This is a genomic window from Pseudomonas arsenicoxydans (assembly GCF_900103875.1).
In the GTDB taxonomy this organism is placed as follows: domain Bacteria; phylum Pseudomonadota; class Gammaproteobacteria; order Pseudomonadales; family Pseudomonadaceae; genus Aquipseudomonas; species Aquipseudomonas arsenicoxydans.
The window spans coordinates 5,861,519-5,974,945 of record NZ_LT629705.1 but is presented as its reverse complement, the minus strand read 5'-3'; the positions used below and the strand labels follow the sequence as shown (position 1 = coordinate 5,974,945).

Here is a 113,427-nt window from a genome sequence, read left to right as displayed (position 1 = left end):
TGAGCAGACCGCGCCTCAGAGCGCTTGATCCTCTGCCGGCGGGCCGCCCGCTTTGGAGCGGCCCGCGATCTTCGCCAGCGTCAGATCGCGAACGTTGCCGTCGAGAATTTCATCCAGCTCCAACGACGACAGCCCAAGCCTCAGCGCCGCTTCAGCCTTACCCAACTGACCGGTGTCGAGAAGCATCCCGACCTTCATCAGAGTTTCGGCCTTGGCCCTCATCTCGCCCACATTGGCATCCCCCGACGACGGATGACCGCGGCGGTTGTATTCATCGAATCCATTCATCAGCTGACACCTCACTCGACCATCGCATAGTCCGCCCGACCCACCGGATCAGGCGTCGACCCTCGCACATTCATCCCTCGACCCGGCGCAAAACCGGGGAAGAACACCAGACCTTCCGATTCAAACCGATACGCCAACGCCAGCCGGGTGACATCCAGCACATCGCGCTCGGCCTCAAATCGTTGGATGGCGTCCACGGAGACACCGGATTCCTGCGAAAGCTCTTCCACACTCCAACCCAGCATCGCTCGGGCCTGGGCACAGTGGGACGGGGTGAATTGGAAAAGGGCGATACGTTCCAGGGTGATTTTCATCGCAAGAGAGGCCATGGTGTTCTCCGGGCTCGAGAGTGCTAATCCAAAAAGTACTGTGATTTTGTACAGTTGTTTTGCGCCCGGATCAAACTCAATTTTTGATTTTTGCTATTTCGCGGCATCCATCCAGACGGACGGTGCCTGTCCCAACACGCGGCGAAACATGGTCGAGAAAGCCCCCGGGCTGTCATAACCGAAGTCCAGGGCTATTCGCGTCACGGGGTCGCCCGCCGCTAACCGGGCCAGGGCCAGTATCACGCAGGCCCGTTGCCGCCATTGGCTGAAGCTCAGCTCCGTCTGTTGGCGAAACAGCCGATTGAACGTGCGCAGGCTGACGTGCAATTGATCGGCCCATTGCTGCGGCGATTGATGAGCATCGGGGCGCTGCAAGAAGCCTTGGCACAACTCCAGCAACCGCGCATCGACCGGTAGAGGAATATGCAGCGGCAAGTTAGTACTGCGCGCCAGCTCATGCAGCAACAAGTCGATCAGCACGCCATCGCGCCCGGTCTCGTCATACGCCAGCGGGATCTCCACCGCCTCCATCAATAAGTGCCGCATCAACGGCGACACACTGATGACCTGGCAACGAGCCCCCAGATCAACCACACCCGGTTCGATGTACACGCTGCGCGTGCTCACCCCCAGCATCGTTACCTCATGCGCCACACCTGCCGGAATCCACACCGCCCGTTGCGGCGGCACCACCCAATTGCCGTCGTGCGTGCTGACCTGCATCACACCCGTTGCGCCGTAGAGGAGTTGTGCCCGCCGATGTGTATGACGGGGCAACAAATGGCCGTGGGAATAGTCCGTGCCGATGGCCACAACGGGGCGGGGTGTTTCATCCAGCAGATCAATCGAAATGTTGCGCATCAAGCAGCTTCCGGCAGTTGGCGTAAACGCGAACATTATTGGCTGACCTGCTGAAGCCGGCCAAGGCACTTCGCTCTATTGTCGAGCGCTCTTAATCAATGGACGACGCGTGATGTTTTATCTATTGCTGGCATTTTTCGGCTGCATGACCGGTATCACCGCCGTGCTGTTCGGCTTCGGCGGCGGCTTCGTTGTGGTGCCATTGCTGTACCGCTTGTTAACCGCCAGCCACGGCAGCGATGACCCGATCGGACAATCGGCGATGCACATCGCCGTGGCGACTTCGACCTGCGTAATGATCGTCAACGCACTGATCGCCACCCGAAAACACCACCGCGCGGGTAATCTCATTCGCCATTACCTGTGGCCGTTGGGTGGCTTCATCGGCTTGGGCGCAACGGTCGGCGCCGTGGCCGCGACGTGGGTCAGTGGCGAACTGATTCGTTACGCCTTCATCACCTACCTGGCCGTGACCATTGTGGATTGCTTGTTCAGACGCGGATTTCTGACCGCACCCGACACTGCAATTCCACGGCGATTGGGGAGGGCAGAACAGTCTGGCGGCGGTGTAGGAATCGGCATGATTGCCACGTTTCTTGGCGTAGGCGGCAGCGTCATGACCGTGCCACTTTTGCGGCGATGTGGGTTGAGCATGAGTCACGCGACGTCCATGGCCAATCCGCTAAGCCTGCCGGTAGCGCTCGCCGGAACAGCGACTTACATGGCAATGGCGGCGTTCGCCGAGTTTGATCTGGGCACGTGGTTTGTGGGTTATGTGGATCTGCTGGCGTTTGCGGTTTTGACGATGGGGTCGTTGGCGGGGATTCGATTGGCTGCGCCGTGGATCGGGCGGATACCGGATCTGGTTCATGCGCGGGTTTATATTGGATTGCTGGTGTTGGTGATGGTCAGCATGATGCTGAGTTAAAGCGTGCAATGACCTCGATTCCCCTTCGCAACCCGGCCATAATCCGCGCCGCTAAGCTTGCGCCGCGTATCCTCTGTCCGGCGCTGCTCCGACTTATTCAGGGATTGATCGATGCTCAAAGGATTGCTACGCCTGGCGCCAGTGGCCGCGCTGCTAATTATGCTGGGTGCTACCGCCCACGCTGAGGACGGAAGACGCGTCTTCACCGGTACGCTGGGCAAGATGCCCATCGTTATGGAATTGGAAACTGCTAACGCTGAGAACATCAGCGGTCGCTACTTCTATCAAAAATATCGTAAGGATTTGACTCTCCACGGCATTAAGAATGGAGAGATGTTGGTACTCGATGAAGGTGAGCAGTCTTACGGAGACAAACTACCTCTGCCCAAAATTCAGCTGCATATCGAGCCCAATCGGTTATGGGGAGATTGGAGCAACGACGAAGGCAAGACGCTGAAGATAGAACTGGTGGAGGCCAAGCAGACTGTGATCCCCGCCAGTACTCTTCCATATTTGGTCAAGCTCCATGACTCTGAACCTTACGAATATCGACGTCTTCAAGGTGTGCAACTCAAACGAGGAAAGACGGAAACGTTCAATGGCTACTCACTGCAATGGTGGAGCGAGCCGCAAACAAAGTTGACGATTTTTGAGATTGTTTCTGGCTACACCCCCGAAGCGCGCGAACGTATCAATCAGTTGTTGATGGGGCGTTTGTGGCAGGAAGTGGTGGGATATTACGAATGTTTCGCCGGCAGTGGAGGGGCGTTCTATATCCAAACGATCAAACCGTTGTTGATTACACCTGCGGTCATCAGCGTGGACGTCAGTACTGAGGTCAACTGTGGTGGCCCGCACCCGGATAACAGTGAGGCTCCAATCAATCTGGATGCCAAAACCGGTAATTCTCTGACGCTTGAGGATGTGCTCTGGGTGGGCCGGGGCAGCCCTCTGCATTACGAAGAGGGAAATAACGAACAGTCCTCTGGCGCATTCAATGCGTATTTCGAGTACCGCAGCAAAGAATTTGCGCCTTGGCTTGTTGGGCAGTTACGTGAGCTTTATCCCGATCAGATGTTGCCCGGTAGCGATGAGAACTGCGCTTACAATGAAGAAGATCATTGGCAATTCCCCACTTGGTATTTCACAGAAAACGGAATCAAGCTAGGACCCAACTTCTCCCACGCGGAGGCCCCGTGCGCGTATGTTGACTGGAGCGTTCTGCCCTACAACGTCGTCAAGCAACACCCCGGCGGCGTGGCGTTGCAACTGCCCTAAGGCTGCATTTACCCAAGGATGATTTGATGTTCAATGGATTGTGTCGCCTGACCGGCGTTTTCGTATTGATGTGCTCAATATTTTCTAATGATCTCTGGGCCGATAACGTCATGCAGGTCTACACCGGAACCTTGGGCAAAGCGCCGATTGTGCTTGAAGTGAACCCCAGCTCCGGTGACGGCCGTTACTTCTACCAAAAGTATCGTCAGGACCTGATGCTCAGCGGTACGAAGGAGGGGGAGGAACTTGTCTTGGATGAGGGCGAAGACGAGGATGAACCTCGCCCGAGCATTCGCCTGCGACCCAAGGCAGAAGGTTTGTCTGGCGAATGGACCAGTCCCAAGGGCAAAGTCCTGAGGATAGAACTTCAGCAAGCCAGGCTTGTGCCGGTGCCTGCCGGAACCTTGCCTTTTCTCGCTCAACTTCACGACAAGTCGCCATACGAATACCTTCGCCTGCAAGGCATGAAACTCAAACAAGGCCAGACCCAAGACTTCATGGGCTACACGCTGCGATGGTGGAGCGAACCGCAATCCGGGATGTCGTTGTTTGAAGTGGTTTCGGGTTACAGCGCCGGAGAGCTTCAGCGCATCAATCAACAATTAATGGGGCGATTGTGGCAGCAAGTCGTCAGCTTTCACGACTGCCTCACCCAGCCCGGCATGTACGTCTACAGCCAAAAAGCCGATCCGCTATGGATGTCACCCTCGGTGATCAGCGTGAACATCACGGCCGAGTACAACTGTGGCGGGTCGTATTCGGATGAGAGGGACATGCCGTTCAATCTCGATACCAAGACCGGCAAGCCCCTGGCGCTGGAAGATGTGCTTTGGATAGGGCAGGGCGAACCTCAATATTTCGAACTAAGTCAGCTCGACGACAAGGCTTCCTATGATGCTGATCTCGCCTATTCCGAATATCGCACCAAAGAATTGGCACCGTGGCTGGTAGGCCAATTGCGTACGCTCTATCCCGAGGAAGTCACCACCACGACCGACCGTAATGATGGCTGCGTCTACGCTGAAGAGCAGCCGTGGATCTTCCCCGCCTGGTACTTCACCGACCAAGGCATCAAGTTGCTGCCTTCCTTTGCTCACAACCAAGCCATGTGCCGAAACGTGGAATGGAGCGTCCTGCCGTACAACGTGATCAAACAACACCCCGGCCACATAGCATTGAAGTTGCCCTGACGCTGGATTACTTATCCGCCAACCCCGGCGCCTCACGAATAATAAAGTGATCCAGATTCTCAATATTCGCACTGAACACCCCGAACGTCTGGTCGGGGTTTTTCTTGCTCGGCACCTGCTTCAACTCCGGCGTCACGCCATAGAAGAAGCAATACAACTCGGCCTCACTGTCGATGGCGTGCTTGATCTCTTCCAGGAAGGCTTTGCGCTTGCGGTAGTTCTCGATCAACTTCTTGCTCAAGTAAACGTTCACCGAATAAGGCTTCTTCTTCGCCTCATCCGCCTGCTTGAACCAGACCTTCTGTTCAAAATCGATGCGAAAGCTCTGGGTGTAATCCTTGATCTCCTTGATCTTGCCCCAGTAAATCAGCCCCTTGTTGTCCGTCAGGTACTCGATCTTCTTGAAGAACGACCCATAAGGCGCCGTGTGCTCGCCAATCTTCAGCGGCATGCGCTTGAGCAACTCCTTGTCCTCGAAGTTCGACACAAAACACTCCACCGGATGGGCGAAGACGCAGGTCTTGTCCGGCGCTGTTTCACGACTCGGTTGCTCCGTATGACTGTCCACCGAAGCGGCTTGCGGGGCGTCGCGCACCACATCCGCCGCCACCGCGGGGTTCGACGGCTTACGCACATACTCACGTCGAGTCAGCAACAACTCCGACGGGAAATGCTCCTCGCGACTGTCATCCGTTTCCGCTCCGTCCGCGTCCACACCTGACGCCGACGCCTTGAGACTGACATAAGGACAATCCGCCACATGCCGCGTGCTGGGTGTGTTCTTGAAGTGCGGGGTGCGAACGTAATTCACGTTCTTGGCGTTGAACGTTGTCAGCACATTTGCTGCATCGAAGGCCAAGCGGCATGAGTCATTGGGACATTGGAAGTGTTCCTTGGCGGAATCGAACTCCATCGTCTCGTCGAAATTCAAATCGCGCACGTCATAGATCGACAGCTTGTCGTCGAGACTGAGGCAGTAGGCGAGGTCGAATTTCATGGCGGGCTCGGGTCCTTGAGTGGGGAAGGGTATTAATAGCGGGAGGCGGGGCGGGTTGCACTGAGTGTTTTCCAGATAAAGTTTGATGTGCTGAACATCGGTCTAAACTCTGAGCCTCAATTGTGCTCCGCAGCGAGGCTAGCGTGCCATGCAGTCCACCATCAAACTGCTCGAACAGCCTACCAAATATATGTTCTTCACTGGCAAGGGCGGGGTTGGCAAAACGTCGGTTTCCACAGCGGTATCAATCGCCTTGGCTGATGCAGGCAAGAAGGTGCTGCTGGTTAGCACAGACGCGGCCTCTAACCTTGATGAGATGCTCGGTGTCGAGTTGAGCAATCAGCCTGTAGCAGTGCCGAACGAGCCAGGAATGTTCGTGCTCAACATCGACCCCGGGACTGCTGCCATCGACTACCGGGCTCGGGTGGTCGAGCAAATGGGCGCCCAGGCCAGCGATCAAGATATTGCTCTGGTGCGTGAGCAACTTTCGGGGGCATGCACGACTGAAATCGCAACGTTCGATGAGTTCGCCCACCTCCTGTCACAGGGTGGCGCGGCCTATGATCATGTGGTGTTCGATACCGCGCCCACGGGGCACACGCTCAGGCTATTGAGCCTGCCCAAAGCGTGGAGCGGATTTTTGGAAGGCAATGATCGTGGCGCGTCATGCCTGGGGCCGCACTCGGGGTTGAAAATGCAGGAGCAGCTTTTCAATCAGGCGTTGGCGGCGCTCAACAATCCGGCCCTGACCACCGTCGTGCTAGTGGCTCGTCCTGACAAAGGCGCACTGGGCGAGGCCGCGCGTTCCTCCGACGAGCTCCGAGAGTTGGGTCTGGAAAACCAGCGTTTAGTGGTGAACGCTGTGTTCAAACGCAGCGACTTGAATGACCCGATCGCAGCCGCCATCGAAGCGATCGGCCAGCAGGCGCTCGACGAGATGCCCACGTCGCTGCGCCAGCTTTCAGTCGACTACATTTCGCTCAAGGCTGTAGATTCCGTTGGCTTGCCCGCGCTCCGCAGTCTGCTTTCCCCGGAACTTGCCAGGCCAACAACGGCTGTAACACAAACGCGCTCACCCCTGGAACACCACACCCTCTCGGAACTGGTTGCCGAGCTTGCGAACGACGAACGCGGGTTGATCATGGTCATGGGCAAAGGGGGAGTAGGCAAAACCACCATTGCCGCCGCCATCGCCCTGGGCCTGGTGCAGCACGGCAAGTCCGTGCACCTGAGCACCACGGATCCTGCGGCGCATCTGGCGGTGACCCTCAACGCCGATGTGCAAGGGCTCGACGTTGGCCGCATCGACCCCAAGGTCGAGACCCAAAAATACGTGGACAAGATCGTCGCCTCCCGCGCGCCGACCCTGACGGACGATGAAATAGCCTTGCTCATCGAGGATCTACGATCCCCCTGCACCGAAGAGGTCGCGGTCTTCCACGCGTTCTCCCGCGTGGTTGCTCAAGCCAGAACGTCGTTCGTAGTGCTCGATACCGCCCCCACGGGTCACTCATTGCTACTGATGGATGCCACAGGCGCCTATCACCGCCAGATGGTTCGGGAATTCAAAGGCGACTCGGACCACATCGTCACGCCTTTGATGCGCCTGCAAGATGCGGATTACACCAAAATCATCCTGGTGACGCTGCCCGAAGCCACACCGGTGTCTCAGGCGGCAGCACTGCAGGATGATTTGCGCAGGGCCAAAATCGAACCGTTTGCTTGGGTGGTCAATAAGTCTCTATTGGCCACAGACACCGATGACCCGCTGCTGCGAGCGCGTCTGGACAGTGAGCGCAAGCAGATAGCGCGGGTTGCAGACCAAACCAGCCACGGTGTCATCGTCGTGCCCTGGACGGCGGAGCCACCTGTTGGGGTCTCAGCGCTGAAGCACCTGTTGGATTGACGCGCCAGCGTCGGCTCAACGCCCTCCATCATCGGAGAAAGACCGTGCTAAAAACCGCCATCGCCTCAATCGTTCTCTCGGTGCTTGCTGCGAACCTCCACGCTCAGACCACGGACCATTCGAACGACGACGCGCAACGGCAAGCCGAGGTTGCAGGTCGCGGCAAGGATGTCATGCCGTTCAGTCTCGCAGCGACGACCCATGTCTTCACCAAGACTGCTGAAGGCGGCATTCAGCAAGTGGTCGCCAAAAAGCCTGCGGATGCTGCCCAAGTGCAGTGGGTTCGCCAGCACCTTCAAGACATCCGCGAGCGGTTTCTCAAGGGCGACTTCTCAGGCCCGGCGCACATCCATGGCCAAGACATGCCTGGCCTGGCGGACCTGAAAGCGACCAAGCCTGGGCAAATTGCGATCACCTACAAAGACATCGAAGGTGGAGCCGAATTGGCCTTCAAGACCTCGGATCCAGCCTTGATAGCGGCGCTTCACCAGTGGTTTGATGCCCAACTTTCCGACCATGGCAAGGACGCGATGGAAGGAGACGCACATCACAGCGAGATGATGAACAAGTGAACGAGGGACCATGGGCAGCCATCGGCCGAGGCTGGGTAACAACGTTTTAGAGCCTTTTCAAACGGAGCGCGGATGCGTGCCTGTTTGAGCGAACGGAGTTGGTGTTCGGTGTAAAGCGAGCTGTCGCCCAGACTCGATGGTGTGACCAGCGCAACAAGGCCAACCAGCGTTGCGTCAATTTTGACTGGTGGTTAAAAAAAGAATGAGATCGGATGGAAACGAAACCGAGCAGGCCTGTTCAATGGCTGTAATTTGCTCCTTCGTCAATTGGTAGTCATACACGTAGTCCTCTTGATCCTTCCAGCCCATCAATACCGCGAGTTCCTCGCTTTTGATCGGAAGCACGTGCTCATAAGAAGCAAAGTCGTCTCCCTCATTGATACCCATCACCGTGTGCTTCATGGCTCTACCGTCCTCGTTGGGTCTGCTGGTTTTGTCTGATTGCCTGATGCGTGATCAAACTCGCCCAAGTGTTTTCCGCGTTTGTTGTATTTCTCCACTGCGCCGTGCTGGAAGTCCCATTCGTAAATTGTGCCTTTTTTATCCTTCCAACGAGGACGTAGGCCCCCGCCCTTCATGCGGGTTTTGCCTGGGGCCCATTTTGCATCCGGGAAGGCCGGCAAGGTATGTGGCTTCGGGTAGTAATGATGAGAAATACTGACAACGACATAGACCGGCCTTACCCCCGAATCAGCCGGAAACACAAGAATGAAATCCTTGTACTCCGGCGGATACACCGGATTCACAATGATGCTGTCAGCCGCTTTCGTCGGCGGGTAAACCCAAATTTGCGGCGCTTGCGGGGCAGCCTCCAGCGCCGGAATGCCCAGGATGTCGGAACCATCCACTGCCGGTGTCCAGATCAGTTCAATGCCGTCACCCAGGTCAGCCACCTGCTGGCTGCCACGCAAGGTGAACTGCGCGACATCAACCATTTCCCAATCGCGATTTTTGCCGGTGTAGAAAGCGTATCCCTTGAGGCCGCCGTCAGTCTGTTGCTCGACTCGCAGGCGAACGCGGGTGCGGGCCTGTTTGAGCGAACGGAGTTGGTCTTCGCTGTAAAGCGAGCTGTCGCCCAGACTCGATGGTGTGACCAGCGCAACAAGGCCAACCAGCGTTGCTGTTACGGCGCTCGCAGCGACCACGGGAGCAGCGGCGAATGCCGAGCCGGCCAAGGCGAGGGAGCCAAAACCGACGGGAATCGCTGTGCCACTGATCTTCTTCAGTGGTACAGCGCCTGATTCATTCGCTTCGCGAGCACCCAGCAGAATCACGTCACCGTAGTCTTTCAGGCTATCGGTCGGCACCATCCCTGAGGGATTCGAGTAATCAATGATGGCGTCCGGCAGCTTGCAGGACTTGGCGAAGACACATCCGGCTTGAGTGGGCCTTTGCTTTTCTGCGATGACCTGACGGCTACGTTCGAAAGCTTCTTGCCTTGCCAGCATGGCCTCATAGGCTTTTTGTCTGGCGTCCCGCTCGGCCAATTCGGTGGCGGTCATGAAGCGGTGAGTGACGTGATGCCCATCACCGGAGGGTGGGTTCTGAATCCGCGGAATGTCCTTGTTGCCAGCCACTGATCTTCCTTTCGTTCATCCATCGGCAACCCCGGAAAAGGGGCTGCGCGACGTTAACGAACGTGGCTAATCGTGGCTGTAGGACGAGTCCTGGATGACTCTAAGCGTTTTCTCTTTTTATCGGGATGGCAGCGCAATACTTACGGCTCGCTTTCTTTGTGTTCATGTGCCGATGAAGTTTTCCAGGCGATGTAAGCGACACGGAGAATTTTTCCTAGTCGCTTGAATGACGACAGCGACTGTTTCAACACTCCGACATCAGCGGCTACACACCAAACCTGTAGAGGTGAGCCTGCTCGCGATGGCGTCAGTGAATACGCCACTTAAACAAAATCCGCTACTTGAAATTCAAGCAGCGGATTTTTTATACGGCAATGAATAATCAGAAGCCTCGTAATACTCGCGACGCCTTCCGCTACCAGGATCTGCGTTGATTGAATGGATCATCCGTCAACACACAAGGCATGTCCCGCAACCGAATCCACGGTTCATCCTGCCAGTGCAGCATACAGAGCGACATCTTCGGCCAGTCCAGCACGCTCAACGTTGGCCGCTCAACGGATCGTGATGGACGCGCATCACGGAGCGCTGGGATCACCTGATGCGTCAGCCATTCGCGCAGCAACCGATACTCCGGGCAATAGTGATAAACCAGCAATGCGTAGACGCCAGACTCACTGATCATCAGGCGTTCTTCAGCAGTGCCGTGAGCATCCACGAGCATCATCTGTCGCTGGTCTGCGTCGAGCTTGCGTGACATGCGTTCGTCGAGGAATTTACCCATCAGCCGCCCGAGGTCATGAGCGCAGAACCAAGCCTGGTTCTCCACTAGAAGCGCGTGAAGGTAGATGTCGTGACGAGTGAAGAGGGTTGAAACAAGCGGTTCAGACATGGCGAGCCTCCTGAGACAGAAGCGCGCAATTGGGCGTATGGGTACGGCGATTCACCTTCATCATGAAGGTTGGGTAGTCAGGCATTTCCTTTACCTCTGGCTGCTTTCTTAGGGCATTCGTTATGGGTGTCGGGAGCTAAGAAACCCACCAGAGACGGGCCGGACATATTCCCCTTTCGGGTCTTGTATTCGCCCACTCCCGACATAACGGGGATTTTCTCGCAGGCGTAGAGAAACCGCAGACGAAAAAAAGCCGCATGACTGTCGGGTGCGGAGGACCGCTCTGGTTGAGGCGTTTCTTAGGCGCCGAATTGAGAGCCTAGGGGGTCAATGCCGGGCGGTCAACCCTCGAAAATTGTTAAGAAGTTCGCTAACCGTGATGTTTATACCTGAGAGCTTGCAGCGAGGGCCTCGTAGATTTTCTGGCGTAATAAATCGATTTTTTTTGTTTCACACTCCCAGATGATCACCACGTTCCATCCGAGTTCACGGAGGGCGCTCTGAGCTGCCAGGTCTCTCTCAACGTTTTTAGCGAATTTTGGCAACCAAAAATCGAGCCTGCTTTTCGGTGTGTAAGCATATCTGCAGTCTGGATGACGGTGCCAAAAGCATCCATGGACAAATATACAGGTACGAAGCTTCGGCATTACAATGTCCGGTTTTCCAGGTAGGTCTTTTCGATGTATACGAAATCGATAGCCGAGGGCATGCAGGTATCTCCGGACCACAATTTCGGGACCAGTATTTTTTCCACGAATGGCAGCCATCATCCTCGATCTGGTTGCGCTATCTACGATATCCACTCAGTTTACCTTTGGCAGAATTAGCATATGAATTTTGATCAACCTTTACAGGTCGTTGATCTCTTCGCTGGGCCAGGAGGGCTTGGTGAAGGTTTTTCCTCCCTGAATGAGGGGAAAAGCTTTGAAGTATTGGTCTCCGCAGAAATGGATCCGTTCGCTCGATCCACTTTACGACTTCGAGCTTTCTATCGCGCTCTGAAAAAAAACAATCGTGCTGCGTTGGACGACTATTACTATTTTTGCGAAACCGCGGGAGTCGAGCACCCGTGGACGTCACGCAGTTTGAAAGAGTGGGAAATTGCTGACAAAGAGGCGAGGCAGATCAAGCTAGGGAGCCCCGAGGGGAATGCTGAACTAGATCGTATACTTGAAGAAAGGCTGGATACAACTAAGCCGTGGGTTCTAATAGGCGGACCTCCTTGCCAAGCTTATTCAATTGTCGGAAGAGCGAGAAACAAAGGGAATCTGGAATACAAGGCCGAAGATGATCATCGACACTTTCTATACAGAGAGTACTTAAGGATAATTCAAAGTAAAAAACCAGCCGTTTTTGTAATGGAAAATGTTAAGGGGATTTTGTCGTCCAAAGTTGGAGGAGAGCAAATTTTCCCGCAGATTCTAAAAGATCTCGCTGATCCCGACCTTGCCTTGGGAGGACTCGCCGAATCTGAAAACAGATATAGAATATGTTCGTTGGTGACAGATGATGTATATGAAAGTGGCGATGACCCGCTCAAGTTAGATCTAAACAATTTTGTAATTCGAGCTGAAAATTACGGTGTGCCACAAAGTAGGCATCGAGTGATATTAGTTGGAGTATCTGAGCGTTATCTTAAAGGGCTGCATGAACACAAACTGAAGCCGTCCAAAGGCCCTACTGTGGAGCAGATGATCGGTACGCTACCGCCACTTCGGAGCACGTTGTCGAGAGGGCAGGACAGTGCTGATGCGTGGTGCAGCCAGGTTATTAGACACCTTGATGAGCTTCGATCTGATTTGATCTCTTCAGGAAAGAAGGATCCTAAACTAGAAATGAAATTGAAGATTTTTCGAGATTCATTTTCCGGTGGCAGACTAAATAATGGCGGACTACGAGTAAGAAAAAGCAATAGCTGGTCAGGCAGGGTCGACATACCGGATCTTGATAGTTGGTTATCAGATGAGCGGCTCGGTGTATGGCTTAATCACGAGGCGCGCGGCCATATGACTTCCGACCTTCGGCGATATGTATACGCGGCTGTATTCGGTGATGCGCATTTAACTTCCCCGAAGGGGCATCAAGAGTTTACTTTAGCGGGCTTGGCACCAGATCATAAGAACTGGGAGACGGGAAAATTTAGCGATAGATTTAGGGTTCAATTAAAAGGCCAAGTTGCTTCAACCATAACCAGTCATATATCCAAGGATGGTCATTATTTTATTCACTATGATCCAAATCAGTGCAGAAGTTTGACTGTGCGCGAAGCTGCCCGTATCCAAACATTTCCGGATAACTATTTTTTTCTAGGTAACCGTACTCAACAATATCATCAAGTCGGTAATGCTGTACCACCATTACTTGCGGGAAAAATTGCAAAGATCGTTGAGTCGATCATAAGGAGTGCATAGAACGACTGCAGCTAATCGTCCGGTTGGCCTCGCGTTTTTGTCAAAATGCGAGGCCTTTTTTTGTTTGATTTCATGAGAATTCCATGTGGTCGTTTGTCTTTACTTGCGTTGGAAACATTTTTGTGAAAAGAATGATGGCGAAGGCATGGCATTGAAGGCGTCTATCTGCTCCTGAAGATCCGGAGTATGGGGCTTTTCAGAAGAGTTTTTTGGACAAAATTTATTTTAAGTCTTTGATCTTAAAGAGCTAGGAGACAAGGAATGTTGGAAGGCGTAGTAGCATTGTCCAAGTCGAAGGCAACGGTAACAGTGTCATGAGAGAGATTCAGCATCCCCCGCATGCCGCTTCGCTCATGGAGTCGATGCGTTCAATCGGATACACGCTAGAATCTGCTCTAGCAGATCTGATTGATAACAGCATTTCGGCTTCAGCTAAAAAAATTAGAATCGAGTTTAGACCGTACGATGACCCGTACGTCGCAATAATAGATGATGGTTTCGGAATGTCTCCAGATATTCTGATAAATGCTATGCGGCACGGTAGTACAAACCCGCTTATTGAGCGTGCAGTTGATGATATGGGACGTTATGGACTTGGGCTGAAAACCTCATCGCTCTCACAATGTCGACGCATGACTGTTCTATCAAAAAAAGATAACCATATTAGTGCCTATTGTTGGGATTTGGATATAGTTGTAGAGCGTGGAGCGTGGGTGATGCTCGAGTTAAACGCCTGCGACTATGAGGAGATACCTCACTTTCGGGATTTAGAAGCACAGACCTCTGGTACGATAGTACTCTGGCAGAAACTCGATAAACTTGTTGCCGGAGAGGGCACAGCAGAAGCGGCAATTGGTCGCCAGATGTCGTATGCTCGTGAACATTTAGCTTTAGTGTTTCACAGATTTTTAACCAAGGAGGGTAATAAGCCAAAAATTTGTATTTATATAAATGGAGCTTCTCTTCCAATCTCAGATCCTTTTTTAAGTGATCATAAGTCTACGCAACCTTTGGATGAAGAAAGCTTCACTGTGGAAGGGCGAAAAGTTAAAGTAAAGCCTTTTATACTGCCACACTTTAGTAAGTTGTCTAATACGGAGTTGCAGCAAGCCGGTGGTGGTGAGGGTTTCAGAAACTCTCAAGGTTTTTATATTTATAGGAATCGAAGGTTAATAATTTGGGGGACGTGGTTTAGGTTGGCTCGGAAAGATGAGCTGAGCAAGTTGGCTAGGGTTAGGGTAGATATACCTAATTCATTAGATCACCTTTGGACTCTAGATATAAAGAAATCAGCGGCCCATCCTCCTGAAGCTGTAAGATTAAATTTAAAACGCACCATTGAACGTATTCGCTCCGTCAGTGGGCGGACTATTACATTTCGTGGAAAGAAGGTTGATAACTCCGATTTGTCACCAGGATGGAACGAGATAATCGATCGAGGTGGAGTTAGATTTGAAATAAATCGCGAACACTCCTTAATTAAAGAATATGCGAGTAATCTCCCTCCAAGTATGTTGTCGGAATTTAATCTTATTTTGAGCGTTGTTGAGAGCTCATTTCCGGCTGAAGCGTTGTACTCAAGAATGGCATCTGATGTGAAACCTGATTTTAATAGTGAGGCCGTGGCTGAGAAACTGAGATTGTTGGCGAGTTCATTGTTTACGAATATGCCCCAAGAATCGGTCGCACGAAGAAGCCTTCTAAACACACTTCATCTTCTCGAGCCATTTAACCTTCATCCCATTATTACAAAAAATATAGTTGAGGAGTTTTCCATTTGAATGCTCATTCGAAAAATGTTATATCGAGCAATGCAAGACGCCTCGAACTGGGTGTTATTACGACTTTGACTGTTGATGGTATTCCTACCGAGTCAGAAATACTAGATTTGGCGGGGATGTTGAGGAAAATACCTAACTACTCGGTAACCGATGCGGAGTTTCAAGAAGTTATAAAGCGCCTCCATTTATCTTTAACTTTAGATATGGGGGTGGGTAATTGCGTATATGATGAACACAATCCTTGGTTGAGAGCGCGAAAAGCGGAAATCGAACCTTTTTATTGGAGCAGGTATCAAACCGACCTTTTGAAACAGGGGTGGGGTCCTAAGGTTGTGAATTCGCTAGACAAAGTGACAGACGAAATATTAGACCTGATGGGCGATCCGCATGGTCGTTCGGGTTGGCCGAGGCGAGGTTTGGTCATGGGGGATGTTCAGTCAGGGAAGACGTCAAATTATACTGGACTCATCTGCAAGGCAGCAGACTCAGGATATAAGTTAGTAATATTGCTTACTGGAACACTAGAAAGTCTGCGTCGACAAACTCAGGAACGTCTTGATGCAGGATTTGTAGGATTGGACAGCTCAGGAGTTGTTAATAATCGTAAACGACATCGAAAAGAAATCGGTGTCGGCTTGATTGACGCTACTCGGTCTGCTGGAGTTTTCACCTCAACCGTGGGTGATTTTAAAGCTGACACAGTAAATCAGTTAGGGTTCAAATTAAAAGACTATAAAGAGCCAGTTCTACTAGTAGTTAAGAAAAATAAACGAATACTTGAGAATCTCGCTACATGGCTAATAAACTTTAACGCAGGTTCCGCTGATAGTATAGATATACCGCTTCTACTGATAGATGACGAGGCAGACAATGCCTCGATTAATACAAACCCCAAAAAAGCGACTGCGATCAACGCGGGGATTAGGGGGCTTCTTAAAGTTTTTCCTCGATCAAGTTATGTTGGATTCACCGCTACCCCCTTTGCAAACGTGTTCATAAATCCTGACACTACCAGTGACATGGAAGGTGATGATCTATTTCCACGGGACTTTATCTATGCTCTGGATGCTCCTACAAACTATGTGGGGGCGCGAAGGATTTTTGGTGAAGGTGCATCTTTAAATTGTCTTGAAGAGATAAATGATGCTGAAGAGTTTTTTCCAAAAGGGCAGAAGTCCGATAGTTTTATATCGGGACTGCCTAGTTCTATGCTTGATGCTCTTCGATGTTTTATAATTGTCAATGCTATAATGGATCTTCGGTCTCAGATGCCGAAGCACCGATCCATGCTTGTCAATGTCAGTCATTTTACATTAATTCAAAATCAAATTAGAGATGCACTAGACCACGAACTGCGAGTGATCCAAGGAGATATTCAAAATTATGCTTCTCTTTCGATCACGGATGCGATGCGGAATAACTCAATTCGCGAGTTATTTAATACCTTTGAAAAATTCTATTCGAACTTGGGCATTGAATGGTCGGAGTTGCAGTACGTGCTTGCGGCCGCGGCTCTTCCAATTCAAGTGTCTGCAGTAAACCAAAAGAGTGGACCTGCTAGTTTGGATTACACGGCCTATAAAGAGCACGGCCTTCGCGTTGTTGCTGTTGGGGGGAACAGCCTTGCGCGTGGGTTGACTTTGGAAGGCCTGTGCGTGAGTTATTTCTACCGTGGAACACAAATGTACGATGCCTTGCTTCAAATGGGGCGTTGGTTCGGTTATCGAGTCGGATATGAAGATCTTTGTAAAATATGGATGTCGAATGAAACCGCAGATTGGTATTCGCATATTTCAGCGGCTACTGACGAACTTCGGGATGAAGTTAGGCGTATGCAAGTATCGAGACTAAAGCCAATCGATTTCGGGTTGCGTGTTAGATCGCACCCGGAATCGTTAATGATTACTGCGCGAAATAAGATGCGGGATTCTGATGAGATTGTAGAAACTATTTCAATAACACAGGAGAGCCTCGAGTCCGCTAGATTGTTGAAAGATGCTCATGTCCTACTAGCTAATTATAAATCTGCGAAGGACTTGCTTCGTAAGCTGTTAGCGACTGATATAACTCGTAATCCCTCATATGGATTTCCAGTTTGGAATAAAGTCCCGAAAAAAATAATTATCGAATTTCTTAGGCTATTTGTGAGCCACCCGTTGAGCATCAAGCTGCAAACCTCTAGCTTGGCTGAGTTTATCGAGCGATCTTCAGATTCGAAGCTGGCTTATTGGGATGTTGGTGTTCCTAGTGGAAGGGGGGCAGCTTTAACGATAGCTCCAGGGTTAAGTGTGATCCAGCGCGAGCGTACTATATTACTAGAGGACGATACTCGTTCTCTATTGGTAAACGGGAGAAAACTGCGTGTTGGCTCGTCTGCCGATGAGACTATCGGGTTAACCGAAAACGAAATAAAAAGTGCCAAGGAAAAATTTTGGGCTAATGCTTCGAATGATAATAAGATAACTGTGCCGGGAAAATCCTATACAGAGATTAGACCCTCGCCACTTCTTCTGATTCACTTTATAGAGCCTTCTATTGCCGGAGATAAATATGAGCTTCCTTCCGAATGTGAGTCATTGGTCGCAATTGGATTAAGTTTTCCAGCTCTTAGTGGGGCTACTCACCGTATTTCTTATCGTATTAATTTGGTTGAACTTAGAAATATATTGTCCGGGCAGGCATCTGGCTCCGATGCTATCGATGAGGATGATGAAGATGTCGATTAAGATTGAGTCTCTGTGGGATTCTATAAAGTCAGATAAAGCGGGTGTTGGGTTTAGGCGATTCGACACTACGCATGTATTGGATTTTTATGTCGGCATTGATAGTGATGGGCGTAGAGCGCTCTTGTTGATTTGCCCGTCGGAGCCAGCAGTACAAAGTGATATGAGAGCTGTGTTAGTAAAGTCTTCTGAGCGGGAAGATGGCCGATGGTCATTATTTTTAATTCTTGACGACGTTAGGCTATTAGAACTGTTTTCTCTGTTTTGTGAAGACCTCATAGAGTCTTCACGGTCCAATTTAAATTTACTCGATTCATTTGTGTTTGTAATTAGCCGATTGGCAAGCTGGAGGCAGCTGTTTGAGTTAGGGGATTTGGGACTGCTCTCGGAGAACCAAATTCGTGGGTTGTGTGGAGAGTTGTTATATTTACGAACATTGGTTGAGTCAATTGGGGAGTTAGCTGCGGTAAGCGCGTGGGTCGGACCGAGTCGAGCTGATCAGGACTTCCAAGCCGAGAGTCATGCTTGGGAGATCAAGACCATAAGGCCTGGTTGTGACATTATAAAAATATCCTCAGAAACACAGTTGGATACTAAACTTCGTTCGGTCGATTTGGTTGTGATAGAACTTGGAAATTGCGCTGTTGATTCGCAAGGTGCATTTACCTTGAACTCTATGGTTGGGGGAATTCAGGATTTATTGAAAACTAATTATGCAGCAAGATTGCTGTTTGATAATTTATTGTTTAAGGCGGGTTATATTTTTAGACCTGAATATGATGCGTTGAATTTGGCCGTTCGTAACGTCGCTATTTTTGGTGTGCACGTAGGGTTTCCTTGTATTACTCCTAATTGTTTGCCAGTTGGTGTCAGTAGGGTCAAGTACGACCTGAATTTGGCAGAATGTGAGATTTTTAAAATTTCTTGATTACTGGTGAGGGGATGTAATGGAGCTGATCGATTATCACCGAGACTTAATTGAGACGGTTCGCGCACGAGCGGAGTCTTCTAGGGACTTTGTAAGGGCTAGCTTTGTTGAAGAATGTGGGGAACTGCTGACAGGTGCCGAAGAACTACTAGGTTTTGAAGTATGTCGCTTTGAAGGCCTCGCTAAAAGAAGGAAGCTTCTTGTAGATGGATATTCATTCGACGATGCTGATAATTCACTATCTTTAATGGTTTGCGAGTTTTTCAATGAAGACGAGATCTCGACATTTAACACGTCAGATGTTCAGAAAACATTTGGCATGCTTCGAGCCTTCTTGGAAGAGTCCCTTGATGGCACGTTGACAGATGGTAGTGTGGATGAAAGCCAACCTGGCTATGGCCTTGCCAGCGACTTGATGGATTGGCATTCAAAGATATCCAAGTATCGATTTTATTTAATTAGTGACGGTTTGCTAAAAACCAGAACTAAAGATTGGTTGGAGCAAGATATCAATGGCACCGCCGTAGAGTTGCACATCTGGGATATAGGTCGTTTCCATTCCGCTTATGTCTCTGCGACCGGACGTGATGAGTTAACTGTTGATTTTTCAGAGGTCGAGGGAAGGGGGTTACCTTGCCTCGCAGCAGCGCATTCTGAGGGAGAATACAAAGCTTATCTTTGCATGATACCAGGCGATTCTTTAGCTGATATTTATGAAAAGTATGGTAGCAGGCTTTTAGAGGGCAACGTTCGGACGTTTCTCAGTGCTAAAGGTAAAGTTAACTCCGCCATTCAAAACACCATTCGCACTCAACCAGAAATGTTCTTCGCTTTTAATAATGGTATAGCTGCAACGGCCGAAAACATTGTTTTGTGTTCAGATAGTGGAAGCTTGCGTATACAGAGTGCTACGAATTTGCAAATCGTAAACGGCGGTCAAACCACTGCTTCTCTAGCACTTGCGAAGCGGGGCGGTAGCGGTAAAAAAGATGTGGCTGATCTATCGAAAGTAATGGTTCAAATGAAGTTGTCTGTTCTGCCGCCGGAAAGAGCGGGAACATTAACACCTGAGATAGCTCGATTTGCCAACAGTCAAAATAAAGTTAGTGACGCAGATTTCTTTTCAAATCATCCCTTTCACGTTCGGCTGGAAGATTTTTCACGTAGGTTATTCACATCCCCAGTTGGTGGTGCACAACACGGTACTCATTGGTTTTACGAGCGTGCTCGAGGGCAGTATGTTAATGAGCAGGCTAAGCTTTCAGCTTCTCAGAAGACTCAGTTTCAATTGCAAAATCCGAGGAGTCAGTTATTTACCAAAACTGATGTCGCTAAATATGAGAATACATGGAAGGAACAGCCCCACAAAGTGAGCATGGGTGCACAGAAAAATTTCATGTTCTTTGCTGACACTATTTCAAAATCTTGGGCCACAGATGGAAGAATTTACACTGAGGAGTATTTTCGTTCTCTTGTAGCTTTGGCTATTATCTTTCGTAGCACTGAGTCAATTGTAACTCAGCAAGAGTGGTATCAAGGGGGGTATCGTGCCAACATCGTAACTTACTCGATAGCGAAACTGCACAATCTAATCGCCGAAGAGCAGCTTGGTAAGCAATTGAATTTGCGTAGCATTTGGGATCGGCAGCGTATTGATGAGGTTCTGTCGGACCAGATAGCGATCATTGCAAAGTATGTCTTCCAAGTGCTGACAGATCCTGATCGTCCTAAAGATAACGTCACTGAATGGGCGAAAATGCAGGCTTGTTGGGAGCAGGTTCGGGATTGTAAAGTGACGTTAAGTACTGGTTTTATCCAAACTTTACAAGATTTAAAAGGTGTTCATGAGGCATCCGAGAGTTCCAAGGTTACTCAAAAACTAGATGATGGTATAGAAATTCAGATGTTGGTAGTTGATGTGCCAGGCATTGAATGGAGCAGAATGCTTAACTGGGGTGTAAAAAAAGATAAGCTCAGCCCTAAGCAAATCAGCTTGTTGCGTGGTGCTACATTAATTCCTAAAAAATTACCTACTGAAAAGCAGTGTATCGAAATTTGGAAAGTTAGAAACAAGTTAATAGAGTTTGGATATTTAGCGCTGTAGCGCATATATTTTGGGGTGTGCTTATAAGTCTCCTGAAAAAACTTCTCCGGTTTTAAGTGCCGTAGAGTTGAAATGAAGATTATTTTTATAAATAAAAAGCCCTGTATCCAGGGCTTTTTATTTCAGCTTTGAATCAATCCCAGCTCAACGCCCCACCAGTCTGATACTCAATAACCCGAGTCTCAAAGAAATTCTTCTCTTTCTTCAAGTCCATAATCTCGCTCATCCAAGGGAACGGGTTAGTCGTCCCTGGATACTCTTCCTTCAAACCAATCTGCGACAAACGACGGTTAGCGATGAACTTCAGGTAGTCCTCCATCATCGCCGCGTTCATGCCCAACACGCCGCGAGGCATGGTGTCACGCGCGTATTCGATTTCCAGCTGAGTGCCTTGCAGAATCATCTGCGAAGCTTCTTCCTTCATCTCGGCATCCCACAGGTGTGGGTTTTCGATTTTGATCTGGTTGATCACATCGATGCCGAAGTTCAGGTGCATGGATTCGTCGCGCAGGATGTACTGGAACTGCTCGGCGACGCCGGTCATTTTGTTGCGGCGGCCCATGGAGAGGATCTGGGTGAAGCCGCAGTAGAAGAAGATGCCTTCCAGGACGCAGTAGTAGGCGATCAGGTTGCGCAGCAGCTCTTTATCGGTTTCGACGGTGCCGGTTTCGAACTTCGGATCGGAGATCGAACGGGTGTATTTGAGGCCCCAGGTGGCTTTTTTCGCGACCGATGGGATCTCGTGGTACATGTTGAAGATCTCGCCTTCATCCATGGCCAGCGATTCGATGCAGTACTGGTAGGCGTGGGTGTGGATCGCTTCCTCGAAAGCCTGGCGCAGGATGTACTGGCGGCATTCCGGGTTGGTGATCAGGCGGTACACGGCCAGGACCAGGTTGTTGGCAACCAGGGAGTCGGCGGTGGAGAAGAAGCCGAGGTTGCGCATGACGATGCGGCGCTCGTCGTCGGTCAGGCCTTCCGGGTCTTTCCAGAGGGCGATGTCGGCGGTCATGTTGACTTCTTGCGGCATCCAGTGGTTTGCGCAACCGTCCAGATACTTCTGCCAGGCCCAGTCGTACTTGAATGGCACGAGTTGGTTGAGGTCGGCGCGGCAGTTGATCATGCGCTTTTCGTCGACGGCAACACGGGCGGAGGCGCCTTCGAGTTCGGCGAGGCCTTCGGCGATGTCGAGGTTGTCCAGGGCAGCTTTGGCACGGGCGATAGCGGCAGAGTCGGTCGCGGTTACGGCGCGAGCTTCTTGAGCGGCGACACCACCAGCGGTGTCGAGTCGGTCCATGTTGGCTTCAGTCGCGTGGCCGGCGTTGGCGCCTTTTACCACGGTCTCGCCGCTGTCTTCTTTGTCGAATTCGTCCCAGCTCAGCATGACGTGTCGTCTCCTGCGTGAGGGCCAGATGCCCGTGTGAAAACTGAATGGTTGGTTTTTCACACGACCTTACTGGCCGCGTTGGATAGCGTTTTTTGCAGCGGTACACGCAGGCAAATAAACATAAATTTGTACGGGGTTCCGAGAGCCTCTGAGGGGCGCAGAAATCGGTGAGGACTTCGGCGTGGGCTTCAGACTGGCTGTTATCCCTGTAAGGGAATATTGCAGGCCCGTTTAAGGCGGCATTATAGGGAAATTTTTGCGGCCGTGGTGGGGCGAATCCGCGCATGGAGCGGTCGAGAAGGCGGGTTTTTCGGTCGGAGCGAGGGTTTACAGGGCTTTGGCTGGATATCGCGGGTGCAGATTTTTTTTCATAAATTTTGGTGAACAAATTTTTTGTTCAAAAAATAGCCAAAAAAAGCGGTTTTTCACTACATGTTGTGTTTTGAATCGGTTTTCGGTGGCTCCAGACACAACTAAGCCCGACCGAAGTCGGGCTGTAAGTCAGCTCGATGATCAGCTGAATCGAGCGGCACCAACACGGTCAGCGCCATCGGCAGCAACCTTGGCAGCGCCAGTGTGATCAAAACCATCGGCAGCGACTTTGGCGGCGCCAGTGTGATCAGAACCGTCAGCGGCAAGTTTGCCTGCACCGATGTGATCGGCGCCATCAGCGGCGAAGGAGGCCGAACCGGTATGGTCGTAGCCGTCAGCAGCGACAGCCGCTTCAGTGGTGAAAGCCGCCGAGCCGGTGCGGTCGTAACCGTCAGCAGCAAAGGTGTTGGCAGCCAGGACAGACAGGGTCAGGGCGAGGATCAGTTTGGTTTTCATGGTAGTGGCTCCAGGTTCGTGGGCGTTTTATGCCTTGGGTGTGGAATTCATACTACGCCGACAAATTTGATTAAAAAGCGCAAATAAACGCTTAAAACAATCGTATAAATCGATCTATACGGTTCGGCGCTTCATCTGCCTGAAACAGCGGGCGGATGGGTCGAACCGTTTAGGAAAGTGCCGGGTGATTAGCCGTTAGAGCAGCCGTTACCCATGATGCTGTAGCGAAGAATATGGCGTTGACCGTTGGAGTCGTCGTATTCCATTTTCATTGGAACGACGCCACACACATCCGGTACTTCACTCATGGAGATAACTTTGGCGATGTCCAGGTGAGTGGAGTAAGTGTATTCCTCGATGGCCGGTTTTTGCTGCGCAACATCAGTCGGAGCCTCGTCTGCCATGGCGGTTACGCACAGACTGCTGAGGGCCAGAACTAATAAAGCTTTCATTTCTTTTTTACCTTTTAGAGGTCGAGTGGGGTCACGCAACCTTTTTGGGGTTGCGTGTGGAACTTGATCACTTGTTGGTTGATTAACTGCCTTCGTGGGGGCTGCAACTTGGTTAATCAGGGTTTGCCTTGTTGGCGAGGCTGATTTTAGGCGTGGGGTCTGCATTCATATAGGTGGGCTTTTGATAAACACCTTTGACAGATTTCGTAACAATCACCGATTAACGTTGTAGAAGTCGGTTTGTTGGCGAAATACCGACGTGGTTTTTCAAGCGGACCGCGTCATCGTTTTTCGCGCTCAAGCCGCGTTCCCAATGGGGTTGCAGAGTGTTTGGGACGAGCGTTCCAGGCGTGTCCCGGGCTTATCACGATATTTTGTAGGGGCTTGTTACTACCATCGTCGAATGGTTCTATAGGCCCGGCCCGGCTACAACAGGACCATACAAAAACAACTATTCCACCGAGGTAAGAAAGATGAGTGCGGCTTCCCTGTATCCCGTTCGTCCCGAGGTTCTGGCCAACACGCTGACTGACGAGGCGACCTACAAGGCCATGTACCAGCAGTCCGTCGTCAACCCGGACGGCTTCTGGCGCGAACAAGCCAAGCGCCTCGACTGGATCAAGCCTTTCACCACGGTGAAGCAGACGTCCTTCGACGATCACCATGTCGACATCAAATGGTTCGCCGACGGCACCCTGAACGTTTCCTACAACTGCCTCGACCGCCATCTGGCCGAGCGCGGCGATCAAATCGCGATCATCTGGGAAGGCGATGACCCTTCCGAGAGCCGCAACATCACCTACCGCGAGCTGCACGAACAAGTCTGCAAATTCGCCAACGCCTTGCGCGGCCAGGATGTGCACCGCGGTGACGTGGTGACTATCTATATGCCGATGATCCCCGAAGCCGTGGTCGCCATGCTGGCGTGCACCCGGATCGGCGCGATTCACTCGGTGGTATTCGGTGGCTTCTCGCCTGAAGCCCTGGCCGGCCGCATCATCGACTGCAAATCCAAAGTGGTGATCACGGCTGACGAAGGCATTCGTGCCGGCAAGAAGATCCCGCTCAAGTCCAACGTCGACGACGCCCTGACCAACCCGGAAACCAGCAGCATTCAAAAAGTCATCGTGTGCAAGCGCACCGGTGGCGACATCAAGTGGAACCAGCATCGCGATATCTGGTTTGAAGACCTGATGAAAGTGGCGGGCACGGTCTGCGCGCCGAAAGAAATGGGCGCTGAAGAAGCGCTGTTCATCCTTTACACCTCCGGTTCGACCGGCAAGCCAAAAGGTGTCCAGCACACCACTGGCGGTTATCTGCTGTACGCGGCGATGACCCACGAGCGCGTGTTCGACTACCGTCCGGGCGAAATCTACTGGTGCACCGCCGACGTCGGCTGGGTCACTGGCCACACTTATATTGTCTATGGCCCGTTGGCCAATGGCGCGACCACTTTGCTGTTCGAAGGCGTGCCGAACTACCCGGACATCACTCGGGTGGCGAAGATCGTCGACAAGCACAAGGTCAACATTCTCTACACCGCACCGACCGCTATCCGCGCGATGATGGCGTCGGGCAAGGCCGCCGTTGAAGGCGCCGATGGCAGCAGTCTGCGTCTGTTGGGTTCGGTCGGTGAGCCGATCAACCCGGAAGCGTGGGATTGGTACTACAAAAACGTCGGCCAGTCCCGCTGCCCGATCGTCGATACCTGGTGGCAGACCGAGACCGGCGCCACGCTGATGAGCCCGCTGCCGGGGGCGCACGCGCTCAAGCCGGGTTCTGCGGCACGACCGTTTTTTGGTGTGGTGCCAGCTCTGGTGGACAACCTGGGCAACATCATCGAAGGCGCTGCCGAGGGCAACCTGGTGATTCTCGATTCGTGGCCAGGCCAGGCACGCACGCTGTACGGCGACCACGATCGTTTCGTCGACACCTACTTCAAGACCTTCCGTGGCATGTACTTCACCGGTGACGGCGCCCGTCGCGACGAAGACGGTTACTACTGGATCACCGGTCGTGTGGATGACGTGCTTAACGTCTCCGGCCACCGCATGGGTACCGCCGAAATCGAAAGCGCGATGGTTGCTCACCCGAAAGTCGCCGAAGCTGCCGTGGTCGGTGTGCCGCACGACATCAAGGGGCAGGGCATCTATGTCTACGTCACCCTGATCGGTGGCGAAGAGCCAAGCGAGCAGTTGCGTCTGGAACTGAAAAACTGGGTGCGTAAGGAGATCGGCCCGATTGCATCCCCGGATGTCATCCAGTGGGCGCCAGGCTTGCCGAAAACCCGCTCGGGCAAAATCATGCGCCGCATCCTGCGCAAGATTGCGACGGCCGAATACGATGGGCTGGGGGATATCTCCACCCTGGCGGATCCGGGTGTGGTGCAGCATTTGATTGAGACGCACAAGACCATGAACGTCGCTTAATCGCAGTTCTTGAGTCGACAAAGCCCCGCCCGGCATTGCGCCGGGCGGGGCTTTTTTTGTACCGATCGTACCGATACCGATCGTTCCCACGCTCCGCGTGGGAATGCCGCCCGGGACGCTCTGCGTCCCTTCCTGCGTGTGACGCAGAGCGTCACTGGATGCATTCCCACGCGGAGCGTGGGAACGATCAGCGTTGATTTTCAACCAATATTTATCGACTCACCTGTCAGCCCATTCCCACTGTTACCCGCCACCCTTCAAGTAACTAAATGTGTAACCGCCCGCTCTCATACGGGGCAATGGGAAACGCAAAGCCCCGTCCCCGGGCGTCTCCAGCCCTCGCATAAAATAAGAACCCACGCTGCGCTTGCCGGATTAGAAGGGTTTGCCAATAATAGGCCCGCAATTTGCAGCATAGATCGGTTCACTGTCTTTTGCTCTTGCATGAATTTGCAAGGCTGTCAACGCGCCCAAGCGGCTTTCTCGGTGCTTCTGTAATTAGTTGTCGCATTGAAGAAATATCGGCTTCGGGCCTGTCGTTAGAATGCCGATCACTCGCTCGTTGTCGCCCGCGTTGAAAATAACGCGCGATTCCTACAACGCAGCATCGCTTTTACGGTTCCACTCATTCGCATATTGGGCTGTCGCTCACTCTGCCGTTTTAGCCCTTTACCGATGGAGTCCCAAGATGAAGAAACTCGTGCTGCTTGGCGCCCTGGCACTGTCCGTGCTGTCTCTGCCAACCTTCGCCGATGAAAAGCCTCTGAAAATTGGTATCGAAGCGGCTTACCCTCCGTTCGCGTCCAAAGCGCCGGACGGCAGCATCGTTGGTTTCGACTACGACATCGGCAACGCCCTGTGCGAACAGATGCAGGTCAAGTGCGTGTGGGTCGAGCAAGAGTTCGACGGTCTGATCCCGGCACTCAAAGTGCGCAAGATCGACGCGATTCTGTCGTCGATGTCGATCACTGAAGACCGCAAGAAATCCGTGGACTTCACCAACAAGTACTACAACACCCCGGCTCGCCTGGTCATGAAGGCCGGTACTCCGGTCAGCGACAGCCTGGCTGAGCTCAAGGGCAAGAACATCGGCGTGCAACGTGGTTCGATCCACGAGCGTTTCGCCCGCGAAGTCCTGGCCCCGCTGGGTGCCGAGATCAAGCCTTACGGTTCGCAGAACGAAATCTACCTCGACGTGGCCGCTGGCCGTCTCGACGGCACCGTGGCTGACGCTACGCTGCTGGATGACGGTTTCCTGAAAACCGACGCCGGCAAAGGTTTCGCTTTCGTTGGCCCGGCCTTCACCGACGTCAAATACTTCGGCGACGGCGTGGGTATCGCGGTTCGCAAGGGCGACGCGTTGAAAGACAAGATCAACACCGCGATCGCTGCCATTCGCGAGAACGGCAAGTACAAGCAAATCCAGGACAAATACTTCGCCTTCGATATCTACGGCAAGTAACACGTCCAAGCGACAAGTCCGAAATGGCGCAAGCAACAGGATCTCTGAGGTTTGCGCCATTTTTTCATCCCAACATTCGAGGACCTGAATCATGTTGAAAGGCTACGGGGCTGTCATCCTCGATGGCGCATGGTTGACGCTTCAGCTCGCCTTGTCGTCCATGGCCCTGGCCATCGTTCTGGGCCTGATCGGCGTTGCATTGCGTCTGTCACCGGTTCGCTGGCTGGCATGGCTGGGCGATCTGTACTCCACGGTGATCCGCGGTATTCCCGACCTGGTGCTGATCCTGCTGATTTTCTACGGCGGCCAGGATTTGCTTAACCGCGTCGCGCCGATGCTTGGCTTTAACGATTACATCGACCTGAACCCGTTGGCCGCCGGTATCGGCACCCTGGGCTTCATCTTCGGTGCGTACCTGTCGGAAACCTTCCGTGGCGCCTTCATGGCGATCCCCAAAGGTCAGGCAGAAGCCGGCATGGCGTACGGCATGAGCAGTTTTCAGGTGTTCTTCCGGGTCTTGGTGCCGCAGATGATTCGTCTGGCGATTCCGGGCTTCACCAACAACTGGCTGGTTTTGACCAAGGCGACTGCGCTGATTTCGGTGGTCGGTCTGCAAGACATGATGTTCAAGGCCAAGCAGGCGGCAGATGCCACCCGCGAGCCTTTCACCTTCTTCCTCGCAGTGGCGGCGATGTACCTGGTGATCACCAGCGTCTCGTTGCTGGCATTGCGTCACCTTGAGAAGCGCTACTCGGTAGGCGTAAGGGCGGCTGATCTATGATCTTCGACTACAACGTCATTTGGGAGGCCTTGCCGCTGTACTTCGGCGGCCTGGTGACCACCCTTAAATTGCTCGCGCTGTCGCTGTTTTTCGGCCTGCTGTGCGCCTTGCCGCTCGGCTTGATGCGCGTGTCCAAGCAGCCGATCGTCAACATGACGGCCTGGCTCTACACCTACGTGATCCGCGGCACCCCGATGCTGGTGCAGCTGTTCTTGATCTACTACGGTCTGGCGCAGTTCGAAGCGGTGCGTGAAAGCTTCCTGTGGCCGTGGCTGTCCAGCGCAACGTTCTGTGCGTGCCTGGCGTTCGCGATCAACACCAGTGCCTACACCGCTGAAATCATCGCCGGCAGCCTGCGCGCCACGCCGAACGGTGAGATCGAAGCGGCCAAGGCGATGGGCATGTCGCGCTACAAATTGTACAAGCGCATCCTGCTGCCATCGGCCCTGCGCCGGGCGCTGCCGCAGTACAGCAACGAAGTGATCATGATGCTGCAGACCACCAGTTTGGCGTCCATCGTGACCCTGATCGACATCACCGGTGCCGCGCGCACAGTCAACGCCCAGTTCTACTTGCCGTTCGAAGCCTACATCACGGCCGGTGTGTTCTATCTGTGCCTGACCTTCATTCTGGTCAAGCTGTTCAAACTGGCCGAGGGCCGCTGGCTGGGCTACATGGCCCCGCGGAAGCACTGATATGGAACGCATCGATCATTCATTGCCGTGGAGCCACTTGGGCAGCGAACGCCAGATTTCGGTGTTCCGCTTCGGTACCGGCGAGCGCAAGGCCTACATTCAGGCCAGCCTGCACGCCGATGAGCTGCCGGGGATGCGCACGGCCTGGGAGCTGAAAAAGCGCCTGGCCGAACTCGAAGCCCAAGGCTTGCTCAACGGTGTGATCGAACTGGTGCCAGTGGCCAACCCACTGGGCCTCGGTCAGCTGTTGCAAGGCAACCATCAAGGACGTTTCGAGGCGGGCAGCGGCAAGAACTTCAACCGCGATTTCGTCGAGCTGAGCGCGCCAGTGGCCGCTGCGCTGGACGGGCATCTGGGGGATGATCCGCACGCCAACATCCGCATGATTCGCCAGGCCATGAGCGATGCGCTCGACGCCTTGCCGCCGGCCGCGAGCCAGTTGCAAGGCATGCAGCGCATCTTGCTCAGCCACGCGTGCACCGCCGATGTGGTGCTGGATCTGCATTGCGATGCCGAAGCGGCGCTGCACATGTATGCCTTGCCGCAGCATTGGCCGCAATGGCGTTCCCTTGCCGCGCACCTGGACGTGAAAGTGGGGTTGCTGGCGGAAGATTCCGGTGGCAGTTCCTTTGACGAGGCCTGCTCGCTGCCGTGGTTGCGCCTGTCGCGTCAGTTTCCCGATGCGCAAATCCCGCTGGCTTGCCTGGCGACTACCATCGAATTGGGTGGTCAGGCCGACACCGGCCGCGCTGAAGCCTGTGCTTATGCCGAAGGCATTCTGGCGTTCCTCGCCGAGCAAGGGCTGATCAGCGGTGAATGGCCAAAACCTGCGCAGGAAGCGTGCGAAGGCCTGCCGTTCGAAGGCACCGAATTGCTGTTTGCACCGCACCCGGGTGTGGTGAGTTTTCTGCGTAAACCCGGTGAATGGATTGAAGCCGGCGACGAGATTTTTGAAGTGATCGATCCGTTAGCGGATCGGGTCAGCACGGTGTGTGCTGGTACGTCCGGGGTGCTGTTTGCCATTGAACGGCTGCGTTATGCCCAACCCGGTTTCTGGCTGGCCAAGGTGGCGGGGCGCGAAGCGCTGCGTCACGGGCGCTTGCTCAACGACTGACTGACTGTTTTTGTGAGAACCGACCGCATGTACAAACTTGAAGTCCAAGACCTGCATAAACGCTATGGCAGTCACGAAGTGCTCAAGGGCGTGTCCCTGAAAGCGGCGGCTGGCGATGTGATCAGCATCATCGGCTCCAGTGGCTCCGGCAAAAGTACTTTCCTGCGCTGCATCAACCTGCTGGAGCAGCCGCACGCGGGCAAGATTCTGCTCAACAACGAAGAGCTGAAGCTGGTCGCCAACAAGGACGGCGCCCTGAAGGCCGCCGACCCGAAACAGCTGCAACGCATGCGTTCGCGCCTGTCGATGGTGTTCCAGCATTTCAACCTGTGGTCGCACATGACCGCGTTGGAAAACATCATGGAAGCGCCGGTTCACGTGCTTGGCATGTCCAAGGCTGAAGCCCGTGAAAAGGCCGAGCACTACTTGAACAAAGTCGGCGTGGGCCACCGCAAGGATGCCTATCCGGGCCACATGTCCGGCGGCGAGCAGCAGCGCGTGGCGATTGCCCGTGCGCTGGCGATGGAACCTGAGGTGATGCTGTTCGACGAACCGACTTCCGCCCTCGACCCGGAACTGGTCGGCGACGTGTTGAAGGTGATGCAGGCCCTGGCGCAGGAAGGCCGGACCATGGTGGTGGTCACGCACGAAATGGGCTTTGCCCGTGAAGTGTCGAACCAGCTGGTGTTCCTGCACAAAGGTGTCGTCGAGGAAAGCGGCAACCCGCGTGAGGTGCTGGTCAATCCACAGTCCGAACGCCTGCAACAATTCCTCTCGGGTAGCCTGAAGTAATCAAGACTGCCGTTGCGCACCGGGATAGTGCATGCTTCGCAACCTAAAGGCTGGCCCCTATCCCCTGTAGGAGCTGTCGAGTGAAACGAGGCTGCGATCTTTTGATCTTGATCTTTTAAAAGCGAGATCAAAAGATCGCAGCCTCGTTTCACTCGACAGCTCCTACAGGGCGGGGGCGATGCAGCGCCTGCGTTTGATCTTTATTGGTTTCGAGATATGCGTTCATTTACGGGCTAGCATTGGCCCATGCCTTCATCACTGTTTTCGTTTCGGATTGCCCGCCATGACTGCCCATCGAATTGGTTTCCTGATTTGGCCCAGCACTAAAGCACTGACGCTTGCGCTGGCTGAGGAGGCCTTGCGTGTTGCCCAGCGTGTGCACCCGGACGTTGTCTACGAACTGTCGTTTTTGCAGGCCGAACCGCCGACCGAAGGCGCCTGGCAATTGCCGGGTGAGCCGTGGGCCGGCAAGCTCGAAAATTTCCAGAAACTGTTTTTGCTCGCCGATGAGCCGCCGACCACACTCGCGCCGGCGCTCAGCAGTTCGTTGAAGCAGTTGGTGCGAGCCGGTTGTGTGATTGGTGGTTTGTCGGCCGGTGTCTACCCATTGGCTCAACTGGGTCTGCTCGATGGCTACCGCGCCGCCGTGCATTGGCGCTGGCAAGACGATTTCACCGAACGTTTCCCGAAAGTCATCGCCACCAGTCATTTGTTCGACTGGGATCGTGATCGCCTGACCGCGTGCGGTGGCTTGTCGGTTCTCGACTTGCTGCTGGCGGTGTTGGCCCGTGATCACGGCGCTGAGCTGGCCGGTGCGGTCTCCGAAGAACTGGTGGTCGAGCGCATCCGCGAAGGCGGCGAGCGCCAGCGTATTCCGCTGCAGAATCGTCTCGGTTCCAGCCATCCGAAGCTCACGCAAGCCGTGTTGCTGATGGAAGCCAACATCGAAGAACCGCTGACCACCGACGAAATCGCCCAGCACGTGTGCGTATCCCGTCGGCAGCTTGAGCGGATTTTCAAGCAATACCTCAACCGCGTGCCGAGCCAGTACTACCTGGAACTGCGCCTGAACAAGGCCCGGCAAATGTTGATGCAAACCAGCAAGTCGATCATCCAGATCGGCCTGTCGTGTGGCTTCTCTTCGGGGCCCCATTTCTCCAGCGCCTACCGCAACTTCTTCGGCGCCACGCCGCGGGAAGATCGCAACCAGCGGCGCAGCAGCAGCCCGTTCGAGTTATCGTCAGTGCCGTCTGAGCGAGGCTGACGGCGTATTTATTCGTCCATTTCGGACCCTTCCGTGGACGACATCTGCATCTCGCCTCGATTCATCACATCTTCCACGCCGAAATCCGTACCAGTGTTTTCGAAGTAGCTGATCAGTCGCAACAGCGCTTCTTCGGTGAGCGGATTGCCCCGTAAATTTATGGTTTCCGCTACTTCCATGGGCAATTCCATGATGTCGCTCGGGATGTCGGCGATTGCGTTATCGCTCAAATCTGCCCAATCAAGCAGGGTTAGCGAAAGCAGGCCTTCGGGTATTGTCGTAATACCGGTTCTCGGGAGTAGAACGGTCGAAAGCTCTGTCATTTGGCTCAAGTCAGGTGTGCGTTCCAGTGGGTTCAGGCTCAAGTCGAGATAATCGAGCTGGTCCATACCGGCCAATGCGTTAACCGAGTTGGCAGACAGACTGACGCGACAATCGGGCAGTGACAGTGAGCGCAGGTGACCCATCTTGAACACCGCTTCGGGAATGTCGGCGATGTCGAAGTCGCGCAACCTCAAGCTTTTCAGGTTGGAGAAGGACTCCAGGAAACGTCCGACCTGAGTCACGCCATCGGCGCTTCGCAGTTCCAGTGCGGACACATGACTGAAGTCGGCACTGAGTGACGGCAGTTCTCCATGGATGGGCTGATTGAAGACAAGCTCATACGTCGGCTCAAGCGAATCATTGAAATCATCCAGTTCGGACTCTTGCCGCCAGCACCGCTCCAGTACTGTCACGAATTCATCGCGGTTGGCATGTTCGGCAAACAACTGGAGCGCATTGAACGGTTCGCCGGTCAGCGGGTGCAGGGGCGGCAGATCAGCGGTCCAGGCTGCCAGATCATTGCTTAGCCGAGCGAGCTCCGCTTCCAGACGGGTCAGCTCTATGCGGCCATCTTCCAGCGTGCCCGGCAAATCGTAGACAAACTCGCTGGCCTGTTCGATGTCCCGGGTCGGGTAGAGCACCCTGACGCGTTGGATGTCGGCGTCCGGGGCATTGACGCCCGCATCGAAGGTGGTTTCCAGGTAATGAAGTTTGATGAGTTGTCGCGCCCGGTCGGTCAGTGGGTTTGATGACAGATGTACGCCGCGTTTATCGTACAGCGAACTGTCGAAAAAACCGGGCGGCAGTTCGGTGATGGCGTTGTTCATTAACAAGAGCGCATCGAGCTTCGGGTGGCGCAGTGCGCTGCCGGGGATGTCGATCAAACCTGTTTCGCTCAGGTCCAGGTGCACGAGTTCTGCAAACGAGTCGATGTTGGGAACCGTATCGAAAGGATTTCGGTGCAGGTCCAGCATCACCAGTTTTTTCAGAGGGGACAGTTTTGACCACGCGAGGGCGTCAAAGCTGATGGCGCAATCGTTGAGCACCAATGCGTCGAGGTTGGCCATTTTGGGGATGGCATCGGGCAGGGTGGTCAGGGTGAAACGGCGCAAATCGAGGCGACGCAGGTGAGTGAAACGCTGCAGGAACCCGTGAATACCTTGTTCCGCGCGACGACCTTCAAGGGCCAGCAGTGAGACGTGGCTGAAGTCGGCCGTCAGTGTCGGCAGATCACCCAGGATCGGTTCATTGAACCGCAACGCGTAGCGGGGACCGATGTCTGGCGCGTCCAGGTCCGGTTCCGATTGGCGACGCCAGCTGCGCTGGATTTCCTGGGCCAGCAATTGACGATTGTGTTGCTCGACCTGACGCTCCAGATCCGTCAGCGCAAGCCTGGTTTCAGGATGGATGGTGGGCGCGTCGTTTATCCATTGGTGCAGGTCTTGATGCAGTTGGGCAAGTTCACGGCTCAGACGTGTCAGCTCGACGCGAGCACCATCGGGATGTTGCTGCAAGCGAGTGACCAGCGTCTGCAGTTCCTGTGGTGCGATGTCGGGATACACCTCGCGCACCCTGTCATCGAGCGAGGGTGAATTGGGGTCAACGCGACCATAACCATCAGCCCCGCCAGGCAGGCGCATGGTCGTCGGGTCGTAGTAAGGTTTTCGCTGCGGATTTTTCGCAAATACGCTACGTAGACCCGGTAGGTTTTGTGCGTGCTCGGCGATGTGCTGTTTGAAAGCCAAGCCGTCTTGAAGGGAAAAGCCCAGCGTAGTGCGCTCGGAATCCGGCAGCGCCTGAAGAATGGCGTGATAAAAATCGACGGGCACATTAGAGACTTCATGGACCTGGTAACTGCCGTCATCTGCATGCACCAGTGTTCTGACGAGAGTGGCGTCAGCCTGGCCAATGCTGTCGCGCAAGGTGCTTTCATGGGCATATTCCCTGACCTCGATGCGCAGGCGATCCGGCCAGTCGGGTAACGACTCGAGGCTATGCAACGCCAGTCGATGGGTGTCCGCCGTGTCCATGCCCTCGAGATAAAATCCCTCAAACGCCCGGGCGCCGCGTACCGCCTCCATGGCTTTCACCGCCACGTCCTTGAGGCGCTGAGGCACACGACCATTCTCCAGTTGCTTCAGCTCGGTGCCGGTTGTGTTGCTCACCAGTTCTTGTGCGATGTCTGTCGGCAAACCTTGAGCGCTTCCGAGCACCAGTTGAACGTGTGGGTCGTCGGTTTTTTCAAGCTGACGGTAGCGCGATTCGAACAGCGATTTGCGCTGGTTAAGGGCCTGGTAAAGATCGGGGTGATCGCTAAGGGGCTGCTCGACGATGGCCTGAATCTCCCGGTCGATTTTGAAGCGTTTGATGGTGTCGGTCAGTAGCGAAGGCGGGCGTTGGTTCTCGACATGCGTCTCGCGCAGCACATTGTCGTGGAAGCCGCTGATCTGCAGGATCTGTTCGCGTTCTGTGTTGCTGAGCGACTCGACGCTGTGACCGAGGCGGCGCATCACGGTTTCCCGATCCCACGCCAGAGGTTGTTCCAGTGTGGTCTGCCAGGCGCCATGCCGGTTGTGCCGCAGAGGCGGTTGATAGGCGTCGGTGCGGTGCGGATGCTCGATCTGAAACTGCGCTGTTTCACTGTCCGGTTTGACGTTATAGAGCTTGCCTTCAAGGCGCAGCAGCGTTTTGCCCTGATGCTGATACAAACCCAGGTCATCGGGTGTGGCGGCAGTGGGCAAGTCGACGGTTTGTTCGTACGGTGTCAGGTCCGGCTTCCAGTATCGGGTTTTACCTGACGGGGTATCGATTGCTTTGAGCGGCGAAAGCAGCGCCACGGTTTCGCGAGACAGTAGACGGCTGAATGCACCCGCCGCCATGGCGCCGCCGACTGCGAATGCCCCCACTTCAACCACCGTTTCGACGAGCGTCATCAGTTGTTCGAAGGCTGCGGTTTTCTGGCCCTCGGCCCAATCGATGATGCCCTCAAAGGTTTCGTCGAGTACCTGATAAGCCATATAGGCCAGCATCACCTCTCCCAGGAAAGGCACAAAAGGCAATGCAACGAACGATGCCACTTCAAGAATCGATTTGGCGACACGGCTGAAGGCGTCCCACGCCGCCCATCGTGCGTTTTGGTCGGCACGGGCGGTCGAGACCGCAAGGGTGCGTGCGTCGTTGAGGATTTTGTTCAGTTGTTGCTGATAGAGGTGAATCCACAGGCAGCTATTGATCGGGCTCAGCGAAAACTGCAGGTTCGGCTTGTCGATGGGCGTGTCGCGCCAGCTTGGCCGTGGGTCGCCGCGCGTGTGCTCATGCCAGGTCACGCCGCTGAGTCGGCGGTTGAGGTCGGCGAAAAAATCACCCCTTTGCCCATGATCGACAAAACGGCTGAAGAAGGTTTGGTAGTCAGGGGAGCGCAGCTTGCGGGTCAGGTCCGTCATGAACGACAGGGTGTCAGGATACTGTTTGAGCGGATGTTCCGGGTCGTCGGGAATGTAAACGATGATCCGCGATGCTTGCGATTTGAGATCGAGTCGCGGCGCAAAAATGACGATCCCGGTCAGCACCGAGGACATCACTTTCAGGTCATTGGCGTGCAGACGCCAGTTGCCCAGCATCACGTTTTTTTGGCCCTCGATGATTGCGAGCATCGAGCGATACGCATCGGCCGGCAGGTCTCCGCGAACGTGAGCCAATTGCAGTGCGGATCGAAGGGCCGCCTTGTGCGTCGCGATGACACTCGACTTCAATACCGCGCCGGCCACCGGGTTGGTAAACCCCAGGTTGTCCTTGAGATGCGCCTCGTACTGGGCGCCGATATCCAGTTCCCTGCACAACCGGGTGAAGCCCTGAATGGACAGTCGGGGTTTGATCGTCGGCAACGTATCGAATTGCCCGGTGGACGAAGGTTTGGTGATGAATGTCGAGGCGGATTCATAAGCATCCGACGCGGTCTCCGAATCCTCGAAATTGTGCAAAGCTGCATCGAGCAGTGAAACCGTCCAGGTGCGTGCAGCACCGGTTTTGATCGCGAACCATGGCGTGGTTTGCGGGATGTACAGGCGCAGGAAAGTTGTCTTGACGTCCAGCTCCAGGCCGAAGCGACTCTTTAATGCATTGCTCAGGAGCGGTTCGGCAAAGTCTCGGGCGCTTTGCAGTTTATCCAGCATCGACTCCAGCTTGTTGCGCTGAGTCCAGTGTTGCGCGCTGGTGGCTTTCAACGACAGCAACTGCTCGCGGGTGGCGGTGGTGTGCCATTCAGGCACTGCCACTGAAGCGCTTTTCAGTGCGCCTCGCGTTGCCGGTGATGCTTTCAAGACCCAGTCGGGCAGATTGTTGAACGCATGTTGGAAATGCGCGTCTGGTTGAGCCATTGGCTCCGGTTCTTGCTGATTCATGCGCTATTCCCTTAGCGGCTGGATGGACGCCAAGCAAAACAAACGATGAAGCAGGGTGTGCGGTACATATTTACCGCACCGCTCGACAAGCCTGCCTATAACTTGTGCCGGCGGTTTAAACTGCGCCTTTGCGACCCTATATGTCGCATTGCCGTAAACCCGGGAAAAACCGGGGTTTGCGCTATAAGAAGTTGTCGCTTGGCGGCAAGGCCGGGCTGAAAACTGTCCTTACAATCCTCACCAAGCTCGCCAGTTCCCGGCGAGTGTTCCTCATCAGGAGACTCCGATGTCCGTTGAGCACGCTGCGGTAGAACGCGCCGATTTTGACCAGGTAATGGTTCCCAACTATGCGCCTGCCGCATTCATCCCTGTGCGTGGCGCCGGTTCCCGCGTTTGGGACCAGTCCGGCCGCGAGCTGATCGACTTCGCCGGCGGGATTGCCGTCAACGTATTGGGCCATGCGCATCCAGTGCTGGTCAGCGCCTTGACCGAACAGGCGAACAAGCTGTGGCACGTGTCCAACGTGTTCACCAATGAGCCGGCCCTGCGCCTGGCACATAAGCTGGTCAACGCTACTTTTGCCGAGCGTGCATTCTTCTGCAACTCCGGCGCCGAAGCCAACGAGGCCGCCTTCAAGCTGGCCCGTCGCGTCGGTTTCGATCGGTTCGGCAGCGAGAAGTACGAAATCATCGCCGCACTCAACAGCTTCCACGGCCGCACCCTGTTCACCGTGAACGTCGGTGGCCAGTCGAAGTATTCCGATGGCTTCGGTCCGAAGATCACCGGCATCACTCACGTGCCATACAACGATCTGGCTGCTTTGAAAGCCGCCATTTCCGACAAGACCTGCGCCGTTGTCCTGGAACCGATCCAGGGCGAGAGCGGTGTCATCCCGGCCGAACTCGAATACCTGCAAGGTGCCCGCGATCTGTGCACCGCGCATAACGCACTGCTGATTTTCGACGAAGTGCAGACTGGTATGGGCCGTACGGGTCACCTGTTCGCCTATCAACATTACGGCGTGATCCCGGACATCCTGACCAGCGCCAAGAGCCTGGGCGGCGGTTTCCCGATCGCGGCAATGCTGACCACCGAAGACCTGGCCAAACACCTGGTCGTCGGCACCCACGGCACCACTTACGGCGGCAACCCGCTGGCGTGCGCTGTTGCAGAGGCGGTGATCGATGTGGTCAACACCCCTGAAGTGCTGGCTGGCGTCAAAGCCAAGCACAACAAGTTCAAGGCTCGCCTGGAGCAGATCGGCGAGAAGTACGGCCTGTTCACCAAGGTCCGCGGCATGGGCCTGTTGATCGGTTGCGTGCTGAGCGAAGCGTGGAAAGGCAAGGCCAAGGACATTTTCAACGCCGCCGAACGCGAAGGCCTGATGATTCTGCAAGCGGGCCCGGACGTGGTGCGTTTCGCGCCAAGCCTGGTGGTTGAAGATGCGGATATCGATGAAGGCCTGGACCGCTTCGAACGCGCTGCCGCCAAACTGACGCAAGCCTGATAGACCCTTCGACGCCTGACCATTCAGGTGTCGATCCAAATTTTTGTGCCGGGCACAAATAAAGTGGGAGCGGGCTTGCCCGCGATGAGGGCCTGACAGCCGACTTCATTGTTATCTGACAGGACGCCATCGCGGGCAAGCCCGCTCCCACATGATCCGGGCATTTTTCTAATAAGTATTTTTCGAGAAAAGGAGTGACACCATGCTGGTGATGCGCCCTGCGCAAATGGCTGATCTGGGCGAAGTACAGCGTCTGGCTGCGGACAGCCCGATTGGTGTCACTTCCTTGCCGGATGACGTTGAACGCCTGAGCGACAAGATCGCAGCAAGCGAAGCCTCGTTTGCCGCCGAAGTCAGCTTCAACGGCGAAGAGAGCTATTTCTTCGTGCTTGAAGACACGGCCACCGGCAAACTGGTCGGCTGCTCGGCGATCGTTGCCTCGGCCGGTTATTCCGAGCCGTTCTACAGTTTTCGTAATGAAACCTTCGTGCACGCCTCCCGCGAGCTGAAGATTCATAACAAGATTCACGTGCTTTCCCAGTGCCACGACCTGACCGGCAACAGCTTGCTGACCAGTTTCTACGTGCAGCGCGAGTTGGTCGGTTCGCCTTGGGCGGAACTCAACTCCCGCGGGCGTCTGCTCTTCGTGGCCAGCCATCCGGAGCGTTTCGCCGATTCCGTGGTGACCGAGATCGTCGGCTACAGCGACGAGAATGGCGACTCGCCGTTCTGGGATGCCATTGGCCGCAACTTCTTCGACCTCAACTACGCTGAAGCCGAGCGCCTGTGCGGCCTGAAGAGCCGGACGTTTTTGGCCGAACTGATGCCGCATTACCCGATTTACGTGCCGCTGCTGCCGGACTCCGCTCAAGAAGCGATGGGCCAGGTGCACCCTCGCGCGCAAATCACCTTCGATATCCTGATGCGCGAAGGCTTCGAGACCGATCACTACATCGACATTTTCGACGGTGGTCCAACCTTGCACGCCCGTGTTTCGGGGATTCGTTCCATCGCCCAGAGCCGTGTGGTGCCAGTGAAAATCGGCGAGGCGGTCAAAGGTGTCGGTCGTCAGTACCTAGTGGCCAACGCCCAGTTGCAGGATTACCGCGCCGTGTTGCTTGAGCTCGATTACGCGCCAGGTAAACCCGTGACCCTGGATCTGGAAGCGGCCGAAGCCCTGGGCGTCGGTGAAGGTGCCAGCGTGCGCCTGGTGGCGGTTTAACGCCTGCTGCTATGCCTGGAAAGAATGCCTAGTAAGCAATAGTGTTTCGCGGGTGGCGCAAGCGGCCCGTCTGAGGAGATAGCATGATCGTTCGTCCCGTACGCAGCAGCGATTTACCCGCTCTGATCGACCTGGCCCGCAGCACCGGCACCGGCCTGACTACGTTGCCGGCCAATGAAGAGCGTCTGGCCCACCGGGTTGGCTGGGCCGAGAAGACCTTTCGCGGCGAAGCCGGGCGGGGCGATGCGGACTACCTGTTCGTACTCGAAGACGATAACGGGCGCGTGGTGGGCATTTCCGCCATCGCCGGCGCTGTCGGCCTGCGTGAGCCTTGGTACAACTTCCGCGTTGGCCTCACGGTCAGTGCCTCGCAAGAGCTGAATATCTACCGCGAGATTCCAACGCTGTTCCTGGCCAACGACCTGACCGGCAACTCGGAATTGTGCTCGCTGTTTCTGCACGCCGATTACCGCACGGGCCTCAATGGCCGCATGCTGGCCAAGGCGCGGATGCTGTTCATCGCCGAGTTCCCGCAGCTGTTCGGCAACAAGATCATCGCCGAGATGCGCGGTGTGTCCGACGAAGCGGGGCGCTCGCCGTTCTGGGAAAGCCTGGGCCGTCACTTCTTCAAAATGGAATTCAGCCAGGCCGATTACCTGACCGGCGTGGGCAACAAGGCGTTCATCGCCGAACTGATGCCCAAGTTCCCGCTGTACACCTGCTTCCTATCGCCGGACGCGCGCAATGTCATCGGTCAGGTTCACCCGGACACCGAGCCGGCCCTGGCGATGCTCAAGAGCGAAGGTTTCAGCTATCAAGGCTACGTCGACATCTTCGACGCCGGCCCTGCGGTCGAGTGCGAAACCGGCAAGATCCGTGCGGTGCGCGACAGCCAGGCACTGGTGTTGGCCATCGGCACGCCGGGTGACGACGCGACGCCTTTCCTGATTCACAACCGCAAGCGCGAAGACTGCCGGATGACCGCCGCGCCAGCACGTCTCGCCGCCGGTACGTTGGTGGTCGATCCGTTGACCGCCAAACGCCTTCAACTCAACGCCGGCGATCAAGTGCGCGCCGTTGCGTTGTCTGCTGCTCGGGAGTCGAAATAATGAATTCGCTATACATCGCAGGTGAATGGCTGGCCGGTCAGGGCGAAGCCTTTCAATCGCTGAACCCGGTCACCCAGCAAGTGCTGTGGGCCGGCGAGGGCGCAACCGCCGCTCAGGTTGAGTCCGCCGTGCAAGCCGCACGTCAGGCATTCCCGGGCTGGGCCCGTCGTACCCTGGACGAACGCATTGCCGTGCTTGAGGCCTTTGCCGCGGCACTGAAAAATAACGCTGACGAACTGGCGCGTTGCATCGGCGAAGAAACCGGTAAGCCGCTGTGGGAATCGGCAACTGAAGTGACCAGCATGGTCAACAAGATTGCGATCTCGGTGCAAAGCTACCGCGAGCGTACCGGCGAGAAGAGCGGCCCGTTGGGCGACGCCACCGCCGTATTGCGCCACAAGCCGCACGGCGTGGTGGCGGTGTTTGGTCCTTACAACTTCCCGGGCCATTTGCCGAACGGTCATATCGTTCCGGCGCTGCTGGCCGGTAACAGCGTGCTGTTCAAACCGAGCGAGCTGACCCCGAAAGTCGCCGAGCTGACGGTCAAGTGCTGGATCGAGGCGGGCCTGCCTGCCGGCGTGCTGAACCTGCTGCAAGGCGCTCGCGAAACCGGTATCGCCCTGGCGGCGAACCCGGGTATCGACGGTTTGTTCTTCACCGGGTCTAGCCGTACCGGCAACCATCTGCACCAGCAATTTGCCGGTCGCCCGGACAAGATCCTCGCGCTGGAAATGGGCGGTAACAACCCGCTGGTGGTCGATCAAGTGGCAGACCTTGATGCCGCCGTTTACACCATCATTCAGTCGGCTTTCATCTCTGCTGGTCAGCGTTGCACCTGTGCGCGCCGCTTGCTGGTGCCGCAAGGTGCCTGGGGCGATTCGTTGCTGGAGCGCCTGGTGGAGGTCAGTTCGACCATTGAAGTTGGAGCCTTCGATAAGCAACCGCCGCCATTCATGGGCTCGGTGATTTCCTTGGGCGCTGCCAAAGCCTTGATGGATGCTCAGGAACAGTTGATGGCCAATGGCGCCGTGGCGCTGCTGGAAATGACTCAGCCTCAGGCACAAGCCGCGTTGCTGACTCCTGGCATCCTGGACGTGACGGCCGTGGTCGATCGCCCTGACGAAGAGCTGTTCGGTCCATTGCTGCAAGTGATCCGCTACGCTGATTTTGAAGCGGCGATCGCTGAAGCCAACGACACCCAATATGGTCTGGCGGCCGGTTTGCTGTCCGATTCCGAAGCGCGTTATCAGCAGTTCTGGCTGGAAAGCCGCGCCGGTATAGTCAACTGGAACAAGCAACTGACCGGTGCCGCGAGTAGCGCGCCATTCGGCGGCATCGGCGCCTCGGGCAACCACCGCGCCAGCGCCTACTACGCCGCAGACTACTGCGCGTACCCGGTGGCATCGCTGGAAACCCCGAGCCTGGTGTTGCCTGCCTCGCTGACGCCTGGCGTGAAGATGGCGTAACGCCCATCGCCAGCAGGCTGGCTCCCACAGTGATCGGGTGGTACACAAAATGTGTGATCACCAACGAACCTGTGGGAGCCAGCCTGCTGGCGAAGGCCGCGACCCGGTCGCACTGAACAGTTACTGAAGCCTATAACAACAGATTCTCGTGGAGCCTCGCTGATGAAATCCTATGAAGTCAATTTTGACGGTCTAGTGGGGCCGACCCATAACTACGGCGGCCTGTCCTACGGCAACGTCGCGTCCCAGAGCAACAGCCAGCAATCTTCGAACCCGAAGGAAGCTGCGCTGCAAGGCCTGGCGAAGATGAAAGCGCTGATGGAAATGGGCTTTCAGCAAGGCGTTCTGGCACCGCAAGAACGCCCGGACGTCGCAGCGCTGCGCCGCTTGGGTTTCAGCGGCACCGACGCACAAGTGATCGAGCAGGCAGCGAAAGACGCGATGCCGTTGCTGGTCGCCAGTTGCTCAGCGTCGAGCATGTGGGTGGCCAACGCCGCCACGGTCAGCCCGAGTGCCGACACGGCCGACGGTCGCGTGCACTTCACCGCTGCCAACCTCAATTGCAAATACCACCGCAGCATCGAACACCCGACGACCAGCCGAGTGCTGGGCGCCATGTTCGCTGACCAGAAGCACTTCGCTCACCACGCCGCGTTGCCGGCCGTGGCGCAATTCGGTGATGAAGGCGCCGCCAACCACACGCGTTTCTGCCGTGAATACGGTGAAGCGGGCGTCGAGTTCTTCGTGTTTGGTCGCAGTGCGTTCGACACCCGTTACCCGGCTCCGCAGAAATACCCGGCGCGCCAGACCCTCGAAGCCTCGCAAGCGGTGGCTCGTCTGCATGGCCTGAGCGAGGGCGGTGTGGTTTACGCCCAGCAGAACCCTTCGGTGATCGATCAGGGCGTGTTCCACAACGACGTGATCGCGGTCGGTAACGGCGAAGTGCTGTTCTATCACGAGGACGCGTTCCTCGACACCGAGCAGATGCTCGCTGAGCTGCAAAGCAAACTGGCCAAGGTCGGCGGCAAATTTCAGTCAATCTGCGTGCCGCGTTCCGCCGTAACCGTCGAAGACGCCGTTCGTTCCTACCTGTTCAACAGCCAGCTGCTGACGCGTCCTGACGGTTCGATGCTGTTGATCGTGCCGGAAGAGTGCCGTGGCAATGAGCGTGTGTGGCAATACCTGCAAAGCTTGACCAGCTCCGGCGGCCTGATTCGCGAAGTGAAGGTTTTTGACCTGAAACAAAGCATGCAGAACGGCGGTGGCCCGGCTTGCCTGCGCTTGCGCGTCGCTTTGAATGAAACCGAACTGGCGGCCGTCAATCCAGGGGTTATCATGACGGCACCGTTGTACGGCACCCTGACCGAATGGGTCGACAAGCATTACCGCGACCGCATGACCGAAAACGATCTCGCGGACCCGCAATTACTGCTTGAATGCCGGACGGCACTGGATGAACTGACGCAAATCCTTAAACTGGGCGCGGTTTATCCATTCCAGATTAATTGAAAGTCGAGAGCGTAAAGACATGAGCGATACCCTGCAGCTGATCCTTGAAGACACCGACGGCACGCAACTGGAAACTTCCTGCACCCGCGTCGCGGTCATGTGGCAAGGCAAAGAGCTGTGGATCCAGCAAGATGGCCGCGGCCAGCTGCTGATCGGCGTGGACGTTGAAGAAGGTGATGCCGAATACGCTAACCTGCTGCTGCGCCCATTGGCGACTAATCTGGTAAGTCTGCAACTGGAAATGGAGCCGGCTGAAGTCGGTGACGAAGACCACGTGCACGGCCCGGATTGCGCACACGACCACTAAGGAAACCGCTCTATGCTCGCCCTCGGCAAACTGCTTGAACTGACGCTCGCCGGCCGCGAACCGGCGGAGAAGACTCAACTGACTGTCGAAGGCGTACGCATGCGCTGGTTGAGCGAAGGTGCGCTGGAAGTCCGGCCACCTGAAGCTCGCGACAATGGCCTGGACCTGCTGCTATCAGCCGGTATCCATGGCAATGAAACAGCGCCGATCGAGTTGCTCGATCGCCTGTTGCACGACATTGCCCGCGGCGATATCAAGCCGCGCGCCCGTATTCTGTTTCTGTTCGGTAACCCTGAAGCCATTCGCAAAGGCGAGCGTTTCATCGAGCAGGACGTCAATCGGCTGTTCAACGGCCGTCACGAACAAACCAGCGGTTCCGAAGCCCTGCGCGCGTGTGAGCTGGAGCGGTTGGCCGCAAGTTTCTTCAGCTTGCCGGACCGCAACCGTCTGCACTACGACCTGCACACGGCGATCCGTGGCTCGAAAATCGAGCAGTTCGCGTTGTACCCGTGGAAAGAAGGTCGCCAGCATTCACGCGTAGAGCTGGCTCGCCTGCGCGCCGCGGGCATGGAAGCGGTGTTGCTGCAGAACAAACCGTCCATCGTCTTCAGCTCCTACACCTACGACAAGCTCGGCGCCGAGTCTTTTACCCTTGAGTTGGGCAAGGCGCGGCCGTTCGGGCAGAACGAAGGGGTTAACGTCTCGCTGCTGGAAAAGCGTCTGCAACAGATTATCGAAGGCAACGAACCGCCGCTGGCTGATGACGACCTCAATGGTTTGCAGCTGTTTAGCGTGGCCCGGGAAATCATCAAGCACAGCGATAGCTTCCGCTTGAACCTGCCAGCAGACATTGAGAATTTTTCGGAATTGGATGTGGGTTACGTGCTGGCCGAAGACATCGCCCAGACCCGCTGGATTATCGAAGAGCAGGGCGCCCGGATCATCTTCCCGAACCCCAAGGTCAAGAACGGCCTGCGTGCCGGCATCCTGATCGTGCCCGCCACCGACGAAAACCTCGCCTGACGCTGATCTCAAGCTCGACAAAAGCACCCATGTGGGAGCGGGCTTGCCCGCGATAGCGGACTGTCAGTCAATAACTATGGTGACTGGCATACCGCCATCGCGGGCAAGCCCGCTCCCACAGGTGTTGAGTGAAGCCAGAGACCTCACTCATATCAGCGGTTCGATGTTTAGACAGCTACTGCGCGATGTTCCGTGCGACGCAACGCACGCATCTTGTGCAACGTATCCGCGCACGTCTTCGCCGCTTCCTGGCCTTTATGCACGAAATGCTCGAAGAAGAACTTCTGATGTTCTTCGCCGGCATGGAAGTGATGAGGGGTCAGCACCACTGAGAACACCGGCACTTCGGTTTCCAGCTGAACCTGCATCAGGCCGCTGATCACCGACTGGGCGACGAATTCGTGACGGTAGATGCCGCCATCAACCACCAGGCCCGCAGCGACGATGCCGGCGTAACGACCGGACTTGGCCAGCAACTTGGCGTGCAATGGAATTTCAAAGGCGCCGCCGACTTCGAAGAAATCGATGTCCGACTCCTGATAACCCTGCGCAATCATTTCGGTGACGAAGCCTTTACGGCTCTGATCGACAATTTCCTTGTGCCAGCAGGCCTGGATGAACGCAACGCGCTCGCCCTGATGGTTTTTGCTTTTGCTATCGATTGCGGTGGGTTGCATGTTCTGACTCCTGTTTATGTATAAAACAGGGCATATGAATCGAATGGGATTTAAGGGTACGCACGCTCGCACGAATGCCTGCGGACGGCCCTTTGGCGCCAATCCCGTTCTCTCTTCATCCGGACTATGACCGTCGGCCCCGGGATCACACCGGGTCTGCTGACCTTGTCGCCAGCACAGCCATTGCCGTGTCAGTCGCCAAGCGCTCGCGGGCTATGCGCGTTGCGCGCAATTACCGCCGGTGGGGAGTTGCACCCCGCCCTGAGAACGTTTTTGCCGCCAGATTGTTTGGCGGCGAAGCGTTTTTAACACATATTTGTGAGCCGCGCATCGCTGCTTTCTGATGATTGATATCGAGTTTTTCACTGATAAGGCGGGTCTTTTCCGCGCCCAAGGGTTGATTATTCATCGTCATGACCGCAGTACTTCCATCCTGAAAGGGATTTTCCCCTGCTTACCGAGGCCAGATTCATGAGCGTTATCGATCTTCGCAGCGACACCGTCACCCAACCGACCGCAGGGATGCTCGACGCGATGGCCGGCGCGGCCACCGGGGACGACGTTTATGGCGAGGATCCGACGGTCAATCGTCTGGAAGCGGAACTGGCAAAACGCCTGGGTTTCGCCGCGGCGCTGTTCGTGCCGACGGGCACCATGAGCAACCTGCTGGGCCTGATGGCTCACTGCGAGCGCGGCGATGAATACATCGTCGGCCAGCAAGCGCATACCTATAAATACGAAGGTGGCGGCGCGGCGGTGCTCGGTTCGATCCAGCCACAACCGCTGGAGGTGCAGGCCGACGGTTCGCTGGACCTGGCGCACGTGGCGGCGGCGATCAAGCCGGACGATTTCCACTTCGCCCGCACGCGCCTGCTGGCGCTGGAAAACACCATGCAAGGCAAAGTGTTGCCACTGGAGTATCTGGCGCGGGCCCGCAGCTTCACCCAGGAACATGGCCTAGCCTTGCACCTTGATGGTGCCCGGTTGTACAACGCGGCGGTCAAGCTAGGTGTTGATGCGCGTGAGATCACTCAGTATTTTGATTCGGTCTCGGTCTGCCTCTCCAAAGGCCTGGGCGCGCCGATTGGTTCGGTGCTGTGTGGTTCCACCGAGCTGATCGGCAAGGCACGGCGTCTGCGCAAGATGGTCGGTGGTGGCATGCGCCAGGCCGGCATTCTGGCGGCGGCGGGGCTGTACGCCCTGGACAATAATATCCAGCGTCTGGCCGATGACCATGCCAATGCTCAATTGTTGGCCGAGGGGCTGCGTGCGGCGGGTTACGAAGTCGAGCCGGTGCAGACCAACATGGTATATGTGCAGATGGGCGATAAGGCTGAGGCGATCAAGGCGTTTGCCGGCGAACGCGGCATCAAGCTGAGCGCCGCAGGTCGCTTGCGAATGGTCACGCACATGGACGTGAGCCGTGCTCAAATCGAGCAGGTCGTCGCGACATTCGTCGACTTTTCTCGCAACTGATCGCGTTAGCGGTCCAATTGACCGTTTCTATCGTATAAACACGCTGTACCCCGCGCGCTGGGCCGATATAATGCGGCCCTTTGCCGTCGCTTCGTCTGTTGACGTTTCGCACAGGCCTTTGGCCGCAGCCTCCGTGGAAGAACCTAATGAAAAGCGCAGAAATCCGTGAAGCCTTCCTTCGCTTCTTCGAAGAGCAAGGCCACACCCGTGTAGCCTCCAGCTCTTTGATTCCGGGCAACGACCCAACCCTGCTGTTCACTAACGCGGGGATGAACCAGTTCAAGGACTGCTTCCTGGGCCAGGAAAAGCGCGCGTACACCCGCGCCGTCTCCAGCCAGAAATGCGTGCGCGCCGGCGGCAAGCACAACGACCTGGAAAACGTCGGTTATACCGCTCGTCACCACACGTTCTTCGAAATGCTGGGTAACTTCAGCTTTGGTGATTACTTCAAGCGCGACGCGATCACCTACGCCTGGAACTTCCTGACCTCCGAAAAGTGGTTGAACCTGCCCAAGGAAAAGCTCTGGGTCACCGTTTACGCCAGCGATGACGAGGCGTACGACATCTGGACCAAGGAAATCGGTGTTCCGGCCGAGCGCATGGTTCGCATCGGCGACAACAAGGGCGCGCCTTACGCTTCCGACAACTTCTGGACCATGGGCGATACCGGCCCGTGCGGTCCTTGCACCGAGATTTTCTACGATCACGGCGCCGACATCTGGGGCGGCCCACCGGGCTCGCCGGAAGAAGACGGCGACCGTTACATCGAGATCTGGAACAACGTCTTCATGCAGTTCAACCGCACCGCCGATGGCGTGTTGCACCCGCTGCCAGCACCGTCGGTCGACACCGGCATGGGCCTGGAGCGGATCAGTGCCGTGCTGCAGCACGTTCACTCGAACTATGAAATCGACCTGTTCCAGAGCCTGCTGAGCGCATCGGCCAAGGCCATCGGTTGCACCAACGACAATCAGGCTTCCCTGAAAGTCGTCGCTGACCACATTCGTTCGTGCGGCTTCCTGATTGCCGACGGCGTGCTGCCGTCCAACGAGGGCCGTGGCTACGTGCTGCGCCGGATCATTCGTCGCGCCTGCCGTCACGGCAACAAACTGGGCGCCAAGGGCAGCTTCTTCTATCAGATCGTTGCAGCCCTCGTTGCCGAGATGGGCGAAGCGTTCCCTGAGCTGAAATCCCAGCAGGCGCACATCGAGCGCGTCCTGAAAGCCGAAGAAGAGCAATTCGCCAAGACCCTGGAGCAGGGCCTGAAAATCCTCGAGCAGGATCTGGCCGAGCTCAAAGGCGACGTGGTGCCGGGCGACGTGGTGTTCAAACTCTACGACACCTACGGTTTCCCGATGGACCTGACTGGCGACATCGCTCGCGAGCGCAGCCTGACCATCGACGAAGAAGGCTTCGAGCGCGAGATGGAAGCCCAGCGCGTCCGTGCCCGCTCCGCCAGTTCCTTCGGCATGGACTACAACAGCCTGGTCAAGGTTGATGTGGCCACCGAATTCACCGGCTATGAAGCGACTAAAGGTTCGGCGAAAGTCGTTGGTCTCTATAAAGATGGCCAGTCGGTCGACGTACTCAGCGAAGGCGAAGAGGGCGTGGTCGTACTGAACCAGACGCCGTTCTACGCTGAATCCGGCGGTCAGATTGGCGACTGCGGTTACCTTCAGGTCGGCGATGCACGCTTCGACGTACGCGATACCACCAAAACCGGTGGTGCCTTCTTGCATCACGGCGTGCTGGCTTCGGGTAGCCTGACCATTGGTGCGCCGGTAGAGACTCATGTTGATGCCGAAGTGCGTCACGCTACGTCGTTGAACCACTCGGCGACTCACTTGCTGCACGCCGCACTGCGCCAGGTGCTGGGCGATCACGTCCAGCAGAAAGGCTCGTTGGTCGACAGTCAGCGCCTGCGCTTTGACTTCAGCCACTTCGAAGCCATCAAGCCAGAGCAGCTGAAGGCGCTGGAAGACATCGTCAACGCCGAGATTCGCAAGAACTCCGAAGTTGAAACCGAAGAAACCGACATCGAAACCGCCAAGAAAAAAGGCGCCATGGCGCTGTTTGGCGAGAAGTACGGCGACAACGTGCGCGTACTGAGCATGGGCGGCGATTTCTCCGTTGAACTGTGCGGCGGTATCCACGCCAACCGTACCGGCGACATCGGCCTGCTGAAAATCATCAGCGAAGGCGGTGTAGCCTCTGGCGTGCGTCGTATCGAAGCGGTCACCGGTGCTGCGGCATTGGCATACTTGAACGCTGCGGAAGAACAACTCAAGGAAGCGGCTAACCTGGTCAAGGGCAGCCGCGACAACCTGATCGACAAGCTGTCGGCTGTGCTGGAGCGCAACCGTCTGCTGGAGAAGCAACTCGAGCAGTTGCAGGCCAAGGCTGCCAGCGCGGCGGGCGACGATCTGTCGGCTTCCGCTCTGGACGTCAAAGGCGTGAAAGTGCTGGCCGTGCGTCTGGACGGTCAGGACGGCAAGGCGCTGCTGGCGCTGGTCGATCAACTGAAAAACAAACTCGGCCGCGCAGTGATCCTGCTCGGCAGTGTCCATGAGGAAAAGGTCGTTCTGGTTGCAGGCGTAACCAAAGACCTGACTGGCCAACTCAAAGCCGGTGATTTGATGAAGCAAGCCGCTGCGGCAGTGGGCGGGAAGGGCGGTGGTCGTCCAGATATGGCGCAGGGCGGTGGTACTGACGCTGGCGCACTGGATGCCGCATTGGCCCTGACCGTTCCATTTGTAGAGCAGGGTTTATAAGGCAGTGTGTCCGGCCCGCAGTCTAGTGGCGGGCCGCAACGCTGTTTGAGTGATTATTTGGGCGCCCTTCATGGGCTGAGGCGGCTTTGAAATGGCTTTGATCGTACAGAAATTTGGAGGCACCTCAGTCGGTACTGTCGAGAGAATCGAGCAGGTCGCCGACAAGGTTAAGAAATTCCGCGATGCCGGCGATGACCTGGTGGTTGTGCTGTCTGCAATGAGCGGCGAAACCAACCGTCTGATCGATCTGGCCAAGCAAATCAGTGGCGACGGCCAACCGGTTCCGCGCGAGCTGGACGTGATCGTTTCCACCGGTGAGCAGGTGACGATTGCGCTGTTGGCAATGGCGCTGATCAAGCGCGGCGTGCCAGCGGTGTCGTACACCGGCAATCAGGTGCGGATTCTGACGGACAGCGCGCACAATAAAGCGCGTATCTTGCAGATTGATGACCAGAAGATTCGCGGTGATCTGAAGGCGGGTCGTGTAGTGGTTGTCGCCGGGTTCCAAGGCGTCGACGAGCACGGCAACATCACCACCCTCGGTCGTGGCGGTTCCGACACCACCGGCGTGGCGCTGGCGGCAGCCTTGAAGGCTGACGAATGCCAGATCTACACCGACGTCGATGGCGTCTACACCACCGATCCGCGTGTTGTCTCCGTGGCTCAGCGCCTGGACAAGATCACCTTTGAAGAGATGCTGGAAATGGCCAGTCTCGGTTCCAAGGTGTTGCAGATCCGTGCGGTGGAATTCGCCGGCAAGTACAACGTTCCGCTGCGCGTACTGCACAGCTTCAAGGAGGGTCCGGGCACCCTCATTACTATTGATGAAGAGGAAACCATGGAACAGCCGATCATTTCCGGCATCGCTTTCAACCGCGATGAAGCCAAGCTGACCATCCGTGGCGTGCCAGACACCCCAGGCGTGGCGTTCAAGATTCTCGGCCCGATCAGTGCCGCGAACATCGAAGTCGACATGATCGTGCAGAACGTTGCGCACGATAACACCACCGACTTCACCTTCACCGTGCACCGCAATGACTTCCAGGCCGCACAGACCGTGCTGGAAAACACCGCTCGCGAGATCGGTGCCCGTGAAGTGGTTGGCGACATCAAGATCGCCAAGGTCTCGATCGTCGGCGTCGGCATGCGTTCCCACGCAGGCGTGGCCAGCCGCATGTTCGAATCCCTGGCAAAAGAAAGCATCAACATCCAGATGATCTCGACCTCGGAAATCAAGGTTTCCGTGGTGATCGAAGAGAAGTACCTGGAACTGGCTGTGCGCGCTCTGCACACAGCTTTCGAACTGGACGCGCCGGCCCGACAGGGCGAGTGATGCGTTCGCCAAAGGGCGCGGTCTGACCGCGCCCTTTGTCATTTTTGAATAGCGCGACCCAGGAACTGTTCTTTTGCTCGCGCTGGTCAATACTCAGGCATGTAGGGCTGCGATCGTTCAGGTTGTAGGTCGAGTGCCTTTTTTTTGCAGACTGTTGTCCCTGAAATGAAATGCGTGAGGAGAAAGGTATGCTGATTCTGACTCGTCGGTGCGCAGAAAGCCTGATTATTGGTGATGGCGAAATCACCGTGACCGTGCTCGGCGTTAAAGGAAATCAAGTGCGTATCGGTGTCAACGCCCCGAAAGAGGTTGCGGTCCACCGTGAGGAAATTTACCTGCGTATAAAGAAAGAGAAGGACGAAGAACCAAGCCATTAATTTTTATCGTTTTTTATGTTTGCAAACGGGGAAGAAGCTGGTTAATATACGCCCCGTGTTGCGGAGAGCTGGCCGAGTGGCCGAAGGCGCTCCCCTGCTAAGGGAGTACACCTCAAAAGGGTGTCGGGGGTTCGAATCCCCCGTTCTCCGCCATTATTTGCGTAGTACGTTGTAATCTAGCTTTTTCGGTAAGTGTTTGAAATTACTAGAAAAAGTGCTTTACATAGAGATTAAACGGCCTATAATGCGCGGCAACAAATGCACTCGTAGCTCAGCTGGATAGAGTACTCGGCTACGAACCGAGCGGTCACAGGTTCGAATCCTGTCGAGTGCACCATTTAAGAGTCAGTTGCAGTAATGTGAATGACTTGGCTTCAACCAGTTGTGATCTGGTCTAAAAACACAAATGCACTCGTAGCTCAGCTGGATAGAGTACTCGGCTACGAACCGAGCGGTCACAGGTTCGAATCCTGTCGAGTGCACCAAACACCAAAAAGCCCGCGTTTAACGCGGGCTTTTTGCCGTCTGGGATTTGGCTTTTCCTTTGGTGCATCCTTTCTCGTCGAACTCCACGTTTGCGCTACGACCTCGCTTGGTGTCGTAGCGGTAGCTCGTGGCTGAATTGCGAACGCTGACCTTGTCGGGCTTGCCAAGGGCGCTCTCGACGTCCTGCTGGCTCATGCCGGCGATGACTCGTTGGTTGATGATCGCTTCGCGTCGCTCCCTGGCGCTGATCAGGTTTCCACATTTATCCTCGGTCTTGCCGACAATGGTCGGTTCTCTTCTTTTTACTTTCGTGTCAGTTTTTTCGCGATTGTCGGCTTCCGGCATGAGCGCCACTGTGCTGCTTGGGGGAAGTGCGCGGACATCCTGCAACGAGAAATTTTCTCCGGCAGTACAGCTCAAGGTGGTGAACGTAATGCTTCCGTCATCGGCTTCGCAGCGGTGAATGGTCTGTGCGTGCAGGCAGGGTGGCAGGCAGAACAGGATGGTCAGAAAAAAATAATGTGAATGAGATGGCATTTGGCGTCCTCCATGACGGTCCAAGCCCAAGGGTAGTCGCTACATTTTTCAGCGGTGGTGTGTTTTCTTTTCAGAATGAGTCGTCGCAATTTGATAGATCAGGACTGCACTCAGCTTTGTCTTGCAACCGCTTGTTTCAGCCACGATTTTTTAACGTTTAAAACCGTCGGGCGGTGTATCATTGCGCCCGTCAGCCCCGCCGGGGCTTGTGGAATACCTCCATGGACTTACCCAGTAGTTACTCAGTATCCCGTTTTTCCAATCATGAATTGACTGATTGATCCTTCCGGCGTGCCCCGCTGCTGGGAGTGGAGTTCGCCTATGTCCGATGTTGAAGTAAAGAAAACACAAGAAAGCTTGCAGGACCGCCTCGCTCAAGTCATTGAGCTGCTGCAGCGCCAGCGGGTGGTCGAAGACCTGACTCATCGCCAGGAAGGTCCGCATCACGACCGGGTCGAGAACCTGGTTCACCGGCAAAACCTCGTCGAGCTGCAGCGCAAGCTCGATGATCTGCACTCCGCCGACGTTGCCTACATCCTCGAAGCCTTGCCGCTGGACGACCGTCTGACGCTCTGGCAACTGGTCAAGGCTGATCGCGACGGCGACATTCTCCTCGAAGTATCCGACTCGGTTCGTGAAACCCTGATCGCCGACATGGACGATCACGAGCTCCTGGCTGCGGCCAAGGACATGGACGCCGATGAACTCGCTGACCTGGCCTCCGAGCTGCCGCGAGACGTCGTCCACGAGCTGATGGAAACCCTCGACACTCAACAACGTGAGCGCGTGCGCTCCGCGTTGTCCTATGACGAGGAGCAAGTCGGTGCGCTGATGGACTTCGAGATGGTGACCATCCGTGAGGACGTCAGTCTCGAAGTGGTTTTGCGTTACCTGCGTCGTCTCAAGGAATTGCCTGGCCACACCGACAAATTGTTTGTGGTCGACAACGACGGTGTGCTCAAGGGCGTGCTGCCGATCAAGCGTTTGCTGGTCAACGATCCGGAAAAACAGGTGTCGGAAGTCATGGCCAGCGACCCGGTGAGTTTTCACCCGGACGAGGACGCTTACGACGCAGCTCAGGCATTCGAACGTTACGACTTGATCTCGGCCCCCGTGGTCGACAAGAACGGCAAGCTGATCGGCCGTCTGACCATCGATGAAATGGTCGACCTGATTCGTGAAGAGAGCGAAAACGAAGTTCTCAACATGGCGGGTCTGCGCGAAGAAGAAGACATCTTTGCTTCGGTCTGGAAATCCCTGCGCAACCGTTGGGCCTGGTTGGCGGTAAACCTGATCACCGCGTTTATCGCCTCCCGGGTGATCGGTCTGTTCGAAGGCTCCATCGAGAAGCTGGTGGCGCTGGCGGCATTGATGCCCATCGTGGCGGGTATCGGGGGCAACTCGGGCAACCAGACCATCACCATGATCGTTCGGGCCATGGCGCTGGATCAGGTGAGCACCGGCAACACCTCGCGCCTGATGCGCAAAGAGTTGGCCGTTGGTTTGATCAACGGGCTGGTGTGGGGCGGCGTGATTGGTATCGTCGCCTATCTGCTGTATGGCAGTTGGTCCCTGGGGGTAGTGATGACTGCCGCCATGACGCTTAACCTGTTGCTGGCGGCGTTGGCGGGGGTGTTGATACCGATGACGCTGGCGCGGCTTGGGCGCGATCCTGCGATGGGGGCCAGTGTGATGATCACTGCCATGACCGACAGTGGCGGCTTCTTCATCTTCCTGGGGCTGGCGACAATATTCCTGCTTTGAGTTGAGTGCCCATTAAAAACCCGCCAATCGGCGGGTTTTTTGTGGCCGAATTTCAGGCAAAAAAAAGCCAGCAATTACGCTGGCTTGAGCTTTCGGGTTGAATCAGGAAGCGTCTGCGGCCAATTCGGCATCATGCGCAATCAGCGAAACAAGAGCGTTTTGCTGGCGGTGGGAGAGCTGGCGGAAACGTTGCAGCAGTTCGCGTTCGTGCAATGACAGCTCCGGGCTGTCCAGGCGCATGCTTAATTCTTCGCCCAGTGCGCCTTCCTGAATAAGACTCTGCTCAAGGCGCGCAATGATTTCGGAATTCATGCTGCGATGATGATTGCGAGCCACCTCGGCAATGCGTTCACGCATTCCGTCTGGCAGACGTACGACGAACTTGTCAGCCGTACGGCTGGAATAAATTGCCTGTTTCAATGGGCGCATATATTTAACCGGTTAGTTCAGGGGAGCGGTTCTCGGGATTGGCCGCAGGATGTCAAATAGGACAAGCACTATGGCCAAATGTTCAACCTGAATTGATAGAGGCTCGCATCATGCCTCAAGGAAGCCAGATCATTGGCGTCAATTCTGTGACAAATATTGAACTGGATAAAGGCGTTATGCCAGCACCAATTATCAGAAATGCGGACTGGTTTGAAAAGTTTGCTCCAGTGCCATTTCGCTGATCGCGTCCTTTGCCCGACAGGTGGTGTCCAAAAACGCCTGAGGGTGCATGCTATGCGGATTCGATCCGTGGTCCTTACCTTATACAGGATAGTGGCAAATGGCCGATTTACTAGTGGCGCATGCTCACAGAGGTATGATTCAGGATGGATGGCAGGCTGATTTATTTGATGGGGCCCTCCGGCTCAGGTAAGGACAGCCTCATAGAAGCGGCGCGAAAACCCCTTCAGTCGATTGACTGCGAGGTGGTACGTCGGGTTATCACGCGTTCCGCCGAGTCCGTGGGCGAGGATGCCATTGGTGTCAGCCATGAGGCGTTCGAACGGCGTCGGCAGGCGGGTGAGTTCGCACTGTCATGGAACGCCAATGGGCTCGATTACGGTATTCCGATCCAGATCGATCACTGGCTCAAGGAGGGTCGGCAGGTATTGGTCAACGGGTCTCGAGGTCATTTGGCCGAGGCACTGCAGCGCTATCCCACGCTGCTGCCAGTTTTGTTGACGGTCAAGGAAGAGGTATTGCGCGAGCGACTGCTACGGCGTAATCGTGAGAGTCTTGCGCAAATTGAAGAGAGGTTGCGCCGTAACGCGCTGTTTACGGCAAGCGATTCAGTCGGTGATGTGCAAATTTATCAACTCGACAACTCTGGCGAGCTGGCCATCACCGTTCAAAACCTTCTGAAGTTCATTGCGCTCAGCGTAGAACCGGATCGAACTTGAATTTGCGGCCGGCAATCAGCGCCAGCACGAACAGCCCGCTAAAAACGCCGCAGGCAATCAGGGGCAGGGTAACAACCGCGTCCTGAATCAATGACAGATGAAGAATGCCGCTCAGTAAGGCAAGGATCAGAAATCCTGCGGCTGATTTGGACATGCTGTGCTCCTGATAGGGGTAAATCAAAATACCAAGCGTTCGGAAGACTGTGTTTCTGGCGGATCGTATTGCTGGCTTACGTCTTGGCCGACAAAGACGCGCTGATCGCTCATGACGGCCAATTGCGGGGCTTTTTGCAGCTGAAGGTAATGAGGCGTGCGTTGGGCGACCTGAACAGCACCGTTCTCGGGGGCAAAATGGAATCCCAACAGAATGGCCAGGGCGATCGCATTCGAGAGTAAAAGGGCGCGGTTCATGAGGCTGACCTCCGTTGTTCTTGAGAACAGCTAAAGCAGCCCGCGTGCCAACAGTCTAACGGCTATTAAATCCTTTAAAAACAAGCAATTAAGTTAATGTTGCGTAAGCCGGTCATTGCAAATTGCAATGATGGCATTTTGAAAGGATGCAATTTGCACGGTAAACAAAAGCTACGATGTCGAGGGCCGTCTGCCTACACTTAAAAAGCCCAAGGACGACATGACAAACGCAGGCCTGCCCGTTAACATGCTCGCCGTCTATCGCACCGCATTGTCTGCGGGGCGACTTGTGTCTCAGTAGCTCAATTGGATAGAGCATCCCCCTCCTAAGGGGAAGGTTGGCAGTTCGAACCTGCCCTGGGACACCATATAATCCGGGTCTTTCAAGTCATTCTCCTGACAGTCTGAATTCCACGTGACAGCAGGGTGGCAGCAGTAGGCCAAAAAAAAGCCCCGCCCGAACACTGCCCGGGCGGGGCTTTTTTCATTCTTCACTCGGCCCGTTGCCAAGTCTCTGATCCGGAGCACAGTGGTTGTCGAGCAATTGGCGTGTCGAGCTGTTGCGCGAATCCCTATCGTCCATTGCCCGGTACAGTGATCGGCGCATTTTTCCAACCAGTGACGCGTCACACTATAGCGGCCAAGCTTCCCCAGCGTTACGCACCACCCTCAGCTTGGGCCGCCGTTGCTGGGCTAGCTCTAACTTGGCGGCCTCCAGTAGATCGGGACGATTGTCATAGGCGTTCATTACGATGGGGACAAAGGCGTGCAAGAGTGGGCCGCCGTCGTCAAATTCTTCGCGCTTTCGCCCGGCGCTTTCCTCCAGGTTGAGAGTCATCGTCAGGTTATAGATGCTCGCATCCCCATCCTGTCGCGCCTGCTCACGGTGTACCGAACTGACGCTTAGCACGTCACACAGCCGGTCGAAGCCCAGGGCATCGGCCAGACCTTCCACGTCCACTAGCAGCGACATACCAAAACCGATTAGCTCGCTCCGCGCCTCACTGCGCTCAGCCTCTCGGTGTTCCTCCGCTCGGCGCTCTAGACCTGCTATGGCCTTTCGGGTAAATGGCAGAAATGCTTCCAGCTTGGCGGCTTCGCGGAGAATGGCGCGGCGCTCAATCTGGATTGAGTCGAGGCGCCGAACAAATACGCGACAGATGCGCCTGGCGGTGATGAGTTTCGTGGTAGCGCTGGCATTCGGCTTAGCAGCGATATTGCGCAGGGTGCTGATGAGGTTCGACGACATTCGCGGTTCCTTCCATTGGAGCTTGGTAATGGGCGGAGCGACCAGCACTAGGCGCTCCAGGTTGAAAAGTAGACCGCTCACGCGGGCAGACTGTCGCGGATTCTGAGCACAGTTGTGGTCGAGCATTGCGCGTGACGGGCAGCCGCACGAATCCCAAGCCCGGCGCCTAGTAGCTCCTTCACGCGCTTGTGCAGATCCTCATCCACTGGCCGGCCCTGGTACTTGCCGGCCGCCTTCGCCTTTTCGATCCCTTGCGCCTGACGCTCCCGGCGCTGCTCGTAATCCTTGCGGGCAATGGCGGCCATCATTTCCACCAGCATCGAGTTGATCGCTCCCAGCATCCGCCCGGTGAACTCGTCGCCCTTGGTGTCCTGCATTCCCTGGTGGCTGGTGGGCAAATCGAGCGCGACGATACGCAATCCCTTGGAGTCGATCGCAGCCTTGAGCTTCTGCCAGTCCTCCACCGGCAAGCGGGAGAGTCGGTCTATCGACTCCACCAGAAGAACATCACCCTTGCGTGCATCTTTGAGCAGGCGGAGTAACTCGGGCCGATCTGCCGTGGCGCCACTGGCATTCTCCAGGTACACACTCGCGATGACCTTGTTATGGTCGGTGACGAATTGCTCTAGAGATGTCCGGGCGCGACCGGCGTCTTGCTCTTCGGTCGATGCTCTGAGGTATGCGCGGATGAACATGATGTGCCTTCCGTATCAGTTGAGGTGTTCTACTAATACTGTTGCACTTTGAGTGTTACTTATCAAGCGTAAAGAGCAGATAAACGCAAATTTGCGCGTATCTGCTCATCTATACCCATAAAAAACGGGTGTTGCAGAATCAGCCAGCCGGAGCTTCCAGACAGGCCATTAGGATAGGGATAGGTCGAACCTTGCCAGGCTCGCGGGGCTCCTGAGCCATCAGGGCGCGCACTGCTGCCCCTGCCTGCTCAGAGTCGCCGGGGAAATAGTGGCGCTTCCCTTTGATGTCGCATGTATAGCCAACTGGAACAACCTCGTGCGGGCCTTCTTCGCTGGCATTCACCACGTCGATAACGATCATGGTCGGCCCGCTTTTCTGGTTGTTCAGTTGCTGCTCTAGACCATCCAGACGGCTCTTAATCGTGTTTTTCATCTGCGCTCTCCAGTATGTCCATCAGGGATTCTTTCCCCTTCGTTGGCTCGCCACCCGCTGCCTCGGCGGCGCATTCGTCCATGACCTGGCTGATAGCCTTTACGGTCTCGTCAAACTCGCTGACACGGACCAGACGCTCGAGTCGGTCTAACTTCGTGGTGATCTTCATTCTTCGTCTTCCATGCTCGCTTCCAGAGCTTTTAGGCGGCGCTCCAGGTCAGCCACTTCGATTACGCGGGACATTCCCAACACGGCATCGAGCAGAACCTTACCCTGATCGCCCGGCAGTGTGCCATCAGCAATGGCGCGCATGATTGAGCGGGCCGTGCTGGTCAGATCCTGGTCGTCCAGGTGAAACGCTACCGGCTCAGCTATTGGTTTAAGCGCCGGAACAATCCGCTCCAGGATCAGCCGGCAAGCCTGCATATCACCGCCCTTTGCAGCGGCCAGGACAACGGTGGCGATCTCATCAGAGCCCGCTGTCAGTTTGGCGCGCAGGTTGGCCAGGTTGCCCGGTCGGCCTCCAGGGTTGCCGGTCTGCCCCTTGGCGAAGGTGCCATTCTCGCGACGGCCCGTAGCCTGTTTTGACGTGTTCTCAGGCTTGCTCATAAGTCACGCCACCATCGGTGATGGAAAGGGCAGCAACAAGGCGCTGGGCGCGCTCGGTGGCTTCCTGATAGGTATCACCCTGCAGGACTGCCAGCAAACGGCCTTGATGCTTCAGGCGGACGTGATATTTCGGCGGTAGGTTGTGAAGGGCGCGGTGTAGCACTTGGCCCATTTCAATTGGTCTGAGCATGATCGTAAAAGGGGGCATTGCTGCCCCCATCCTCCCTTACTTGCAGCGCAGGAACGCAAGTGGGACGGCCTTACGCTCAACAACGCGATCCCAGTGGGCCGCCCCGGCGATCTCAGCGAGCGTCGGAGAGTTACCGGCGATGGTGCCTTCCACCCAGGCGAAGCCGGCAGGGTGAACAGCCGTGTTGATGCGACTGTGCAGCACTTGCTGACCACCACCTTTACCGGCGCCGGGGATGTTTTCGACCTCGGTGCCTTCGGCAATGGTTGGGTCTGCCACGCCGTAGCCGACTGCGCCAGGCCCGAACAGTGGGCAGGTGTAGACGCCACCGACAAGCGGCACGCTGTCATCCAGCACCACGACCAAGCCGCGATAGGTCGGAAGGCGCATCGAGCCAGAGGATGGCTGTACAAACTCGATCAGGTCGGCCTTGAGTGCGCGCTTGTACAGGTTCGAGTGAAGGCCGATGCCGACCAGACTACCCATCGCGTCGCCCATGGTGCCGGCAGCGTCGATAACGGCTTCTGGGCTGAACTCCGCCAGAGCACCGGCCAGGCCGGAGATGTCGAAGATCATGTCACCGGCATCGTTGGCCACGTTGTCCGCCAGGATGCCGTTGAGGCTGGCAATCAGGCGTCGCTGTAGCTGGCGGTTCCAGTATTCGGCCACGCGATCCTGAATGCGGTTCAGGGCGTCTGATCCGGCTAGTTCACTGGCCAGGTTCATTGCTGCCCAGGACTGGTGGATAAAGCTTTTACGAACGAGCTGTTTGCCGGCCTGGATCTTGAGCGGCACGGACAGGGTAGCCGGGTCATCGCTGACGATATCGGCTTCTTCGTTGCCCAGGTCTTTCCAGAACGGAACGGTGAAGGAGTGAGCGCCGGCATTGAGCTGGTTGGTGATTACATCGTTCTTGACCATGATCCCACTCGTAACTAGAGCGGTGCGCTCCATGGTGTTTTGAGTGATGTAGTCAGTGAACTTGGATGGAACGATTACGTCGGAAAGTTGGGTAGTTGCCATGGGGGTATTGCCTCGAATCTAAGAGAGATTCGCGGGTCACAGACGTCGCGGAGAGGGTCGGCCACTGGCCAGGGTGTTGCGGGGGTCGGCCACAGGCCGGAAGGGGTTGCAGCTCCCACAGGAAGCCGCGCTGCCAAGTGTACGTTATCGCAGGCCAAACTCGGAAGGCTTCTGTTCGCTACGGCTCTGAGGCGCACTCGGTGTTGAGCGAGACCCTGAAGCGCCACCGCCTGACGCACCGCTGCTACGAACAATGTGGTTCAACTTGCCGTAGTCGTGGGCCAGGTAACGCCAAACCTCGTCTTCCTCGCACTTGATCGGGCGAGTAACGGTCTTGCCGTCTACCTTCTCGGAGACCTCCACCGGCTTGCCTTCCAGGTCGCGCATTTCCAGAACACCGGCATCATTCAGAGCGAAGGTGAAGTGCTCGGCCAGCTCATGAGACGAATACTTCGACGACACCAGAATTTTGCTCAGCAGGTCGGCCACGGGCTTGTTGAACTTGTAGTCAGTGATCTCGGCGTCTTGCGCCTCTACTTTGGCGGTCAGGCCGTCGCGCTCTGCCTTGACCTTCTTCAGCTCGGTCAGCAGCTCGGCGTTCTTGGCGCGCAGACGTTCCAGCTCTTGATCGTCTGCATGGTTATCGGCGTTATCAGTCATGGCGGATTCCTAGTGGATTTTCACGGTTTGAACATCAATGGTCAGATGCGCCAGGGTTTGCCCCGAAGGCCCGATAGCCCCCGCGCTGTGCAGCGTCCCTGACGCAGTTAGGCGGCTCCCCTTGGGTAGCTCCCCTATCAACTGTGCGTGCCTCTCGTTGCGCACCACGGCCCGCACTGAGCGGCGCGCCTGATCGCTGTAGATCGAGCAGTACAAACGGCCCCGCTCGTCCATCTTGAGTTCGCTGGTGATTGCGCCGGTAATCGTTGCGTTAAGCACTAGCGCGCTCCAGGACAGGCGACAGAGGTTTGTTTTCGACCAATGCAATCAGCAAGGCACTCGCCTGCAGATCCCCACCATCAGCAGCAGAACGGATTCGATCCCATGCGGCAGATACCTCATTGCGGGTCGGTTTGGCCTGGCGGCCTCGGGTCTTCATAGCGGCGCTCATGCTGGCTCCTTGTTGGCGTTGATTTGGCTAGATTAGGTCTTATGCCGCCGGGTTCAAAGCTTATTTTGGGTACACCTCAGGTGCTACACGTAGCCGGATTAAACGGGACTGAAAGAGTTGGTTTGCAGCGGATTGATGAGGGTGTTTTTGTTGCAGTAAATCGGATGTAGGCAAAGTGATACAGGGCGAGTTTTCGGCCCAGTCATCCACCCTCAATTTGAGGTCGGGTTACTGGAGCGCTTCGGAGAATGGCTGGGTCGCCCTCAATCTAAGGAACACACGACACTGGGGGGAGTTGGCCGGATCTGAAATCCAGCCAACCTCCAATGTGGGGGCGGACCTGCCGATCAGGTTCATACGCTCTCTTGAGGCAAGGCTAAAGCGTGCTGGTATGGTAGATATTTATAAGGGTGTATTGATTCGATACAGGAAGAATTGATTTAGTGGTATCGAATCAATACACGACGAAGCAGTTTCTGAACGCAACCGGACGGAACGGTACTCCCAGTTTTCCAACGTGTATTGATTCGATACCGCTACGTGTACTGATTCAATACCGGATCAATCCGAATTTGTCAGGTCCCTAACGGTCTTCAGTGGTGTATTGGTCGGGGATATTTCGAGTTCTTTCCCTGGGCACTCATCAATTGCGTACCAGGAAAGCGCATACAGTGCACATCTTGATCCATGGCGGGAAAATAAGCTGGTGCGAGTCTGGACGATCCATCCCCCATCCAGAAGATCAGTCAGCGCTTTTTGCAGGATGTTCGGAGAGCTCACTCCCCAATCTTTCGCCATCGTCCGAGTGGCGGACAGGTCGCCGTTGTTGCTCCCGTTATATTGCATCTGCAATTCCATCAGCACCCCCCTAGCGGTGAAACTCAGCGCACGATAGGGGGCAGACTGCCCCATCTGCCATAGCATCATGGCAAATGGTTTAGCCTTGGGCTTGAACCCCTTTCTTTTTATCGCCATACGGCCGCTCACAAGCGCAGGAGGCTCCTCGGGTTGAAGAGCCTCCTGCTAGTCGATGGGTTACGACGCTTCGCGCATCAGGATGTATTTCGCCACCCGGTGAGGTGGGCGGCCTGGCTCCGTGGACTGGTAGGTCCAGAAGGTGCGGATCTCGAAGCCCCTTTTCCTGAGGCGGCGGATCGTGTTTGGAGGCTGGACGATATCCAGTTCTTTGGCGGCCTCGATGGTGGATACCGGCCCATTCCGTAGGGCCTCGATCATTTTGCGGTCTTGCTCAGTAGAAGAATGGCGTGTCATAGTTTGCCCTTCACGTTGGTGCTATCCAGTGTGTTTTCGCTAAGGCGGTGCTCGAACACCGCCTTGGCAATCTTCCGCGCAGTCCTGCGCAGTACTTCCCCTTATTCTTTTCGCGCTTCACCGCGCGCCCGCCATAGCTGCGCGCTCAATGAACGCCTTCAGTTCGGATGCCAAAGCCAGGCGCCGACGGCCAATCTTGAAAGTCTTGATTTCGCCTTGGGCAATGAGCTCGTAAGTAGCCGAGCGCGAGATCCCCAAAATGCGGGCCGATTCTTCAACGCTCACCGAAAGCGGCGCCATTTGCTGTGCTTGTTCCATTTTTCTCTCCAAGAATGCCCAGGATCTCCGAGCCGTTGAGCAATCGTAGAGGAGTGAATAATGCACGTCAACTGATGTGCAATAAGTATTATGAACGCATGGACTTCTATGGACGTGCCGTATACGCTTTGCAGAAACCCAGCCGAGGAGAGTTGTGATGACTAAGAACAAGCCTAATCAAGGGGCGCGCAAGACAGAAACCCTGACATTGAGGCTTGACCCCAAGATCAAGTTCCTGATTGAGATGGTTGCCAGAAAGAAGCGCCAGTCAATTACCGGGGTGATCGAATCGGCAATAGAGGAATACGCTAAAGGAATCAAAATCGATGCGTATCTTTGGGATGACGAAGAAAAAAAGAATGTGGAACAAGAGGTTACGCTTTTACGTCTCTGCAATGAGATTTACAGTACGGATGACTCTCATCGGTTCGGTCTGCTCTTCTATGTGGCTCCGCAACTAATGAATCACGAAGAGCAAAGGCTCAAAGAGACCGTTTACGCCTCTCCTGTTTTTTGGCTTGATTACCCCCATTCAGACGATGACAAGCTGGAGGACGACATCGACATCAATAAGCTGAGAGCTCATTGGGAGGAGCTGTTGGTCCATATGGCGGAACACAAGGACTCAAGCGTTGTTGTGCCGTTCACTCCTAAATGAGGTCTACCGCAGCAGCCTTTGTACCAGGCGCCAAGTGGGCATAGCGAAGCGTCATCTTGATATCAGCGTGCCCCAACAGATCTCGTACCGTGTTGAGCGGTACGCCAGCCATTACCAGACGTGACGCGAAGTCGTGACGCATATCGTGCCAGCGGAAGCCCTCGATCTTGGCGCGCTCCAGCAAATTGAGCCAGGCGCTTTTAACGTCCTCCAGGCGGCCGCCAGCCTGACTCGGGAAAACGTACCCAGATTTCCCTACTTGCTTCTTCCAATCATCCAGCACGCCGAAGGTTTCCTTGTTCATTGGAATATGTCGCGTGTCGCTCGTTTTGGTGGTGGCGCCGGCGGCGGTGATCGTCCTCGTTTGGAAATTTACAGCTGACCATTTCAGATCGAAGAGTTCGCCGCGTCTCATGCCAGTATTAAGTGACACCAGCACCATGGGCTTTAGGTGATCGGTAAAGGGCAGCTGCAGCAAACTTTGCATTTGCTCCTTGCCGCGGTCTGCCCGCCAATTGTTCGCTGTCTCGCGCTCAGCCCGGGCTTCGTCTTGGCGCGCGTCCAGGGCTTCGCGCAGACGCTTGGTCTCATCTTGGTCCAGATATCGAACCTTGCCCATTGAGTCGACCTTGAGCTGTTTGAGCTTGGCCAGCGGATGCGCGGAGATGTACTCCCACTCAACGGCCCGACTGAACACGCCGCTGATCGATCCCATTTTTCTATTCACTGTCGAAGGCTTATTGCCAGACTGCATCCATCCCGTGCGGATCTGCTCCAGATCGCGGCCAGTGATGTCGCCCAGGCGCTGGGGCATGATCGCTTCGAAGTTATTATTGAGCGTGTGCAGCGTCTTCTCATGCCCCTTGTGGTGGGCTTCGAACCACGGCATATAGATGTCATCGATGAATTTGCGCAAGGAGGGGAGGGTGGCGCCTTTCCGGCCCTGGGTTACGGCCAGCGGTTCCCCGTGGGCGTGTGCATCTGCAAGGTACTTGGCCGTCTCGGTGCGCGCCTGGTCAAGTGTCATCACCCCAACGCGGCCAAGGGTGGCATTCTTGTTGCGCCCCCAGGTGACCATGTACGATTTATGCCCGCTCGGCAGCACACGGATGAATAGGCCGGGCTGCACAGTGTCATGCACACGATATGCATTCGGCTCTGTAGCCAGGCTGTTGATGAGTTTCTGGGTGATCTTCGTTTTCAAGCCATACAACTCCGTGACAGCACCGTGGCAGCAAAAAGAACTATACGGGGCCGTTTTCACGGACGCAACCGGACGAAGAGCCTCGTAATTTCTGGGCTTCATCAAGTGTGGCAAGCTTCTGAAATGACCCTCCTAAGGGGAAGGTTGGCAGTTCGAACCTGCCCTGGGACACCACATTGATTTCAGCCTTGCGCTGTAAGAAAAAGCCCTGCCAGGAACCTTCCTCCGGCAGGGCTTTTTTGTGTCCTCAAACCGACGATCTACGTGGCAAGTCCCTCATTGCTGTGCCTTACTCCAGATACGAAACAAGGAGCGAAGCAATGCGACGCAGAGGCGCACAATTCTGGTTATGGACCAACAACCGGTTACCTATCCACACTCACGAAGAAGTACTCAGCGACGGTGTACAGGTCGAAGTCCAGGCGCGGGTGAGTCATGAGGGTGTCACCCAGGTGTTTATCGGGATTTATGCCGACAGTGGTTGGGCGATTTGCGAAGAGTTTCATGACCGCTGTGTCGGCGAGTATTACTGCACGGCGTTGAAGTGGGGCGCGCGGCGAGCCAGAGAGCTGGTGGCTGACACTCGGGCGTTTGTGGCGCCGCATCGGGTGCAGTTTACGCTGGACCCGGTGATCACCGATGAGCCTACGCTGGCTCTGCGACGGATGGAAATGACCGAGCGTGAGCGTCTGAAGATTCGCACCGATGACGCGTGGTCGGAATACCTGGCAGCGAAGGAGGCGATGCTCGAACTCATGCGCGCCCACAAAGTCGATCCTGGGATCTGGGCGGACCATAAAGAGCGACTCAGACAAGCGATTGATCGGCGCGTCTGCGTGCAACGCGCCTATTTGAGTTGAGTCATTTGCCCATCGATACGCTCTTGGAGCGTAGTGCTTCGATGGTTTCGATCAACTCCTCGTAGGACACCGGTTTTCCAACGTGTTGGTCAAAGCCCGATTGCCGGGACTTTGTAATGTCGCTGTGGGCGCCATAGCCCGTCAGCGCGATGGCCGGCACATCCTTGGCGAACGGTAGCTGACGTAACGCGCTCATCAGTTCGTGACCACTCATGACCGGCATGCCAAGGTCCGAAATGATGAGGTCAAAATGCATGCTTTTTGCTGCATCCAGGGCCTCTGCCGGGCGGTCGAACGCGATGACTTCGGCGTCTTCCATTTCCAGCAGTACCTTCAAGGTTTCCAGCACATCGGCGGAGTCATCGACCAGCAGAATGGTTAAACCGCTCAGCCTTCCGGTAGCCTCGTCGTCGAGCCGCAGGGCAGAGTTAGCCTCGCCATCCGTCCTGGCCATCGGCAGGCAGACGCTGAACGTGCAGCCTGCGCCCAGCCCAGGCGAGCTGACTTCAACCGTGCCCTGTTGTGCTTCTGTCAATTGGCGCACCAGGGACAGGCCAATACCCAGACCCTCTCGGTGATGCGAAACGTGCTGCTTTTCAGCCTGCCCGAACAGATCGAACACATGCTCGAGGTTCTCAGGGGCGATGCCGGTGCCGTTGTCTTTGACGTCCAGTCGCACCTTGGCGCCATCCTGGCTGGCGATCAGTTGCACGCGACCTGTGGGCGGGGTGAATTTCAGCGCGTTGTTCACCAGGTTCCAGATGATCTGCTCCAGGCGCGTCGGGTCGGCGTGAACCATCAGAGGCTGTGAAGGCACCTGAAGCTCGACGGTGGTTTCGTGCTGTTCGTTAAGGACCACCGTATGAATGTCGCGCAGCACGCTCACCAGGTCCACGGTGACCGCTTGCAGCTTGAGCTTGCCGGTACGCACCCGCGCGACATCCAGCAGATCGTCAATAATCCGCGCCTGGCTGGTGACGGCATCGCAGATCGTGTTGACGGCCTTGGCGGCCGGGGCCACAGCCTTGGTCACCGGCAATCGACGCAGCAGCTCGGCGTTGAGCTGGATCAGGTTCAATGGATGCTTGAGTTCATGGGACATGACCGCGAAGAACTCATCCTTGAGGTAACTGGTGTTGCGCGTCTCGGCCAGTGCCTGGCTTTGCTCTTCGTGCTGGCGCTTGTGGCCGGTCAGGTCGCGGGCGATTTTCACGTAGCCGCGCAGATTGTCGCCGGTGAGTAGCGTCACCTCACCACTGCAATAGAAGCGCCTGCCATCCTTGCGCAGGTACCAGCGTTCGTCTTCGCTACGGCCTTGGGTGTGGACTTTTTGCAGCTCGGCTTTGGGGAGGCCGGAGGCGCGGTCTTCTTCGGAGAAAATGAAGTCGTAATAGACGCCTTCGGCCTCGACCTTGCTGTAGCCAAAAATCAACTCGGCGCCTTTGTTCCAGCTGGTGATCACACCTTGTTCATCAAGGGTAATGATCGCGTAATCGCGGGTACTTTCCGCCACCAGGCGCATGCGTTCTTCGCTCAGGCGCAACTCGTCTTCGGCGGCGCGGCGCTTGGTGATATCGATGAAGGTCAGCACCGTGCCGTCGATGTGGTCTTCGCTGGAGCGGTACGGCAGAAGACGGGCGATGTACCAACGATTGTCGGTGCTGCTGATTTCACGTTCGATCATGTTCAACGATTCAAACACCAGTGCGGCATCCTTGGCCAGGTCGTCGTATTGCAGGCGATGGGTGATATCGAGCAACGAACGCCCGGTATCTACCGGCAACATGCTGAAGATGTCCGTGGCTCGCGGTGTGAACCATTTGATCCGCATGTCCCGGTCGACAAACACCGTGGCAATGTCTGTCGAGGCTATCAGGTTGGTCAGGTAGTCGTTGATCTTGTCGGTTTCTTCGACTTTGGTCTTCAGCTCGTAGTTGACCGTCAACAACTCTTCGTTGATCGACTGCAGTTCTTCCTTGCTGGTTTCCAGCTCTTCGGTGGCCGAGCGCAGCTCTTCGTTGATCGCCTGCATTTCCTCGTTGGAAGCCTTGAGCTCTTCGCTGGAGACTTCCGATTGTTCAATGGTGTCCTGCAAATGCAATTTGGTGCGTTGCAGTTCGCGTTCAAGGTTGGACAGGACCTGGCTTTCGGTTTGCAACAGGGTCGTTGCTTCCTGTTCGGCAGGGTCGATTTCGGCCTCTTCGAAAATCACCAGGACAAACTCGCCTTCCGACTCTTCGTCCTTGTATGGCTGTGCCAGCAGGTCGATCTTGTAGCGTCGATTGTCGCGTGTGATGGGCACCGCGCGGGATTTGACCGCCAGGCCGCTTTGTTGAACCTGAAACAGCGTGGTGCGGATTTCCAGGCGCAACTCCGGAAGGATCAGCGTCAGCAGGTTACGCGACAATTCACCGCCCACATGGCGCAGGAAACGTCCGGCGCTTCCGCTCATGTGCAGAATGTCAGCGTTGGCATCGACAATCATGCTCGGTGGCGCGGTACGTTCCAGGGCGCGCTGGTGAATGTCGCTGAAGGACAGCTTGCGCTGCACCGCGTTCTGCGGTGCCTCGCGGGAAACATTGGTGCGCACGTAACCGCCACGCGGCATGGTCGGGGTGCGTCGGCTGCTGGCGGTGCCGGTTTTGGCGCGGAAGATCCGGTTGCGCTTGTCCACCGTGGCAAACAGCTCGTGGCACGCATCCGCGCTTTCTGACGAACCCAAAAACAGAAAACCTCCCGGGCGCAGTGCAAAGTGGAACATCTGCAGAATTTCGCGCTGCACTTCGCGATCCAGATAGATCAACAGGTTTCGGCAGACGATCAGGTCGATTTGCGAGAAGGGCGGGTCGGACAACAGGCTGTGTTTGGCAAACAGGACTTTTTCGCGCAGCTCCTTGCGAATCCGGTAGTGGTCGTCTTCCTTGACGAAATAATTCCTCAGTCGCGTTGGCGGCACGTCGGTCACGATGGCTTGTGGATACAGGCCCGCCCGCCCGACGCTGATGGCACGTTCGTCGATGTCGGTGGCGAACAGTTGCAATGTGGCTTTGCTGGCGTCGAGTTGCAGTTGGTCACTGATCAGCATCGCCAGGCTGTAGGCTTCCTCGCCCGTGGAGCAACCGGCCGACCAGACGCGGATTTCTTCTTTCTCGGGGTGCGCCGACACGACTGCGCTGACCAGTTGCGGCAGAACATCGCGTTCCAGGGCTTCGAACGCTTCGCGATCGCGGAAGAAATTGGTCACGCCAATCAGCATATCGCCGAGCAGAGCCTTGGTTTCTTCGGGGTTGTTTTGCAGGTAGCGATAATAGGCTGCCAGGTCAGGTTGGGCCGTGACCTGCATCCGGCGCTCGATACGCCGCAATACGGTTGCGCGCTTGTAGTGCTTGAAGTCGTGACCGGTGCCGGTGCGCAACTGGATCAGGATATCGTGCAGCAATTGTTCGGCAACCGCCGCGTCACGTTCGGACACGGACGCGAAGGATTGCAGTTCCGGGTCGTTGGCGGTTGGCAGGCTGATTTCCTGTGAGTTGTGCCACAGCTCCAGCAGCTTTTGCGGCATTTCCACCACCGGCAACACCAGGTCGACCATGCCCGTCTCGATGGCGGCGCGGGGCATGCCGTCGAACTCGGCATCTTCCGGCATCTGCGCCATGGTGATCCCGCCGTGTTCCTTGATGCGTGACAGACCGACCGCACCATCGGAGCCGCTGCCCGACAGCACCAGACAGAACGCGCGTTCGCGATGTACTTCGGCCAGGTCGCGAAAGAACAGGTCGATAGAGGCGTGTCGGCCTTCGCTCCGGTCGTTGCTGCTGACCTCCAGCACACCGTCGTTCATCGTCAGCTGTCGAGCCGGAGAGATGACGTAAATGTGGTTCTTCTCGATGGGTACCGTTTCGGTGACTTGCAGGACCGGCATCCGGGTCGATTCCTGGATGATCCTGTCTGCGATGCTCTGGTGGTCGGGCGACAGGTGAAGAATGATCACGAACGCCATGCCATTGTCGTGTGGCATGTTTTCGAAAAACAATTTGATGGCCTGCAGTCCCCCCGCCGATGCGCCGATGCCGACCACCGGAAAGTCCAGTGTGCTGGGGCTCAGGGCCTTTCGCTTGGGAGCGTTGGCCGAGTGTGGGGGAGTGCTGGTCATTTCTTGTGCCTTAGCCGGCGATAGGGGCGTTGAATTCAAATAGGTCTGAACGGGCTTCAATAAAGCAGGATAATCCCGTTTTTCAATAACACCTTCAAATATTTAGAGACACTTGGGGGCTGGAGTTCTCAAGGGAATGGCACCACTGGCCGATAACCCGAACGGTCATGGTCTTCTACTTAAACTGCCTGGAAATCTTCGATGCTGTCGTATCACCAAAAGAGTTTTCTGATCGTCGATGATTTCTCGGATTTCCGCAGTTCCGTCAGGTCCATGCTGCGTGAATTGGGCGTCAAGGACGTCGACACCGCGGATACCGGTGAACAGGCGCTGCGCATGTGCTCGCAGAAGGCCTACGACTTTATCCTGCAGGATTTTCACCTAGGCGATGGCAAGAAAAACGGTCAGCAGGTGCTCGAAGACTTGATGATCGAGAAGCTGATCAGCCATGAAAGTGTGTTCGTCATGGTCACCGCCGAAACCAGCCAGGCGATGGTGCTCAGTGCGCTGGAGCATGAACCCGACGCTTACCTGACCAAACCATTCAACCGGTCCGGTCTGGCCCAGCGGCTGGAGCGTCTGGAACAACGCAAGAACCTGCTCAAACCGATTCTGCAAGCGCTTGATCGCGGCAAGCCGATGGAAGTGCTCAACGCCTGCATCGAGTTGTGCAAGAAGGACATCCGTTATTCGCCGCTGTGTCTGCGTTATCGCGCGGACGCGTTGCGTGACTTGAATCAGAACGAAGCGCTGGAACGCCTTTACGACGGCATCATTGCTGATCGGCCTTTGCCTTGGGCGTTCGCCGGGCTGGGCAAATTGCTGTTCAAGCGTGGCCAGATCAGCCAGGCCAAAGGCGTATACGAAAAAGCCTTGAAGGTGTTTCCGATGATGCCGGCGCTGTATGACGGCATGGCCGACGTGCTGGTGGCCGAAGGCGATAACAAGGGCGCACAGAGGGTGCTGGAAGAGGCCATTCGCCTGTCGCCGCTGGCGGTGCGCCGGCAAGCGCAGTTGGGCAAGCTGGCGATGGCCAACGAAGATTTCGAAACGGCCTCCAAGGCTTACCGCCAGGCCGTGTCCCAAGGCGCTCAATCACGCTTCAAGGACGCCGAAAGCAACCTGGGCCTGGCCCACGCCTTGATCAGCAAAGGCAGCGAGAAAGGCCTGGATACCCGCACTCGGCTGGAGATCAACACGACCCTCAGCCTGGTGGCCAAGGAAAATCCGTCGGACCCGGGCCTGCAAATCCGTGCGCGACTGATGAAAGCCACCAGTCTGCTGCTCAACGACGCGGAAACCGCTGAAAAGCTCACTGAGCAAGCGATGATGCGCCTGGACGGCATGGAGCAGTTCATGAGCGCCGAAGCGGCGCTGCTGGTGGCCAAGCAGTTGCAAATGCTCGGGCAGGCCAGTGCCGGTGCGTCGATGTTGAAGAACTGCGCGGAAATCTACGGTGACGATCCTGTGGTGATGCAAGGGATCGCCAAATTGACCGATGATCCGGCGATTCTGAATTCGGGCAACGTGGCCTCCGACCTCAACCGGCAAGGCGTGCAGGTGTACAAGACCGGCAACCTGGTCGAAGCCCGGGCGGTGTTTCGCAAAGCGCTGGCCCTGCAACCGAAAAACATCAGTATCGCACTCAATATGGCGCAGTCGTTGTTGCACGGCACGGACACCAGCGTGCCTTCGCCCGAACTTGAAGAATGTCGCGCCTGCCTGAAACAGGTCGGCATGATGCCCGACACCGACGCGCGTTATCCGCGCTACCAGAAACTGAAAATCAAGGCGTTCAGCGGATGAGCCAAGAGTACCCGGCACTGGATTTCTCCACGGTGATTGCCTCCACCGTGCACGACATGAAGAACTCGCTGGCCATGCTGATGCAGGCCCACAGCCAATGGATGGGGCGCTTGCCCAACTCAGAGCGGCAGAGCCCGGAGCAGGGCGTCATCGAGTTCGAGTTCGCTCACCTCAACGGCATGCTGGTGCAGTTGCTGGGGCTGTACAAGCTGGGCGTCAATCAGATGCCGTTGCAGCCGGCCTACCATGAGCTGGATGATTTCATCGAAGCGCAACTGGCCGCTCATCAAGAGGTGTTCGCCAGTCGCGGCATAATCGCGACCTATGAAGTCGACCCGCTGTGTCCCTTGGGGTTCTTCGACCGGGAGCTGGTTGCCTCGGTGCTGGCCAACACCATCAACAACGCCATTCGTTACGCCCGCCAGTCGCTGCTGATCAGTGTCAGCGACGAGGCCGGTCAGTTGATGCTGACCATCAATGACGATGGCGACGGTTATCCCGTCGAGATGATCGAGCGCCAGGCCGATTACGTGCAGGGCATCAATCAAAGCAGCGGCAGCACAGGCCTGGGCTTGTATTTCGCCGGCCGGATCGCCGCCTTGCATCAGCGCAATGGCGTGCAAGGGTGCACCCGTATCAGCAACGGCGGCCCCTTGGGCGGCGGTGTATTCAGCCTCTATCTGCCCTGACGTTTCTTTTTGTGTGTGCTGCTTGAAATTCCGAACAGGCGGAGCCTATTTTGTACGGGTCGCCGTTCGCGGCTTGCACCACTACAAAGGATTGAGTCATGACAACCGATGGCCAGCGTTCACTCGCGCAGCGATTGACGGGCATTGATGAGATTGAATGTGTCACGCCGGACTTGAATGGCGTACCGCGCGGTAAGGTGATGACCGCCGAAGGATTCCTTGAAGGGCGGCGTTTGCAGATGGCGCGGGGTGTGCTGCTGCAATGCATCATGGGCGGCTACCCGCCAGCACGGTTTTACGGCAGTGACGACGGCGACCTGGCGCTGGTGCCTGATCCGGCGCAGATCCATCGCCTGCCCTGGAGCAAGCCACCGCGGGCATTGGCCATTTGCGACGCCGACGAACTGACCGGCGAACACTCGAACCTGTCGACCCGTGGCCAGCTCAAGGCGGTCATCGCGCGTTACGCGGCCCTGGGCTTGGCGCCGGTGGTGGCGACCGAGCTGGAATTTTTCGTCTTCGCAGCCAATCCCGATCCAACCCAGCCGTTCCAACCGCCGCTGGGCCTGGACGGTCGACGCGAAGACGGTCATTCGGCGTTCAGTGTCAGTTCCAACAACGGTTTGCGGCCATTTTTCAGTGACGTCTACGAATGCATGGCGGCGTTGGGCCTGCCGCGCGATACCTTTATGCACGAGATGGGCGTCAGCCAGTTCGAGATCAACTTGCTGCACGGCGATCCGTTGCTGCTGGCCGACCAGACGTTGCTGTTCAAGCATCTGCTCAAAGAAGTCGCGCTCAAGCACGGCCTGACCGTGGTCTGCATGGCCAAACCCTTGGCGCACACGCCGGGCAGTTCGATGCACATTCACCAGAGCATCGTCGAGATCGGCAGCGGGCGTAACGTGTTCAGCGATGAGGCCGGGCAGCCGACTGCAACCTTCCGTCATTTCATCGGCGGCCAGCAGGCATGCATGGCGGATTTCACCGCGCTGTTTGCACCGAACGTGAACTCCTATCAGCGCTTGTGCCATCCCTTCGCGTCACCGAATAATGCCTGCTGGTCCCACGACAACCGGGCCGCCGGGTTGCGTATTCCCGCCAGTTCGCCGGCCGCTCGTCGGGTCGAGAACCGCCTGCCGGGGGCCGATGCCAATCCGTACCTGGCGATCGCCGCCAGCCTTGCTGCCGGTTTGCATGGCATTGAAAACATGTTGGAGCCAAGCGAGGCGATCCAGGGCGAATTCAAAGTGCCGGATAATCTTTCGTTGCCGTGTACCTTGCATGCCGCTCTTGAACGTCTGAAACGTAGCCAATTGGCGAAGGAACTGTTTGGCAACGAGTTCATCGAAGGCTACGTCGCTTCGAAGACCATGGAGTTGACCAGCTTCTTCGATGAAATTACGCCCTGGGAGCGCCGTGTCCTGGCTGCTCAGGCCTGACGATCCATCGTCTACGAGCTATCTTTTCGGATAGCCCGACTCTCACTGCAAGGAGCCGCTCGGAACGCCGATGCGCCAAATCTGGAAACCTTTTCGAGCGCTTTATTTTGCCTCGCTGATGATGTTGATCGGCTCTGGCTTGCTAAGTACGTACCTGGGCTTGCGCCTGGCGGCCGATCACGTCGACAGCCTGTGGGTCGGTGCGTTGATGGCGGCCAACTATTTTGGTCTGGTGCTGGGCGGCAAGATCGGCCACCGGCTGATTGCCCGGGTCGGACACATTCGAGCCTATTCGGCCTGCGCCGGGATTGTCGGCGCGGCGGTGCTTGGCCACGGCCTGATCGACTGGCTGCCGGCCTGGATATTCCTGCGGATCATCGTCGGCCTCGGCATGATGTGCCAGTACATGGTCATTGAAAGCTGGCTCAACGAGCAGGCCGAAGCGTCGCAGCGTGGCACGGTGTTCAGCGGCTATATGATCGCCTCCTACCTGGGGCTGGTGCTGGGTCAGCTGATTCTGGTCATGCACCCGGCGCTGGGCTTGGAGCTGCTGATGCTGGTCGCCTTGTGCTTCGCGCTGTGCCTGGTGCCGGTGGCCCTGACACGCCGGATTCACCCTGCACCGTTGCATCCGGCGCCTATGGAGCCGCGGTTCTTCATCAAGCGCGTGCCGCAGTCGTTGAGTACGGTGCTGGGGGCGGGGCTGATCATTGGCTCGTTCTATGGTCTGGCGCCGCTGTATGCCTCGCAGCAAGGGTTGTCCACCGAGCAGGTCGGTCTGTTCATGGGTAGCTGTATTTTTGCCGGACTGTTGGTGCAATGGCCGCTGGGCTGGCTGTCCGACCGTTATGACCGGGCGTTGTTGATCCGCTGTTTTGCGGTGGTGCTGGCCCTGACTGCGTTGCCGCTGGCAATCATGCAGCAGGTGCCGCTGGAGGTTTTGTTTGTCGCCGGGTTCTTCTGTTCGCTGGTGATGTTCTGCCTGTATCCGCTGGCGGTGGCGTTCTCCAATGACCATGTCGAAGGTGATCGTCGTGTTTCCCTGACCGCGATGTTGTTGGTGACCTACGGTGTTGGCGCCAGTATCGGACCGTTGGTGGCCGGGGTGCTGATGAAGCTGTTTGGCAGCCACATGCTTTACGCCTTCTTCAGTTTCTTTGCGTTGGTGCTGGTGTGGCGCATCCGCCCCAAAGCGGTCACCAACCTGCATCAGGTCGACGATGCGCCGCTGCATCACGTGGCCATGCCGGACAGTATGTCCAGTTCGCCGCTGGTGGCGTGCCTCGATCCGCGTGTCGATGAGCAGGTGGTGCAAGACCAGATGCAAAGCCCGATCAGCCCTGAACCGGAGCCTGAACCGCAAACGGATCCGCAGGCGGATCCGCCACCTGAAGATCCGGACGCGGGCCGCGAGCAAAGCTTTACCGAAGCCAGGCCATAGGCCAAGGCATAAAAAAACGGGCAGTCACCGCAAGGGACTGCCCGTTTTTTGTTGAAGCGTCGTATTACATGTCGTCTTTGTCGAAACGTCGTGCTTCGCGTTGCAGCTGATAGACGAAGCGCTCGACTTGCCGCTGCACCAGTCCGCTCATGTTATGAAAGCGAACACCGGCGAAAGTGGTGGAGATCTTCTCTTCGAAGTGCAGGTAACGCAACTCGACTGGTGCGGTCATGTTGCCGAAGGGCAGGGCGGCGACGAAGCGGTCATAGACCTGGCCCAGTTGCAGGCTGCTGGTGATGTCGCCTTCAAAACGCAACTTGCAGCCGGTGGCCGAAATGTCCAGCAGCTTGCCGCCCAGGGTCGACTTGAGTTTGTCGCCGCCCAGTTCGACGCTGACCAGTTGCGCCAGTTTCAACGCTGCACGGAACGCGTTGCGGCGCTGGTGATAAACCACTTCAGCGGGCAGGGGGCCACGATAGCAGCGAGTATCGCCGGACTCATCGATGGACAGCGCGCCATTGCTTTCCCAGGCGATGCGCACACCGTCGTGGAAGCCTTCAACCTTGAACGGTTCTCCGGCCAGCAGAAAGCGTTCTCCGTCACGCGGGATCATTTCATCCAGGGTGATCATATTTCTGTCGCGATCAATGTCCACCAGATAGCTCTGAAAGCGCTGGGTGCGCTCATGGAACGTAATGATCAGCGGGTCATGGCTGTCCTGAAGCTGGCGCAGGTTGCTGGAGATCTCCAGAGGTGTGGTAAGCACCTTGGGTGGCTGCGGGGCGTCTTCCGCGCTTTGGGTATTGAACACGGTTAATCGATCTCCAGGCAAAAAATTGACTACGGCGAGCCAGCATTTTGCCAGCATGTTTCGTGTCTTGATAGGGCGTGTCGATGCAAAGGCTCAAGCCTGACTGAGCGGGCGCGGCTTCGCAAGCTTGGCGGTGGATCCGCGGGCATCATAAAGCGCGGGTGGTTCGCCACCGGTGAGGATTTTCAGCTGATTGGCCGTGGCGGCCTGCTGGACCAGAATGGACTGGCCATTACTGGCGTTGGCAGTCTGACACTGAGCCAGGAGGTCGGTCAGCACATCGCTTTGTGCCAGCAACTGTTCACCAATGCTGGAATGGCTGGCAAGTTGCTCGAGACCCGTGCGATTGAGCGGCAGGTTGAGGCTGGCGAGGATTTCACTGCGCTTGCGGCCATGCTGGTCAAGCAAAACGATCAGTGCCTGTTTCTGCGCGAGAATATCCTCGAGCAGTTGCATGTCGCGACCATGCAAGGCGAGGGACTCGGTTTGCAGTAACTCCAGCAAGTGTTGCGCCGGGGCAAAGTCGTCGATGATCAGTTGCAGTAAATTAGTATCGTGCATGGCTGGCCTTGGGGTTTAAGCGTCCAAAAGCCTGGCGCAGGCAATGGCCTAGCGCTGGGCTTCGAAGTTGAGCAGTTTGCTGGCTACACGGTTGCTGTCGACTTTATAGCTGCCATCGGCGATTGCTGCTTTCAACTCTGCCACACGGGCGTTGTCGACGGCAGGCTGATCGCGCAGCTTGTCAGTGACCTTCTGCAACTGTTGAGCCTCATTGCTGAGGTGTACCGATTCCCCGCTTGTGACGGTACTGGCCTGTTCGGCCGGGGTATTCAGCGGCGCGGATTTGCCGGCTTCGGCGGTTTCCTTCGCGGCGCTGGTACGCGTACTACCGGTAAGTGGCGAGGAGCTGTTTAAACGGCTGAAATCGATGACCATGATAAAAAACCTCTGGGTATTTGGACGCTTGCCATGTTTTCGGCTCTCCCTGCAAAAACTTTAGGCTCATTTATCAATGAGCGTGCAAGTGCCAGTGCTTTTCCTGCCTGGGGCACAGTTTAGGGAACCGCCGGGCAACGCGCCATCTCTTCACCCAAAGAGATAAAGATATCTACATAGCCACTTCCACTTGGCCTGGCGCGATCACCTGCGCCTTGATGACCCGATTGGAATTGAGATTTTTCACTCGAATCTGTTCACGCAAGCCGCCGTTGGACAGCGCTTCGCCGGGCATGCGCACACTGAGCGTACCACTGCGTGCCGTGATCACCACCTGGTCGCCCTTACTAATGACTTCCGCCTGTTCCAGATGCACCAGCGTCAGGACCTGATCGGCGACCGTTGGTCGGGTAAGTTTTTGTCCGATGGCTTGATCCAGCGAGGTGAAATAACCCTGGTTGATCAGACTGATATCACGTTCACGCAGCATCACATCCTCGGGTTCGACGATACCGGCGCGCTTGAGCGGCCGAGTAGTCGTGACGACCTCCCGAAACAGGCGGACTTGAGCGGGCACGAAGACGGTCCAGGGCGAGGAGCTATCGCAGCGAACCTTGACCGTGACCCGTCCGATCGGGGTCGCCGGGCTCTCCAGAGTGGCTGTCAATTCCTTGTCGCACATGGGCATATGCATACGTGGATCGAGTCGGTTGACTTCGATTTCGTAGCGACCTTCGGTTTGACTGGTAGCCAAATAGTCCTCTACGGTGAATTCAAGAAAGCCCTGTGTGACGCCGATAAGCATGTCAGGCAAGGTAACCGAGTCAGCAAGGGCAGGGCTGCCAGCGTTGAACAGGCAAACGGCCGGCATCACACAAAGCAATTTGCGGAAAGTTGATGTCAGGCGTCGGAAAAATGTCGGTTCTGTGTTCATAAGAGTTAAAAAGCAAGCGCCGTGCCGTTTAGCAATGAATGCGCGTCGCAACACACTTAAGCGTTGGTGTAGGAGTTCTGTGCATGGCTGGTGTAATGGATTCAGTAAACCAGCGCACGCAACTGGTGGGGCAGAATCGCCTTGAACTGTTGTTGTTCCGTCTTGACGGTCAGCAGCTGTATGGGATCAACGTTTTCAAGGTTCGTGAGGTGCTGCAATGCCCCAAGCTGACCCTGATGCCCAAGTCCAGTCCTGTCGTGTGCGGTGTGGCAAATATCCGGGGGGCGACCATTCCGATTCTCGATCTGGCAATGGCGACCGGCTCCGGCGCGCTTAAGGATCAGAGCAATCCGTTTGTGATCATTACGGAGTACAACACCAAGACCCAGGGTTTCCTGGTGCGCTCGGTGGAGCGCATCGTCAACATGAACTGGGAGGAAATTCATCCACCTCCCAAGGGTACCGGGCGCGATCATTACCTGACCGCTGTGACTCGGGTCGACAATCAGCTAGTCGAAATCATCGACGTCGAAAAAGTGCTGGCGGAAGTGGCACCCACACCGGAAGCGATTTCGGTCGGTGTGGTGGATGTCGAAACCCAGCACAAAGCGTTGTCGCTGCGGGTCTTGACGGTTGATGACTCATCGGTGGCGCGCAAGCAAGTGACGCGCTGCCTGCAAACGATCGGCGTCGAAGTGGTGGCGTTGAACGACGGTCGGCAAGCGCTGGAATACCTGCGCAAGCTGGTCGACGAGGGCAAGAAGCCGGAAGAAGAGTTCCTGATGATGATTTCCGACATCGAGATGCCGGAAATGGACGGGTACACGCTGACGGCCGAGATCCGCGCCGACCCGCGCATGCAAAAGCTTCATATCATCCTGCATACTTCGTTGTCGGGCGTATTCAATCAGGCGATGGTCAAGAAAGTCGGTGCTGATGACTTCCTTGCCAAATTCCGTCCTGATGACCTGGCATCCCGGGTAGTCGACCGGATCAAAGCAGCAGATATCAGCTAGGGGCCTTTTGCCCCTGGCGGTTCAACACGATTTAAGAGGCGGTATCTTTGTCTACGGGTAATTTGGATTTCGAACAGTTCCGGGTATTCCTGGAAAAAGCCTGTGGCATTTTGCTCGGTGAAAACAAGCAATACCTGGTATCGAGCCGTCTCAACAAACTGATGGAACAGCAGGGTATCAAGTCGTTGGGTGAACTGGTCCAGCGCATTCAGACCCAGCCGCGCAGTGGTTTGCGCGAGATGGTGGTGGATGCCATGACCACCAACGAAACCCTGTGGTTTCGTGACACCTATCCGTTTGAAGTCTTGAAGAACAAGGTGTTGCCCGAAGCGATCAAGGCAGCCCCCGGTCAGCGTCTGCGGATTTGGTCGGCGGCGTGCTCGTCGGGTCAGGAACCGTATTCGCTGTCGATGTCCATCGATGAGTTCGAGCGGGTCAACATGGGCCAGTTGAAAATGGGTGTGCAGATCGTTGCCACTGATTTGTCCGGCACCATGCTGACCAACTGCAAGACCGGCGAGTACGACAGCCTGGCCATCGGCCGTGGCCTGTCGCCCGAACGCCTTCAGCGTTATTTCGACCCCAAGGGGCCGGGACGCTGGGCGATCAAGGCGCCGATCAAGAGTCGCGTGGAGTTTCGCTCGTTCAACCTGCTCGACAGCTACGCAGCCCTGGGCAAGTTCGATATCGTGTTCTGCCGCAACGTGTTGATCTACTTTTCCGCCGAGGTGAAGAAAGACATCCTGCTGCGCATTCACAGCACGCTCAAACCCGGCGGTTATCTGTTCCTTGGCGCTTCCGAAGCGCTGAACGGTTTGCCGGACCACTACCAGATGGTCCAGTGCAGCCCGGGGATCATTTACCAGGCGAAGTGATGGGTTGGCGGCACACATGAAAACGGGAGTCCTCAGGGGCTCCCGTTTTTTTATGCCTGATGATTTCTCGGCACCACCGCCATTCCCTGTGGGAGCCGGGCTTGCCCGCGATAGCGGTATCACAGGCGAAGTTGATGTGACTGACACACCGCCATCGCGGGCAAGCCCGGCTCCCACAGGGAATGGCGGTGTTCTGAAAATCGGTGACAAGCGGCAGAAAAGCGGCAGACGGCGGAAACCGGTTGCCGCTTTTCTGGCATTGCCGCCTTGCCACCGCCCGCAAAGCCCCGGTTTACGGGATTTTTTGAATTGGCACGCCGCTTGCTATGTCTCTGTTACGAAAATCAGGTCACCCGAAGGTTTCCCGACATGAGCATCAGCTTCGATAAAGCGCTCGGTATCCACGAACAAGCCTTGGGCTTTCGCGCCCAGCGTGCCGAAGTCCTGGCCAACAACATTGCCAACGCCGATACCCCGAACTACAAGGCTCGGGACCTGGAGTTCTCCAAAGTGCTCGCTGCACAGAACGAGAAAACCAATGGCGGCACCTTTGCCTTGAACATGACCAACAGCCGTCATATCGAAGCCGAAGGCCTGGGTAACGGCGACGAATCGCTGATGTATCGCACCCCGATGCAACCGTCGATCGACCAGAACACCGTTGACGCTCAACTGGAACAGTCGAATTACGCGGAAAACGCGGTCGGCTTCCAGGCCAGCTTCACCCTGCTCAACAGCAAATTCAAAGGGCTGATGGCAGCCCTGCGCGGAGAGTAATTCATGTCTCTATCCAGTGTTTTCAACATTGCCGGTAGCGGCATGAGTGCCCAGACCACTCGCTTGAACACCGTGGCTTCGAACATCGCCAACGCCGAAACCGTTTCGTCGAGCATCGACCAGACCTATCGCGCCCGTCACCCGGTATTCGCCACCATGTTCCAGGGCGGCCAGAGCGGCGGCGGTGATTCGCTGTTCCAGAACCAGGACGCGGCCGGTCAAGGCGTGCAAGTGCTGGGTGTGGTTGAGGATCAGAGCAACCTTGAGGCGCGTTACGAGCCGAACCATCCAGCGGCCGACGCCAAGGGTTACGTCTACTACCCCAACGTCAACGTCGTCGAAGAAATGGCCGACATGATTTCCGCCAGTCGTTCGTTCCAGACCAACGCCGAAATGATGAACACCGCCAAAACCATGATGCAGAAGGTCCTGACTCTCGGTCAGTGATAAGGGGCGACTCAGATGAGTGTTACCGATTCCACCAGCAGCCTCAGCGTCAATGACATTCTGGCGAACTCTTCCGTCAAATCCAGCAGCTCCACGTCGGGCGGCATTGCCTCCGCGACCAACAGCGCGACGGGCGGCCAGGCGCTGGGCAAGGATGCGTTCCTGCAATTGCTGGTCACCCAGCTCAAAAACCAGAACCCGCTGGACCCGCAGGACAACAGCGCGTTCGTCGCCCAGTTGGCCCAGTTCAGCAGCCTGGAAGGCATCACTACGCTCAACAGCACGGTCAGCTCGATTGCCGGCAACTACAGCTCTTCGCAAGCGTTGCAGGCCTCGTCCCTGGTCGGCCGCTCCGTGATCGTGCAGACCAACAATATCCAGGTCGATGATCCGACCAAGGCTGTCAACGGCTCGGTCAATCTGACGTCGTCCATCTCCAGCGGCACCGTGACCGTTACCGACAGCACTGGCAAAACAATCAGAACCATTGATCTGGGCACTCGTGCGGTCGGCAGTTCCAGCTTCACGTGGGATGGCAAGGACTCGAGCGGCAACCCCGTTCCGGTCGGTGCCTACACCATCAAGGCCAGTGCGCCGGTCAACGGCACGGCGACGGACCTGGCGGTTTACCTGCCGGCCACCGTCAACAGCGTGACCCTGAGCCAGACCGGCGGCGAGCTGACGCTCAACCTCGCGGGCCTGGGCCCCGTCGCCCTGTCCAAAGTTCAAACCATTGGTATATAGAGCCGACTAACCCGGCACAAAGGAGTGGAATATGTCTTTCAATATCGGCCTTAGCGGTCTCTATGCAGCCAACAAACAACTGGACGTGACCGGTAACAACATCGCCAACGTCGCGACTACCGGTTTCAAATCCTCCCGCACCGAATTTGAAGACGTCTACTCGGCGACCAAACTCGGCAGCGGCGGCAAAGTGGTCGGCAGCGGCGTGCGCCTGGCCAACGTGTCCCAGCAGTTCACCCAGGGTGACATCAACAACACCGGTAACGTGCTGGACATGGGCATCAACGGTTCGGGTTTCTTCGCCCTGAGCAACAATGGTTCGGTGTCTTACACCCGTAACGGTACGTTCAAGGTCGACAAGGACGGTTTCATCACCAACACCGATTACACGTCTCGCCTGCAAGGCTACGGCGTGGATGCCAACGGCAAGATCATCAACGGCGTGTTGACTGACCTGAAACTCGACACCTCGAACCTGGCACCGAAGTCCACTTCGGCTGTGGCATCGACAATCAACTTGAACTCGACGGCTCCGGTCATCGACGATACCGTCCCGGCGGGCAAGTTCGACCCAGCACTGACGGCGACCTACACCAAATCGTTCAGCACCCCGATCTATGACAGCCAGGGCAACAAGCACGAGATGGATCAGTACGTCGTGAAAACGGCTGGCAACACCTGGAAGGTTTATACCCTGGTAGACGGTCGTAACCCGGATGCTACCGGCAGCGACCCGAAAACCACTGCCCCGATCGCTTCGACACTGTCGTTCGACAGCGGCGGCAAGTTGACTCAGGTGAGCACGCCAGATCCGTTGGGCGGACCTGCAATCATCAGCAGTGACTTGACGCTGAAAAGCTGGGTACCAGGCACTGTGACCAATGGCGTCTGGACAGCCAACGGCGCCGCCGCGAACCCGGCAGGCGTGACCATCTCGATGGCCAAGACTACCCAGTACAACGCTGACACCGCGCGTTCGATCCCGACCCAGGACGGTTACGCCACTGGCCAGATCACCAACCTGACCATCGACGGCACCGGTACTCTGTTCGCTAACTTCAGCAACAACCAGAGCAAGGCCATCGGCCAGGTTGCGCTGGCCAGCTTTACTAACGAACAGGGCCTGCAAGCGATTGGCGGCACTAGCTGGAAAGAGACCTTCGCCTCGGGTATCCCAGGCTATGACGCTCCGGAAACCGGGACCCTGGGCTCCATCCAGTCCAACTCCCTGGAAGAGTCCAACGTCAACCTGACCAACGAACTGGTCAACCTGATCAAGGCGCAGAGCAACTACCAGGCAAACGCCAAGACTATTTCCACCCAGAGCACCATCATGCAGACCATCATTCAGATGACCTGATGCTGGTTAGCTGAAAAGCGCTGCACAAATGGCCCCTCGCAATAGGGGCTTTTTTTTGCCGGAATTTTTTATCTGGTGCCGAGGTTTGGGTTGTCTGTGCCGGCCTCTTCGCGGGCAAGCCCGCTCCCACAGGAGACCGGGGTTGCCCAGAGAAATGCGATCAACTGTGGGAGCGGGCTTGCCCGCGAAGGCGTCAGCTCGGCTGCTACTTTCCTTGGGGCAAAAGAAAACCCCCGACAATCCAGAGGACTGATCGGGGGTTTTCGAGTCAGCGCCTTTCAGCGCTCACCGACTCAGCTTATTGGCAAGCTTCGCAATCCGGCTCGTCAATCGCGCAGGCCTTAGGCACTGGCGCCGGACCGGCAGGAGCTGCCAGGACCGAATCTTCACCGTGGTTGCCGCCGCTGGAAACAGCGTTCAGCTTGCCGGTGTTGATGGTCGACTTCTCGGTGCTGGTCGCGGCCAGGGCACGGAGGTAGTAAGTGGTTTTCAGGCCACGGTACCAAGCCATGCGGTAGGTCACGTCCAGCTTCTTGCCCGATGCACCCGCGATGTACAGGTTCAGCGATTGAGCCTGGTCGATCCACTTCTGACGACGGCTGGCCGCGTCAACGATCCACTTGGTGTCCACTTCGAAAGCAGTCGCGTAGAGCTCTTTGAGTTCTTGCGGAATGCGCTCGATCTGCTGCACCGAACCGTCGTAGTACTTCAGGTCGTTGATCATGACCGCGTCCCACAGACCGCGAGCCTTCAGGTCGCGAACCAGGTACGGGTTGATCACGGTGAATTCGCCCGACAGGTTCGATTTCACATAGAGGTTCTGGTAGGTCGGTTCGATCGACTGCGAGACGCCAGTGATGTTGGCGATGGTCGCGGTCGGTGCGATGGCCATGATGTTGGAGTTACGAATGCCTTTCTGTACACGGGCGCGAACCGGTGCCCAGTCCAGGGATTCGTTCAGGTCAACATCGATGTACTTCTGGCCACGCTGTTCGATCAGGATCTGTTGCGAGTCCAGCGGCAGGATGCCTTTGGACCACAGCGAACCCTGGAACGTCTCGTAGGCGCCGCGCTCGTCGGCCAGGTCGCAGGAAGCCTGGATCGCGAAGTAGCTGACCGCTTCCATCGACTTGTCGGCGAACTCGACGGCAGCGTCGGAACCGTAAGGAATGTGCTGCAGGTACAGCGCGTCCTGGAAGCCCATGATGCCCAGGCCGACCGGACGGTGCTTGAAGTTGGAGTTCTTCGCTTGCGGCACCGAGTAGTAGTTGATGTCGATCACGTTATCGAGCATGCGAACGGCGGTGTTCACGGTGCGTTCCAGCTTGGCGGTGTCCAGCTTGCCGTTGACGATGTGGTTCGGCAGGTTGATCGAGCCCAGGTTGCAAACGGCGATCTCGTCCTTGTTGGTGTTCAAGGTGATCTCGGTGCACAGGTTCGAGCTGTGGACCACGCCCACGTGCTGCTGCGGGCTGCGCAGGTTGCACGGGTCTTTGAAGGTCAGCCAAGGGTGGCCGGTTTCAAACAGCATGGACAGCATTTTGCGCCACAGGTCTTTGGCCTGGATGGTCTTGAACAGCTTGACCTTGCCCGGGTACTCGGTCAGGGCTTCGTAGTACTCGTAACGCTCTTCGAAAGCCTTGCCGGTCAGGTCGTGCAGGTCCGGCACTTCGGATGGCGAGAACAGAGTCCACTTGCCGTCATCGAAGACGCGCTTCATGAACAGGTCAGGGATCCAGTTGGCGGTGTTCATGTCGTGGGTACGACGACGATCATCACCGGTGTTCTTGCGCAGCTCGATGAACTCTTCGATATCCATGTGCCAGGTTTCCAGGTAGGCACAGACAGCGCCTTTGCGCTTGCCACCCTGGTTAACGGCGACGGCGGTGTCGTTCACTACTTTCAGGAACGGTACAACGCCCTGGGATTTGCCGTTGGTGCCCTTGATGTAAGAACCCAGCGCACGAACAGGCGTCCAGTCGTTGCCCAGGCCGCCAGCGAATTTGGACAACATGGCGTTGTCGTGGATCGCGTGGTAGATGCCGGACAGGTCATCCGGCACGGTGGTCAGGTAGCAGCTCGACAGCTGTGGACGCAGGGTGCCGGCGTTGAACAGGGTAGGGGTCGAGGACATGTAGTCGAAGGACGACAACAGGTTGTAGAACTCGATCGCACGGTCTTCCTTGTTCTTCTCTTCGATCGCCAGGCCCATGGCCACGCGCATGAAGAAAATCTGCGGCAGTTCGAAGCGGATACCGTCCTTGTGGATGAAGTAACGGTCGTACAGGGTTTGAAGGCCCAGGTACGTGAACTGCTGATCACGCTCGTGGTTGATCGCCTTGCCGAGTTTTTCCAGGTCGAAGGTGGCCAGGACCGGGTTCAGCAATTCGAACTCGATACCCTTGGCGATGTACGCAGGCAGGGCCTTGGCGTACAGGTCGACCATTTCGTGGTGGGTCGCGCTTTCGGCAACGTTCAGGAAGCTCAGGCCTTCGGCACGCAGGGTGTCCATCAGCAGGCGGGCGGTGACGAACGAGTAGTTCGGCTCGCGCTCGACCAGCGTACGGGCGGTCATCACCAGAGCGGTGTTGACGTCGGTCAGGGCCACGCCGTCGTACAGGTTTTTCAGGGTTTCGCGCTGGATCAGGTCGCCGTCGACCTCTTCCAGGCCTTCGCACGCTTCGGTGACGATGGTGTTCAGGCGGCCCATGTCCAGCGGAGCAAAGGTGCCATCGGCGCGGGTGATGCGGATCGACGGATGAGCGTTGACTGCTTGCTCGGCCGGGGCGTGGGCAGCGCGTTCTTTCGAACGGCCGTCACGGTAGATCACGTAGTCGCGAGCCACTTTCTGCTCGCCGGCACGCATCAGGGCCAGTTCGACCTGGTCCTGGATTTCTTCGATGTGGATGGTGCCGCCCGATGGCATGCGACGCTTGAAGGTCGCGGTGACTTGTTCGGTCAGGCGGGCAACGGTGTCATGGATTCGCGACGAGGCGGCAGCGGTGCCGCCTTCAACTGCGAGAAACGCTTTGGTGATCGCGACGGTGATCTTGTCATCGGTGTAAGGAACGACAGTGCCGTTACGCTTGATCACGCGCAGCTGACCAGGCGCGGTGGCGGACAGATCCGAAGTCGAATCAGCGGCCTGCGGCAAGGTGCCCTGCGGGTTCTCGCGAGTTGTGTCGGTTTGCATGGGGGGTTGTCTCCACATTCTCTATGTTTGTTTGGGCACCATCACGGTGCCCACCGTTCTGTCCTGAAGCACTACAACCGACGAGGTGCCGGGTATAACAACTTCGGGACAGTAGGAAAAAGGCTAATGATGCCGCTTCCTTGCCGAAGTCTTTGGCGGCGAGCCTGCGCTCGAAGCCGGATTCCTTTCAGGGGTGCCAGTTATGACTGCAACACCCGTACCGTTCTGACCGTTCAGGCCTGGAAAAACGGTGCCATCCGCGCACGCGGTTTGGGCTTGTAAATTCGTGCTTGGTTCAACCTTGAACACGCAATAAAGCGCTTGAGTTTCAGGTCTGAAATGTGGTTGGGCTTTTAAGCTAAAACCCTACATGTAGGGTTTTTTTCGCGCCGAGGTACAAGATAATGCGTTTTGGAGGGTGTTGCAACGTACTACCTGTGGATAAACCTGTGCGTAAATTGTGTGTGAAACGTGGAACGGGCGTGTAGGCCGCGACCTAGCTGGAGCGGATGGTTTTCCACTGATTTTCAGCGATCGAAAACAGTCATTCGGATTTTTAAGGGCGCGAACCCTATCACAAAAAACCCGGTTGTCCGAACGCATTTGCCGGCTTGTGTTCTCGGCGTTCGGCGTTTATACAATCGGCCAGTGTGTATGCATTCTTATCCTCCCCAATCATTACAAAAAGACGGGCGGATCCTTCCTTATTAAGTGTTGTTGGCAAGCAGAGGTCACCGTGGAGCAAGAAGCCTGGCAGGTATTGATTGTGGAGGACGACCAGCGTCTGGCCGAACTGACCCGCGAATACCTGGAAGCCAATGGCCTGCGCGTGTCGATCGAAGGCAATGGTGCGCTGGCCGCTGCGCGCATCATCAACGAGAAGCCGGACCTGGTGATTCTCGACCTGATGTTGCCGGGCGAAGACGGCCTGAGCATCTGCCGCAAGGTGCGCGACAAGTATGACGGCCCGATCCTGATGCTCACCGCCCGCACCGACGATACCGATCAAATTCTTGGCCTCGACCTGGGTGCCGACGATTACGTGTGCAAACCGGTGCGTCCGCGCCTGTTGTTGGCGCGTATCCAGGCGCTGTTGCGCCGCAGTGAAACCCCTGAGGTGGCCCCGGAAAAGCAACGGCGCCTGCAGTTCGGTCCGCTGGTGGTGGACAACGCATTGCGCGAGGCCTGGCTCAATGACAGCGGCATCGAGCTGACCAGCGCTGAGTTTGACCTGCTGTGGTTGCTGGTGGCCAACGCTGGCCGAATCCTGTCCCGGGAAGAGATTTTCACCGCGCTGCGCGGAATCGGCTATGACGGCCAGGATCGCTCCATCGATGTGCGCATCTCGCGCATCCGTCCCAAAATCGGCGACGACCCGGATCATCCGCGACTGATCAAAACCATCCGCAGCAAGGGGTATCTGTTCGTTCCGGAAGCCTGCAACCCGTGAACTCGATCTTCCTGCGCATCTACGGCGGCATGTGCGCGGCGCTCATTCTGGTGGCTGTGCTGGGCGTGCTGGCGTTGCATTTGCTCAACCAGGTGCGCAGCGAGCAATACCGCGAGCGCCTGGCCCACGGCACCTTTTCGCTGATGGCCGACAACCTGCAACCGATGAACGATACCGAGCGCCACCGGGCGTTGCTGGTGTGGGAACGCTTGCTCGGCATTCCATTGGCATTGAACACCTTTGCCCAGACCGACCTCGACCTGACCCAGCGCACCCGTGTACTGCGCGGCCAGGCGCTGGTGGAACAAACCGGCCCGCATGCGGCGAAGGTTTATCGTCTGGTCAGCGAAAAGGAACAGCTTGTCCTCACGGGTGAGGTCCAGCAGATCAGCGAGCAACTGGCGCGGGCCACCATTTATCTGTTGGCCGACGAACTGGTGCGCGTACCGGTGGCCGAACAGCCCAAGCGTCTGGCGCAGTTGAAACAAGACAAGGGCTTTGGTTTCGACCTGCGCCTGGTCACCGTCGACCAGGCGGACATGGACGAGGACCAGAGCCGCCGCATCGCCGAGGGCGACACGGTGATGGCGTTGGGCAAGGGCGGCGATTCGATCCGGGTATTCGCCGGCATGGTCGGCACGCCGTGGGTGCTGGAGATCGGCCCGCTGTATCAGATGAATCCGTATCCGCCGGAATGGCTGGTGCTGATCGCGGCCCTGGGTTTGAGCCTGATCGGTTTGATCGTCTATCTGTTGGTGCGTCAATTGGAGCGCCGCTTGCGTGGCCTCGAAGCCGCCGCCACGCGCATCGCCAAGGGCAGCCTGGAAACCCGTGTGCCGGCACGCGGCGCCGATTCGGTGGGGCGCCTGGCCTCGGCGTTCAACGGCATGGCCGAGCACTTGCAGCAGTTGCTGGCGATCCAGCGGGAGCTGGTGCGCGCGGTGTCCCACGAATTGCGCACACCGGTGGCGCGCCTGCGTTTTGGCCTGGAGATGATCGGCTCGGCCACCACGCCGCAGGCTCTGGAGAAATACCTTGAAGGCATGGACCATGACATCGAGGACCTCGACAAACTGGTCGACGAAATGCTCACGTACGCGCGGCTGGAGCAGGGCTCGCCGGCGCTGAATTTTCAGCGGATCGATCTGGATGCGCTGGTGAGTCAGGTGATCGAGGAGCTGGCGCCATTGCGCGCCGATGTCACCGTGCAGCGTGGCTTGTGTTTGTCGGCTGCCGATTGCGATGACGCCTGGGTTGAAGCCGAGCCGCGCTATCTACACCGGGCAATGCAGAACCTGGTGAGCAATGCCATGCGCCATGCTTCGTCACGGGTAACCGTCAGTTATCAGGTCGGGCAACAGCGTTGCAGGGTGGACATCGAAGATGATGGACCGGGCGTGCCGGAGTCGGCATGGGAGAAAATCTTCACGCCGTTCCTGCGCCTTGATGACAGCCGAACTCGCGCCTCGGGTGGGCATGGTCTGGGCTTGTCGATCGTGCGACGGATCATCCATTGGCATGACGGGCGGGCGTTGATCAGCAAGAGCAAGAGTCTGGGCGGGGCTTGTTTCAGTCTGAGTTGGCCGAGGAATCAGGAGAGGCGCTGAGATTGTTGGTGTTCTTTAGGGCCTCATCGCGGGCAAGCCTGCTCCCAGAGGGATCTCAGGTGCTGCGTAGATCGTGTGGGAGCGGGCTTGCCCGCGATGAGGCCAGTACACGCACCGAAAATCCTCAGGCCTTGATGCTTACCAGACTCAACAACTGCCCATCCTTGATCCCAAACTGCGCGTCCAGCTCAGTGCCGTTGCGCCACTCGCTGGACAAGTCCGTCAGCAGGCGCAGCCGCACCTCGCCGGCCTCGGTCCACTCCAGCACTTCGGCATGCTCGAAATAAAACCGCTGCTGGACTATCGGATACAGCGCCTTGAACAAACTCTCCTTCACCGAAAACGTCAGCGTCACCAGCAGCGCCAACTGATCGCGAGCACCAGCCGCCATTCGCTGCATCTCCACCGGTGTGAGGATTTCCCCGGCCAGGCGCTCGGCCCGTTCAGGGTTGAGCAGGTTTTCCAGGTCCATCCCCAAACCGCGCCAATCACTTTTTTTCGCCACAATCGCCGCCGCACGGCCGGTGCTGTGGGTGATGGAGCCGCTGATATGCGCAGGCCACACCGGGGCGCGGTCTTCACCGATGGCCGGGGTAAAACTCTGTCCTTCCAACTGCTGCAACGCGGCACGTGCGCAAACACGCCCGGCGAGAAACTCGGCCTGACGTTTGGCGACCGAGCGCTGAATGCTCGCCGGCGGCTCGATGGCGCTGCGCAGGAAATCATCGCTGGCCAGTTGCGCGGTATCGAAGTGAGTGCTCAACAGCACGGTATCGGGCAGCACAAACGGCAGCGGCCAATGGGCATCGAGTGGGGTGCAGCAGGCGGGTAGGGCGGGGACGGAAGTCATGTCGGGCATTTTGCCGGGTTGCCTTTGTGCTGGGTAGTGCAACGGTTCAGATGATCGTTCCCACGCTCTGCGTGGGAATGCAGCCCGGGACGCTCCGCGTCCCATTAGAACGCGGAGCGTCCCTTGAGGCATTCCCACGGGGACCGTGGGAACGATCAGTGTGTCAGCCAAAAATCTTCTTGAAGAACGCCTGCATGTCCGCCCAGGATTTTTCATCCGCCGCTTTGTTATAGCCAATGTCCGGCCCGGCATGATCGCCATGGCTCAAGCGATCCGCATCCGGATTACTGAACCCGTGCTTGGCGCCTTCAAGGCTGACGAACTTGTAGTCAGCCCCGGCCTTGTCCATTTCAGCCTTGAACGCCGCCACATTGTCCGCCGTCACCATGCTGTCCAGAGCGCCATGCTCCACGAGGATTTTCGCCTTTACGCTCCCCGGTGTCGCTGGCGTCTGGGTCGCCAGCGCGCCGTGGAAACTCACGACGCCGGCCAGCGGCACGCCTTGGCGCGCCGCATTCAGCACCACGCCGCCACCGAAGCAGTAACCGATGGCGGCGATTTTATTCGGGTCGGTCTGCGCCTGTTTCTTCAGCAAATCGAGCCCGGCCTGAAAGCGCGCGCTGGACGCGGCACTGTCTTTGAGCGCTGCCTGCATGAAGGTCATGGCGTCTTTGGGATGTTCGGTGTTCTTGCCCTCGCCATACATGTCGATGGCCAGGGCGCTGTAGCCCAGGCCAGCCAGGTCGCGGGCGCGGCGTTTGGTGTAGTCATTGAGCCCCCACCATTCGTGCACCACCACCACGCCAGGTCGTTGACCTTTGATGGCGTCGTCGTAAGCGTAATAGCCGATAAGCTGGGTGCCGTCAGGGCTCTGATAGGGAATTTCCTGAGTCTTGATCGCGGCTTGGCTGAGCCCGCTCAAGGCCAGTAATAGGAGGGCGAGGCAAACACGCATGGTCGGATCTCCTGCAATAAAGTCATCAAAACCGTCGGGTGGATGAGATTCAGTTTATGTTCAGAGTGCGTTCAGGGTGGGATGCGTAACCTTGTTCCGTGTCCAGAAAGCTAATTTACTCTTGGACAGACCGGCGACAAGGTCAAAAAGTCCCACGCCCTGAACGACAATGTGTCGGGCTCACACAATGGCATTAAACTGCATCAGGTAAACCTGCTGGGCAGCTACGATCTGTTCCACCCAGTGGTCGGTCGCATCCCATTATTCGGCGGCGCCACGGCCGCTCCCACAGGTTGCGCCGCTTACCTGACTGGCGAAACCATGCTTTGGAGATGTTGATTTGCCTAGGAGCGCGTTATGAAACTGCTGGTCGTTGAAGATGAAGCGCTGTTGCGTCATCACCTGCAAACACGCCTGACGGACAGCGGCCATGTGGTCGAGTCCGTGGCCAATGCTGAAGAAGCGCTCTACCAGACCGAGCAATTCAACCATGACCTGGCGGTGATCGACCTCGGCCTGCCCGGCATGGGGGGGCTTGATTTGATTCGTCAGCTGCGCTCACGCGGCAATACCTTCCCGATCCTGATCCTCACCGCACGCGGCAACTGGCAGGACAAAGTCGAAGGACTCGCTGCCGGCGCCGACGATTACGTGGTCAAGCCGTTCCAGTTCGAGGAACTCGACGCACGCCTGAACGCCTTGCTGCGCCGCTCCAGCGGTTTTACACAGTCGACCATCGTCGCGGGGCCGCTGTTGCTGGACCTCAATCGCAAACAGGCCACCCTCGACGAACAACCGCTGGCCCTGACCGCGTACGAATACCGGATCCTGGAATACCTCATGCGTCATCACCAGCAAGTGGTGGCCAAGGATCGCCTGATGGAGCAACTTTACCCGGACGACGATGAGCGCGATCCGAACGTCATCGAAGTGCTGGTCGGCCGTCTGCGCCGCAAACTCGAAGGCCCGACCGGTTTCAAACCGATCGACACCGTGCGTGGCCTCGGCTACCTGTTCAATGAGCGCTGCACTTGATTCGATCCCTTCGTGTCCGTTTGATGCTCGCCGCCACCTTGCTGGCGGTGTTGTTCATGCTGGCGTTGCTGCCCGCGATGCAGGGCGCGTTCAGCCTCGCGTTACAGGATTCCATCGAGCAGCGCCTGGCGTCGGACGTCACCACGCTGATCTCCGCTGCGCGGGTGGAAAACAACACCCTGCAAATGCCCGTGCAGTTGCCCGATGAACGCTTCAACCTGACCGACAGCCGCTTGCTCGGCTACATTTACGACCGTGAAGGGCATCTGGTGTGGCGTTCCAGAGCCACCCGCGAAGAAATGCTCAACTACAAACCGCGCTACGACGGACTCGGCAGCGAATTTGCGCGCATTCGCGAAGCCAATGGTCAGGAGTTCTTCGTCTACGACGTCGAAGTCAAACTGCTCGGCGGCAAAAATGCAGCATTCAGCTTCGTTGCGCTGCAACCGGTGCGCGAATACGAAGCGACCCTCGAAGGCTTGCGCGAAAATCTCTACCTCGGTTTTGGTGCCGCATTGCTGGTTCTGCTCGCCTTGCTGTGGATCGGTTTGACCTGGGGTTTGCAGGCCTTGCGCCGGCTCAGTCAGGAGCTCGACGAAATCGAAAGCGGCGCCCGCGAAAGCCTCACCGAACAACACCCACGCGAACTGCTGCGCCTGACCGGTTCCCTCAACCGTTTGCTGCACAGCGAACGCGAACAGCGCAGCCGCTACCGCGACTCGCTCGACGACCTGGCCCACAGCCTGAAAACCCCTCTGACCGTGCTGCAAGGCGTCAGTGAAGACATGGCCAAACGCCCGCAAGACCGCGATCAAGCGCGGGTTTTGCAAAACCAGATCGAACGCATGAGCCAGCAGATCAGCTATCAACTGCAACGTGCCAGCCTGCGCAAAAGCGGTCTGGTGCGCCATCAGGTGCGCCTGCGCCCAGTGCTGCAAAGCCTGTGCGACACGCTGGACAAGGTCTACCGCGACAAGCCCGTGCGCGTCGCTTTCGATCTGCCGGACCCTTGTTACGTGCCGATCGAGCAGGGCGCCTTGCTGGAAATGATGGGCAACCTGCTGGAAAACGCCTACCGACTCTGCCTTGGCGAAGTGCGCATCAGCGTGCGTGAAACGTTAAGCGGGGTTGAGTTGTGCGTTGAAGATGACGGGCCGGGCGTACCGCCGGACCAGCGGGCACGCATTCTTGAACGCGGGGAGCGCCTGGACCGGCAACATCCGGGTCAGGGCATTGGCCTGGCGGTGGTCAAGGACATCATCGAGAGCTACAGCGCCAAGCTGACGCTGGGGGATTCGCCGATGGGCGGGGCGGCGTTCCGGATTCATTTTCCGGTGGTTTGATATCAGCGCGTGGCCGAAAAGATCGCAGCCTCGTTGCACTCGACAGCTCCTACAGAGATTTGCGTGCGCCTGTAGGAGCTGTCGAGTGCAACGAGGCTGCGATCTTTTGATTTTAAACAGCGCTGTTTAAAACACATCTCCAGACACTCACTCAGGCTACACATCCTTGCGCCGTAACCTACGGCTACGCCAGAATCCGCTGGCTTGTGCGCCTGGGGCGTGGACTCTATCGTTTGCGGGTCGCTGACGAATCAGCGATCGGGTTTAGCGATCCGCCCCATACACAGACGCAAAAACGCCCAAGATTGATTGCAGTTTTCACTGACTGCAATTCGCTTAATGGTGGCTGTGCGTGGGAGACCTTCGGGTCTACCCGGGGTTTCTGTGTCCCGGATCGCTAACCTGCGTACAGCCGCCACCTTTTACTTGTTTAGCGATAGGTCGTGGTGGCTCCACCAATCACGGAGATTCAAGCATGTTCAAAAACACACCCAACCCACCCGACGCCGACGACGTTTCCCCCTACGAATCCACCGATTCGAAAAAATTCAACGAAGCCGCCGACCGCGCGCTCGACTACTACCTCAAACCCGCCACGCTCAATGAAGCGCCGCGCAAACCCAGCACTGTCTACTTCGTCGGCCCCGACACCGACGACGAAACGCTGCTGGTCAACGCCTGTGAATCCCTGGCGTCGGCGAGCGTAATGCTGAGTAATTTCGCGGGATTGATCGAGGGTTCCCATCGCCACACGGTGTTGGGGATCCAGCAAGTCGTGATGCTCGGTGAGCTGGCGGTGAACCGGATGCTGGACAGGCTTGATCCGCAGAATGCGACTGGCTAAATGATCGTTCCCACGTCGAGGCGTCGAACCGTCCGCGTGGGAATGCCTCAAGGGACGCTCCGCGTTCCAGCTCCCGAAAGGGACGCAGAGCGTCCCGGGCTGCATTCCCACGCAGAGCGTGGGAACGATCAGTGGGTCTTCAGTTCTCTTGTGCGCGGTAAGCCCCTGGCGTCACCCCGGTCCATTTCTTGAACGCCCGGTGAAACGCCGAAGGTTCGGAAAACCCTAGCTGCTCGGCAATCTGTTGCAACGACAGATCCGCCCGGCCCAAGTGATAAATCGCAATGTCCCTGCGCAACTGATCCTTCAATTCCTGAAAACTCGACCCTTCTTCACGCAAGTGCCGGCGCAGGGTCTGCGGGCTGATGTGCAGGTGTGCCGCCACGGCTTCCAGGTCCGGCCAGCGTGAACTGTCGCGGCTGAGCAAGCGGCGCAACTGGCTACTCAGGCTGTCGCCGTCATCCGGGCGCGAGAGCAGGTCGGCGGGGGAGTGTTCAAGGAAGTGCTTGAGGGTGCGCTCGTCCTGTAACAACGGCATGTTCAAGTAACGACTGTGAAACAGCAGGCTGCTCTGCGCCGAGGAAAACACCATGGGGCAGGGGAACAGCAAGTCGTATTCGGCGCCGTGCTCGGGCTTTGGGTAACTGAAGGTCACCTGTTCCAGCCGGATACGCTGACCGATCAGCCAGCTGCCGAGGCGATGCCACACCATCAATTGGCTTTCGGTCAGGAAATGGTCCGGGTCCTGGAACTTCGAATCGTCGAGGCTCAGGCGGATCATTTCATCTTCGCGGGTCAGGGTCAGACGCGGGCCGTCGGGGAATAGGCTATAAAATAATAAGCCGCGATGCAGTGCTTTTTCCAGATTGCGGCAGTGAATCACGGCATGGCACATCATCGCGAAGGTCCCGGTTTTGCTGGGCACCGGCCCGAAGCCGAGGTATTCGTCGTCCAGTGCCAGCCACAAACCCTGGATCAAACGGGTGAACTGCTCAGGGGCAATACGCGCGCGCGGCTCATCCAGCAACTCGGTGCTGATTCCCAGTTGTTGCAACAGATTGGAACAGTCATACCCAAGGCGTTTTGCGCCACCGAGGGCGGCACGGGCGAAATGACTGGCGATGGTGCGTTCACGCATAGGAGGCAGGTCCGTCCATTGAACGGCGGATGGTAGCCGCGGTGCACGACGATGAACAAGGCGGATATCCGCCAAATTGCAGGACGGGTTCTGGTCGATGGGCGGAAATCCGCCACATTGTTCTTGCCGATGGGTGGCATGGAAAAGCTGTAACCCCTGATGTCAAAAGGCTTGCGGGGATTTTGCAGAAGGTGGCACGGGCCTTGCGATACAACTGGCAGATGCTTGCCGTTGCGCAGCTCGACAAAACAAATCCCTCCAGTGCAGGAGGGTTCGCAATTGAAGTGTTCAGGGCAACAGATGGATGTTGTCACCGGGCACTCTTGAGGAACTTTGCAATGACGACTCGTCAGCCACTGTACAAATCCCTGTATTTCCAGGTGATCGTTGCCATCGCTATCGGCATCCTGGTCGGTCACTTCTACCCACAGACCGGTGTGGCCCTCAAGCCGCTGGGTGACGGGTTCATCAAACTGATCAAAATGATCATCGCCCCGATCATCTTCTGCACCGTCGTCAGCGGTATCGCGGGCATGCAGAGCATGAAGTCGGTCGGCAAGACCGGCGGTTACGCGCTGCTGTACTTCGAAATCGTGTCGACCATTGCATTGCTGGTCGGTCTGGTGGTGGTCAACATCGTGCAGCCGGGCGCCGGCATGCACATCGACGTGACCACGCTGGATGCCTCCAAAGTCGCTCAATACGTAGCCGCCGGTGCTGATCAAAGCGTCGTTGGCTTCCTGCTGAACGTGATCCCGAACACCATCTTCGGCGCATTCGCCACCGGCGATATCCTGCAAGTGCTGATGTTCTCGGTGATCTTCGGTTTCGCCCTGCATCGCCTGGGTGCCTACGGCAAGCCGATCCTGGACTTCATCGATCGCTTCGCCCACGTCATGTTCAACATCATCAACATGATCATGAAGCTCGCGCCACTCGGTGCCCTGGGCGCCATGGCGTTCACCATCGGTGCCTACGGTGTGGGTTCGCTGGTGCAACTGGGTCAACTGATGGCCTGCTTCTACATCACTTGCGTCGTGTTCGTACTGGTCGTGCTGGGCGGTATCGCTCGCGCTCACGGTTTCAGCGTGCTGAAAGTGATTCGCTACATCCGTGAAGAACTGCTGATCGTGCTGGGTACTTCTTCTTCGGAATCGGTACTGCCACGCATGCTGATCAAAATGGAACGCCTGGGCGCGCAGAAATCCGTGGTGGGTCTGGTGATCCCGACCGGTTACTCGTTCAACCTCGACGGTACTGCGATCTACCTGACCATGGCGGCGGTGTTCATTGCTCAGGCAACCGACACCCACATGGACATCACGCACCAGATCACCCTGCTGGTGGTGTTGCTGCTGTCCTCCAAAGGCGCTGCCGGCGTGACCGGTTCGGGCTTCATCGTATTGGCCGCTACCTTGTCCGCCGTTGGCCACCTGCCGGTTGCCGGTCTGGCGCTGATTCTGGGTATCGACCGCTTCATGTCCGAAGCTCGCGCACTGACCAACCTGGTGGGTAACGCTGTTGCTACTCTGGTTGTGGCCAAGTGGGTCAAGGAGCTGGACGTTGACGTGATGCACGCAGAACTGGCTTCTGGCGGTCGTGGTATCTCCGACGAACGCGTTGAAGACGACCTGGGCGTAGCCGAAGGCGCTACCCCAAGCAACGTCAAGTAAGACTTGCTGCAATGAAGAAACCCGCTTCGGCGGGTTTTTTCATGCCCGGGATTTGAGCGTAACGGTCACAGTCGCTGACACTTCAAGTGATTGCTGCAATGCCATTGCCTGCCTAGGCTTGAAGCATCGCTCACGGAGATTGCTCATGCTCGGTCCACTGGCATCACTCAAGGTTCTGGATTTCTCGACACTGCTGCCGGGGCCATTTGCCTCGTTATTGCTGGCGGACATGGGCGCCGAGGTCTTGCGCATCGAATCGCCGACCCGCATGGACCTGTTACGGGTATTGCCGCCGCACGATCATGGCGTGTCCGCCAGCCACGCCTACCTCAACCGCAACAAGCGCAGCCTGGCGCTGGACCTCAAGCAACCCGAGGCGCTAGAGGTGATCAAGCAGCTGCTGGCGGACTACGACATCGTGCTGGAGCAATTCCGTCCCGGCGTGATGGAAAGGCTGGGGCTGGGGTATGAAGCGTTGAAGGCGATCAATCCGAGGCTGATCTACGTGTCGATCACCGGCTACGGGCAGACCGGCCCCTACAAGGATCGCGCCGGCCATGACATCAATTATCTGGCGTTGGCAGGGTTGGCGAGCTACACCGGTCGCGCCGACAGCGGGCCGTTGCCGCTGGGCATGCAGGTGGCGGACGTCGCCGGCGGTTCGCTGCATGGGGTCATCGGCCTGCTGGCAGCAGTGATCGCCCGGCAACAAACCGGGGTGGGGCAGCACCTGGACGTGAGCATGACCGACTGCGCCTTCAGCCTGAACGCCATGGCGGGCGCCGGGTACCTGGCCTGCGGCGTGGAGCCGGGCAGGGAAGATCAAATGCTCAATGGCGGCAGCTTCTACGACTATTACCGCTCGCGGGACGGGCGCTGGTTATCGGTGGGCAGTCTGGAGCCGGGCTTCATGAAGCAATTGTGTACGGCGTTGGGGCTGGAGGAACTGTCGGCGCTGGGCTTGTCGCCTCAGCCGTCCCAGCAAAAGAAGCTCAAGGAAGCGCTGAAAACTGAATTCGAGAAGCACGACTTTGCCGAGTTGTGCTCCCTGTTTGCCGAACTCGATGCGTGTGTCGAACCGGTATTGAGCCTGAGCGAGGCGGTGCGGCATCCGCAGCTCAAGGCGCGTGAGCTGGTGACTGAGGTGCCGCGTGGGGATGGTTCGACCCAGGCACAGATGGCCTGCCCGTTGAAGTTTTCAGATGGATTGCCAGAACCCCGGCATGTGGGCGCGTCGTTGGGGCAGCATACGGATCAGGTGTTGGCGGAGTTGGGGTTTAGCGCACAGCGGATTGAGGAATTGCGAGCAGCGAAAGTCGTAAGTTGACGCAGAGCGTCCATGGCGGCATTCCCACGCAGGAGCGTGGGAACGATCGTGCGGTTACTCGACCCGCATCTCCCCGCTAAACACCAACGTGCTGCGGCATCTGCGGCACAAATAACGGCGTCCTTGCCGCACCAGGCTATGGCGCTGGGCCGAGAACGGAAAGTCACTGTCGACGCACGGGCATTTATAGATATAGCGCGTCACGCTGCGGCGTTTGACGTCGTAGGTGTGGCAGCGGTTAGGCGGCAATTCATAAACGCCGCGCATGATCAGTTGCCACTCTTCGCCATGCGGCTGGATGCGGTCGCCGAACAGTTGATGGGCGATCAGGTGCGCGACTTCATGGGCCACGGTCTGCTTGAGGAAGTCTTCGGTGTTTTCCCGGTACAACTGAGGATTGAAGCGCAGCAGGTTCTCGTGCAAATGCGCGACACCGGCTTTTTGACCGCGCAGCTTGAGGCTCACCACGGGGCGTTTGAAAGTTCGTTTGAAAAAGGATTCGGCGAGTTGGTAACAGTCTTCGACGCGGGTATTGAGTTGCTCGGGCATGCTTGATGGATCTCCAGAGACGTCGAGTATGCCGCAAGGCCGGGGCCTTGCGAATCGTCGATGTGCCGAGTGGTCGTCACCTTCTTTGTGCTTGGGCATTAGAAGGCCGCCTTGCGGCGGCCTGTATTGGCAGATCTGGTTATTAGTGGGTGAGTTGCTAATTGGTATAGACCGGCCCCACGCCGAGTCCCCAGACAATAACGGTAAACGCCATGATGGCCACCAGCACCACCAGGCCTACGGCAAGCACTGAACTGGAAAACAGGAATCCCTCGTCCGATGGAATGTTCATGAAGGTTGGTAAGCCCACATACAGCAGGTAAACGGTGTAGCAGATGGCCGCCGTCCCGACGATCATCCCCAGCCACATGTGTGGATACAGCGCCGCCAGACCGCCAATGAACAGCGGTGTCGCGGTATAGGTCGCAAACGCAACACAACGGGCCAGGCTCGGATTGGCGTCATACGTGCGGGCCATCCAGTGGATGAATGCGCCCATCACCGCGACACCGCCGAGCATCGCCAGGTACGACATGATCGTCATCCATAGCGCGCTTTCATGGGTCAGCATCACCGGTGCCCGGCTGCCAATGACCCAGCCGACCTGAGTGGTGCCGATAAATGCCGACACGGCAGGGATCGCCGCCAGAATCAGCGTGTGAGTCAGGTACATGTGGCTGATGCTTTCCTCTTGGTCGCCACGGATTTGTTTCCATTCCTGGTCGGGGTGGGTGAAGAGCCCCACTACGTGATGGATCATGCCAGTCACTCCTCTTGTTTTTACCGTCGCCCCCCAGTGGAGCGCCTACAGGCCAAAGTGGCCAAGTAAGTAATAGGTCTGGATATGTCAGCGACCTTATGTCGCAGTATAGAAAGGTCTTTACGGCGCAGGTGCGGGGGCGTTAGAGCAAATCGCGCTGTAAACACCTGCGTTAATCGCCGCAGGGTCTGTCACCACCCACCGGGGATCGGGGGCTCTTCGCCCGTGACCGGTTTTTGCGTAAAATGCCGGCCTTTCGTCACACTCACGGATTCGCGTCATGGGCACACTCACGGTCAACCAGAACAAACTGCAAAAGCGTCTGCGCCGTCAGGCCGGTGAAGCTGTTGCCGATTTCAACATGATTGAAGACGGCGACAAGGTCATGGTCTGCCTGTCCGGGGGCAAGGACAGCTACACCATGCTCGACGTGCTGCTGCACTTGCAGAAGGTCGCGCCGATCAAGTTTGAAATAGTGGCCGTGAACATGGACCAGAAACAGCCAGGCTTCCCCGAAGAAGTGCTGCCGGCGTACCTGAAAACCCTGGGTATCGAGTACCACATCGTCGAGAAAGACACCTATTCGGTGGTCAAGGAGCTGATCCCGGAAGGCAAGACCACCTGCTCGTTGTGCTCACGCCTGCGTCGCGGCACGCTCTACACCTTCGCCGACGAAATCGGCGCGACCAAAATGGCCCTCGGTCACCACCGCGACGACATCGTCGAGACGTTCTTCCTCAACATGTTCTTCAATGGCTCGCTCAAAGCCATGCCACCCAAGTTGCGCGCCGACGATGGCCGCAACGTGGTGATCCGCCCGCTGGCCTACTGCAACGAAAAAGATATCCAGGCCTACTCGGACTTAAAGCAATTCCCGATCATTCCGTGCAATCTTTGCGGTTCTCAGGAAAACCTGCAGCGCCAGGTGGTCAAGGAGATGTTGCAGGAGTGGGAGCGCAAGACCCCGGGCCGCACCGAAAGCATCTTCCGCAGCTTGCAAAACGTCATCCCGTCGCAACTGGCGGACCGCAACCTGTTCGACTTCACCAACCTGCGTATCGACGAAACCGCCGCGTCGCGGTTCGTCAACGTAGTGAACCTCTAAACACAATCACTGTGGGAGCCAGCCTGCTGGCGATGGCGGTGGGTCAGACACATCATTGTTGACTGACCCACCGCCATCGCCAGCAGGCTGGCTCCCACATGGGTCTATTTCACTTATTCATCTGGAGAGGGCATGCGCGATTACAAGTGGCTGCACGAATACTGTCTGAACCGCTTCGGTTCGGCGGCTGAACTGGAAGCCCATCTGCCCGTTCCCAAGACCCCGGCGCAATTGCGCAAGATCAGCGATGATCGCTACCTCTCGACCATGGCGCTGCGCGTGTTCCGCGCCGGCCTCAAGCACAGCCTGGTAGACGCCAAGTGGCCGGCCTTCGAAGAAGTGTTCTTCAAGTTCGATCCGGAAAAAGTCGTGCTGATGAGCGCCGAGCACCTGGAGCGCCTGATGCAGGACGCGCGGATCATTCGCCACTTGGGCAAGCTCAAGAGCGTGCCGCGCAATGCGCAGTTCATTTTGGATGTGGCCCATGAAAAGGGCAGCTTTGGCGAGTTGATCGCCGATTGGCCGGTGACCGATATCGTCGGCTTGTGGACCTTCCTGAAAAAGCGCGGGCATCAATTGGGCGGGTTGTCGGCGCCGCGCTTCTTGCGCATGGTCGGCAAGGACACGTTTGTACCGAGCTACGACGTGGTCGCGGCGTTGAACGCGCAGAAGATCGTCGACAAGGTGCCGACCAGTCTGCGCGATCTGGCGTTGGTGCAGGATGTGTTCAACCAGTGGCATGAGCAGAGCGGCGGGCGGGCGATGAGCCAGATTTCGATGATGCTCGCGTACACCGTCAATCATTAAGACCGAGTCGCCTGCATCGCAGGCAAGCCAGCTCCCACATGATCTCTGTTGAAACACAACGGTGTGATCAACTCAAAAACCTGTGGGAGCGGGCTTGCCCGCGATAGCGGTGTGTCAGGCGACGGAGGTTTCGCCTTCGCCGGCGAGCTTGCGATTCAACTGAAACCGCCACCGCACATACAGCAACGCCGAGCAAAACACCGCCAGGCTTGCGCCCATCTCCAGCAAACCGAACAGCTGCCGGTTCGGGTCATAGGCGGCCAACGCGCCCTTGATGAAATACAGGTTCACCACAAAACACATCCACGAATGCCCGCGTGCGCTGCCGATAATCATTCCCGGCGCCAATAACAGCAGGGGCACCAGCTCGATCAGCAGAATTACCCACGGCCGCGCGCCATGCAGGTCGGCGACCAGCAGGTAGTAGACGCACAACAACCCCACCAGGCCGAAAAAGCACAGCAGGCTGACAACCCGCATCGCCCGGACTCGCGGTTCGAGCCATTCGATGGCGGGCAGAATCTTCGGCTTCTTCGCCATGTCAGCCCTCCAGCTTCAGTGCAGTCTTCGCCAGCCGCAGGCCCAACGCCCGGCACAGTGCGACTTCATGCTGATTCAATCCCTGTTTGCCATCGGCCCCGGCGTGATGGCTGGCGCCGTAAGGCGTGCCGCCGCCACGGGTTTCCAGCAAGGCCGATTCGCTGTAGGGCAGGCCGGTGATCAGCATGCCGTGGTGCAATAACGGCAGCATCATCGACAACAGCGTGGTTTCCTGGCCACCGTGCAGGCTTGCGGTCGAGGTGAAGACGCCAGCCGGTTTGCCCACCAGAGCGCCGGTCAGCCACAGGTTGCTGGTGCCATCGAGAAAGTACTTGAGCGGCGCCGCCATGTTGCCGAAACGGGTCGGGCTGCCCAAGGCCAGGCCCGCGCAGTTTTTCAAGTCGTCGAGGCTGGCGTACAGCGCGCCTTCGTCGGGAATGTCCGGCGACACAGCTTCACATTCGGTGGAGATCGCCGGCACGGTGCGCAACCGCGCTTCCATTCCGGCCTGTTCGACACCACGGGCAATCTGGCGCGCCATTTCATTGGTCGAGCCGCTGCGGCTGTAATACAGAACCAGAATGTACGGTGCGCTCACGGCAGCAACTCCAGCACATTCTCCGGCGGACGGCCGATGATGGCTTTGTCGCCGACTTCCAGGATCGGTCGCTCCATGAGTTTGGGGTGAGCGGCGATGGCAGCGATCAATTGCGCCTCGCTCAGGCTGGCGTCGGCCAGGTTGAGGGTTTTGTACTCCTCCTCACCGGTGCGCAGCAGTTGTCGGGCGCTGATGCCGAGTTTGGTCAGCAGACTCTGGATTTGCGCGGCGTCCAGCGGCGTTTCCAGGTAACGGACCACGGTCGGGGCCAGGCCACGGGCTTCGAGCAGTTCGAGCGCACCGCGGGATTTCGAGCAGCGCGGATTGTGATAAAGCGTCAGATCGGTCATGTGCGGGTCGCATCTTGCGTAAGGTGGCGGCTATTCTAACTGGGCAGCGCGTAATCCAGAACCTTGCGAGGCGATGGGTTGCAGGCGCATTCAATTTTGAACAAGGAACTCGACATGACAAGGCGACTGGCAGCGGCATTGGCAATCATTGGCGCGTTGATGCTGGGGGGCTGCGGCAACGACTATGGCATCGACCAGAATGGCCACAAAGTCGCCGCCGAACGCCTGGACAAACAATGGGTGGTGCTCAACTACTGGGCCGAATGGTGTGGTCCGTGCCGGACCGAGATTCCGGAGTTGAATGCGCTGGCCGAACAGCTGAAAGACAAAAAGATCGGTGTGTTCGGGGTCAATTTCGACAATGTGCAGGGCGAAGAGTTGAAAAGCGCCAGTGAAAAACTGGGGATCAAGTTCACGGTGCTGGCGTCGGACCCGGCCGATCTTTTTGAATTGCCACGCAGCGAGGCACTGCCGGTGACGTACATCATCGATAACCGGGGCAAGGTGCGTGAACAACTGATGGGCGAACAGACAGCGGCGGGGGTGATGGCCAAGCTTGAGGCGTTGCAGGCGAAGAACTGAAAGCAAAAGATCGCAGTCTCGCTTCACTCGACAGCTCCTACAGGTGGAATGCGAAACCCTTGTAGGAGCTGTCGAGTAAAACGAGGCTGCGATCTTTTAGGGCTAAACAATCAACCCTCTTCAAGCCACCAGCGCAACGGCTTGCCCTCGGCCGGCCAGAAACGCATCTGCTCGATCGGCGATACGTCCCAGCGCTGCACGCCTTCCAGCGCCTGCAAGAAGCGCTGTTCCTGCTCCATGACTGCCGGCGCACACAACTTGCGCGTGCTGCCGATCTTGCCGAAGCTCAGCTTCTCGCCGTCAAGCGTGTACGGCGCGAACCAATGGTTGCAGCCGCCATTACCGTAGGCCCGACCGTCATCACCCAGGGTGATGGTCAGGTGGCTGTAATCCATCAGCGGACGTTCGCCGATCCATTCCAGAATGTAGCTGCGATTTTGTTCAAGTTGTACCGGTTCGGCAGCGCAGCCCATCAGGGTGGCACCAACGATTGCGGGCAGAGCGAGGCGTTTCATTACGCGGGCTCCTGGCATTTCGGGCACAGGTGCTTCTCGCCAGCGGTGGTCCAGCCCAGCTCGGCAATCCGCGCGGTGGCCGCCGGTTTTTCAGCCTTGTTGCCCAGCTTGGCGTCGACCGCGAACTCGAAACTCAACTCTTTGGCGCAGCTGTCGCAATTGACTTTCCAGGTGTGGATTGCCAATTCGCCGAACACCGGACCACTGGCCACTGCGACCCATTGGCCTGGCGGATTGATCAAGTGGCGAACCGTTTCAACGGTCAGGCGCATGGACAAGTCCTTGGCACCTTTGAGGGTCACGACCAGCACGTCATTATTACGAATCGAGCCGCCGTTGCCGGTGACTTGATAACGCCCCGGCACGAGGGCGCGGCATTCGGTGAGGGTGTGTTGCGGGTTCATCAGGCTGTAGCGGAAATCGTGTTCGACCATGGGTCCTCCAAATATGCGCGGTATGCTATCACGGGCCTGCACGCAGCATCGCGTGGGCAGATGACCTTCGATCAGGTTCAAATTACCCACTGACTCATGGCAAACTGCCGCTTTTGCATCTCTAAGGAACGGACATGGCGTTAATCGAATGTTACGAGTGCAAGCAGAGCATCAGCTCCACGGCGCCTGCTTGCATTCATTGCGGTGCACCGGCAGGAACGGTGCAAGCGACCACATCGACGCCAGCGCCTGGGCCAGCACCGCTTTCATTCGGGCGTTTGCCAGCGGATGAGAAAGTGGCGAGAGTGACCCCGGCTGCATTTGGACGCAAACGCAAAACCCAGGGCCCTGCAGAGGTTCAGGCCGCGACACCAACACCGGTTCTCAACGGGCCGCGTCCGGTAGAGCTCTGGCTGAAACTGATGATTTTCTTCATGCCGCCGTTTTTTGTCTGTTTCCTGCTGCGTCGCGGGCATTCAGTGGGGCAGCGTCTGCTGGGCTTCGGCTGGCTGGGGCTGATGATCCTGTTGTCCAAGGCCTGAGAGCACTCAGCCCTCGACCCGGTTCTGCGGCGTCCCGGCGGCCCACGCTGCGATGTTCTGCAAGGTCGTCGTGGCAATCGCCGCCAGGGCTTCGCGGGTCAGGAAGGCCTGGTGCGCAGTGATGATCACGTTCGGAAAGGTCAATAACCGCGCCAGCACATCGTCTTGCAGCGGCAAGTCGGACCGGTCCTCGAAGAACAACTGCGCCTCTTCTTCATACACATCCAGTCCCAGATAACCCAGTTGACCGTCCTTCAGTGCGTCGATCAGCGCTGGCGTGTCCACCAGACCGCCGCGTCCGGTGTTGATCAACATGGCGCCGGGTTGCATGTGCGCAAGTGATTCGCCGTTGATCAAGTGTTTGCTCTGCTCATTCAGCGGGCAGTGCAGGCTGATGATCTGCGACTCGGCCAGCAGTTGCGGCAAGCTGAGGTAGCGAGCGCCGAGGGCCTCGACCTGAGGATTCGGATAAGGGTCGTAGGCCAGCAACTGGCAGCCGAAGCCGTTCATGATTTTGGCGAAGGTCGCGCCGATCTGTCCGGTGCCGACCACGCCGACGGTCTTGCCCACCAAATCGAACCCCGTCAGCCCGTGCAAGCTGAAATCCCCTTCGCGAGTGCGGTTGTAGGCGCGGTGCAAGCGGCGATTGAGTGCCAGGATCAGCGCCACCGCGTGCTCGGCCACGGCATGCGGCGAATAGGCCGGAACTCGCACAATCGAAAGCCCCAAGCGCTTTGCCGCCGTCAGATCAACGTGGTTGTAGCCGGCCGAGCGCAGGGCGACCAGACGTGTGCCACCCGCCGCCAAACGTTCGAGCACCGGGGCGCTGAGGTCATCATTGATAAAGGCGCAGACCACCTCGTGAGCATCGGCCAGCGCCACGGTATCGAGGCTCAGCCGTGCGGACTGAAACTGCAGTTCGATACCGGCGGGCAGATCGCAGCTCATAAAGCTGTCGCGATCATAGGTCTGGCTGCTGAATAGAATCGTGCGCATGCGGTCCTCCTGGATAACTCGATCACGCTTTATTAGGAGCTGTCGTGCCTTGGCGAGGCTGCGATCTCATCAAAAAGCAAAGCAAGATCAAAAGATCGCAGCCTCGTTTCACTCGACAGCTCCTACAGGGGGGAGTCTAGCGATTATGGTTACAGCGCCATTGCGCTGCATCAAGCGTTGATACGGGCGTGGGCGGCCAGGCGATTGATCGCGCGGTCGAGTTCTTCCAGCGCGCCGGTGGCTTTGGGGTCCTGTTGCTTGAGCAGGGTTTCGCTGCGCTGGCAGGCGGCCCGCAGTTGCGGGACACCGCAATAACGCGTCGCGCCGTGCAAGCGGTGAACCCGCTCGATCAGGGCGTTGTGGTCATTGGTTTCACGAGCAACACGAATCGCCTCGCGGTCCGCTTCCAGGGACGCCAGCAACATCGCCAGCATGTCCGCCGCCAGATCGGCTTTGCCGGCGGCCAGGCGCAAACCTTCGTCGTGGTCGAGCACCTGCAACTCATGAGCGCCGCCGAAGCTGTCGCTGGAACGCTCCGGCCCGTGATTGCGCAACGCCAGGCCGGTCCACTTCAGCACCACTTGCGCCAGTTGCCGCTCGCTGATCGGTTTGGTCAGGTAATCGTCCATGCCGCTTTGCAACAGGGCGCGTTTTTCGTTGGCCATGGCGTGGGCGGTGAGGGCGACAATGGGCAACGGCGTGCAGTGCCGTTCGGTTTCCCACTGGCGAATCGCTTCGGTGCTTTGGCGTCCATCCATGCCGGGCATTTGCACGTCCATCAGCACCAGATCAAAGGTTTCGGTTTGCACCGCTTTGACCGCCGCGTAACCGCTTTCCACCGCAAGAACCTTGGCGCCCATGTCTTCGAGCAGGGTTTGCACCAGCAACAGATTGGCCGGGTTGTCGTCGACGCACAGCACTTTTGGCGCGCGGCTCGACACCGGCTCGCCGGGCTCGCTGCGCTGCTGGCGCGGGTTGACCAGGTCGGACAGTGCCCGACGCAGTTTGCGGGTGCAGGCTGGTTTGGCCTGCAGCTGGCTGTGCGGATTGGGCACCGAGAGGTGAAACAGCGTCTGTTCGGTGGTCGGGCACAGCACCAGCACTTTGCAGCCCAGGTGTTCGAGGTCCCAGATGTGCTGGTTGAGGCGCTCGGGCGGCATGTCGTTGCTGGTGATGCCGAGCACCGCCAGGTCGATCGCCTGATCGGTCTGATGCGCACCGGTTACGCCATTGGCCAGGCTTTCCAGGGTGTTGAACGGCGTCACCGCGAGGCCGCAATCTTCCAATTGATGCTGCAATGCCTGACGCGCCAGTTCATGGTTTTCCAGCACCGCCACGCGACGCCCGAGCAACGGCGGGCCGGGCAGGTCTTCGGCGTCATCGCGGGTTTTGGGCAAACTGAGGCTGATCCAGAATTCCGAGCCTTCTCCCGGCGTGCTGTCGACACCGATCTCGCCACCCATCTGTTCGATCAACCGCTTGGAAATCACCAGCCCGAGGCCGGTGCCCCCCGGCTGGCGCGACAGCGAATTGTCGGCTTGGCTGAACGCCTGAAACAGCGCACGCACGTCCTGGTTGGACAGGCCGATGCCGGTGTCCTGAATGCTGATGCGCAGTTGCACGCTGTCTTCATGCTCTTCTTCAAGCATCGCGCGGGCGACGATGGTGCCCTCGCGGGTGAACTTGATCGCGTTGCTCACCAGATTGGTGAGGATCTGCTTGAGTCGCAGCGGATCGCCCACCAGCGACAACGGCGTGTCGCGGTACACCAGGCTCACCAGTTCAAGCTGTTTGGCGTGGGCGGCCGGGGCGAGGATGGTCAAGGTGTCTTGCAGCAGGTCGCGCAGGTTGAACGGGATGTTGTCGAGCACCAGTTTGCCGGCCTCGATTTTCGAGAAGTCGAGGATCTCGTTGATGATCCCCAGCAGGCTGTCGGCGGATTTCTCGATGGTGCCCAGATAATCGAGCTGGCGCGGGGTCAGTTCGCTTTTTTGCAGCAGGTGGGTAAAGCCGAGAATGCCGTTGAGCGGCGTGCGGATTTCATGGCTCATATTGGCCAGGAACTCGGATTTGATCCGGCTCGCTTCCAACGCTTCCTTGCGCGCCAGGTCCAGCTCGATGTTCTGGATCTCGATGGTTTCCAGGTTCTGGCGCACGTCTTCGGTGGCCTGATCGACGCTGTGCTGCAATTCTTCCTGAGCGTTTTGCAACGTACCGGCCATTCGGTTGATGCCGGACGCGAGCTCATCCAGTTCCTGGCTGCCAAGTGGTGGCAGGCGGGTTTCCAAGTGACCGTCCTTGAGTTGCGCCACCGCCAGTTTGATCTGGCTGATTGGTCGATTGATTGTGCGACCCATGCGCAATGCCAGCAGCGCCGCACCGGCCAGGCCCCCGCCGATCAGCAGCAGGCTGGCGAACAGGCTGCGGTAGCCGCGCAGCAGCATGCCGTTGTGGGACAGCTCAAGTTCGACCCAGCCCAGCAGGCGATCGGCTTCTTCGGGAATCAAGTCACCGGCCAGGTTGCGGTGTTTACCGAACACCGGCAGCAGGTAGCGCGTGGCATCGTTGCCACTGCGGCGCAGCATCTGCGAGCCGTTGCCCATGGGCGCCTGATTGAGCATGGTCGGGCCGGCATGGGCCAGCGGCGTGCGGTCGGGGGCGAGGAAAGTCACTGCGCGAACGTCGGCTGTTTCCAGCGACTGGGTAGCGATGCGCTCCAGCAGTTCATTGTCCTTGTGGCTCAGGGCCGGAGCGACCAGAGGTGCGAGCTGTTCGGCGATCATTTCACCGCGCTGCATCAGTTGGGTTTGCAGGTCCGATTGCTGCATCCAGGTGAAATAGCCGCCCAGGACCAAGGCCATCAGAGTGGTCGGCAATAGGGTCAGCAATAGCACGCGGCCTTTAATTCCCAGTTTCGTGAGCACGCATCTCTCCTGCATCCAGCTATTGATTGACCTGCGCGTACATCCGGCACGCGCCACTTGGGCAGTGTAGCGATTTGCATGCAGGCAATCTTCGTAAAATTGATGTCGTCATTCGTCTAGCGGAACGGCGCTTTAGCGTCATGGGCAAACCTTGGGTTGCCCATCGGCAGGCAATCTTGAATAATCCACAACTGAGAATTATTTGCAGATACTCATGACTCCCATCTCTGTTGGCCATCCCCGAATCCTGTCCATCGAAGACGACCTCGTGCTCGGTGCCTACGTGCGCGAGCATTTGGGACGCTGCGGGTTTCAGGTGACGTGGTGCCAGAACGGGCGAGAGGGCCTGGCCATCGCGCGTGCGCAAGCCTTTGATGTGGTGTTGATGGATATTTTGCTGCCGGGGCTGGACGGTCTGAACGTGCTGACGCAATTGCGACAGAGTCATTCCACCCCGGTGGTGCTGATGTCGGCGCTGGGCGCCGAGGCGGACCGCATCAGCGGTTTTCGTCTGGGGGCCGACGATTACCTGCCCAAACCCTTCAGCATCGCCGAGTTGCGGGTGCGCATCGAGGCGATCCTGCGTCGGGTGGCGCTCGACCGTCGGCCGCAACCGTCACCGACTGCACCTTCGCTGAATAGCCTGCGATTTGACGATGAACTGTGCGAGGTTTTCTACGGCGAGCATGCCGCCGGCCTGACCCGCAGCGAGTACCGCTTGCTGGAGACGCTCAACCGCAATGGCGATGAAGTGCTGAGCAAAGCCTTCCTTTATCAGCACGTGCTGCAACGCGGGTACGCGGCCCATGACCGCAGCCTCGACATGCATATCAGCCAGATCCGTCGCAAGCTCAACGCCATCGGTTACACCGAGCGCAAAGTGCGCACGGTCTGGGGCAAGGGTTACGTCTTGAGTGCCGGCGATGAAATGGTCTGACCTGCCGGGCCGGCATTCACTGTTCTGGAAACTGGCGTGTCTGTTGGTGGCGTTCTGTCTGCTGATGATCTGGCTAAGCTGGTCCTGGGGTCGATACATGGAACAGAAGAACCTGTTCCTCTCCGACGAGGCCCGGGGCACGTTGACTCGCTACGCGGCCGAAGCCGAGCACGCCTGGAATCAACGCCAGAGCGCAGGCATCGATGTCTGGCTGCAGGAGCTGGGAAAGCGCGAAAGGACGTGGGTCGGTGTCATCGGCGGCGATTTGCAGTCCCTGAGCAGCTACCCGCTGACCGACAAGGAAGTCCAGCGCCTGACCTTTTTGCGTGGGCTGGATTGGCCCACGAGTACTCATGCCAAAGGCCTGCCCTGGTTGAGGATCCCGTTTCCCAATGACCCGGCAGCGGGCAGCCTGGTCATCGAACTGCCCCAGCGCTTCATGCCCGGTCAATATCGGGTGTTCTGGCGCGTGATCACCAACGGCATCATTCCGGGGTCGTTCACATTATTACTGTGCGTCGGTCTTTATCGGCTGCTGGTCGTACCGTTGAACAGCTTGCGTGAACAAGCCAACGCCTGGCGCGTCGACCAGTTGAACGTGCGCTTGTCGAGCAATACCACCAATCGTTCGGATGAACTGGGTGAGCTGGGTCGGGCGTTCGATCACATGGCCGAACGGCTGCAAAGCAGCGTGGCCCTGCAACAGCAATTGCTGCGCGACCTGTCCCACGAACTGCGTACGCCACTGAGCCGCTTGCGGGTCGCCAGCGAAAGCGAGCAGGGACTGACGCAATTGCGTGAGCGTATCGGTCGGGAAGTCGATGGCATGCAGCGCCTGGTAGAAGACACGCTGCAACTGGCCTGGCTCGACACCGAACGCGCACCGCTACCCGAGGACGCGATCCAGATTCAGGCGCTGTGGGAAATGCTCACGGAAAACGCCTGCTATGAAACTGGCTGGCCGGCCAGTCAGTTGCACTGCTCGGTGGATGCGTCGTGCTGGGTTCGCGGCCATCTCAACACCTTGGCGCAGGCGCTGGAAAACATCCTGCGCAATGCCATTCGTCATTCCCCAAGTGGCGGCATCGTCCGTCTTGGCGCTGAGCGCGATGGCGACTTCTGGCAGGTGTGGCTGGAGGATGAGGGCGGCGGGGTGGCTGACGCGGATCTTGAGCGGATCTTCAGTCCGTTCATTCGCCTCGACGGCTCGCGGCCGGGGGATGGCGGGTTTGGCTTGGGGTTGAGCATCGCCAGGAATGCGGTGAAGCGCCAGGGCGGGAGCCTTTGGGCCGAGAATACCGGGACCGGGTTGCGGTTGAATATGCGGTTGATGGCAGATGATGACGTTGCCAGTGATGACGCCATCGCGAGCAGGCTCACTCCCACAGTGGATGTGTGCCGGCCACAAATCGTGTGATCAACCCCGCACCCTGTGGGAGCGGGCTTGCCCGCGAAGAGGATCGATTTCGCGCCCGCTTATTCCCATAAGCCATAAGCACCACACTTTGCGTGATATGGCCTGCGCACGTTTGCCGGTATGATAGGCGCCCCCGCAGTCTGGATTGCGAATACGCCATGACCTTGCAGTACCCAACCATCGCCGATTGCGTCGGCAACACTCCGCTGGTCCGTTTGCAGCGCCTGCCTGGCGCCACCAGCAACACCCTTTTGCTCAAGCTCGAAGGGAATAACCCGGCGGGTTCGGTCAAGGACCGTCCGGCGCTGTCGATGATCACCCGCGCCGAATTGCGCGGGCAGATTCACGTCGGCGATACGCTGATCGAAGCGACCTCGGGCAACACCGGGATCGCCCTGGCGATGGCCGCGGCGATCAAGGGTTACAAGATGATCCTGATCATGCCGGACAATTCCAGCGCCGAGCGCAAGGCCGCGATGACGGCGTATGGCGCCGAGCTGATTCTGGTGACCCAGGAAGAAGGCATGGAAGGCGCTCGCGACCTCGCCCAGCGTATGGAAGCCGAAGGCCGCGGCAAGGTGCTGGATCAGTTCGCCAACGGCGATAACCCTGAGGCGCATTACACCACCACCGGCCCGGAAATCTGGCGTCAGACCGAGGGCACCATCACGCATTTCGTCAGCTCGATGGGCACCACTGGCACCATCATGGGCGTCTCGCGCTACTTGAAAGAGCAGAGCGAGAACGTACAGATCATCGGCCTGCAACCGATGGAAGGCTCGGCGATTCCGGGCATCCGTCGCTGGCCGCAAGAATACCTGCCGAAGATTTACCAGGCTGATCGCGTGGACCGGATCGTCGACATGGCGCAAAGCGAAGCCGAAGACGTGACCCGTCGTCTGGCCCGCGAAGAAGGCATCTTCTGCGGTGTTTCTTCGGGCGGCGCGGTGGCAGCGATGCTGCGTCTTTCCAAAGAAGTTGAAAACGCGGTGATCGTCGCGATCATCTGCGACCGTGGCGACCGTTACTTGTCGACCGGCATTTTCGACGCGCCCAACTGATGGCCAAGCAAGAGAGAGGCCTGCGCTTCCAGCCCACCGGCGGAAGCAAGGCCCCGCAAATCCCGACCGGCAAAAAGCAGCGCTTGAGCATCGAGCGCCTCGCCAATGACGGTCGTGGCATCGCGTTTTTCGAAGGTCGCACCTGGTTCGTCATCGGCGCATTGGCCGGTGAAGAGGTCGAGGCGCGCGTGCTGGGTGCCCGCGGCAAAGTGGTCGAGGCCCGCACCGAGCGTGTGTTCCAGGCCAGCGAATTGCGTCGTCCCGCGCCGTGTCCGCATGCCGGTCGCTGTGGCGGTTGCAGCGTGCAACACCTGCCGCACAACGAACAACTCGCCCTCAAACAGAGCATGCTCGCTGAGCAACTGTCGAAAGTCGCCGGTGTCGAACCCCAAGAGTGGGCAGCGCCATTGAGCGGACCGGAATTCGGTTACCGCCGTCGCGCCCGCGTGGCGGTGCGCTGGGACATGAAAGCGAAAAAACTCGAAGTCGGTTTCCGTGCGGCGGGCAGTCAGGACATCGTTGCGATCAATGAATGCCCGGTGCTGGTACAGCCCTTGCAGCCAATCATGACCGGCTTGCCGGAGATGTTGCGGCGCTTGAGCAAACCGCAAGCGCTGGGCCATGTGGAATTGTTCAGCGGTTCGTCATTGGCGGTGTTGCTGCGGCACATGGCGCCACTGTCAGATGCCGATCTGACCATCCTCAAGGAATTCTGCGCCGCCCATGATGCCCAGCTGTGGCTGCACGGTGAAGGCGAACCGCAACCGGTCGAGGCGGGGCAGTCCC

108 protein-coding genes, 4 tRNA genes, 1 pseudogene and 1 riboswitch (2 of these 114 only partly in view) are annotated in these 113,427 nt (G+C 57.2%); of the genes and pseudogenes, 62 read left to right on the top strand and 51 right to left on the bottom strand.

Going from position 1 to position 113,427, the window contains the following annotated elements:
• Positions 1-28, top strand: partial view of an MBL fold metallo-hydrolase gene (locus BLQ41_RS27990; RefSeq protein WP_090187181.1) — the 3' end only. The gene continues 1,034 nt to the left of window position 1, outside the view; only the last 28 of its 1,062 coding nucleotides appear in the window; the start codon falls outside the window, past its left edge; it ends in the stop codon at positions 26-28.
• On the opposite strand, the gene BLQ41_RS27985 is transcribed toward BLQ41_RS27990, so the two are convergent.
• From BLQ41_RS27985 to BLQ41_RS27975, 3 genes are all read right to left on the bottom strand, one after another.
• The gene (locus BLQ41_RS27985) at positions 16-288 is read right to left on the bottom strand and encodes a helix-turn-helix domain-containing protein (protein WP_231997076.1); all 273 of its coding nucleotides are present in this window, start codon (positions 286-288) and stop codon (positions 16-18) included. The genes BLQ41_RS27990 and BLQ41_RS27985 overlap by 13 nt on opposite strands.
• Before the next feature lie 11 nt (positions 289-299).
• Complete coding sequence (locus BLQ41_RS27980; protein WP_090187180.1) at positions 300-617, bottom strand: helix-turn-helix domain-containing protein; 318 nt, start codon at positions 615-617, stop codon at positions 300-302.
• Positions 618-710: 93 nt separating this feature from the next.
• Positions 711-1,478 carry an AraC family transcriptional regulator gene (locus tag BLQ41_RS27975; protein ID WP_090187177.1) on the bottom strand — a complete coding sequence of 256 codons (768 nt, stop codon included), beginning with the start codon at positions 1,476-1,478 and terminating at the stop codon, positions 711-713.
• 112 nt (positions 1,479-1,590) lie between these two features.
• Here BLQ41_RS27975 and BLQ41_RS27970 point away from each other — a divergent pair, with 112 nt between their 5' ends.
• From BLQ41_RS27970 to BLQ41_RS27960, 3 genes are all read left to right on the top strand, one after another.
• Positions 1,591-2,406, top strand: a complete 816-nt coding sequence (locus BLQ41_RS27970; RefSeq protein ID WP_090187175.1) for a sulfite exporter TauE/SafE family protein — start codon at positions 1,591-1,593, stop codon at positions 2,404-2,406.
• Between the two features lie 111 nt (positions 2,407-2,517).
• Positions 2,518-3,684, top strand: coding sequence for a hypothetical protein (locus tag BLQ41_RS27965; protein ID WP_090187173.1), 1,167 nt, complete (start codon positions 2,518-2,520; stop codon positions 3,682-3,684).
• 26 nt (positions 3,685-3,710) lie between these two features.
• Positions 3,711-4,874 (top strand): hypothetical protein, encoded by a 1,164-nt coding sequence (locus BLQ41_RS27960; protein WP_090187172.1) that lies wholly within the window; start codon positions 3,711-3,713, stop codon positions 4,872-4,874.
• Positions 4,875-4,881: 7 nt separating this feature from the next.
• Here BLQ41_RS27960 and BLQ41_RS27955 read toward each other — a convergent pair whose 3' ends face one another.
• Complete coding sequence (locus BLQ41_RS27955) at positions 4,882-5,871, bottom strand: hypothetical protein (protein ID WP_090187170.1); 990 nt, start codon at positions 5,869-5,871, stop codon at positions 4,882-4,884.
• A gap of 148 nt (positions 5,872-6,019) precedes the next feature.
• On the opposite strand from BLQ41_RS27955, the gene arsA reads away from it, so the two are divergent.
• Both arsA and BLQ41_RS27945 read left to right on the top strand, forming a co-directional pair.
• Positions 6,020-7,777, top strand: a complete 1,758-nt coding sequence (arsA, locus tag BLQ41_RS27950; protein WP_090187167.1) for an arsenical pump-driving ATPase — start codon at positions 6,020-6,022, stop codon at positions 7,775-7,777.
• Positions 7,778-7,821: 44 nt separating this feature from the next.
• On the top strand, positions 7,822-8,349 hold the full coding sequence (locus tag BLQ41_RS27945; RefSeq protein ID WP_090187165.1) for an aspartate carbamoyltransferase: 528 nt from the start codon (positions 7,822-7,824) through the stop codon (positions 8,347-8,349).
• A 174-nt stretch (positions 8,350-8,523) separates the two neighbouring features.
• Here BLQ41_RS27945 and BLQ41_RS27940 read toward each other — a convergent pair whose 3' ends face one another.
• The 4 genes from BLQ41_RS27940 to BLQ41_RS27925 form a co-directional block, all read right to left on the bottom strand.
• Positions 8,524-8,751, bottom strand: coding sequence for a hypothetical protein (locus BLQ41_RS27940; RefSeq protein ID WP_090187162.1), 228 nt, complete (start codon positions 8,749-8,751; stop codon positions 8,524-8,526).
• A complete protein-coding gene (locus tag BLQ41_RS27935) occupies positions 8,748-9,926 on the bottom strand; it encodes a colicin E3/pyocin S6 family cytotoxin (protein WP_090187159.1) in 1,179 nt (392 codons plus the stop codon). The genes BLQ41_RS27940 and BLQ41_RS27935 overlap by 4 nt, the downstream gene beginning before the upstream one ends.
• A 415-nt stretch (positions 9,927-10,341) precedes the next feature.
• Complete coding sequence (locus tag BLQ41_RS27930) at positions 10,342-10,818, bottom strand: BRO-N domain-containing protein (protein WP_090187157.1); 477 nt, start codon at positions 10,816-10,818, stop codon at positions 10,342-10,344.
• A gap of 383 nt (positions 10,819-11,201) precedes the next feature.
• Positions 11,202-11,621, bottom strand: coding sequence for a very short patch repair endonuclease (locus BLQ41_RS27925; protein WP_090187154.1), 420 nt, complete (start codon positions 11,619-11,621; stop codon positions 11,202-11,204).
• A gap of 27 nt (positions 11,622-11,648) precedes the next feature.
• Between BLQ41_RS27925 and BLQ41_RS27920 the strand changes: the two genes are divergently transcribed.
• The 5 genes from BLQ41_RS27920 (at position 11,649) to BLQ41_RS27900 (ending at position 20,765) form a co-directional block, all read left to right on the top strand.
• Positions 11,649-13,229 (top strand): DNA cytosine methyltransferase, encoded by a 1,581-nt coding sequence (locus tag BLQ41_RS27920; RefSeq protein ID WP_090187152.1) that lies wholly within the window; start codon positions 11,649-11,651, stop codon positions 13,227-13,229.
• A 314-nt stretch (positions 13,230-13,543) separates the two neighbouring features.
• Positions 13,544-15,010: an ATP-binding protein gene (locus BLQ41_RS27915; protein WP_090187149.1), complete on the top strand. Its 1,467-nt coding sequence runs from the start codon at positions 13,544-13,546 to the stop codon at positions 15,008-15,010.
• The gene (locus BLQ41_RS27910) at positions 15,007-17,736 is read left to right on the top strand and encodes a Z1 domain-containing protein (RefSeq protein ID WP_157695051.1); all 2,730 of its coding nucleotides are present in this window, start codon (positions 15,007-15,009) and stop codon (positions 17,734-17,736) included. Before BLQ41_RS27915 ends, BLQ41_RS27910 begins: the two co-directional genes overlap by 4 nt.
• Entirely contained in the window at positions 17,726-18,661 is a 936-nt protein-coding gene (locus BLQ41_RS27905) for a PD-(D/E)XK motif protein (RefSeq protein ID WP_157695050.1), read from the top strand. The genes BLQ41_RS27910 and BLQ41_RS27905 overlap by 11 nt, the downstream gene beginning before the upstream one ends.
• 19 nt (positions 18,662-18,680) lie before the next feature.
• Entirely contained in the window at positions 18,681-20,765 is a 2,085-nt protein-coding gene (locus BLQ41_RS27900) for an AIPR family protein (protein WP_090187140.1), read from the top strand.
• Between the two features lie 133 nt (positions 20,766-20,898).
• On the opposite strand, the gene BLQ41_RS27895 is transcribed toward BLQ41_RS27900, so the two are convergent.
• From BLQ41_RS27895 to BLQ41_RS27885, 3 genes are all read right to left on the bottom strand, one after another.
• Positions 20,899-22,149 carry a ribonucleotide-diphosphate reductase subunit beta gene (locus BLQ41_RS27895; protein ID WP_084322765.1) on the bottom strand — a complete coding sequence of 417 codons (1,251 nt, stop codon included), beginning with the start codon at positions 22,147-22,149 and terminating at the stop codon, positions 20,899-20,901.
• 516 nt (positions 22,150-22,665) lie between these two features.
• On the bottom strand, positions 22,666-22,980 hold the full coding sequence (locus tag BLQ41_RS27890) for a hypothetical protein (RefSeq protein ID WP_090187138.1): 315 nt from the start codon (positions 22,978-22,980) through the stop codon (positions 22,666-22,668).
• Positions 22,981-23,168: 188 nt separating this feature from the next.
• A complete protein-coding gene (locus BLQ41_RS27885; protein ID WP_090187135.1) occupies positions 23,169-23,432 on the bottom strand; it encodes a DUF2790 domain-containing protein in 264 nt (87 codons plus the stop codon).
• A 473-nt stretch (positions 23,433-23,905) separates the two neighbouring features.
• Here BLQ41_RS27885 and acs point away from each other — a divergent pair, with 473 nt between their 5' ends.
• The 7 genes from acs to argR all read left to right on the top strand — a co-directional run bounded on the left by acs (position 23,906) and on the right by argR (position 31,969).
• Positions 23,906-25,861 (top strand): acetate--CoA ligase, encoded by a 1,956-nt coding sequence (gene acs / locus BLQ41_RS27880; protein WP_090187133.1) that lies wholly within the window; start codon positions 23,906-23,908, stop codon positions 25,859-25,861.
• A 688-nt stretch (positions 25,862-26,549) separates the two neighbouring features.
• The gene (locus tag BLQ41_RS27875) at positions 26,550-27,323 is read left to right on the top strand and encodes an ABC transporter substrate-binding protein (protein ID WP_090187130.1); all 774 of its coding nucleotides are present in this window, start codon (positions 26,550-26,552) and stop codon (positions 27,321-27,323) included.
• A gap of 91 nt (positions 27,324-27,414) precedes the next feature.
• Entirely contained in the window at positions 27,415-28,104 is a 690-nt protein-coding gene (locus tag BLQ41_RS27870) for an ABC transporter permease (RefSeq protein ID WP_090187128.1), read from the top strand.
• Positions 28,101-28,799 (top strand): ABC transporter permease, encoded by a 699-nt coding sequence (locus BLQ41_RS27865; protein ID WP_090187125.1) that lies wholly within the window; start codon positions 28,101-28,103, stop codon positions 28,797-28,799. Before BLQ41_RS27870 ends, BLQ41_RS27865 begins: the two co-directional genes overlap by 4 nt.
• A gap of 1 nt (position 28,800) precedes the next feature.
• Positions 28,801-29,913 carry a M14 family metallopeptidase gene (locus tag BLQ41_RS27860; RefSeq protein WP_090187121.1) on the top strand — a complete coding sequence of 371 codons (1,113 nt, stop codon included), beginning with the start codon at positions 28,801-28,803 and terminating at the stop codon, positions 29,911-29,913.
• Between the two features lie 27 nt (positions 29,914-29,940).
• A complete protein-coding gene (locus tag BLQ41_RS27855) occupies positions 29,941-30,705 on the top strand; it encodes an ABC transporter ATP-binding protein (RefSeq protein WP_007943885.1) in 765 nt (254 codons plus the stop codon).
• 283 nt (positions 30,706-30,988) lie between these two features.
• Positions 30,989-31,969 (top strand): transcriptional regulator ArgR, encoded by a 981-nt coding sequence (argR, locus tag BLQ41_RS27850; RefSeq protein ID WP_033056741.1) that lies wholly within the window; start codon positions 30,989-30,991, stop codon positions 31,967-31,969.
• Positions 31,970-31,977: 8 nt separating this feature from the next.
• Here argR and BLQ41_RS27845 read toward each other — a convergent pair whose 3' ends face one another.
• A complete protein-coding gene (locus BLQ41_RS27845; protein WP_090187118.1) occupies positions 31,978-36,693 on the bottom strand; it encodes a dermonecrotic toxin domain-containing protein in 4,716 nt (1,571 codons plus the stop codon).
• 286 nt (positions 36,694-36,979) lie between these two features.
• On the opposite strand from BLQ41_RS27845, the gene BLQ41_RS27840 reads away from it, so the two are divergent.
• The 7 genes from BLQ41_RS27840 (at position 36,980) to astE (ending at position 44,836) form a co-directional block, all read left to right on the top strand.
• Positions 36,980-38,200, top strand: coding sequence for an aspartate aminotransferase family protein (locus tag BLQ41_RS27840; protein WP_090187115.1), 1,221 nt, complete (start codon positions 36,980-36,982; stop codon positions 38,198-38,200).
• A 202-nt stretch (positions 38,201-38,402) separates the two neighbouring features.
• Positions 38,403-39,422 (top strand): arginine/ornithine succinyltransferase subunit alpha, encoded by a 1,020-nt coding sequence (aruF, locus tag BLQ41_RS27835; RefSeq protein WP_090187112.1) that lies wholly within the window; start codon positions 38,403-38,405, stop codon positions 39,420-39,422.
• Between the two features lie 83 nt (positions 39,423-39,505).
• Entirely contained in the window at positions 39,506-40,531 is a 1,026-nt protein-coding gene (astA, locus tag BLQ41_RS27830; protein WP_090187109.1) for an arginine N-succinyltransferase, read from the top strand.
• Positions 40,528-41,997: a succinylglutamate-semialdehyde dehydrogenase gene (gene astD, locus BLQ41_RS27825; RefSeq protein ID WP_167360553.1), complete on the top strand. Its 1,470-nt coding sequence runs from the start codon at positions 40,528-40,530 to the stop codon at positions 41,995-41,997. Before astA ends, astD begins: the two co-directional genes overlap by 4 nt.
• A gap of 162 nt (positions 41,998-42,159) precedes the next feature.
• Positions 42,160-43,506 carry an N-succinylarginine dihydrolase gene (gene astB, locus BLQ41_RS27820; protein WP_090187104.1) on the top strand — a complete coding sequence of 449 codons (1,347 nt, stop codon included), beginning with the start codon at positions 42,160-42,162 and terminating at the stop codon, positions 43,504-43,506.
• A gap of 19 nt (positions 43,507-43,525) precedes the next feature.
• Positions 43,526-43,813 (top strand): hypothetical protein, encoded by a 288-nt coding sequence (locus BLQ41_RS27815; RefSeq protein WP_033056735.1) that lies wholly within the window; start codon positions 43,526-43,528, stop codon positions 43,811-43,813.
• A gap of 12 nt (positions 43,814-43,825) precedes the next feature.
• Positions 43,826-44,836 carry a succinylglutamate desuccinylase gene (astE, locus tag BLQ41_RS27810; RefSeq protein WP_090187102.1) on the top strand — a complete coding sequence of 337 codons (1,011 nt, stop codon included), beginning with the start codon at positions 43,826-43,828 and terminating at the stop codon, positions 44,834-44,836.
• Between the two features lie 167 nt (positions 44,837-45,003).
• Here the strand turns inward: astE and BLQ41_RS27805 are convergent, their stop codons facing one another.
• Positions 45,004-45,513 carry a 6,7-dimethyl-8-ribityllumazine synthase gene (locus BLQ41_RS27805; RefSeq protein WP_090187099.1) on the bottom strand — a complete coding sequence of 170 codons (510 nt, stop codon included), beginning with the start codon at positions 45,511-45,513 and terminating at the stop codon, positions 45,004-45,006.
• A gap of 102 nt (positions 45,514-45,615) precedes the next feature.
• Positions 45,616-45,786, bottom strand: a riboswitch (FMN riboswitch).
• On the bottom strand, positions 45,746-45,928 hold the full coding sequence (locus BLQ41_RS30590) for a hypothetical protein (RefSeq protein ID WP_157695049.1): 183 nt from the start codon (positions 45,926-45,928) through the stop codon (positions 45,746-45,748). (Overlaps the previous riboswitch by 41 nt.)
• A gap of 56 nt (positions 45,929-45,984) precedes the next feature.
• Between BLQ41_RS30590 and ltaE the strand changes: the two genes are divergently transcribed.
• From ltaE to BLQ41_RS27770, 7 genes are all read left to right on the top strand, one after another.
• The gene (ltaE, locus tag BLQ41_RS27800) at positions 45,985-46,989 is read left to right on the top strand and encodes a low-specificity L-threonine aldolase (RefSeq protein WP_090187096.1); all 1,005 of its coding nucleotides are present in this window, start codon (positions 45,985-45,987) and stop codon (positions 46,987-46,989) included.
• A gap of 146 nt (positions 46,990-47,135) precedes the next feature.
• Positions 47,136-49,760, top strand: coding sequence for an alanine--tRNA ligase (gene alaS / locus BLQ41_RS27795; protein WP_090187094.1), 2,625 nt, complete (start codon positions 47,136-47,138; stop codon positions 49,758-49,760).
• Positions 49,761-49,851: 91 nt separating this feature from the next.
• The gene (locus tag BLQ41_RS27790) at positions 49,852-51,093 is read left to right on the top strand and encodes an aspartate kinase (protein WP_031319071.1); all 1,242 of its coding nucleotides are present in this window, start codon (positions 49,852-49,854) and stop codon (positions 51,091-51,093) included.
• Between the two features lie 188 nt (positions 51,094-51,281).
• Positions 51,282-51,470: a carbon storage regulator CsrA gene (gene csrA / locus BLQ41_RS27785; protein ID WP_002554426.1), complete on the top strand. Its 189-nt coding sequence runs from the start codon at positions 51,282-51,284 to the stop codon at positions 51,468-51,470.
• Positions 51,471-51,532: 62 nt separating this feature from the next.
• Positions 51,533-51,623, top strand: a tRNA-Ser gene (locus BLQ41_RS27780).
• Positions 51,624-51,730: 107 nt separating this feature from the next.
• Positions 51,731-51,807, top strand: a tRNA-Arg gene (locus BLQ41_RS27775).
• A 71-nt stretch (positions 51,808-51,878) separates the two neighbouring features.
• Positions 51,879-51,955, top strand: a tRNA-Arg gene (locus tag BLQ41_RS27770).
• 19 nt (positions 51,956-51,974) lie between these two features.
• Here the strand turns inward: BLQ41_RS27770 and BLQ41_RS27765 are convergent.
• Complete coding sequence (locus BLQ41_RS27765) at positions 51,975-52,493, bottom strand: cell envelope protein SmpA (protein WP_090187091.1); 519 nt, start codon at positions 52,491-52,493, stop codon at positions 51,975-51,977.
• Between the two features lie 321 nt (positions 52,494-52,814).
• Between BLQ41_RS27765 and mgtE the strand changes: the two genes are divergently transcribed.
• Positions 52,815-54,257: a magnesium transporter gene (gene mgtE, locus BLQ41_RS27760; RefSeq protein WP_090187089.1), complete on the top strand. Its 1,443-nt coding sequence runs from the start codon at positions 52,815-52,817 to the stop codon at positions 54,255-54,257.
• Positions 54,258-54,359: 102 nt separating this feature from the next.
• On the opposite strand, the gene BLQ41_RS27755 is transcribed toward mgtE, so the two are convergent.
• Positions 54,360-54,686: an Arc family DNA-binding protein gene (locus tag BLQ41_RS27755; protein ID WP_028620557.1), complete on the bottom strand. Its 327-nt coding sequence runs from the start codon at positions 54,684-54,686 to the stop codon at positions 54,360-54,362.
• A gap of 386 nt (positions 54,687-55,072) precedes the next feature.
• Between BLQ41_RS27755 and phnN the strand changes: the two genes are divergently transcribed.
• Positions 55,073-55,645: a phosphonate metabolism protein/1,5-bisphosphokinase (PRPP-forming) PhnN gene (gene phnN / locus BLQ41_RS27750; RefSeq protein ID WP_090187086.1), complete on the top strand. Its 573-nt coding sequence runs from the start codon at positions 55,073-55,075 to the stop codon at positions 55,643-55,645.
• Here the strand turns inward: phnN and BLQ41_RS27745 are convergent.
• Both BLQ41_RS27745 and BLQ41_RS27740 read right to left on the bottom strand, forming a co-directional pair.
• Positions 55,620-55,799, bottom strand: a complete 180-nt coding sequence (locus BLQ41_RS27745) for a PA3371 family protein (RefSeq protein ID WP_090187083.1) — start codon at positions 55,797-55,799, stop codon at positions 55,620-55,622. The two genes, phnN and BLQ41_RS27745, sit on opposite strands and share 26 nt — an antisense overlap.
• A gap of 23 nt (positions 55,800-55,822) precedes the next feature.
• Complete coding sequence (locus tag BLQ41_RS27740) at positions 55,823-56,056, bottom strand: hypothetical protein (protein ID WP_090187081.1); 234 nt, start codon at positions 56,054-56,056, stop codon at positions 55,823-55,825.
• A 291-nt stretch (positions 56,057-56,347) separates the two neighbouring features.
• On the opposite strand from BLQ41_RS27740, the gene BLQ41_RS27735 reads away from it, so the two are divergent.
• Positions 56,348-56,424, top strand: a tRNA-Arg gene (locus BLQ41_RS27735).
• Between the two features lie 136 nt (positions 56,425-56,560).
• Here BLQ41_RS27735 and BLQ41_RS31085 read toward each other — a convergent pair.
• The 14 genes and pseudogenes from BLQ41_RS31085 to BLQ41_RS27670 all read right to left on the bottom strand — a co-directional run.
• Positions 56,561-56,632 (bottom strand): annotated as a pseudogene (locus BLQ41_RS31085) (recombinase family protein); the annotation flags it as partial.
• A 55-nt stretch (positions 56,633-56,687) separates the two neighbouring features.
• Positions 56,688-57,305, bottom strand: a complete 618-nt coding sequence (locus BLQ41_RS27730; protein WP_090187078.1) for a hypothetical protein — start codon at positions 57,303-57,305, stop codon at positions 56,688-56,690.
• Between the two features lie 77 nt (positions 57,306-57,382).
• Complete coding sequence (locus BLQ41_RS27725; RefSeq protein ID WP_090187074.1) at positions 57,383-58,000, bottom strand: recombinase family protein; 618 nt, start codon at positions 57,998-58,000, stop codon at positions 57,383-57,385.
• A gap of 139 nt (positions 58,001-58,139) precedes the next feature.
• Positions 58,140-58,433, bottom strand: coding sequence for a hypothetical protein (locus BLQ41_RS27720; protein WP_090187071.1), 294 nt, complete (start codon positions 58,431-58,433; stop codon positions 58,140-58,142).
• A complete protein-coding gene (locus BLQ41_RS27715) occupies positions 58,417-58,602 on the bottom strand; it encodes a hypothetical protein (protein ID WP_090187068.1) in 186 nt (61 codons plus the stop codon). Before BLQ41_RS27715 ends, BLQ41_RS27720 begins: the two co-directional genes overlap by 17 nt.
• Positions 58,599-59,042, bottom strand: a complete 444-nt coding sequence (locus BLQ41_RS27710) for a hypothetical protein (protein ID WP_231997075.1) — start codon at positions 59,040-59,042, stop codon at positions 58,599-58,601. Before BLQ41_RS27710 ends, BLQ41_RS27715 begins: the two co-directional genes overlap by 4 nt.
• Entirely contained in the window at positions 59,029-59,250 is a 222-nt protein-coding gene (locus BLQ41_RS27705; RefSeq protein ID WP_231997074.1) for a hypothetical protein, read from the bottom strand. Before BLQ41_RS27705 ends, BLQ41_RS27710 begins: the two co-directional genes overlap by 14 nt.
• Positions 59,251-59,268: 18 nt before the next feature.
• Positions 59,269-60,255 (bottom strand): hypothetical protein, encoded by a 987-nt coding sequence (locus tag BLQ41_RS27700; RefSeq protein ID WP_157695048.1) that lies wholly within the window; start codon positions 60,253-60,255, stop codon positions 59,269-59,271.
• 144 nt (positions 60,256-60,399) lie between these two features.
• Positions 60,400-60,915 (bottom strand): hypothetical protein, encoded by a 516-nt coding sequence (locus tag BLQ41_RS27695; RefSeq protein ID WP_090187060.1) that lies wholly within the window; start codon positions 60,913-60,915, stop codon positions 60,400-60,402.
• 9 nt (positions 60,916-60,924) lie between these two features.
• On the bottom strand, positions 60,925-61,194 hold the full coding sequence (locus BLQ41_RS27690; RefSeq protein WP_090187057.1) for a hypothetical protein: 270 nt from the start codon (positions 61,192-61,194) through the stop codon (positions 60,925-60,927).
• On the bottom strand, positions 61,187-61,366 hold the full coding sequence (locus BLQ41_RS27685; protein WP_090187054.1) for a hypothetical protein: 180 nt from the start codon (positions 61,364-61,366) through the stop codon (positions 61,187-61,189). Before BLQ41_RS27685 ends, BLQ41_RS27690 begins: the two co-directional genes overlap by 8 nt.
• Positions 61,367-61,927: 561 nt before the next feature.
• Complete coding sequence (locus BLQ41_RS27680) at positions 61,928-62,353, bottom strand: hypothetical protein (RefSeq protein ID WP_231997073.1); 426 nt, start codon at positions 62,351-62,353, stop codon at positions 61,928-61,930.
• A gap of 48 nt (positions 62,354-62,401) precedes the next feature.
• Complete coding sequence (locus tag BLQ41_RS27675; protein WP_090187049.1) at positions 62,402-62,638, bottom strand: helix-turn-helix domain-containing protein; 237 nt, start codon at positions 62,636-62,638, stop codon at positions 62,402-62,404.
• Between the two features lie 117 nt (positions 62,639-62,755).
• Complete coding sequence (locus BLQ41_RS27670; RefSeq protein ID WP_090187047.1) at positions 62,756-62,956, bottom strand: helix-turn-helix domain-containing protein; 201 nt, start codon at positions 62,954-62,956, stop codon at positions 62,756-62,758.
• Positions 62,957-63,113: 157 nt separating this feature from the next.
• Here BLQ41_RS27670 and BLQ41_RS27665 point away from each other — a divergent pair, with 157 nt between their 5' ends.
• Positions 63,114-63,614 (top strand): hypothetical protein, encoded by a 501-nt coding sequence (locus BLQ41_RS27665; RefSeq protein ID WP_090187046.1) that lies wholly within the window; start codon positions 63,114-63,116, stop codon positions 63,612-63,614.
• Here BLQ41_RS27665 and BLQ41_RS27660 read toward each other — a convergent pair.
• Positions 63,607-64,818 carry a site-specific integrase gene (locus tag BLQ41_RS27660; RefSeq protein WP_197678906.1) on the bottom strand — a complete coding sequence of 404 codons (1,212 nt, stop codon included), beginning with the start codon at positions 64,816-64,818 and terminating at the stop codon, positions 63,607-63,609. The two genes, BLQ41_RS27665 and BLQ41_RS27660, sit on opposite strands and share 8 nt — an antisense overlap.
• A 320-nt stretch (positions 64,819-65,138) precedes the next feature.
• Here BLQ41_RS27660 and BLQ41_RS27655 point away from each other — a divergent pair, with 320 nt between their 5' ends.
• Entirely contained in the window at positions 65,139-65,678 is a 540-nt protein-coding gene (locus BLQ41_RS27655; protein WP_090187039.1) for a hypothetical protein, read from the top strand.
• Between the two features lies 1 nt (position 65,679).
• Here BLQ41_RS27655 and BLQ41_RS27650 read toward each other — a convergent pair whose 3' ends face one another.
• Positions 65,680-69,831: a CheR family methyltransferase gene (locus tag BLQ41_RS27650; protein WP_090187036.1), complete on the bottom strand. Its 4,152-nt coding sequence runs from the start codon at positions 69,829-69,831 to the stop codon at positions 65,680-65,682.
• Between the two features lie 201 nt (positions 69,832-70,032).
• Here BLQ41_RS27650 and BLQ41_RS27645 point away from each other — a divergent pair, with 201 nt between their 5' ends.
• The 4 genes from BLQ41_RS27645 (at position 70,033) to BLQ41_RS27630 (ending at position 75,209) form a co-directional block, all read left to right on the top strand.
• Complete coding sequence (locus BLQ41_RS27645; RefSeq protein ID WP_090187033.1) at positions 70,033-71,637, top strand: tetratricopeptide repeat-containing response regulator; 1,605 nt, start codon at positions 70,033-70,035, stop codon at positions 71,635-71,637.
• A complete protein-coding gene (locus BLQ41_RS27640) occupies positions 71,634-72,326 on the top strand; it encodes a sensor histidine kinase (RefSeq protein WP_090187030.1) in 693 nt (230 codons plus the stop codon). Before BLQ41_RS27645 ends, BLQ41_RS27640 begins: the two co-directional genes overlap by 4 nt.
• Before the next feature lie 200 nt (positions 72,327-72,526).
• Entirely contained in the window at positions 72,527-73,768 is a 1,242-nt protein-coding gene (locus BLQ41_RS27635; protein WP_167360552.1) for a glutamine synthetase family protein, read from the top strand.
• A 70-nt stretch (positions 73,769-73,838) separates the two neighbouring features.
• The gene (locus BLQ41_RS27630; RefSeq protein ID WP_090187026.1) at positions 73,839-75,209 is read left to right on the top strand and encodes an MFS transporter; all 1,371 of its coding nucleotides are present in this window, start codon (positions 73,839-73,841) and stop codon (positions 75,207-75,209) included.
• A gap of 64 nt (positions 75,210-75,273) precedes the next feature.
• Here the strand turns inward: BLQ41_RS27630 and BLQ41_RS27625 are convergent, their stop codons facing one another.
• The 4 genes from BLQ41_RS27625 to flgA all read right to left on the bottom strand — a co-directional run bounded on the left by BLQ41_RS27625 (position 75,274) and on the right by flgA (position 77,890).
• Positions 75,274-76,020, bottom strand: a complete 747-nt coding sequence (locus tag BLQ41_RS27625) for a flagellar brake protein (protein ID WP_090187023.1) — start codon at positions 76,018-76,020, stop codon at positions 75,274-75,276.
• 93 nt (positions 76,021-76,113) lie between these two features.
• A complete protein-coding gene (locus BLQ41_RS27620; protein ID WP_090187021.1) occupies positions 76,114-76,581 on the bottom strand; it encodes a flagella synthesis protein FlgN in 468 nt (155 codons plus the stop codon).
• Between the two features lie 48 nt (positions 76,582-76,629).
• On the bottom strand, positions 76,630-76,956 hold the full coding sequence (gene flgM, locus BLQ41_RS27615; protein WP_090187018.1) for a flagellar biosynthesis anti-sigma factor FlgM: 327 nt from the start codon (positions 76,954-76,956) through the stop codon (positions 76,630-76,632).
• Positions 76,957-77,128: 172 nt separating this feature from the next.
• Positions 77,129-77,890, bottom strand: a complete 762-nt coding sequence (flgA, locus tag BLQ41_RS27610; protein WP_090187014.1) for a flagellar basal body P-ring formation chaperone FlgA — start codon at positions 77,888-77,890, stop codon at positions 77,129-77,131.
• Positions 77,891-77,973: 83 nt separating this feature from the next.
• On the opposite strand from flgA, the gene BLQ41_RS27605 reads away from it, so the two are divergent.
• The 6 genes from BLQ41_RS27605 to flgE all read left to right on the top strand — a co-directional run bounded on the left by BLQ41_RS27605 (position 77,974) and on the right by flgE (position 83,109).
• The gene (locus tag BLQ41_RS27605) at positions 77,974-78,906 is read left to right on the top strand and encodes a chemotaxis protein CheV (protein ID WP_090187011.1); all 933 of its coding nucleotides are present in this window, start codon (positions 77,974-77,976) and stop codon (positions 78,904-78,906) included.
• Positions 78,907-78,953: 47 nt separating this feature from the next.
• On the top strand, positions 78,954-79,781 hold the full coding sequence (gene cheR / locus BLQ41_RS27600) for a protein-glutamate O-methyltransferase CheR (RefSeq protein WP_007899126.1): 828 nt from the start codon (positions 78,954-78,956) through the stop codon (positions 79,779-79,781).
• Between the two features lie 369 nt (positions 79,782-80,150).
• Complete coding sequence (gene flgB, locus BLQ41_RS27595; protein WP_090187008.1) at positions 80,151-80,558, top strand: flagellar basal body rod protein FlgB; 408 nt, start codon at positions 80,151-80,153, stop codon at positions 80,556-80,558.
• Positions 80,559-80,561: 3 nt separating this feature from the next.
• Positions 80,562-81,005 carry a flagellar basal body rod protein FlgC gene (gene flgC, locus BLQ41_RS27590; RefSeq protein ID WP_027619263.1) on the top strand — a complete coding sequence of 148 codons (444 nt, stop codon included), beginning with the start codon at positions 80,562-80,564 and terminating at the stop codon, positions 81,003-81,005.
• 15 nt (positions 81,006-81,020) lie between these two features.
• Complete coding sequence (gene flgD / locus BLQ41_RS27585) at positions 81,021-81,749, top strand: flagellar hook assembly protein FlgD (RefSeq protein ID WP_090187005.1); 729 nt, start codon at positions 81,021-81,023, stop codon at positions 81,747-81,749.
• Positions 81,750-81,780: 31 nt separating this feature from the next.
• Complete coding sequence (gene flgE, locus BLQ41_RS27580) at positions 81,781-83,109, top strand: flagellar hook protein FlgE (RefSeq protein WP_090187002.1); 1,329 nt, start codon at positions 81,781-81,783, stop codon at positions 83,107-83,109.
• Positions 83,110-83,407: 298 nt separating this feature from the next.
• On the opposite strand, the gene BLQ41_RS27575 is transcribed toward flgE, so the two are convergent.
• The gene (locus BLQ41_RS27575; RefSeq protein WP_090186999.1) at positions 83,408-86,302 is read right to left on the bottom strand and encodes a ribonucleoside-diphosphate reductase subunit alpha; all 2,895 of its coding nucleotides are present in this window, start codon (positions 86,300-86,302) and stop codon (positions 83,408-83,410) included.
• Positions 86,303-87,038: 736 nt separating this feature from the next.
• Between BLQ41_RS27575 and BLQ41_RS27570 the strand changes: the two genes are divergently transcribed.
• Positions 87,039-87,752, top strand: a complete 714-nt coding sequence (locus tag BLQ41_RS27570) for a response regulator (RefSeq protein ID WP_090186996.1) — start codon at positions 87,039-87,041, stop codon at positions 87,750-87,752.
• On the top strand, positions 87,749-89,359 hold the full coding sequence (locus BLQ41_RS27565; protein ID WP_090186994.1) for an ATP-binding protein: 1,611 nt from the start codon (positions 87,749-87,751) through the stop codon (positions 89,357-89,359). Before BLQ41_RS27570 ends, BLQ41_RS27565 begins: the two co-directional genes overlap by 4 nt.
• A gap of 124 nt (positions 89,360-89,483) precedes the next feature.
• On the opposite strand, the gene BLQ41_RS27560 is transcribed toward BLQ41_RS27565, so the two are convergent.
• Together BLQ41_RS27560 and BLQ41_RS27555 are read right to left on the bottom strand one after the other, a co-directional pair.
• Positions 89,484-90,209 (bottom strand): 4'-phosphopantetheinyl transferase family protein, encoded by a 726-nt coding sequence (locus BLQ41_RS27560; RefSeq protein ID WP_197678905.1) that lies wholly within the window; start codon positions 90,207-90,209, stop codon positions 89,484-89,486.
• Positions 90,210-90,372: 163 nt separating this feature from the next.
• Positions 90,373-91,164, bottom strand: a complete 792-nt coding sequence (locus BLQ41_RS27555; RefSeq protein ID WP_090186988.1) for a dienelactone hydrolase family protein — start codon at positions 91,162-91,164, stop codon at positions 90,373-90,375.
• A 357-nt stretch (positions 91,165-91,521) separates the two neighbouring features.
• Here BLQ41_RS27555 and BLQ41_RS27545 point away from each other — a divergent pair, with 357 nt between their 5' ends.
• From BLQ41_RS27545 to BLQ41_RS27535, 3 genes are all read left to right on the top strand, one after another.
• The gene (locus tag BLQ41_RS27545) at positions 91,522-92,199 is read left to right on the top strand and encodes a response regulator (RefSeq protein WP_090186985.1); all 678 of its coding nucleotides are present in this window, start codon (positions 91,522-91,524) and stop codon (positions 92,197-92,199) included.
• On the top strand, positions 92,196-93,542 hold the full coding sequence (locus tag BLQ41_RS27540; protein ID WP_090186982.1) for an ATP-binding protein: 1,347 nt from the start codon (positions 92,196-92,198) through the stop codon (positions 93,540-93,542). The genes BLQ41_RS27545 and BLQ41_RS27540 overlap by 4 nt, the downstream gene beginning before the upstream one ends.
• 475 nt (positions 93,543-94,017) lie before the next feature.
• Positions 94,018-94,386, top strand: coding sequence for a DUF6124 family protein (locus tag BLQ41_RS27535; protein ID WP_090186979.1), 369 nt, complete (start codon positions 94,018-94,020; stop codon positions 94,384-94,386).
• A 139-nt stretch (positions 94,387-94,525) separates the two neighbouring features.
• Here the strand turns inward: BLQ41_RS27535 and BLQ41_RS27530 are convergent, their stop codons facing one another.
• Positions 94,526-95,524, bottom strand: a complete 999-nt coding sequence (locus BLQ41_RS27530; RefSeq protein WP_090186977.1) for an AraC family transcriptional regulator — start codon at positions 95,522-95,524, stop codon at positions 94,526-94,528.
• Between the two features lie 338 nt (positions 95,525-95,862).
• Here BLQ41_RS27530 and BLQ41_RS27525 point away from each other — a divergent pair, with 338 nt between their 5' ends.
• Positions 95,863-97,197 (top strand): dicarboxylate/amino acid:cation symporter, encoded by a 1,335-nt coding sequence (locus BLQ41_RS27525; protein WP_090186974.1) that lies wholly within the window; start codon positions 95,863-95,865, stop codon positions 97,195-97,197.
• 145 nt (positions 97,198-97,342) lie between these two features.
• Positions 97,343-98,524: a CaiB/BaiF CoA transferase family protein gene (locus BLQ41_RS27520; protein WP_090186971.1), complete on the top strand. Its 1,182-nt coding sequence runs from the start codon at positions 97,343-97,345 to the stop codon at positions 98,522-98,524.
• 54 nt (positions 98,525-98,578) lie between these two features.
• Here BLQ41_RS27520 and BLQ41_RS27515 read toward each other — a convergent pair whose 3' ends face one another.
• Positions 98,579-99,073, bottom strand: coding sequence for a SprT family zinc-dependent metalloprotease (locus BLQ41_RS27515; RefSeq protein WP_090186968.1), 495 nt, complete (start codon positions 99,071-99,073; stop codon positions 98,579-98,581).
• Positions 99,074-99,230: 157 nt separating this feature from the next.
• Positions 99,231-99,833 (bottom strand): Yip1 family protein, encoded by a 603-nt coding sequence (locus BLQ41_RS27510; RefSeq protein WP_090186965.1) that lies wholly within the window; start codon positions 99,831-99,833, stop codon positions 99,231-99,233.
• Positions 99,834-100,113: 280 nt separating this feature from the next.
• On the opposite strand from BLQ41_RS27510, the gene ttcA reads away from it, so the two are divergent.
• Positions 100,114-100,938, top strand: coding sequence for a tRNA 2-thiocytidine(32) synthetase TtcA (gene ttcA / locus BLQ41_RS27505; protein WP_090186962.1), 825 nt, complete (start codon positions 100,114-100,116; stop codon positions 100,936-100,938).
• Between the two features lie 132 nt (positions 100,939-101,070).
• Positions 101,071-101,745 (top strand): DNA-3-methyladenine glycosylase I, encoded by a 675-nt coding sequence (locus BLQ41_RS27500; RefSeq protein ID WP_090186959.1) that lies wholly within the window; start codon positions 101,071-101,073, stop codon positions 101,743-101,745.
• Positions 101,746-101,859: 114 nt separating this feature from the next.
• Here the strand turns inward: BLQ41_RS27500 and BLQ41_RS27495 are convergent, their stop codons facing one another.
• From BLQ41_RS27495 to arsC, 3 genes are read right to left on the bottom strand one after another with little or no spacing between them, the layout of a single operon-like run.
• Positions 101,860-102,285 carry a DUF2069 domain-containing protein gene (locus BLQ41_RS27495; RefSeq protein ID WP_090186957.1) on the bottom strand — a complete coding sequence of 142 codons (426 nt, stop codon included), beginning with the start codon at positions 102,283-102,285 and terminating at the stop codon, positions 101,860-101,862.
• Between the two features lies 1 nt (position 102,286).
• The gene (gene wrbA, locus BLQ41_RS27490) at positions 102,287-102,883 is read right to left on the bottom strand and encodes an NAD(P)H:quinone oxidoreductase (protein WP_090186954.1); all 597 of its coding nucleotides are present in this window, start codon (positions 102,881-102,883) and stop codon (positions 102,287-102,289) included.
• On the bottom strand, positions 102,880-103,233 hold the full coding sequence (gene arsC, locus BLQ41_RS27485; protein WP_090186951.1) for an arsenate reductase (glutaredoxin): 354 nt from the start codon (positions 103,231-103,233) through the stop codon (positions 102,880-102,882). Before arsC ends, wrbA begins: the two co-directional genes overlap by 4 nt.
• Positions 103,234-103,347: 114 nt before the next feature.
• Here arsC and BLQ41_RS27480 point away from each other — a divergent pair, with 114 nt between their 5' ends.
• Positions 103,348-103,815 (top strand): TlpA disulfide reductase family protein, encoded by a 468-nt coding sequence (locus BLQ41_RS27480; protein WP_090186949.1) that lies wholly within the window; start codon positions 103,348-103,350, stop codon positions 103,813-103,815.
• 110 nt (positions 103,816-103,925) lie between these two features.
• Here the strand turns inward: BLQ41_RS27480 and BLQ41_RS27475 are convergent, their stop codons facing one another.
• Positions 103,926-104,330 carry an META domain-containing protein gene (locus BLQ41_RS27475; RefSeq protein WP_090186946.1) on the bottom strand — a complete coding sequence of 135 codons (405 nt, stop codon included), beginning with the start codon at positions 104,328-104,330 and terminating at the stop codon, positions 103,926-103,928.
• Complete coding sequence (locus BLQ41_RS27470; RefSeq protein ID WP_090186943.1) at positions 104,330-104,764, bottom strand: hypothetical protein; 435 nt, start codon at positions 104,762-104,764, stop codon at positions 104,330-104,332. The genes BLQ41_RS27475 and BLQ41_RS27470 overlap by 1 nt, the downstream gene beginning before the upstream one ends.
• Positions 104,765-104,898: 134 nt before the next feature.
• Between BLQ41_RS27470 and BLQ41_RS27465 the strand changes: the two genes are divergently transcribed.
• Positions 104,899-105,306, top strand: coding sequence for a hypothetical protein (locus BLQ41_RS27465; protein WP_090186940.1), 408 nt, complete (start codon positions 104,899-104,901; stop codon positions 105,304-105,306).
• A 6-nt stretch (positions 105,307-105,312) separates the two neighbouring features.
• On the opposite strand, the gene BLQ41_RS27460 is transcribed toward BLQ41_RS27465, so the two are convergent.
• Together BLQ41_RS27460 and BLQ41_RS27455 are read right to left on the bottom strand one after the other, a co-directional pair.
• Positions 105,313-106,302: a 2-hydroxyacid dehydrogenase gene (locus tag BLQ41_RS27460; RefSeq protein WP_090186938.1), complete on the bottom strand. Its 990-nt coding sequence runs from the start codon at positions 106,300-106,302 to the stop codon at positions 105,313-105,315.
• 170 nt (positions 106,303-106,472) lie between these two features.
• Complete coding sequence (locus BLQ41_RS27455) at positions 106,473-109,226, bottom strand: response regulator (protein WP_090186934.1); 2,754 nt, start codon at positions 109,224-109,226, stop codon at positions 106,473-106,475.
• 214 nt (positions 109,227-109,440) lie between these two features.
• Between BLQ41_RS27455 and BLQ41_RS27450 the strand changes: the two genes are divergently transcribed.
• The 4 genes from BLQ41_RS27450 to rlmD form a co-directional block, all read left to right on the top strand.
• Positions 109,441-110,163 (top strand): response regulator transcription factor, encoded by a 723-nt coding sequence (locus tag BLQ41_RS27450; RefSeq protein WP_090186931.1) that lies wholly within the window; start codon positions 109,441-109,443, stop codon positions 110,161-110,163.
• Entirely contained in the window at positions 110,150-111,580 is a 1,431-nt protein-coding gene (locus BLQ41_RS27445; protein ID WP_090186926.1) for a sensor histidine kinase, read from the top strand. The genes BLQ41_RS27450 and BLQ41_RS27445 overlap by 14 nt, the downstream gene beginning before the upstream one ends.
• 158 nt (positions 111,581-111,738) lie before the next feature.
• On the top strand, positions 111,739-112,641 hold the full coding sequence (gene cysM / locus BLQ41_RS27440; protein ID WP_090186922.1) for a cysteine synthase CysM: 903 nt from the start codon (positions 111,739-111,741) through the stop codon (positions 112,639-112,641).
• On the top strand, positions 112,641-113,427 hold the 5' portion of the coding sequence (rlmD, locus tag BLQ41_RS27435; protein ID WP_090186919.1) for a 23S rRNA (uracil(1939)-C(5))-methyltransferase RlmD. The gene runs 566 nt beyond the window's last position; 787 of the gene's 1,353 nt are visible here — the first part of the coding sequence; its start codon is at positions 112,641-112,643; its stop codon lies off the right edge, out of view. The genes cysM and rlmD overlap by 1 nt, the downstream gene beginning before the upstream one ends.

Bases quoted from the DNA above. Each gene is read 5' to 3' on its own strand.
- BLQ41_RS27905 (WP_157695050.1), top strand. From the start codon at position 17,726: ATGTCGATTAAGATTGAGTCTCTGTGGGATTCTATAAAGTCAGATAAA.
- BLQ41_RS27765 (WP_090187091.1), bottom strand. From the start codon at position 52,493: ATGCCATCTCATTCACATTATTTTTTTCTGACCATCCTGTTCTGCCTG.
- BLQ41_RS27930 (WP_090187157.1), bottom strand. From the start codon at position 10,818: ATGTCTGAACCGCTTGTTTCAACCCTCTTCACTCGTCACGACATCTAC.
- BLQ41_RS27900 (WP_090187140.1), top strand. From the start codon at position 18,681: ATGGAGCTGATCGATTATCACCGAGACTTAATTGAGACGGTTCGCGCA.
- phnN (WP_090187086.1), top strand. From the start codon at position 55,073: ATGGATGGCAGGCTGATTTATTTGATGGGGCCCTCCGGCTCAGGTAAG.
- BLQ41_RS27510 (WP_090186965.1), bottom strand. From the start codon at position 99,833: ATGATCCATCACGTAGTGGGGCTCTTCACCCACCCCGACCAGGAATGG.
- BLQ41_RS27840 (WP_090187115.1), top strand. From the start codon at position 36,980: ATGTCCGTTGAGCACGCTGCGGTAGAACGCGCCGATTTTGACCAGGTA.
- BLQ41_RS27525 (WP_090186974.1), top strand. From the start codon at position 95,863: ATGACGACTCGTCAGCCACTGTACAAATCCCTGTATTTCCAGGTGATC.
- BLQ41_RS27895 (WP_084322765.1), bottom strand. From the start codon at position 22,149: ATGCTGAGCTGGGACGAATTCGACAAAGAAGACAGCGGCGAGACCGTG.
- BLQ41_RS27670 (WP_090187047.1), bottom strand. From the start codon at position 62,956: ATGGAACAAGCACAGCAAATGGCGCCGCTTTCGGTGAGCGTTGAAGAA.
- BLQ41_RS27500 (WP_090186959.1), top strand. From the start codon at position 101,071: ATGCGCGATTACAAGTGGCTGCACGAATACTGTCTGAACCGCTTCGGT.
- BLQ41_RS27605 (WP_090187011.1), top strand. From the start codon at position 77,974: ATGGCTGGTGTAATGGATTCAGTAAACCAGCGCACGCAACTGGTGGGG.
- BLQ41_RS27460 (WP_090186938.1), bottom strand. From the start codon at position 106,302: ATGCGCACGATTCTATTCAGCAGCCAGACCTATGATCGCGACAGCTTT.
- BLQ41_RS27630 (WP_090187026.1), top strand. From the start codon at position 73,839: ATGCGCCAAATCTGGAAACCTTTTCGAGCGCTTTATTTTGCCTCGCTG.
- BLQ41_RS27940 (WP_090187162.1), bottom strand. From the start codon at position 8,751: ATGAAGCACACGGTGATGGGTATCAATGAGGGAGACGACTTTGCTTCT.
- BLQ41_RS27515 (WP_090186968.1), bottom strand. From the start codon at position 99,073: ATGCCCGAGCAACTCAATACCCGCGTCGAAGACTGTTACCAACTCGCC.
- BLQ41_RS27920 (WP_090187152.1), top strand. From the start codon at position 11,649: ATGAATTTTGATCAACCTTTACAGGTCGTTGATCTCTTCGCTGGGCCA.
- BLQ41_RS27755 (WP_028620557.1), bottom strand. From the start codon at position 54,686: ATGCGCCCATTGAAACAGGCAATTTATTCCAGCCGTACGGCTGACAAG.
- BLQ41_RS27965 (WP_090187173.1), top strand. From the start codon at position 2,518: ATGCTCAAAGGATTGCTACGCCTGGCGCCAGTGGCCGCGCTGCTAATT.
- BLQ41_RS27665 (WP_090187046.1), top strand. From the start codon at position 63,114: ATGACTAAGAACAAGCCTAATCAAGGGGCGCGCAAGACAGAAACCCTG.
- BLQ41_RS27480 (WP_090186949.1), top strand. From the start codon at position 103,348: ATGACAAGGCGACTGGCAGCGGCATTGGCAATCATTGGCGCGTTGATG.
- BLQ41_RS27495 (WP_090186957.1), bottom strand. From the start codon at position 102,285: ATGGCGAAGAAGCCGAAGATTCTGCCCGCCATCGAATGGCTCGAACCG.
- flgC (WP_027619263.1), top strand. From the start codon at position 80,562: ATGTCTCTATCCAGTGTTTTCAACATTGCCGGTAGCGGCATGAGTGCC.
- BLQ41_RS27705 (WP_231997074.1), bottom strand. From the start codon at position 59,250: ATGCCCCCTTTTACGATCATGCTCAGACCAATTGAAATGGGCCAAGTG.
- BLQ41_RS27865 (WP_090187125.1), top strand. From the start codon at position 28,101: ATGATCTTCGACTACAACGTCATTTGGGAGGCCTTGCCGCTGTACTTC.
- BLQ41_RS27915 (WP_090187149.1), top strand. From the start codon at position 13,544: ATGAGAGAGATTCAGCATCCCCCGCATGCCGCTTCGCTCATGGAGTCG.
- flgD (WP_090187005.1), top strand. From the start codon at position 81,021: ATGAGTGTTACCGATTCCACCAGCAGCCTCAGCGTCAATGACATTCTG.
- BLQ41_RS27445 (WP_090186926.1), top strand. From the start codon at position 110,150: ATGAAATGGTCTGACCTGCCGGGCCGGCATTCACTGTTCTGGAAACTG.
- aruF (WP_090187112.1), top strand. From the start codon at position 38,403: ATGCTGGTGATGCGCCCTGCGCAAATGGCTGATCTGGGCGAAGTACAG.
- BLQ41_RS27815 (WP_033056735.1), top strand. From the start codon at position 43,526: ATGAGCGATACCCTGCAGCTGATCCTTGAAGACACCGACGGCACGCAA.
- BLQ41_RS27715 (WP_090187068.1), bottom strand. From the start codon at position 58,602: ATGAAGATCACCACGAAGTTAGACCGACTCGAGCGTCTGGTCCGTGTC.
- BLQ41_RS27470 (WP_090186943.1), bottom strand. From the start codon at position 104,764: ATGGTCGAACACGATTTCCGCTACAGCCTGATGAACCCGCAACACACC.
- BLQ41_RS27635 (WP_167360552.1), top strand. From the start codon at position 72,527: ATGACCGCCGAAGGATTCCTTGAAGGGCGGCGTTTGCAGATGGCGCGG.
- astA (WP_090187109.1), top strand. From the start codon at position 39,506: ATGATCGTTCGTCCCGTACGCAGCAGCGATTTACCCGCTCTGATCGAC.
- BLQ41_RS27560 (WP_197678905.1), bottom strand. From the start codon at position 90,209: ATGACTTCCGTCCCCGCCCTACCCGCCTGCTGCACCCCACTCGATGCC.
- cysM (WP_090186922.1), top strand. From the start codon at position 111,739: ATGACCTTGCAGTACCCAACCATCGCCGATTGCGTCGGCAACACTCCG.
- arsC (WP_090186951.1), bottom strand. From the start codon at position 103,233: ATGACCGATCTGACGCTTTATCACAATCCGCGCTGCTCGAAATCCCGC.
- BLQ41_RS27745 (WP_090187083.1), bottom strand. From the start codon at position 55,799: ATGTCCAAATCAGCCGCAGGATTTCTGATCCTTGCCTTACTGAGCGGC.
- BLQ41_RS27875 (WP_090187130.1), top strand. From the start codon at position 26,550: ATGAAGAAACTCGTGCTGCTTGGCGCCCTGGCACTGTCCGTGCTGTCT.
- BLQ41_RS27530 (WP_090186977.1), bottom strand. From the start codon at position 95,524: ATGCGTGAACGCACCATCGCCAGTCATTTCGCCCGTGCCGCCCTCGGT.
- BLQ41_RS27955 (WP_090187170.1), bottom strand. From the start codon at position 5,871: ATGAAATTCGACCTCGCCTACTGCCTCAGTCTCGACGACAAGCTGTCG.
- BLQ41_RS27640 (WP_090187030.1), top strand. From the start codon at position 71,634: ATGAGCCAAGAGTACCCGGCACTGGATTTCTCCACGGTGATTGCCTCC.
- csrA (WP_002554426.1), top strand. From the start codon at position 51,282: ATGCTGATTCTGACTCGTCGGTGCGCAGAAAGCCTGATTATTGGTGAT.
- BLQ41_RS27975 (WP_090187177.1), bottom strand. From the start codon at position 1,478: ATGCGCAACATTTCGATTGATCTGCTGGATGAAACACCCCGCCCCGTT.
- BLQ41_RS27450 (WP_090186931.1), top strand. From the start codon at position 109,441: ATGACTCCCATCTCTGTTGGCCATCCCCGAATCCTGTCCATCGAAGAC.
- BLQ41_RS27890 (WP_090187138.1), bottom strand. From the start codon at position 22,980: ATGAAAACCAAACTGATCCTCGCCCTGACCCTGTCTGTCCTGGCTGCC.
- argR (WP_033056741.1), top strand. From the start codon at position 30,989: ATGACTGCCCATCGAATTGGTTTCCTGATTTGGCCCAGCACTAAAGCA.
- alaS (WP_090187094.1), top strand. From the start codon at position 47,136: ATGAAAAGCGCAGAAATCCGTGAAGCCTTCCTTCGCTTCTTCGAAGAG.
- ltaE (WP_090187096.1), top strand. From the start codon at position 45,985: ATGAGCGTTATCGATCTTCGCAGCGACACCGTCACCCAACCGACCGCA.
- BLQ41_RS27465 (WP_090186940.1), top strand. From the start codon at position 104,899: ATGGCGTTAATCGAATGTTACGAGTGCAAGCAGAGCATCAGCTCCACG.
- BLQ41_RS27860 (WP_090187121.1), top strand. From the start codon at position 28,801: ATGGAACGCATCGATCATTCATTGCCGTGGAGCCACTTGGGCAGCGAA.
- ttcA (WP_090186962.1), top strand. From the start codon at position 100,114: ATGGGCACACTCACGGTCAACCAGAACAAACTGCAAAAGCGTCTGCGC.
- BLQ41_RS27535 (WP_090186979.1), top strand. From the start codon at position 94,018: ATGTTCAAAAACACACCCAACCCACCCGACGCCGACGACGTTTCCCCC.
- BLQ41_RS27885 (WP_090187135.1), bottom strand. From the start codon at position 23,432: ATGAAAGCTTTATTAGTTCTGGCCCTCAGCAGTCTGTGCGTAACCGCC.
- BLQ41_RS27805 (WP_090187099.1), bottom strand. From the start codon at position 45,513: ATGCAACCCACCGCAATCGATAGCAAAAGCAAAAACCATCAGGGCGAG.
- BLQ41_RS27845 (WP_090187118.1), bottom strand. From the start codon at position 36,693: ATGAATCAGCAAGAACCGGAGCCAATGGCTCAACCAGACGCGCATTTC.
- BLQ41_RS27575 (WP_090186999.1), bottom strand. From the start codon at position 86,302: ATGCAAACCGACACAACTCGCGAGAACCCGCAGGGCACCTTGCCGCAG.
- BLQ41_RS27710 (WP_231997075.1), bottom strand. From the start codon at position 59,042: ATGAGCAAGCCTGAGAACACGTCAAAACAGGCTACGGGCCGTCGCGAG.
- astB (WP_090187104.1), top strand. From the start codon at position 42,160: ATGAAATCCTATGAAGTCAATTTTGACGGTCTAGTGGGGCCGACCCAT.
- BLQ41_RS27730 (WP_090187078.1), bottom strand. From the start codon at position 57,305: ATGTCGTCGAACCTCATCAGCACCCTGCGCAATATCGCTGCTAAGCCG.
- flgA (WP_090187014.1), bottom strand. From the start codon at position 77,890: ATGAACACAGAACCGACATTTTTCCGACGCCTGACATCAACTTTCCGC.
- BLQ41_RS27645 (WP_090187033.1), top strand. From the start codon at position 70,033: ATGCTGTCGTATCACCAAAAGAGTTTTCTGATCGTCGATGATTTCTCG.
- BLQ41_RS27520 (WP_090186971.1), top strand. From the start codon at position 97,343: ATGCTCGGTCCACTGGCATCACTCAAGGTTCTGGATTTCTCGACACTG.
- BLQ41_RS27985 (WP_231997076.1), bottom strand. From the start codon at position 288: ATGAATGGATTCGATGAATACAACCGCCGCGGTCATCCGTCGTCGGGG.
- BLQ41_RS27695 (WP_090187060.1), bottom strand. From the start codon at position 60,915: ATGACTGATAACGCCGATAACCATGCAGACGATCAAGAGCTGGAACGT.
- BLQ41_RS27980 (WP_090187180.1), bottom strand. From the start codon at position 617: ATGGCCTCTCTTGCGATGAAAATCACCCTGGAACGTATCGCCCTTTTC.
- acs (WP_090187133.1), top strand. From the start codon at position 23,906: ATGAGTGCGGCTTCCCTGTATCCCGTTCGTCCCGAGGTTCTGGCCAAC.
- flgE (WP_090187002.1), top strand. From the start codon at position 81,781: ATGTCTTTCAATATCGGCCTTAGCGGTCTCTATGCAGCCAACAAACAA.
- flgB (WP_090187008.1), top strand. From the start codon at position 80,151: ATGAGCATCAGCTTCGATAAAGCGCTCGGTATCCACGAACAAGCCTTG.
- BLQ41_RS27655 (WP_090187039.1), top strand. From the start codon at position 65,139: ATGCGACGCAGAGGCGCACAATTCTGGTTATGGACCAACAACCGGTTA.
- BLQ41_RS27855 (WP_007943885.1), top strand. From the start codon at position 29,941: ATGTACAAACTTGAAGTCCAAGACCTGCATAAACGCTATGGCAGTCAC.
- BLQ41_RS27970 (WP_090187175.1), top strand. From the start codon at position 1,591: ATGTTTTATCTATTGCTGGCATTTTTCGGCTGCATGACCGGTATCACC.
- BLQ41_RS27685 (WP_090187054.1), bottom strand. From the start codon at position 61,366: ATGAGCGCCGCTATGAAGACCCGAGGCCGCCAGGCCAAACCGACCCGC.
- BLQ41_RS27475 (WP_090186946.1), bottom strand. From the start codon at position 104,330: ATGAAACGCCTCGCTCTGCCCGCAATCGTTGGTGCCACCCTGATGGGC.
- mgtE (WP_090187089.1), top strand. From the start codon at position 52,815: ATGTCCGATGTTGAAGTAAAGAAAACACAAGAAAGCTTGCAGGACCGC.
- BLQ41_RS27620 (WP_090187021.1), bottom strand. From the start codon at position 76,581: ATGCACGATACTAATTTACTGCAACTGATCATCGACGACTTTGCCCCG.
- BLQ41_RS27650 (WP_090187036.1), bottom strand. From the start codon at position 69,831: ATGACCAGCACTCCCCCACACTCGGCCAACGCTCCCAAGCGAAAGGCC.
- BLQ41_RS30590 (WP_157695049.1), bottom strand. From the start codon at position 45,928: ATGACGATGAATAATCAACCCTTGGGCGCGGAAAAGACCCGCCTTATC.
- BLQ41_RS27960 (WP_090187172.1), top strand. From the start codon at position 3,711: ATGTTCAATGGATTGTGTCGCCTGACCGGCGTTTTCGTATTGATGTGC.
- arsA (WP_090187167.1), top strand. From the start codon at position 6,020: ATGCAGTCCACCATCAAACTGCTCGAACAGCCTACCAAATATATGTTC.
- BLQ41_RS27545 (WP_090186985.1), top strand. From the start codon at position 91,522: ATGAAACTGCTGGTCGTTGAAGATGAAGCGCTGTTGCGTCATCACCTG.
- BLQ41_RS27700 (WP_157695048.1), bottom strand. From the start codon at position 60,255: ATGGCAACTACCCAACTTTCCGACGTAATCGTTCCATCCAAGTTCACT.
- astE (WP_090187102.1), top strand. From the start codon at position 43,826: ATGCTCGCCCTCGGCAAACTGCTTGAACTGACGCTCGCCGGCCGCGAA.
- BLQ41_RS27675 (WP_090187049.1), bottom strand. From the start codon at position 62,638: ATGACACGCCATTCTTCTACTGAGCAAGACCGCAAAATGATCGAGGCC.
- BLQ41_RS27555 (WP_090186988.1), bottom strand. From the start codon at position 91,164: ATGCGTGTTTGCCTCGCCCTCCTATTACTGGCCTTGAGCGGGCTCAGC.
- BLQ41_RS27725 (WP_090187074.1), bottom strand. From the start codon at position 58,000: ATGTTCATCCGCGCATACCTCAGAGCATCGACCGAAGAGCAAGACGCC.
- BLQ41_RS27790 (WP_031319071.1), top strand. From the start codon at position 49,852: ATGGCTTTGATCGTACAGAAATTTGGAGGCACCTCAGTCGGTACTGTC.
- flgM (WP_090187018.1), bottom strand. From the start codon at position 76,956: ATGGTCATCGATTTCAGCCGTTTAAACAGCTCCTCGCCACTTACCGGT.
- BLQ41_RS27870 (WP_090187128.1), top strand. From the start codon at position 27,415: ATGTTGAAAGGCTACGGGGCTGTCATCCTCGATGGCGCATGGTTGACG.
- BLQ41_RS27720 (WP_090187071.1), bottom strand. From the start codon at position 58,433: ATGAAAAACACGATTAAGAGCCGTCTGGATGGTCTAGAGCAGCAACTG.
- BLQ41_RS27740 (WP_090187081.1), bottom strand. From the start codon at position 56,056: ATGAACCGCGCCCTTTTACTCTCGAATGCGATCGCCCTGGCCATTCTG.